A 115,343-nucleotide genomic window follows, 5' to 3' on the forward strand; every position below is an offset into this window, starting at 1 on the left:
GGAGCCGGGAGGGATGGCTGAAATGACCGCGGAGGCGGGCTCCGCGAGCGGGCCGGAGGTTTGGGTGTCGGAGGATGGACTTTCGGCGGAAATGACGAATGGGCTGTTGCGGTGGAAGGTGGAACCGGCGGCGCACGGCGCGCCTCGTTGGCAGTTGTGGCTGGGAGGCGCGGCTACACCATTGGAAGAGGAAATCGCTTTGCAGGCGATGCGTTACCGGGGGTTCGTCGATTCGGAACCGCGCGGCCGGTTGCGGCGCGGCGAGTATGTCGCGCTCGGCGCGGTCGATGTCGAGACGATGCCGATCGCCCGGCTGGAAGTCGAACGGACCGACGAGACCGCGACGGTCCGGGTCTTTCGCACGGCTCCCCCGGCGTTCCCCGGGCTCGATTTCATGGAGGAATACCAGTTGCGGACCGGGCTCCCTGTATTGAGTTACCGGATGCGCCCGGCGAACACCGGCGAGAATCCGGTCTATCTGGCCTATGTGTTCTGGGAAGGCGATCTGCATGGGCGATATGGTCCGGGGATGATCGGTAACAAGCTGTTGGCGGCTCCGTATCCGAGCGAACCGTATCGGTTGGTGACGCGCGGAAGCGCGACCGAGCAGACCTTGACCCGCTGGGGCCGTGGCTGGGGGGCGGAGCGGGCGTGGATCGGAATGCAAGTGCAGGAAACCACTGGACTCGGCCTGGGAGTGACCACGCCGAAACCGCTGACCGACCGCCACTATTACGGCGCCTCCATCTGGGTGACCAGCCCGTGGCAGGTTCATTTCGACCTGACCGAGACCGAGCGTGGATTTTACCCGGTGGAACTGGTTCAGGACGGAAGTCGAGCGGAGCTGGGCCTTGATTTGCTGGTGACGCAAGGCGGGGTCGATCCGGGTCCCCTGGCCCGTGACTGGTTGCACCAGGCCGGGAAACCGGATCGCAAGGAACGGCTTCTCACCCGGGGAGATGCCACGCTTCCCGTGGCGGCGATGACTGTGGACGGCGAGATGCTCCGTCCGGTTCCGGCGATGGCTGCCGTGAACCGATGGGCCGGGGCGCGGGCTTTGCGGGAACGGGACTCGGGCCTCGTTGCGAGCGTTTCGCCACTGAGCGCGCCGCGCCGGTTGCGGGCGGAGGTGGAGGCGCCGTCCGGGGGCGGAGCGCTTCAGTTCTTTGCGGTTTCCGGACAGGAGAGGGCGCTCATCGGAGAAGCCGATGCGGCCGGGGCTCACGAATGGGTGCTCGATCCGGAGGAACAGCTGATGTTTCGATCCGGTTGGGATTTATTGATCCAGGTTCAAGGGGAAGCTGGACCGGTCGCCGCTCACATTCGTGACCTGAGTCTCAGCGAACCCAGGCCGGACGCGCCGGCGTTGCAATCGCCGTTGCCGGACCAAAGCGTCACGGACATCGCGACCTTTTTCCGGTGGGAGAAAGTCGCGCGGGCGATCGCCTATGACCTGGAATACGGGATGAAGACCGATCCGGACCAGCGCCGGAGTGAACGGATCGAGTCGTTGGTGGATCTGCCTTTCTTCATGCCGAACGATCTTCCGGACCCTGGCTCTTACGAGTGGCGGGTCCGCGCATTGTTGACCGACGGCACGCCCGGACCCTGGTCGGAAACCCGGCGTTTCACGATCAACGACGATCACACCACCCGCGACGTGGTGCGCCCGATCGGACCGGAGAATCCGTTGTTCACCATGGAGGCTCACGGCGCCAGCAGTCTCGTTCCGTTCATGGAGGGGATTCCAGAGGATCTGAGACCTTATACAGCGGTTCTCAGCTGGCACACCCAGTATTTTCATCAGATCGGAAAAAGCCTTTACGATTTCTTCGGCGAACCGGCGAAACACGGTGAGCCGCTTTCCCTGATCGTGCGATTCGGACACTCGGCGATGTCGGATGTGTATGTTTCCCTGAGCGAATTGGAGGCGATCTTCCAGGAGTATCCATGGGTGATCGGAGTGATCGGGACCGAGAGTTTCCATGCGATCTACGGATCGAATCCGTATGTCCGGCGGCTGATTCAGCTCTGCGGAAAGTATGGACGGTGGTTCATCGAAGGAGACGGGAATTACCACAACAACAAATTGCATCGGCTCGCGTCGGATCCGGTGGCGTCGGAGTTGGTGCGGGAATATGGCCCGTATATCGTCCTCTCGCAGAAGAACAACATTCATTACCTGCAGCACCTGAACCAAAGCTCGTTGATGGGGATGAAGTTGAGCGGAATGATCGGTCAGCTCGGTTCGTGGGAGGACGGGGGCTGGTATTGGGAGCAGGCCGGCTTCCGCGGGTTGGGTGAACGCCGGGGAGTGCGGTCCGGGGATATCGTCCAAACGCCCGCGGTCTTTTGGGCGCTGACCTGGGTCCATGGCCTGGCGCAAGGGGCGACGGTCTTTCACATGGACGGTCAAGTGCCGACGATGAAGGCGGATGGGCATGTCAACCAGCAGGCGGCGGACTTTAACTTCGCCAACATGAAACATCAGGTCTGGACGACGGAGGGGCAGATGTTGGACGCCTACCATCGGGTGATCGCTCCAATCTTTCGGGCGATCGTGAACGAAGGACTCGTTCCCGGGCGCGACCAGATTCTCGACAGTCTGCGGGTGGTGGTGCGGGAAGACCGCCCTTGGGAGGAGGAAAGCTATGAGGGCGGCGCGTTTTACGCTCAATATACGCCGCTCTACCAGGAAACCTACGGCTTTTACGATGAACCCGGCTCGGAAACGTATGAGTATTTTCCGAATACGGGACGCTTCGGTTATATCCCGATTCTGCCGCTCGGATCGGCTCCGTTGGAACGGCCTGACGGGACGACCGTGACGGAGGCGCCGATGACGGACCTGGCAACCCGCGCCGCGGTGCGGGACGTGTTTCACCAAAAGTATCCGGAGAACGATTACGGAGATGCGTTGGTGATTCGTTATCCGGATCGTTTCTTCGTTCAAAACACCCATGAGAACCGGGATGTGGCGCAACAGGCCCGGATCCCGGTGGAGGCGGCGGGAGTCAAGCGGGTGGAGGCGACGATCGAACCGCACATGTATCTAATCGGGCGGTGGAACCGGCCGGAAGGGGGACTTTGGATGCAGACCAATTGCGAGTATCCCGAGCGTCCGTTGCGACTCGCGATCCATTGCGCCGTGGAACCCCAGGTCGAGATCACCCCGGCGTCGGCTTTGCGGGAAAAGGTGTGGCGGGACGGACGGCTCGAACTCGAGCTGACCAGCCGGGATGGGGCTATCGACATCCTCCTCTTTCTGAATCCATGAGACTTCTATCTCTTCTCTTTCTCGGGTTTGCCCTGCTGTCGTCCGGCCATTCGGCGGTCGAGGTGGAGGTGGCCAACCATTCCGGACAACCGGTTTATTCGTCGCTCCTGCAGCTCGACGCGGCAACGGTCTACGATCTTCTGAATGTCCCGCCGGGCAGTCCGCTGGCGGCGACGAAAGTGGCTAACGGTAGCCCGGTCCCGATCGAGGCGACGACGGTCAATAGTGTATCCAAAATTCGGTTATATATATCGCTGGCTCCCCGGGAACGGCAACGAATCTCGATTTCCCAAGCGGCCTCATGGACGCAGATCCATTCGGCTTCGTGGGACTCGGGCACTTCGACCGGGCAAATGACCAACGGTCTGGTTGCGGTGACGGTCGGTCCGAGCGGGATCCAGATTGCCCAGGCCGGATCAATCGGGACGGCGGACGACCGGGCCATTGCGCGCAACGTTCATTTCAAAGGCTGGCTCGACGAGGCGGACAACGGCGCCATCGTCGACCCGGTGGCCCTCGGCCTGAAGGAGGTGATCACCCGGCATTCCCCGTTGGCTTCGGGGCGGGCGATGTTGACCCGCGACGGGCCCGGCGTGATTCTCACCCGCGAATTCGACGGCATGGGGGCCGGGGTCGAATTGACCGAACGAATCGTGGCTCTCTATGGCGTGCCGGCGGTGCGCTATGCCCTGTATTTCACGAATCACGGTCAAACGGATCGATGGCTGGCCTGGGCGGACAACCACATCGCGGGCAACTTCGCCCGGGAACAGCGCTGGTTGAGGACCCCGTATTGGGGGACCAGTCTGTTCGACCTGTCTCAGGGGAGTTTCGCCGATCATGTGAAGTGGTGGTACAATCCCCCCTCATGGACCTATTGCGCGACCTGGAATGAGGAGGGACGCGGGGTGGGAATGGTGAGCCTCCAGCCGCTGACGGGGAATCATTATCACAACAAGACCTATTGGCGCGCGAGCCGGACCGGCTTTACCCTTGAGCAGGTGGAAACCGTGGCCGGTTATCCGCCAATCCGGATCGCCCCCGGTGAGACCATCGAAGTGGGCGCCCACCTGTTGGCCACGGATGCGGGAGTCAGCCCCTTCAGGCAGACCGGGTTGTTTTTCCAATCCCTCGGTGGTTCGGGAGTGACGCCGCGTTATGAGACCCCGTATGCCGCTCGGCTCAACGGGGAAGTGATCAAAGGGGCGAAGGCCGACAGTTTCCTGGAAACCTTCGAGGACGTCGACCGGTGGTTTGTGGAAGGAGCCTTGGCGGATCCGGGTGGGAGTGGGGTGGAGGTGACGTTGGATGGGTCGACGGCGACGTTGTCCTCTGCTTTGGAGACCGGTTTTTCCGAGGAACGGATGCTCGGAATCAACGTCGCGGAAGCTTCGTCGGGAATGACCTTCGAAGTCTCGCTGAGGCGTCTGGACACGAACGAAACAAACGTGTTGATCCATGTGACCGGAGCGGAAGCGGTTGGAGGGATCGAGGTGCCGGTTTCCCAACTGACCGGTTGGAGCGGATTCGTCGAATACGAGTTGCAGGTGAAGATCAACGGGCAATCCGGCCAAACCGCGACGATCGCGGAAGTCTGGGTCTTGCCGGTCGCGGCCCCCGCTCCGGAGCCGGTCAGTCCGCTTACCGGTTGGGACGTTACCGACATCGCGCTTTGCTTCAGTTGGAAGGGATTGCCGAACATCGAAGATTACCGGATTCAGGTGAGCGCGAACCCGGGATTCGACGATCCGGTGGAATTCGAGATCACCTCCGACAGTGAATTGTGCACCTATCATGTCGTCGAACCCTTGACGCCCGGGACCTGGTATTGGCGGGTGGCCGGGATCGATGGGGACCGGCTGGGCGGGTTCTCCCCGGCCATCGAGTTTACCATCAATAACGACCTGCCGAAGGCGGAACTGATCCGTCCGATCGACGTCGAGCGTCCGCTCTTCACACTGGAAGCGCAGCGGGTGCCGGATCTGGGTGATTTCGCGGAGGCGGTTCCGTCCGATATCCGGCCTTACACCGCGATTCTCTCCGGCAACCAATATTTCGTGCATCAGAACACCGACCTCGAGCACTTCTCGAAAGTCGCCGGTCAGGACAACCTCTTTTTGTTGCGCACCCATGGACCGGGCCGGATGGCCTGGACGGGAATGTCGCTGACCGACGTGGAGTGGCTTTTCCAGAATTATCCGAACATCATCGGGATCGGGACCGGGGAGAATTTCTGGAATTACTGGTTGTGGGAGACGGATGGGAGCAAGGAATACATCACCCGGCTGATTCAGCTTTGCGCCAAATACGGGCGGCTTTATCTTTGGGCGGATGGCAACGGCACCACCTTCAAGTGGCAGCAGTTCGCCTCGAACGATTACTGGATCGATGTGATGGAGGAGTATGGCGACTACCTGATCTTCAGTTTGAAGAACAACGTCAACCACACCATGCACACCAGCCAGGGGGCGTTGATGGGACTTTGGTTGAGCGGCAAGATGGCTCACCACGGATCGTGGAGCGAATTCTGGTATTGGAACGACGCCGGGTTCGCCGGGTTGAACGAATACCTCGGTCCCAAAATGGGGATACTCGATTACTTCCCCCGGAATTTTTACAACCTCTCCTTCATGCATGGGATCGCGCAAGGAGCGACCGTGTTCAGCGTCGACGGCCAGGGAACGACCGGCACTACCCAGGCGGCGATCTGGAACCGGGACGGCGTGACCACCGCCACCTTCCACGACTATGTCGTTCCGTTTATCCGCGGCGTCGTTTCCCGGGGGATGGTGCCGACGAAAGAAGAGGTGCTGGAGGAAGTCAAAGTCGCGATCCGGCAGCCGGACCGCTTCCAGAATGTGGCCCATCACGGCGACTACGGCATCTACCGTGTTCTCTACGAGGAGACTTACGGGTTCAGGGAGAACGGACGCTGGTATGAATATTTTCCGAACACCAGCCGGTACTATTATATCCCCCTCTTGCCTTATGGGGTCGATTCGCTGCCGAATTCGGCGCGGGTGGAGCCGCTGGCGGCGATGTCCGATCCGGCGTTCGTTCGCGCGGTCTTCGACGAGGCGTATCCGGGACCACATTACGGAGACGCGCTGCACAACCGGGTGGGGAATAGCTTGTTCATTCAAAACACCAACGAGAATGTCGACGACGACGAAACGTATGATTTCCGGTTTTCGGAAGGAAGCATTACTCGGCTTGCCGGCGACGTGGGTGTCCATCACTACATTCTCGGGAAACTGGAGCGGGACGGCGAGAGACTCTGGTTGCAAAGCAACGGCGAATACCGGGAGCGTGAATTTCAACTGACGCTGGAGGCCTCCCGGAGACCCGCGCTGCGGGTCGATCCCGAGGACGGAATCGTCTCGGCCGAATGGGATGAAACGACTTCGATCTACACGGTGGTGTGGAACCATCTCCACGGCGCGGTGGAGATCGAATTCGATACGGAAGACGATCGTTGGGAGTCGTGGGCCGATGAGGCCGGACTCGAAGGCGCGGATCGCTTGCCCGATGCCGATCCGGATGGTGACGGAATTTCTAATCTTTGGGAATTCGTCCTCGTGGGCGATCCCTTGCGGCCCGGGCGGGAGATTCTCCCGGTGTCGGAAGTCGTCCGCGATGCCGGGGGAGAAACTGAGGCGATACTCTTCCGGTTTTTCAAGCGGACGGATGCGGAGGAAACGGTCGAGCTGTGGTTCGAGTATTCGACGGACCTGGGTGATTGGACGCCGCTCCCGGTCGAAGCCGGCCTGGCCGGGGCGATCCGGATCGAGATCTCGCGAGAAGACGAAGACCGCGAACGGGTCGAAATCGAGATTCCGGCCACCGAGGCGGTCGACGGACGGATGTTTTACCGACTGCGGACAAACCTGAAATGACGGGAAATCTCAGCAGTGTGGCGCGAAATTGCAGTCTGATTTAATTATTCCGTATCGTATCTTTGGAATAAGAGTGGGAGTTTGCGGCAACCATCAACTAGACCCTGAAAAATGAACCTGAACAACAAGGATACCCGGGGACAAGAGGTCCCCCGTCGGCGTGGCTTTACCCTCATTGAACTTCTGACGGTGATTGCCATTATCGGCATCCTCGCCTCAATTCTGATACCGGTGGTTGGAAAAGTCCGTGACAGTGCCCGCCGGGCGGCATGTTCCTCCAACATCCGTCAACTCGGGATGGCGATAATCATGCTTTCCGAGGAAGACAACGGCGATAAAATTCCCCAAACGGCTCCCAGTGATGTTTGGCTATATCATTTGCGCAACGACATCGCGCTCCGCCTGGTGGAAGATTATGAGTTACCCCGCGATGTCTTTTATTGCCCGGGGAATCCGGATTGGAAGCAGGATGGATTCTGGTTTCCGGCGAGACCGCAGCCGGTTATCGGTTATGTGATTACAGCCGGGAACCCGCTTTTGTCTGATCCGGAGGATCCGAACCGTGATTATCCGATGACCTTGACCCATGAAGGAAGCCGGACGGAAATGATTGTGGACATGGTAATCAGTCACAATCGCGACTTTCCACCCCGGACTGGTCATGATGATGGCCGCAATCCGGTAGGCGGAAACGTGTTTCACGTGAACGGCTCGGTGGAATGGCGTCCTTTTTCGGAAATGACGATGAGACACGGACACGGAGGTTATCTGGTCCATTGGTAAACGAAGAGCCGGATTTCGGATTTTAGTCTCGGTGAAAATCTGGTGCATTTACGCCGAAATGCGTCTGGATGTTTTAATTGCCATGCACCCCGAAACCACACCCCCGAAATGTAAATCTGGAGTGCCGCGACATGTCGCAGCTTTGGATCGGGGCGACATGTCGCCGAAGGGAAAGCGCGGACATGTCCGCGCACTCCAAGGGCTCACAATGGGAGGCGGAGGTTGAAGGATTTTGAGTTGTCGCCGGCGTAGGCGGAGAGTTGGAGGGCGGCGGGAGCGCCCTCGGCGAAAAGGACGCGGGGCATCTCCAGCCTTTCATACGAACGTTCGATTCCGTCTTCCCAGCGAAGGCGGAAGGGAGTCACGATCGGATCAGACGTCACCTTCCAGTCGTGGCCGCAGGCCGATTCGAGCAACAGGAGCGCGGGAGTTTCGTCCGTCAGACCTTCACCATGGTCTTTGACGATCGCGTAGTAACTGCCGTTGTACCAGAATTGGCAATGGTCATCGAAAGGGAAGTTGGTCTTCATGCCCGGCATCAGGCAATCGGCGACTTTGCGAAAAGGTCCTTCTGGTGAGTCGGCCAAAAACGTGTGGTGCTCCACTCGGCCGCCGACCGGACGGGGTCCCTCGCGGACCGTTTTGACAACAAACTGAAGTTTGCCATCGGGACGGGCCATTACGAAGGGAGTGGCGGTGGTGATGTAACCCGCTTCCGGTTCGAACAACGGTTGCGGTCGCACCGTCCATTCGCCGAGCGGGTCGGTGGCGAAGGCGATCCAAACCCGTTGATTGTTGCGGTGTTCCCACCACTCGGGCCGAGTCATGTCGATCCCGGTCGGCGGAGGGCCGTCTTTTCTTGACCAGGGGCCGGAGTTTCCGGTGAACAAGAGGAGGTATTGGCCGTTCCAGCGAAGCAAGGCCGGGTTATGCTGGACGGGCGGGGCGTCTGAGCCATCTTCGAACGCCATTTTCAGGTGGCGATAAGGTCCGAGCTGCGAGTCGGAAACGGCGATGCCGATGCGGGAATGGGAGACCCACGCGTCGAATCCATAGGCGAACGGCCACCTGGAGTAGGCCATGAAGTAACCGCCGTCCGGCAAGGGTTCCACCGAGCCACACCAGATGTGTTGATCGGGCAGCGTGAAAACATGCGGGTTTGAAGCGACCGTAGGCCGCAGTTTGAGTGGAGAATCAATTTGTTTCATGCGTATTAGATTTGTGGTGAAAAATGAATGCGATCGCTTCGGTTAACGATCGGCGAGCTGAGCTTTGAATGCCTCCAGTTCGTTGGGCTTCAGAAACGATATCGCGTCGACTACGAGATAATCATAACCGCCCGGCGGCGGAGTTCCAAACCGGATCGCCACTCGGTTGTATCCCTGGTCGAGGCGAACGGGTCCGAAGTGATGCCAGGTGTTGCGAAACCTCCACCAGACATTTCGATGAGTGGTGAAAATCCACGGGGAGCCGAGGGTCGAAATCTCTTCCGGAACGCTGAACTTGCCCTCGTTAATCCGGAAGCTCAGCGGCGGGAGCCCTTCGCGTTCTTCCAATCCGACCAGGGGCGAGCTGGCGATTAGCAAATGGTAATCCCCCGATTGGTCAGCAAAAAATTCGTATTCGGCCACGAACTCCTCTTCTCCGGTGACGGGCCGTTGGGAACGGAAGCGGAGGTGGTCGCCTCCATGGGAACGAAACTGGTTCGGGAGCCAGGCGGGCGCCGGATCAAAGGTGATGCTCTTCGGTTCTTCGGCTTCAATCCAGATGCCGCTGGCCGGTTTCGGCAGGGGGCGGGTGTGGCGCAGTTGCTCCCGGCTTTGGGAACGAAAAGCCGTTCCGTTCGGCCCGCTCGCTTCGGCGGTGACGAATACGTAAGCGGTCAGGGAATCCGGATCGCCGTTCACCTGAAACGGCAGGGTGACCTGTACTGTCTGCCCGGCCGGGACCGTGCGGATCAAAGGGGATTCCGCCTGGAGGCTCAGCTCCGACGGCACGGCTAAGTCGAAACGGACCTCCAGGGGTTCGTTCCCAAGGTTGGTGAAACTGGCTTCCGCGGTGTATTCCCTTGGGTTGCCAGCGATGGATACGAGGCTGGTGGACAGGACATTGACGACTCTCGTTTCGCTAAAGCGAGTGTCACCAGATGTCAAATACGTGACGGCATCGCTAATTTGGATTGCCTGGGGTTTTTCAGAGCCGGTGTGGGTCGTGATCCGGTTTCCCATGATGTCGTGACTCTCAAACGACACGCCGGGTGGGACCCGCAAAAAAAGAGTGTCCCGGGGGCTGGTGGTCCAGGCGGCAACTACCTGGCTGGAATCGTTGCTGAACAGGTAGGCATATTGTCCGCCGGTTCCTTCTGACAAAGTCCGCGCGAAAGGGACGTCGCCAAGTTTCCGAGTCATCGCGGAATAGGCCGGAATGGTTTTCATGACGCTGTTGGGCGAGTCGGCTTCGAACATGTGGTAGGTGTAGCGCCAGGTGTCGTCGCCGCTGAAGTGAAACCAGTGCAGCACTTCGACCCCATGCGCGACGCTGATGATGTTGGAGCGGACCATGAATTTGGCCTGCTCGGTATCGGTGTTGTTTCTCTGGGGCGGCCGGGGAATGCGGGTCGGCAAATGCTCGAACCCCTGGGTGGTCCAGCCGATTTCGGTGATCCAAAGCGGGAGTTCGCGGTTCTGTTCGCGCATCCATTCTCGGGTGAGGGCGAGGAAATCGTGGAGCACCGGTTCCGGAGATTCCGGCCGCGGGTAGGGGTGTAGGGCCAGCACGTCGATGTGCTCCAGGGCGCCGAGGGCGATGATGTCCCGGAGGAAGTCGAGTTGCGGGCCGTGATATCCGGTCACTCCGACCAACGTGGCGGCGGGATTCCCTTGCCGGGCTTCGTCGCAGGTGGCTTGGAGGAGATCGAGGTATTCCGGGGCGGTCATGTATTGCCACGGTTCGTTGACGACGGAGAAGTTCTCGATCACGCCCTTGAACTCCGCGGCCAGGTCGCGGTAGAACCGCCCGGATCCGGCCAGGCGTTCCTCCTCGCTCCAGTCGGCGGTCCAGTTGGGGTAGCGTTGCTGGACATAGATCAACGGGTCGAGACCATATTCGCGGAAGATGCTGTAATCGTAGAGCTGCCAATGGTGGTTGCCGGGCTCCGGTTCGATCGCCTTCCAGTCGATGGTTTCGTGGACTCGGATATGTTCCACCCCGATTGCCTTGGCCCGTTCGAGCTGGGTTTCGAGATTGTTGGGGGAAATGCTGACGCCGAATGGAGATTGCCGGTTGAAGTCGCGGGAACGGTTGCGGTCGATCACCGCGAAGGCGAGGCGGGCGTGGTCGAGCTCCGATCCGTTGTCCGAGAGAAGCCGGGCGGAGACCTTGAAATAGCCTTTGTTTAAGCCATCCAGTGGCAGCGGTTGTTCGACTGCTTGATCGGGTCCGACCTCGATGGGGATGGAACCGGACCGGACCTCTTCGTCATGGAAACCGGTGACGTGATATTCAAGGTTGAAGGTGCGGAGGGCGGCATCGCGACTGTGAATCGTGCCGATGATTCGAGGATTCTGGTGGGCGTCGTAGAGCAAGTCCGGGACGGCGGATCTCAGACCGAAATTGATCGCGCTTCGGGGGTGGAACGGCGAAGGGCGGTTTCCCGTTTCCAGCATTGCGGCATCGACCAACAGTTCGCCCGGTTGATTCATTTCGATGCGGGCTTGGTATTTCCCGGCTCGCGCTTCCTCCAGGTTGGCGACCACGTGAAACCTTTGCCAGGATTCGCCGACTTCGACGGTTTGGCGGCTTTCGGTTTTCGTGTTCCATCGTCCTCCTGCCTCGGCCCACGACCATACGGAAATTGTGACCGGAAGGGTGTCTTCCCCGCTTCGCAGGTAAACGCTGAAGACGTAGTCCCGGCCGACCTCCAGCGGGTGCCATTCGCTGGCCAGGGTCGCGGTGTGGCAGTTGGGGCCCATCACCACGCGCCCGGCCATTCGGCCCTGCACCGTGTCCGGCAGCTCCACAGTATCAAATCGGGCGTCGAACGGACGTGCGTTGAACAGCCATCCGTATTCCCCGGCGTCGAAGGCGGCATTCCTCAGGAAATTGGGCGAATCGGTTCCCGTGGTTTTCGCCAGGGCGACGGCAGGGGCCAAAGCGGTCGCCAATCCGAGAAGAATACGAGGCAAGAGCTTGAGTCGGGACGTTTGTCGGGAATGGAACTGGCGAGAATGGATCATGTCATTGGAAGATTCTGCCCTTGTCGGGCGACTAGGTGTTTTTCTACATTGAGCAGGGGGTAGGTATCCGCTGTAATCTTACGACATTCCATTAAGGAATTCCGCCATACCTGAGGAGAGGCCGGAGAAATGGGGGCGGGACCAGACCTGTTTGACGTGTCGGGATTTCTTAATGGAATGTCGTAAGATTACAGGCCGGTGAAGGAGGGGCATCGGGCATACTGGCACTTCTAACGCTCCAATATCAACCCATTCTATCTCCTTTATCATGAAAACTATCCTCCGATCTGCTGTTTCGGTTTTCGCCGCCTTGGCGATGACAAACGTATTCAACCCGACCCCCGCAACGGCCGGATTCGACGAATTGGTCGATCTCATCGGCTCGCCCACCGATGGTGGTACCGGCCCTCGTCTATGGTATCAGACCGCTCGCGAGCCGAACCAGGGCTCCGGAGCCACCCATCGGACCCTGACCGCCGGAAACAACGCTATGACGGTCCAGCGTCCCGATTTCTTCGGCAATCCTAACGGAGCTTTTGCTTTAGCGGGAACCAATGGGGGGGCTGCGGTCAGCGACGGAACGGCGTCGCCTTATTTGACCGGAAGTCAAGGGACCTTTGTGATGACGTTTCAGACCCCGCCCGCCATCACGGCGAATTCCTCTATCTTCAACCGTGGGGATGGCAGCACGGGTGTGGGTAATCCGAAGTTTGAGATTTATCTTTTGGCAAACGGTACTTTGCGGGTTACCACGGGGGATACCCAGTTTGGGGTGATCACGGCGGTTGGAACCTTGGCGGCGGATACTTGGTATTATTTGGCGGTCTCCTGGGACTTGAATTTGCCGAGCAATCGGATCGCCTGGTATTGGGGAGAAATGGGGTCCGCCACTTTGAATAGTGGATTCGTCTCCGATTCAGTGGCCGTTATTGGAAATCCCGCGAGCCCTATCCGAGCCGGCGGTCGGTCGAGTTTCGACACGTTCACCGGATCCTTTCAAAACATTGCCATTTACAACCGGCACTTAACTGCGCAGGCGATCCAGGATCAATTCGCGGAGGCTGCGCTGCCTCAACCTCAGATCGGTGTTTACCAACCGGAGGAGCCGATCGAAGGGGTGTTTCAAAATTTTACTTTTGGCTCAGTGTTTTTGGCTGACGGACAAAACGACAGCGAGCCGCGGACGGTTCGATTTGTCAACATCACCGAGACCGATGTTGTCGTTGAGGATCTTTATCTTGGCAATGACGGGGATGGAGCCTTTTTCATAACCGGTGCCCCCGCTACTCCGTTTACGATTGAACCGGATGAAACCTTTGATGTTGAAGTTTCCGTCGGCGGAGCGATCACCGGTGGAACCCTGGTGACCGGCACCTTGGAAATCGTATCGAATTTTGCTTCGGAAGCGGGAGGGCTTACTCCCCGCATTCTCGAACAGGACCTGTCGGCGGTCGTTTACACGACTGGAGATTCGTATTTGTTGAATTCCAATCCGACCTTGGATGAGAATCTATCCGGTTGGGTCGGAGGAGGCACGCTGGTGTCGCCCGGATTCGACGGATCGGCCCGAAAAGTGCGGGTCAAGGGCAGGAACGACGGGGATCCGGACAGCTTCGGCCAGGTGTTAAGCACGAACGCGGCCAGCGATTTTGAGCTGCGTTTTCTGATGGCCATTCCGAACTATCAGACCGCCGTCGGTTCTTCCCCTGATGGCAATTACGGCGACCGGTCGTTTCAATTGATCGTGCAATCGGCTGCGGGCATTCCCGGCTCCGGAGGATCCTGGACCAATTCGCATGCGGCATCGGCAATGATCAATCTCGCTTATCTGCCGGCCGGCAATGGCTCGACCGGCGAGGGATTCTACCTGTTTAACGGCAGTTCCTGGCAATTGGTTTCTGAACTGGGAACTCTTCAGAAATCGATCGATGCCGATACAAACGGAGCATTGAACCCCGGAGCGGGGGATACAGCCTATGTGTATCAAGTCACCATCGCCGGAAGCGGTTTCGGTAGCAACGGGGCGAGCTACGACATTTCGGTTTCCGAACCTAACTCCACCGATGTGGCCGCGACGGCGACTGGGTTGACGACCTATCATTCGTCGCCGATCGACGAAAACCGCCCGGCCGCCTTCACCTTTACCACCGGAGACCGTTCGGATTCATCCGGAAATGGCACGCTCGATCCGATCTGGTCTTCCTCTTTCTGGCTCGACGAGATCTTCTTTAGCCTCGGAGAGACCCTGCCTTTCCCGATTTCCACGGTCGCCTCGTCGAACGTGGTGGTTCGGGCCTGGCCGGACGAGATCGGTGCGACGGTCTTCGCGATGCGCAATGACGGTTTGGGAAGCGATTTGAACGTGCTCGCTTTCGATTCCGGCGACACTCGTTTTGGAACGGTTGCGCCTGCGTTGCCATCGACCGTCGCTCCAGGGGAAACGGAACTCTTCACCGTCGGATACGATACCGCCGGGTTGACCGGGGAGGGACTTTATTTCACCGACTTCTCCGTCACCACCGACAGTGTGCTGACAACGGTTCATCAAGTCCCGGTGGAGGTTTTAGTCTTTGCCCCAGGGAACTACATCTTTGGATCCTTCGAGGTTCCGGGAACGGATACCGAGAACAACACCGACACCTTCGCGGGCTGGCAGGAGACGGGCGCTTCGCACCTGGTGACGGCGGTGCCCGGCCTGGTGGCCGGATCGAACACGGCGGCCTATGTCCATGGATCCGAAACCAGTTTCTCGGCGGATAATAACGGAACCCTTCTGACCAAAACGCTGGCGCCGCTGGTTGAATTCGATTTGGAATTCTATTTCGCGATCAAGCAAGCGGGCGCCCCCGGTCGCCGGACCTTCTCGATCGAGCTGGAAGGCCCGGAAAGCGAGTCCCGGGTCAACATCCGCTACGAGGACGGCGTCTGGTCGGCGTTCGACGGTGCCTGGAATCCGTTCCTGGAAATGGCGCTGACTCCCTCGGTCGACGCCAACGGCAATGGCAGCCTGGACGATCCGGGCGATACCAAGGTGGTTTACCGGCTGCATATCGCCGGGCGGAACTGGGACAATGCCGACCAGGATTACGACGTGGCTGTCTACGATGCGGAAGGGAATCTGATTGATTCCGCCGAAAATCTCCAATACTTCCGGGTCGGGACCAATAATGAAGGACTCTACTTCCCGCTCGGGGAAGTGCAAATGTCGGCGACCTGGGGAGCCAATCCCGGATTCTGGGTCGACGAAATGATGTTGACCGGCGTTCCGGCGGTGGAGCCGCCGTCCGGAGACATTCGGATTACCTCCTTCGCCTACGATCCCCAAGCGACGGAAAACGTCACTCTTCGTTGGACGGACGTTGGCTCCGCGTATGAGATTGAGGCAGCGAGCACTCTGCCATTCGGAGGAGCGGGCGATCTGTTGATTCCGGTCGATTCCTCGAATGGAACTTTGGATACGGAATCCCATCCGGGCGAAATTGAATTCTCATTTGAGGATCCTGATGCCGCGCAAGCGGACCGGCGCTTCTGGAGAGTACGTATCGTTCAGCCGTAAAGGCAGTCAATGCGAGCTTTGCGTTGGCTCCTACTGCCATAGCAAAAGAACCGGTCCGGCAGATGTCGCCGGACCGGTTCCATTTTCGAATACTTGAAACATTCCGGAGGCTCTGTTCCGATGACGGTTTCCGGCCGAAAACCATGACCATTCAACGAAAAATTCTTCTTCCAATCCTTGGAGTTACCGTTCTCGCGGCTTCTGTCTTGAGTGCCATCGAGTTGGTGCTCAACCCCTACGAGTCGGTGGAGTGGGACCGCGTGAACCATCATAAAGCAAATTTTCATTGCCACACCACGGTGAGCGATGGACGGGCCGCGCCCCATGAAATGGTCGATGAGTATCTAGAAAATGGTTACACGATTCTGGCGCTGACCGACCACCATAGGGTCACCTATCCATGGACGGCATTTGACTCTTTTCGGACAAGCCGATTGGCGGAACGCCGCGCGGCTGACGGACGGATTCCTCCGCTGAATGCTTTCCAGAATCGGAATCCCGAGGAGCTTGGAATGGTGGCGGTCGCCGGGGGGGAGTTGGCCGCGAATCACGACTACCTGAGTCTGTTCACCGATTATACCAGTCAGGCGGATGACCTCGACACCGATATGACCGAGATGGCCCGGTATTCTGAGGACGCATTGGCCGTCCTGGCTCATCCCGCGCTGCATTGGCCGCGCGATTTCGGTCCGAAGCCGGGACTTCGAGTGCCGTTTACACCGGCGTTGCGTCAACTGACCCAAGGGGATTTTACCGTGGAAGCCTGGTTTCGAGTTGTCGACAGCAGCCGGAGCGTCCTGATGGGGAACGGCGCTCCGGGGCGTGACGGTGTATTGAACCTTAAAATACAGTCTTGGATTAACGAGGTTCGCCTAACTCTTCGTCCGGGGGAAGGTGGGCGAACGATGGATTTGTTTCTCCCGGCTCATGAAATCGGACTCGCGGTGAACGACCGAAAATGGCATCATCTCGCCGCCGTGCGCCGCGACGGGATGATCCTGGTCTATCTCGACGGGGAGGAATTGGGACGGGAGACGGACGTCGCCAGTGGGTTCGACCTGGAGGGAGAGGAGTTTTTCATCGGTCGCGACATGCGGGCCGGGGTGACGAAGTTCAATGGCGACATCGACGACGTCCGTCTGTGGCGGCGGGGGCTGACCCACGACGAGATCCGCATGCTCGCCCTGGCGGGCAATGATTCGTTTCCGGACCGGACCGGGTTGTTGGCCGAGTACCGGTTTGAAATTTCCGGAGGTCAACCGGCGGGCGCGGAATCAGGCTCCCTGGTCGACGATACCGCTGGTCACGAAGACGGTCCCTTTCACGCGGAGACCATCGACGGCGGTTTCTATATCGGCGAAGTCGCCGAGCCGATGGCCGCGTCCGGCCGCTCTTCGCGGGCGATGAGTTTCGACTTCCCCTTTCCGGAGAGTGTATATCCCGCCGCGTTCGAATTCTACCGGAATCTCATCGTGAAACACGACCACCTGATCGGAACGGAAGTGGTAAACGGCAGTCGGGCGGACCAGCATTTTCCCTTGGACCGCGAACTCTGGGACCGTCTCTTGACGGAGCTGATGCCGGACCGGCCGGTGTGGGGGTTTGCGACGGATGACGCGCATACCTTGGAGGCAGTCGGACGGGATTGGGTCGTTTTTCCGTTGGAGAAGCTTTCGCGGGATTCGGTGAGGAAAGCCATGATCGACGGAGCCTTTTATTTTTCCACCATTCGGTTTGGTCATGACGACCGCTCCGCCGAGCGGACTCCGGTCATCGAATCCATCGTCCATGACGAGGAGGCGGGAGTCCTCGTGATTCGGGCGACGGAGGGTGGTGAAGTTCTACCGGAGGAATCTTACCGGTGGGTTTCAAGAGGGGAGTGGATACATACTGGCTCGCGTCTGGCGTATCGTGAGGTGGGTGGAGTCGGGAATTACGTGCGGGTGGAAGTGACCGGCAGCGGGGGAAGTACCTATTCGAATCCATTTGGGTTTGCGCCGTCGAAATAACAGGGAGGAGGCTTTATGAGAATCAGCAGTTCGAAAGTCCTTTTGGGGGCGGTGGGAATGATGATCCCCGCGGTTTCCTTGTTGATGGGAGAATCGGGTGAAGATCGAAGCCATGCGACGTTATTTGAAGGTCCGTTGCAAGGCGGGGTGAACGTCCGGGTCCAACTCGATCTCCAACGATACCCGTTGCTAAGGGGAAAAGATCCGGCTTTCGAATTGATTGTCAATCCGCCCGTGACCACCCGGAAGATCCGGTTTGTGTCCAGGGATGGAACGGCCCACGTGACGGAAATCCGTTTGTTCGAAGCGGGGATGCCGGAATACCCTCCGGTCATGGGGGGAGGGGAAGGAGGACTCGACTTGCCGAATTTGGCGCGCGGAGCGCAGGTCACCGCCAGTTCCCGTTGGGCGGCGGAAAGGCATGAGCGCCAAGTTGTCGACGATGACCTCGGATTTGATTCACGGTGGGTCAGCCGGGGAGGTCCCCCTCATTCGCTCGTCCTTGAACTGACTGGAACGCATAGCATCGGATGTATTCAAATGGTTAGTGGTTATCCCGTGGGCAACGAATGGACGGCGGCGGGCGAAGATTTTTTCTTTGAATACGAGCGCAACGGAGAGTGGCATTCGGTGCCCGGCTCTGGAGGGGATTTGGCAACGGAGCCATCGAGGCTGGCGTTGGTGTTGGGCGATGGACGTCGCACCTATCGATTCATTCATCGGCAGGAATCCGTCAATTGGGTGGTGGAGAGGACGGGCGAAGGGGAGGAGGGGGAGCGATTGGCTGCATTCTCTCTGGGGCAGGAGAACCTTCGCGAAGGGGAGCGTTACGCGATCGGCCTGATGGTTACCCCGAAAGCCGCGACTTTGATTTTGGATGGAAAAGCCTTGTTTCAAATTGACCATTCCCTCGGAAAGGAGATACGGATCGGTTTGGAAGGACTCTCGTCGGCGGTCCGGTTTGTCGCCGATTCGGGAGTGGAGGCGCAAGACCCTCCGCGGGCGAGTGCGACGCCCGGCAAGGTGGGTTTGACGGACTCAAGCGGACGGACTCTTGATTTTGTATTCAATCCGTTGGAGAAAAGGCAGACCTTCTTTCTGCCTGGTCGGCTTTCCCAAGTGCGGGTTATGGCCGAACCATCGATTGAGGGGCAGGGTATTACGATCGACGATTTGCGGGGCAATTCACGGGAGATCGAGCTCGGCGCGGGCAAGGACCGGCCGGTCCGCCTGAAGGTTGAATCGGCGGACGGATCGAAGGAAGAGATTTATGAAATTGTCTTGGCTTCGGTGCCACCCTCGGACCGATTCGAATTGGCATTTTCCGACGAATTTACCGGTGAACAACTGGATCGATCGAAATGGCATTATCGATTGGGAAGTCGCTGGAACAGTCATCAGCGTCCGGAAAACGCCGTGGTCCGGGATGGACGGTTTGTCAGTGTATTGGAGATTGACGAACGCGGCCGTCAGTTCACCGGCGGAATTATTACGAATGAGGCATTTGGATACGGATATTATGAAACGAGCGCGCGGCTTTGGAAGCACCGCGGATGGCATTCGGCGTTTTGGCAGATGCAGGCCTCCGGGGTTCGGGTGAACGAGATCGACGGTTTCGAGTCGGTTTCGCCCAATTCCTTTAGCACCAATCTGCAGCACTATCGCCCGCGCAACATCCTTGGAGCGAAAGAGCATCGGTTCGACGTGGCGGGCGGCTTCAATACCTTCGCCTGGGAATGGTTGCCCGACCGGGTGCGGTTCTTCTTTAATGGTGAATTGATCCGCGATGATCCGTATCCGGGCCCTCATTTGCCCCAGCACGTTTGGCTTGGGTCGGTGGCGCGGCAGGACGCCTCGACCGAGGGACTTCCGGGAGCGGTCGAGTTCGAATATTTCCGATATTATCGTTTGGTCGACGAGGTGCAACCTACGGAGGATGCGATTATCGTCGATATTCGCTCGTCAGGATATCTTGAGTCCGGCGATTGGGAAGAAGCCGAATACGCGGTGTCCCATCGGCATGATTTCAAGACCCGGGTCAGTCGGACTCCCGGATCCGAGGCGAAATGGGAAACGGAACTTCCGGCGCCCGGATCTTATGAAGTGTTCGTTTGGAACCCCTACATTTTCCCTGATGGGAACCATTCCCTAATGCGTTTTTTTATCGCCCACTCCGGCACAAAACGGGAGGCGACGATCAACCCGATGCGAGCGGGGCAACGATGGGTTTCTCTCGGAGTGTATTCGTTTTATGATGACACTTCGGTTAAAGTTGGAACGGTGGTGGCTGGTAATCGCGACCACCGGGTTGATGCGGTGATGTTTGTTCCGATTGACCGACCGTGAAAGTGGCGTAGGCGTCTCGCCTCCGCGCCGGTGTTCAGAACCAAGCGGAACAACCGTCCGGAGCCGAGACGGGCCCCCCACATTAAACTTCGACCAGGCCCCGGCTGTGGTTGCGGAAGGCGACGGGGGTCATGTTGTGGACTTTGCGGAAAACGTAGATGAAGTACTCCGCGGATGAAAATCCGCAACGAGGGGCGATGTCGGCGACCGGGAGGTCGGTGGTATTGAGCATGAAGCGGGCTTTTTCGAGACGGACTGACTGAAGTTCTTCGGCGACGGTTCGTCCGAAGAACTTCCGGAATCGCCGTTCGAGGGTGCGGCGGGAGAGGCCTGCCAGTTCGGCGATTTCGTCCACCGAGCAAGGGCGATGGGAGTGGTTGCGGATAAAGTGAAGTGCGGTGCGGATTTCGCTATCGTCGATGGCCAGGGCGTTGGTCGATTGGCGTTCGATGATGTCGCGCGGTTTGGGAATATGGCGTTCCTCCGGGAGCGGCTTCCCATCCATGAGTAAATGAAGGAGGCGTCCCGCTTCGTAGCCGATTTGCTCCGCCGGAACTTGGATGGCCGAGAGGGGTGGGGAACAAAGGCGGTTAAGGATATCGTCTTCGTCCTGGGCCAGGATCGGGTACTCTTCCGGGATCCTTAGGTTGAGGGCATGAAACGCGGCCAGCAATTGAAAGACCGTTCGGGGCCAGGCGAAGATGGCGGTTGGCGCCGGAAGTGCCTTGAGTTGCGCATGGAAATTCCGGGCGTTGATGTTGACTACGGAACAAGTGAATCCGGCGCTTTGAACCCGATGTTGAAATCGTTCGCCATAGGTGCGAACGAAAGGGAGGCGGGTGGGACCGCAATAGGCGTAACTTCGATACCCTCGCTTTCGGAAAAAATCGAAGGCGAGATTGATCGGCGTTTCCTGATCGGGAGGGATGTTCGGAATTCCGTAAGGCTCCGAATCGAACACCGAGGCATTGATTACTGGGATCTTGTATCGGGCCATGCTGTGGGCTTGGCGCTCGTTTCCGATGTAGGCGATGGCTCCGTCGAAGCGCATCCCTTGGGGGAGGTGTTGGGATTCCGAGAAGCTCTTGGGACAAGTCCAGACGTCCCAGTTGGGTTGTTGGCTTTTGTATTTGAAAACTCCCATCAAAAGGCGGCGTCCCCACCCGGTGGAAGTATCGACTTGGATTGCGATCATCTTACGGTCGCCATTCGGAGGAACCGGAGTCGGCTGCATTTCGGGCATGTCGCAAACTCTCAATTGAGTGTCACTATTTCGCAATCAAAAAAGTGAGCCGTTTGCCGTAGGTTGGAGATGTGCAAAATACCGCTTCAACTATCTTGGAGAGGGGGCTTGATTTTTCCAAACTGTTGCGCCCCATTCCCCGAACCGCTCGTTTTTCGGATCCTGACTATTGCATATGGTGCGGGACGATGATTCGCGACGAGGATGGAATCTGTCATCTTTATTATTCGCGTTGGCCTCGGCATCTGGGTCACTTTGCGTGGGTGACGCATTCGGAAGTGGCCCATGCCGTCGCCGATGATCCTTTGGGGCCTTACCGGCATGTCGGCGTGGTGTTGCCGCCCAGAGGATTGGAGTATTGGGATGGAGTGGGGACCCACAACCCGACGGTCCATTTTTTCGAAGGCCGGTATCATCTTTATTATACCGGGATAAGCGCCTTCGCCGAATTTCGAGGGGAGATTTCGATGGATGATCCGGCGTGGTGGGTCTACCGGAATCGGCAGCGAATCGGTGTCGCGGTTTCCGGCTCTCCGTACGGGCCATGGGAGCGACTCGATCATCCGATCATTGATGTGACGCCCGACGATGACGCGGCGGATGCGCTATTGGTTTCCAACCCGTCGATCACCCGGCGAGGAAATGGGGATTATCTCTTTGTCTATAAAGCCGTGGCGAAAAAAAGACCGTCTCCGTTTTGCGGTCCGGTGGTTCACCTGGTCGCGACCGGGGAGTCGCCGGTCGGACCATTCCGCAAGCATCCGGAGCCGGTTTTTATCAATCACGGAAGCGATTTTCCGGCTGAGGATCCCTATGTTTGGTTCCAGGATTCAGATAATCTCTTTTACGCGATCGTCAAAGACATGGAAGGGGGCTTCACCGGATGCGGGCGTTCACTGGCGTTGTTTCAGTCGAATGACGGAGTCGCATGGCTTCCTTCGTCAAAGGTGCTTGTATCCGATCTTAAGATACGATGGGAGGATGGTCGGGAGGAAACGCTCGCGAATCTCGAACGTCCGCAATTGTGGCACGAAGGAGGCCAGCCGCGGGTTTTATTTCTGGCGGCGGCGAATGACCCGAATCATTCCTTCAATTTGCATGTTCCTCTGCATTCAGAAGAAAGGACGGTTTCATGACGCTCAATTGCCAGTCCGAAGGCCGGAAAGCCCTGGCGGTGGCGTTTGCTTTGACCGCCGGAACGGTTTCGGCCGAAACATCGAAGGCGATCCCAACCGTGACGGTTGATCCGGATTTCACCGTTGCCCGGGTAATTCAAAGCGGGCCATTCAGTCTTGGGGAGTTGGAGCGGAACGTATACTTTCGTTCGTATCATCCTCCGGGAAAGTTCAGCGAGGAGCGGAATCGTGAACTCCTTGAGATTGGAGCAATGCCCGCCCGCGGCTCGTATGTGATCGGTCTCCCGGAACCCGTCGAAGAAAAGGAGGCAATCGCGGACGCGATGGGGAAAGGAAAGATTCACAATTCGCATTTTCCGGACGAAACGTATACCGAAATTTACGGACGGATGTGCGAGGAAACCGCGCAAGCACCTCACGCGTTGGCCCACGGCGGATTTCCATCCTGGATGCGGGAAGAGTTTGACCGGCGGCTTTTGGAAGGCCCCCGGGAGGATTGGGAGCAAATTTCCTTCGGGAACGTTCCCCGCAAGGAGTATTACGACGTTTTGGCCGAAGGGGTGGTGCGGCTGTTTCAGCACTGGAAGGAGGCCGGTGTTGCGTATCCAAAGTATTATACAGTCCAGAATGAGCCGATCTGGAGATGGGAAACCGGGGATCTGGCTGAGTTTCACAATTTGGTGAGCGAACGGATGCGGGAGGAGCATCCGGATGTCCTGGTGGGAGGGCCGTGTTACGCGTGGCCGTATCCCGGGGGGAATTGGAGCGGATGGGAGCAGCCCCGGCAATTCATCGAGTTGTCCGGCGGAAAGCTGGGATTTTACGACATGCACTTTTATAGTAAGGGAGACTGGTCGCTCCCGCCCGAACCCGAATGGCAACGCCGCCGGGTCGAGCATCCTAGTCTGTATCGAAGTCAGCGCCTCGGAGTGGGAACTGTGTGGGATTTCGGGCGCCTGGAAGGTTATCTCGACCTTTGGAACGCCTTTCATCTGACGACTTGGGATGGAGAGTGGAAGCCGATGGTCGTCTCCGAATTCGGTCGCCAGGGGATTCATCCGCAATTCGGTCCTTGGACGAATGATTTCAAACCGTTTCTCTATATGAATACGGTGATCCGGATGTGGATGACTTTCATGGAACGGCCCGATATCAAATTGACGGTCCCTTTTATTCTCGGCGAATCAGATCTTCCTTATGTGCCTCGCCGGGGAATGGCGATTTACACCCGGCCGCGGGCGGCTCATTCCTCCGAATTTCTCGAGCTGGCCCGGCGACGGGGGCAGGGGGTGATCGAAGTAGATCCGAATGAGGACGATCCTACCCTGGAACGGACGCGGTTTCATGATTTCTATCGATTTTTCTCGGACATCGAGGGGAAAAGGGTGCCGGTGGTCGCGGAGAGTGAGGATGTGCCTACGGTGGAACGGATGTTCTTCCGGGCATTCCGCAATGGAAATGTCGGTTACGTTTGGATACACAATGGAGGCGCCTATCTCCGGGATCCGGTTCGAATTGATCTCGGGGCGATATCGGCTCGTTTCGGGGAGGCGCTGGACAGCATTGGGGTAAAACGAATGTATTTCGAAGGACCCATTCCGGATCCGGCTTACACCGGTGAAATCGAGGGAACCTTGCGGATCGATGGCCCGGATGAATATCGAGCGATCGAAGGGGGGTATTTCGATATGGCCGGGGAAGAGACCGCCGTGATACGAGTTACTTTCCGGGAAATACCGGAAGTCCGGGGCATCCACCGGGAAATCAACCTGTTTGCCAAGGAGACGGCGCAGCCGTTGTCGAATGGGGATCCGGTGAGGTTGACTTTTCAAGTCGATGAAGAAATTGCGACATTGGCCGAAACCGTGGTTCTCGGGATCGGTTTTGCCCGTGATGATGGGTTCGAAGGGACCGCTGAAATTCGGATCAATGGCGGAAGAGCCGGAGAAGTGGACCTGAGTGGATCGGCGGGGATTCGAAACTATCATCGGGTGCATTCGGTCCCGGTTCCGGCGGCGCTTGTGCGGGCAGGAGAGAATCGGGTTGATATCTTGGTGGACGGCCAACGGTCGGGTGGCGATCCTCGATTGGTCAGCGGACGGATGACTCTTCATACGTTCGGGCCGACGCAATGAAGGCCGCATGTTATCGCGTTGCCAGCGCTGATCATGGGACGGCCGAACCTGATTCTGATTGTCGCCGACGATCATCGAGCAACCGCCTTGGGACGGACGGGATCGGAGCCGGTGCAAACGCCCCATTTGGACCAGTTGGCCGAGGAGGGGTGCAATTTCTCGCAGTTGCGCATCGAAGGAGGCGACTGTGCTGCGGTTTGCATTCCGACCCGGGCGAGTTTGATGACCGGCAGTCCGGTGAACCGGGTCGCAATTGATCGTGAGGGACGAACCTTGCGTCCCGGTGTCCCCTTTTTGCCAGAGATTCTCCGGCGACACGGGTATCATTGTCATCACATTGGAAAGTGGCATCAGGATATTGCGTCATTGCGGCGTGGATTTCACGGAGGGAGCTCGGTTTTCACCGGGGGATACGGTGACCCGCGGGAATTGAAGGTTCATGATTGGGGGATGCTCGAACAGGATCCGCTGCCTGAACCTCGTTCCTTGAATGGGTATGCCAGCGAAGTCTTTGCGCGGGAGGCAGTCGAATTCCTCGAAAATCGGCCCGATTCCCCCTTTTTTCTTCAAGTCGCTTTGACGCTGCCGCACGACCCATTTCATCCGCCTCCTGACTGGAATGAACCGACCGAGCTGCCACCGCTACCCGATTCATTTTTGCCGAACCATCCGTTTGAAATTGGAGATCCCGCCGTTCGGGACGAGAAACTCTTGCCAAAACCCCTGGAGCCGATTTCGGTGAGGCGCATGACTGCCTCTTATTACGGTCTGATCGCAGCGATCGATGCGTTGTTGGGGCAGGTCATGGATGGGCTGCGCCGCCTCCGGCTCGAATCAGACACCTTTGTCATTTACACCAGCGACCATGGTTTATCCGGGGGACGGCACGGACTGCTCGGCAAGCAGAACTTATACGAATCGACGGTTCGGATTCCGGGAATTCTTCGAGGACCGGGAATTCCGGCCGGGCGGCAAATCAACGACCTCGCCTCCCAAATCGATCTGGCACCCACCTTACTCGACTTGTTGAATATTCAGCCCAGGCAAACAGGAATGGAAGGGGTTTCCCTCAAAAGTATGATTTTGGAGGGAAGGCCTCGGCGGGTGTTGCGACGTTATCAGTTCGCCCGATTCCGCTCTTTCTTGCGTATGATCACCGATGGAGATTGGAAGCTGATTGTGACCCGTGTGGGCGCCGAGCCGGTTGTTCAACTTTTCCGGATTTCACAAGATCCGGAAGAGCGTCGCAATCTTGTGGATGATCCGGAGTCGCAACCCGTGTTTTTTAGGTTATTGGATCGCTTAAATCACTGGCTTCTAGAGTGTAATGACGAGTATTTTTCTCTGGTCGATCCTGGCGGAATTCCTAAGGGGGCTGTCGGAACATCGCATGCTCCTTTTTCGGCCAACGGTGACAAAGTAGAGGAAGATTCCAACGATTGATGCCCCGTCGTGCATCGTGAGAAAATTTCAAATGAAGGCATGCTATGAAACACACCCGTAAACATAAACTCCGTAATCTCCGTCCAGCGCGAGGTTTCACCCTGATCGAACTTCTCACCGTCATAGCCATTATCGGAATTCTGGCGGCGATTCTAATACCGGTCGTGGGGAAAGTCAGGGAAAGCGCCCGCCGCGCTTCCTGTTCGGTCAACGTCCGGCAACTGGGAATGGGGATCGTTCTTTTGGTGCAGGAGGAATACAATGATCGGATTCCGATGTTGGTTAATCACCAGTGGTTGTATGGCATGGATCGCACTATCAAAGAGCGGCTGACCGAGAATTACGAACTTCCCCGCGACGTGTTTTATTGCCCGGGGAATCCGAGTTGGAACCGCGATTCGTTTTGGTATGGGGATGCTCGCACGATTGGCTACGTTTTAATCGCCGGCGAAAACGATCTCGTGTCGAACCCGGATGACCCGGAGCGGGATTATCCACGGTCGTTGAACCGGGAAAGCCATCGTAAGGAAATGGTGGCGGATATGACGGTACGCTATGCCCGGGATTTCGGCGCGCGAAGCGGTCACACCGATAACGGTACGCCGGTGGGGGGAAATGTTTTCAGCATCGACGGGTCGGTCGAGTGGCGACCATTCGCGGAGATGTCGTTGCAGCACGCGGCCGGGGAGTTTCACATGTTCTGGTAGTCGGAGGTGGTTGAATGGATACGCGTGATATTTTTGTTGTCTGCTTGTTTCAAACCGCTGCTACCTGCGCCATATTTTCAAGTGGTTTTGCCCAGGGACAAACCAGGGAGGGAGCCCCCCCGAACCTGATCATGATATACGTCGACGATGTCGGATATGGCGATTTGAGTTCCTACGGGGGTGATATGATCGAGACCCCCGGCATCGATCGCTTGGCCGAGGAAGGGGTGCGCGCCACCCAGGGTTATGTGACTTCGCCGACCTGCGGGCCGAGCCGTTACGGATTGATGACCGGGGCGTATCAACAACGGTTCGGAGTGGTCACCAATCGGGATGCATTCGCGAATCAGCCGGGCGACCGGGTTCCCCGGCCCCATCTCCTATTGCCGGATACCTTGCGGCGCGCGGGTTATACGACCGGGGTGGTTGGCATTTGGAATTTGAAAAGCGACGCCCGGATCTGGTTTGACGAGGTTTACTCGCGGATTGATTGGGGTGCGGACTATTTTCCGGATGAGAATGGGGTTTATGCGGGGGTGTGGCAAAGATGGCCTTACGATAAGCCGAGTCGCGACTATGGATGGGGCCCGGTGCGGGAAGGAGACGAATACCTGACCGATCGGCTTGGTCGGGAGGCGGTGGAGTTTATCGAGAAGAATGCCGACCGGCCGTTCTTTTTGTATTTCGCTCCCAACGCGGCCCATTCTCCGATGCAGGCCAAGAAGGAGCACCAACCACAGGTCGCGCACGTGGAGCCGGAAGCACTGCAAATTTATGCCGCGATGCTGTTGTCTCTCGATGAAAATGTCGGGAAAATTTTGGATACATTGGACCGTTTGGGACTGGCGGAAAACACCCTGGTGGTCTTTGCCAGTGACAACGGTCCTTCCAGTGCCTATCGTGTCGGTTGGCCGGAACATTGGGACCGGATCATGCTCGGCTCGACCGGAGGATTGAGCGGACGAAAGGGGAACTTTGGCGAAGGCGGCATTCGCGTTCCGTTTCTGATCCGCTGGCCCGGGAAGCTACCGGCCGGAGAAGTTTACGATTACCCGATCAGCGCCCTCGATGTGTATCCAACTTTTGCCGCCGCTGCCCGAGCGAAAATCGAAGTTGGGACAAATCTCGACGGAGTCAATTTGCTCCCCTTCCTGCGAGGGGAACGGGAGGGAGCCCCCCATGGACGATTGTTTTGGTTTCAAGGAGGGCGCGGAGCTATTCGGGAAGGGGATTGGAAGCTGCACTTCAGCGAATTGGAACGGCCGGGCGCACTGCACAATCTGAGCGAAGATCCGGGCGAACGATTGGATCGGTCGGAGAACCACCCCGAGTTGGTCTCCCGCCTTCATAGCGAATGGAAGGCATTCGGCGACCAAATGCCCCCTGGTTGGGCGGAACAGTATGAAGCCGCGGGCAGGGCTTTTCGGGAAGAACAGGAGAATCCGAATCCGCGGGCGCTTCATAAAATGGGCGAGGACGGATCGGTTACCCAAAAGGCCGGGCGATGAGTTCGAAGACGGTTACGATGGCATGGGGAAGTACCTTACTTCTCATGGGAATATTGGCGGGCGGTTTGTTGCATGGCGCGGCGGAACGTCCCCCGAACCTGATTCTGATCTTCGTCGATGATCTCGGATACGGAGATCCGTCCTCTTATGGAGGCGATCTCGTGCCGACTCCCGGTATCGACCGTCTGGCGACGGAAGGGGTGCGGGCGACCGCGGGATATGTGACCTCTCCGGTGTGCGGACCGAGCCGTTACGGATTGATCTCCGGGGCTTATCAACAGCGCTTCGGAGTCTTCACCAACCAGGACGCATTTTCGAACCAACCGGGAGACCGGGTGCCCCGGACTCATCTCCTCCTTCCGGAAACCTTGCGGCGGGCGGGTTATGTAACCGGCCTGGTGGGCAAGTGGAATTTGAAAAGTGACGCCCGAATCTGGTTTGACGAGGTTTACTCGCTGATGGACTGGGGGGCGGATTACTTCCCGGATGAGGACGGAGTTTATTCGGGGGTTTGGCAGCGGTGGCCTTACGATAAACCCAGTCATGATTACGGATGGGGACCGGCGCGCGAGGGGGATGAATATTTAACCGATCGCCTGGGGCGGGAGTCGATGGAGTTTATTGAGCAGAACGCGGACAAACCGTTTTTTCTCTACCTCGCTCCCAATGCGCCCCATTCTCCGATGCAGGCAAAGGAGACGCACCGGCCGAAGGTGGCGCATCTGGATTCGGAGCCGTTGCAGCTGTATGCGGCGATGGTTTTGTCGATCGATGAAAACGTGTCGCGGATTTTGGATACATTGGATCGCCTGGAATTGGCTGACAACACCCTCGTGGTCTTCTCCAGCGACAATGGTCCCTCCTATGCCTACAACGTCGGCTGGCCGGAACATTGGGAGCGAGGGCTACTCGGTTCCACCGGAGGATTGAGCGGACGAAAGGGAAACTTCGGCGAAGGAGGGATCCGCGTGCCGTTTCTGCTGCGCTGGCCCGTCGGTCTGCCCGCCGGTGACGTTTACGACCATCCGATCAGTATGCTCGACGTCTATCCAACTTTCTCCGCCGCGGCGGGTGCGGACATTCACGACGGGACTGTTCTCGATGGAGTGAACCTGCTACCCTACCTTCGGGGCGAGCGCGACGGTGCCCCTCATGAAAGGCTCTTCTGGCTCCAGAGCGGGCGGGGAGCCATTCGGGAAGGGGAGTGGAAACTCCATTTCCGGGGGCCGGGTCAACCTGGAGCTCTTTTCAACCTGAACCAGGATCCGGGGGAACGACTCGATTTGGCGGAGAGCCATCCCAAGTTGGTCGCTCGCCTTCATGCCGAATGGAGAGCTTTTGCCGATGAGATGCCTGCCAGTTGGGCGGAACGGTATGAGGCGGCGGGCCGTGAATTCCGCGAGCAGCGGGACCTTCCTCCCCGGGCGATCCATGAGACGGCGATCGACGCGATTTCCCGCTGACGAAGCCAAGATTGATTATGAAGACGATGATTATGAAGATGATTGAGAGACACGGTGTGGCCTGGTGCACAGCGGCGGTATTTGCCTGCGTGACTGCCGGGGGCTGGCTTCAGGCCCAACCGGAGCGGCCGCCAAACCTGATTATGATCTTCGTCGATGACATGGGTTACGGGGACGCGGGCGCCTACGGAGGCGAACTCGGGATTTCGACTCCCGGAATCGACCGTCTGGCTCATGAAGGGGTCCGGGCAACGGATGGGTATGTGACGTCTCCGATTTGTGGTCCGAGCCGTTACGGGCTTATAACCGGTGCCTATCAGCAACGCTTCGGCCAGCATACCGGGCGCGATGCCTTTTCCAATCAACCGGGCGACCGTGTCCCTCGTTCCCATCTTCTCCTTCCTGAAATACTGCGCCGGGCGGGATACCGCACGGGCATGGTCGGCAAATGGAACCTGAAAAGCGATGCCCGCATCTGGTTTGATGAAGTTTATTCCCTGATGGACTGGGGCGCGGATTACTTTCCCAACGAGAACGGCGTTTATGACGGCGTCTGGCAAAGGTGGCCCTACGACAAGGCAAGCAAGGATTACGGATGGGGCCCGATTCGTGAGGGGGATGAATACCTGACTGATCGGCTGGGCCGGGAGTCGGTCGAGTTCATTGAGAGCAACGCGGACAAGCCATTCTTTCTTTACCTGGCCCCGAACGCTCCCCACAGCCCCTTGCAGGCAAAGAGAGAACACCAGGACCAGGTGGCTCACATCGAATCGGAACCCCTCCAACTCTACGCGGCCATGGTTCTTTCGATCGACGAAAATGTTCAGAGGGTTTTGGAGACATTGGACCGCCTGGAGTTGACCGATAACACGTTTGTCATTTTCTCCAGCGACCACGGGCCTTCAAATGCCTTCAATGTCGGTTGGCCGGATTACTGGGAACGGGTGTTGCTCGGATCAACCGGGGAGTTTCGCGGACACAAGGCGCAGTTCCTGGAAGGAGGGATTCGTGTCCCCTATATTTTGCGTTGGCCGGCGGGGTTACCGGCAGGAAAGGTTTATGAAGAACCGATCAGCACGCTGGATGTGTATCCAACTTTCTGTGCGGCTGCCGGTGTTGAGATTCCCGAAGGCACGAATCTGGACGGGGTAAATCTTCTGCCGTATTTGAGGGATGATAAGGAAGGATCGCCCCACGAAAAATTGTACTGGTTTCAGAGCGACCGCGGCGCGATTCGGTATGGAGACTGGAAGTTGCTCATCAATAGCAGGAATCATCCGCCGAGCCTTTACCACCTGAGGAAGGATCCGGGGGAGTCTACGGACCTCAGTGGGGAGAATCCCGAACTGTTTGAGCGCCTCTATGCCGAATGGCTGGAATTCGGCGCCCGGATGCCTCCGAATTGGGCCAGTCAATATGAAGCGGCGGGCGAAGAATTTCGCCAACAACAGCGGAACCCGAATCCCCGCGCGATCCATGAAATGAGGGAAGAGCAATGAGACCAATTGGATCTAGCATTGTATTCGCGTTCCTGATTCTGACGCATGGAGCCGCCCCGGCATCGGGCGGGTCTGTAGTGGATTTGTGGGTGCAGCTCGATACCGCCCGGGTGGTAGAGGACGGACCGTTTCAGATCGGGGCATTCGAACGGGACCGGTATTTTCGTTCCTACGGTTCGCTCGGCCAATTCAGCGAAGAGCGGCATGCCGAACTTGATTCGATCGGAGCGGTTCCGGGCCGCGGCACCTTCCGGTTTTATTTGGAGCCGGATCCGGATGCTGAGCGGGTATTCACAGAAGAGTCGGTTCGGCAGACGGTCGAACATCGAAACGAGGTTTACCGCCGAGCGGGGCAACGGGCATCTCACATGATTCATGCCCTGGCCCATGGCGGTTACCAACCGTGGATGCGGCGCGGACATGGGCCGCCTCCGGAAGGAGTCGCGTTGGAAGACTGGGAGCGGCAATCCCATGGAAACATCCTGCGCTCCGAATTCTTCGGGCCGGTAGCCGATGTGATTGTGCAGATGTATGGGGAATGGAAGGCGAACAGTCTTCATTATCCCATTTATTACACCGTGCAGAATGAACCGGTGGTCTCCTGGGATGTGGAAGAGTTTTCCGAGTATACACGGACTGTCGCGGAACGCCTCGGTGAGGCCCATCCGGATATCCAAGTAGCCGGGCCATGCCTGGCTTGGCCGTATCCGGGAGGCGACTGGCGAGGGTGGCGAGGATGGCAAAGCCGGTTTATCGATCTGGCGGGCGATGTGGTCGACAGTTACGATCTGCACTTTTACAGCAAGGGTCATTGGTCGTTGCCCCGTGACGAAGTCTGGCAGGCGCGCCGGGTCGATTCACCATTCCTCCTGGAAAACCGGCGTCAGGGGAATGATACGGTTTGGGATTTCGGCCGGTTGGAGGCTTATTTTGATCTCTGGAACGCCCATCACCTCGAACGGTGGGGCGGGGAAACCAAGCCGATGATTGTATCCGAATTTGGAAGACAAACGATCTATCCCCAGTTCGGTCCGTGGGTGAACGACTTTTGGCCGTTCCTGTATATGACGACGGTGACGCGGATGTGGATGGTGTTCATGGACCGGCCTGAGATCCAATTGACCATACCGTTCATCCTTCCGGAGTCGCAGACCGCTTACGCCCCCCGTCGCGGCCAGGCGATCTACACTCGCCTGGAAGCTCCGGAATCGCGGGATCTGACGGTGACCCGATTCCGGGAGTTTTACGCATTCTTTCGCGATCTCGAAGGCATCCGCATCCCGCATCGGATTATGTCGGGAAATCCAGAGACGCATGAGCGACTTTTCGTCCTTGCCTTGCGCGAGGGAGATCGAACCTATCTGCTCCTGCAAAACGGCGGCCGATCGCTCAATGATGAGACGACGATTCGCCTTCATTCGGTGGCCGGGGGCGAGCGGAAGTCGCCGGATCGGATCGAAGTGAAGCGGCTTTTCTACGAAGGAGAAATCCCGGCGCCGGAGGATAACGAACTTCCCGCTCCAGGCAGGCTCTTTATTGCCGATCCGGATGGGTACGAAAGGCTCAACGGGACCGAGTTACGGTTGCGGGGTGAAGAGATTGCCATTGTCCGTCTCGATTACTACGGGGATCTTCCCGGGGTCACCCACACCCGGAAGGAGCGCCGCCATTACGGACGGGAAACCTTGCTGGGATTCGAAACCGACGGTAAGGTGGATACCGAAATCCATTTGACGGATACCTTGCCCGATCACCTAATCGGCGGTGTGTTGCACCTCGGGTTCGCTCGCGACGGCGGATATGAGGAGAACCCTGTGGTCACTTTCAATGGAGTGGAACTAGGGGAGGCCATGCTCGCTCACACCGACGGAATCACCACCTACCATGCTCCTTCGATGATCGACGTTCCGCCGGGGCTTCTGCGCGGAGGGGCAAATGAGGTGCGGGTGACCTTTGCGGACCGGATTCAGGGTGGCTCTCCGTATCTGGTGAGTTCGCGCCTGGATGTGATTACCCGGCGGCCGAATGAGAAAGCCACTTCTGATTGACGCGATTCTGACGTGAGGTGACGCAAGTTCACATCCCCTTTATCGCGACGATTTCATCATGATGGTTTCCGGCTAAGGCCGCTCTCCCAATAACAACAGATGCAAAACCCAATGAAAACCAAACTCAAATATATCCTGACGCTCGCCGCTGCTTCCATCGCCTCGCTTTTCTTCGGGGTCTCCTCCGCCTCCGCTGGCCTGGTTCCATTGATCGATGCGATCGGGAATCCCGCGGACAATGGTTCCGGCCCGGCCATTTGGTATCAGACTGGGCGCTCGCCGAATGAAGGTAGCGGTGCCTCCACTCTTACGCTCACTGCAGGCAATGGGGTGATGACGGATCAACGGCCGGATTTTTTCGGGAATCCTGAGGGCGCCTTCGCGCGCGAGTCGGGATCCGGCGGCGGCGCGGTCAATGGTGGGTCAGCCACCACTTATTTGACCGGGTCGAACGCGAGTGTTGTGATGACCTTTCAGACTCCATCCTCCGTATCAACCAATGCGTCACTCCTGTCACGGGGAGTCGGCAGCAGTGGCAGTGCGCCAAACCCGAAATTTGAGGTCTACATCCTGGGCAGTACTGGACAATTGCGTATCACGACGGGTAATACCGATTTTGGAAACTCGATCTTTCCGGCGACTCTGGCGGTAGATACTTGGTATTATCTTGCGGTTACCTGGGACCTTGGCCTTCCCTCGAATCAGTTATCGTGGTATCTCGGGGCAATGGGGTCTTCAGAGCTCGCCACCGGTCATGCCACCAATGTATCGGTGGTCGGCAATCCCAGTGCCGGCATTTTAGTAGGAGGACGTTCGAGTTTCGATCCTTTTAACGGCGCCTTTCAAAACGTCGCAATTTATGATCGGACATTGAGCGCAGAGGCGATTGAAGCCCAATTTGCGGCTATCCCGGAACCATCGACCTACGCCATTCTCGTCGGTATGCTGGTTCTCGCGGGAGCGCTCATTAAACGGCGGCGCGTTTTTTGAGGCCATTTCGCCTGGGCGGATTGCATTCGGGTTTTTGGTTGAACCCCGGGTCGAGAAATCGCCCGGGGTTCAGTGTTTCCTAGAGAACGCTTCCCGGGTCGTGGGGACCGGACTGGGTGTTTTCGATGATGCGGTGGAGCAGCTTTCTTTCCATCGAATGCAAGAGGTCATTCTGGTCCGGATCGAGGGCGAGATTTGATTCTTCCCGTGGATCGTTTTTGAGATCGAAAAGGGCGATTTGGTCGGGGGGAAGATTCACCGGTCGGCCAAAGGCCGGGCCGTTGTAGGGCGGGTCTCGGAAATGCTTGCGGCTGTCGCCGGCCAGTTCGCCGTAGATCAGTTTGTGGCGGCCGTCGAACAACATCTTGTCCGAACCCATTTCGGTGTAAACCGTGGAGCGGTGTTCGTGGCGTTCTCCGCGAAACAACGGCAGGAGGGATTTCCCCTGGTCCCAATGATGGGTTGGAGTCTGGAACGCGTCGCAAACGGTGGCGCCGATATCGATCAGTTCCGCCAGGGAGTCGTCGGTTCCTCCGGGCTGGATTCCCGGACCGGAGACGATGAACGGTACGTTCACCGATGGTTGATAGAGATGGATTTTCCCCCAAATGCCTCGTTCGCCCGCCATTTCTCCATGATCGGATGAATACACCACTAAGGTTTCCTCCCGGAGGCCGAGTTCATCCAGCGACTTGAGGACCCGGCCGATTTGGAAATCCACTTCCCGGATACAGGCGATATAGGCCTCCCACCAATCCGGATTCAGATCCGGATTGATTGGAGGTTCTTTGCGAAAACCGTGACGGTAAATTTCCGGGGCGTCGAACGGGGGATGCGGGCCGACGAATCCGAGATGCAGGTAAAAGGGTCGGGCGGTTGGTTGCCGCCGGAGAAAATAGAGAGCCTGGTCGGCGATATAGGCATCCTGGGTGGTGCCGGGATCCCAGGGCCATGGGGAAGCCATGATGGTTTTGATTTGGTCGTTCTCCCCCCATCTTCCGGTCCAGCGGCGGTAGTCGTCCAGGAGTCCAAGGGCCCGAAGGTTGGCGGTGAAGTGGCATTCGCAACCGATGCCCCCCGAACCCCGTTTCCCGGAAGTTTCGTGGGCGTAATCGAATCCGAGCCGGTGGATCGATTCTTCGTGTTTCAAAAAATCGGCGTCCCGGCTATGGACGTGATGATGGAGTTTGCCGATCATCGCGGTGTGGACTCCGGCTTGTTGTAGTTGCCGGATGAAAGTCGGTTCGTTGCTGTCGATCGCGGTCCGGTTGGTGATATAACCGGTGTTCATCGGGTAACGTCCGGTGGTCATCGAAATCCTGCTGGGCACGCAAACCGGCGCTTGGCAGTAGACGTTTTTCAAGAGCATCCCGCTGGCGGCAAGCGCATCGAGATTGGGGGTGTCGACCGGGCCACCGACGCAGCTCAGGAAGTCGGCCCGATGCTGGTCGGAAGTGATGAAGATGACATTGGTGATGTTAATGGCGTTCGGCGTGGGCATGATCAGCTCGGTTGATTTACTTCGAGGACGGGCCGGCTCGGGTCTTGTTGTTTTCGGCGGGGGAGTCGTCCGCGTTGACCACAAACGGCTTCGCCCGGCGGACCAGTGGAACGAATGCGAGGGTGAGAGCGATCAACAACGCGGTCGCGACGATTAGGGTCTGGCGTTGTTCGGTGCTGAGAATCGCAATCACCAGCATGATGGCGGAAAGGAAACCGAGACACCAAACCATCACGGTCGCCGGACCTTTGGAGTCGATGATGGATGTGGTCTCGTTCGCTTGATTGGCCGCTGCGGTCGCTGCAAGACGGCGCCATCCTTCGGCCTCCTCTTTTGCTTTCCATTCCATGATCAGGAGCACTGCGATCGGGGTGAGGATGCCGACCATCAGGTCGCTCACCCGCATGTTGATTTCGATCAGTCGAATCAACGGCTCAAAGACGGTGATGCCGCCGAACCAACCTTCGCTGCGTAGGCCGAATCTGACCAGAAGGCTGGCTAGCACGTTGGCAATCACACACCACCAGACCGCACTCTGGGTGATTTTGCGGGAGAAAAGTCCCCAGATAGTCGGCAGTAGCAATGCCGGGGCGATCAGACTTCCGAAGATGATGATCCAGTCCCGCATCGTCGTCAGGGCCGGAATAATTATCGCTCCCGCTACCATGTAAACCCCGATGAGAATCGTGATCACGCGGCCCGCCGTTACCGTTTCCCGCTCCGAGGCCTGCGGTCGGATGGTGCGCTTGTAAACGTCGTCGGTCAACACCGATGCGTAGACGTTGAGCACCGATGAGATCATGCTGGCGGTGGCGGAGAAAAGCGCGGCGATCATCATTCCAATCATTCCGGGAGGCAGCACTTCGCGGCACATGAGGATGAACGCTTCCTCGGGATCGGCGTCGCCCGTGATCGTCCGATAGAACATCGCTGGGGCCATGAAGAAAAAGGGGAAGACCAAATAAAGCACCCCGAAAAGATAGAGCGCCTTTTGCGCATCCCGCGGGCGGGAGACGCAGAAATATCGTTGAAGGAATTGCCATTCCGCTCCCAATTGGAATGCGTTCACCAACATCCATCCGAAGAGGAACATCAAGGTGAAATCTCCGGCGGTGATATGGAAAAAACCGTCCGGTGTCTGCGCAATGAAGCCGCTGAAGCCCCCGATGTGATTGAGGCCCAAAATGACTGCCACAATGACCGCAAGGGTCAGGACGAAAAACTGGAGGGTATCGGTCAGCAACACCGCCCACAGGCCACCGATCATGGTGTAGGCGACCACGATAAACCCGAGGATGAGGCAGGCCCAAACGACCGAAAGTTGTCCCACATCGGCTCCGGCGGCCACGGTGGCCGGATCGACGAGAAACCAATGGGCGGGCAGGATGATCAGCGGGCAGATCACCCGGGCCAATCCGTAGAGGGCGAGCCCCGCGGTGAAGCTGAAAAGGATTTTGAACCAGGTATAAAAGACGAATGGTTTGACGCCGAACCGCAGTTCGATGAATTCGGCGGCGGTGGAAATCCCGAGTTCCCGCCATCGCCCGGCCAAGAGGAAACCGACCAGAAAAGCGGAGACCGCGTAACCCATGCTGATGGTGATGGCGACGAATCCGAACTCGTAGGCGATCCCGCCCCAAACGACGAAGGTTCCGGCCGAAAACATCGTCATGTAGGCGGAAAGGCCGGAAATCCACCAGGGAGATTGACGCCCGGCGACGAACATCTGGGAGGCCGACTGGGTGGACTTCCGGGAGAAGGCGAAGCCGATGGCCAACAGACCAAGGCAATAAATGACGATGATGACGATATCGATCAGATTCATATTGGTCGCAAGTGAAAGCGCTGTCGGAACTTTTACAACGAGGCACTCATTTGAGACCATAGCAAAATTCTGTCATCCGACATCAGAATCGCGGCATCATCTATCCGAAATCCTCCGCGTGTTCATTTCTTGAAAGGCCGACCTGCAGGTTCGCCGGGGAATAGAGGCCGCTGTCGATTGACTCGAGGCTAAACGGCGAAGTCGATCTGGCCCAACTCGACGACAAGCAATCGAAGCCGTTGTGTCACCGAGTTGCAGATGATCTTCAAGGATCCGTAGGCGGCATCGTGGGCGAACCGTGGTCCGTTACCCGCACGCTTTCAGCGGAGGCCAACCCCAACGAAGCGGTTTCGGCTTTGGTTGTCTCGGTGCATGCCCAGATGATCAACCTGTTGTTGGAAGACCAGCAGAAGGAGTTCGGCCTTACCTGTATTTTCGTCGCCCACGATCTGAGCGTGATCCGTCACATCTGCGATCCGGTGGTGGTGATCTACGGCGGCAAGAGATCGTGGAGTTGCCGGAATCGGAAGAGTTGTTCGCCCCCCCCCGGCATTCGGATACGAGGGTGCTTTTGTTGGCGATTCCGTATCCGGATCCGGATACAAAACTGAAATTCGGGCATCGGAGGCGAAGCGGCCGATCCGGCCGACCTCCCGCGGGATGCAGTTTCCAACCCCGCTGCCCGCACGCCCTCTCGGGAACCTCGACGTCCGCGGCCAAATCCCGGCCCTACGCGAACTCGCGCCCGGCCACTGGGTCTCCTGCGTACGCGCCGAGGATTGGAAGACCAGGATTAACTTCATCTTTATTTACCGTATGACGAAACACGATTATCTGCGCTCCGGCGAGTTCACGCTTCCCGGGGAGGCCGGGTATGCGACCTGACTTTGCGGCAGGCCGAGAAGGGGGGGCGACACGATTCGCGACAGCGATGGCACCGAGATTTCACCCGAAGTCAGGCGAGAAGCGCCTGGAGCGGCGGTTTTATTGGGAAAATCCGGGGGTGGTTGAAGCGCGCACCGGGTGGGTGGCGAAAGGAGGAAGCTTGGTCGGGGTGGCGGATCCGTCGGCGACCCCGATGCATCCGGGCGGTTATTTCAAATGGCGGCGGTCCTCGGCGTCAGGCGTGAGCGGGGAGAACGAATCGCCAATGGGAAATACCAATATGCGGTCGAGCGGGGGCATTTCAACGCCGACCTGACGGAACTTCCTGACCTCGGTGAATTCCGCGACGGTATCCATCTCCTTGATGGTGAGACCCACGTGTTGGCGGAGCAACGGCCGGGGAGTCCGGCGGCCACCGTCCGGTCTTTTTGCAAGGGGCGTGAGCTTACCAACCACGGCATTTGGAAGTTTTCATCCATGGTGCGTGGGCGAACTTGCCAAGGAGGGTTGGGCGAATCCAGGATTGGCGTAATTGACTTCGAGTCTTTCCTCGACATCGAGGTAGTGCTCCCGTGCGGTACGAGGATCATTTCTTAGAAATTGAGCGGCCCGGTCGATACTGCCAGTCTGGCGGTAGACCCAACTGCCGGCTTCCTTCCTCAAGTCGTGCAGGGTTTTTCCGGTAAAGCCTTGTTTCCGAAGCCAGGCAGAGAGCGTGTTGTGGACCGTTTTCGCCCGATAGCGGGCTGTCCCTTCCCCCCCCGGAATAACGAATGAAGAACCGGTCTCGCTCTTTTCTTTCCAGTCGCTCAACTCCTTGACGATCGTTTCTCCCACCGCGATTGCATGTTCCCGGTTCCTTCGTTTTCGGGTATAAAATGGAGTCGTCTCGATATGGATCAACCTCTCCGCCAGGTCGATTTGGGTCCACAGGAGCTTGTCGATTTCGGATTTGGACAAACCTGCAAAGGCCGCGAGCAAGAAAGCAATGTAGGCGGCTGGTTGATCTTTTTTCAGCTCACGCTGAGCCGCGTCTACCACCGCTTCCATTTTTACTTTTGAGCGATAAGTATGACGCGGTTCCTCCTCCCGCTCAACTTCAAGGAAGGGGTTCGCGGGGATGGCCAAACCGTCGTAAAGCTTCAGGGCTCGAGCCGAAAAATATGCGCCGGCGTTCCGCAAATAGCTATTGCAGGTCGTTTGGGCTCTTCCACGGTCTTCTTGGTTGGTCGCCCTCTTGAGAAGGTGGATTTTGAAGGCTTCGAGTTTTGCGGATGTAATTTGTTCCAAAGGCAATCGATCAACCTTTTCCCGCCATTCCTTACGGTTTTTGCATGAACGCTCCTCTTTTTTCAGCGAGGCCATTCCCAGGATAAACGCCGCGATCCGGCGTAGCGATCTCGCGTATTCCCGCTTACTTGATGCGCGGGCATGAGGATATGCCTCCTCATAACGTGCGATCAGATCGCCCACTGTTGTCGTCGGGGTTGAGAGCGACCGCGCCTGTTTTAGCCGAGCAACCCTGCCAGGCCGGAACGTTTCCATTGCCATTTCGGGGGTATGGCCATCCACTTTCAGATACGCCGCGATTTGATCGGCCAGCTTTCCGGATTCCCGTTTGTCGGCAGTCAAGGAGAAGCTGTATTGACGGCCTCCCCATTTGATAAGAAACAGGTAATTTGACGACCATCCGACTACTTCTCCTCTCGACAATTTGGGCTGTTTAAAAACCCCGTCTTGTGCGAAATTCGTATTTTGCTCGAAGGCCCCCGGTGGTCTTATTTTTTAGCGGCCATAGTTACACCTTGGTTACACCCTTTTTGCGATGAGTCAAGTTGATTCAATTTTTGCCAAGATAGCTCAAGTGGTTTATATAGAGTGTATAATGAATAATGTTGAAACACGCTGAAACATGGACATCCCAGACTCAAAATCTGGTTCCTTCGGGAGTGCCGGTTCGACCCCGGCTCCGGGTACCACTCGCTGAGTATCAGCGAGTTTTTTGGTTTTATACCGTCTCGATCTCAAACAGGGGTTCCGAACCGGCGCGCGATTTGAGGGGTCCGATTATGAAAGCTGGACCTTTTCGGGTGTCTGACATGGCGGGCGAGATTTTTGTCTTTTTCCGATTGATACGTTGTGGCAGTTTACGGGAAACCGCGAAGTTCGCGGTGATCGGAAAACCCAAAAGAGAGCCGTTATGTTGTTAGTGCCGAAAACGTTGAGACAGTATCGGGAGGAAATGAAATCCGCCTTGGCGGAAAACCGGGTCGACGAAGCGGCGGCCATGGCCGTGAAACTGTCACCGGCCCGTGGAGCGAGGATTTTGGCAGAAGCGCCCCGGGAGGCAATCGTCCCTTGTTTAAGGGCTCTGCCACCGGCGAGGGCCGGCATTGTTGTGGGGTATCTTCCATCCCCATTGGCTGCCGAGGTTTTGATGGGGATGAAAGGCCGGGAGCGGGGGAAATTGATTCGGCACATTCCAGTCGACCGGGCGGCGGACATCGTTGGCCTTCTGCCCGCGGAGAGAGCGGAAAAGCTTTTGGAGCACGTTGAACCGGAGGCCAAGGGCGAGATTCTCCGACTGTCCGAGCACGCTCCGGGCACGGCCGGTGCCGCCATGACCATCCACTTTGTCGCCATCGATCAGGAGGCGACGATCGGCGAAACGTTGGAAGCGCTGGAGTCGGCGCCACCTGAGGTCGAGCATAAATCTTATGTCTACGTGGTGGATCAGGCGCAAAAGTTATTGGGGGTGCTGACCCTTCGGGAGATGCTGAACTATGGCGAAGAGACTCCGGTTACGAAGGCGATGACTTCCAATGTCCTGGCCGTGCGCACGGATGATTCCGCCTTGGATGCGGCGCAGACGATTCGCAATCGCCGTTTTCTCGCCCTGCCGGTGGTTGATCGAAGCGACGCTCTCGTGGGGATCGTGACCTTGGATGATGCGATGGGATTGCTGGCGCAAAACGTGGCCGACCAATTCACGAAGGTGGGAGCCGCCTCCGTCGAGGAGTCGTTTTTCACGCCTCCGATGGGATCCGTGAGAAGGCGCCTCCCCTGGATGGCGGCCAACGTATTCCTCAATCTGGGGGCGGTGGCGGTCATCGCCTCGTTTGAGGCCACTATCGAGGCGGTGGCCATCCTGGCGATTTTCCTGCCGATGATCACCGACATGGGAGGGAATGTCGGGATTCAGGCCCTTTCCGTGGCGATCCGCAGTATCGCGTTGGGGGAGGTGCGCCTGCAGGAGTTTTGGCGGGCGACCCGGAAAGAATTGCTGATTGGATTGGTGAATGGAGCGGCGCTTGGGACGCTGTTCGGGGTGATCGCCCTCTTCTGGGTGGGGAGTCCGGTGCTCGGCATCGTGGCGGGCACGGCCCTGGCGATCAACGTCCTCTTGGCTGGAGTCGTCGGCGGCACGCTCCCGTTTCTCATCAAGAGGATGGGCAAGGACCCGGCGATGATGACCGGACCCGTTCTTACCACCATCACCGATATCACCGGCGTCACAATTTATTTGGGCCTCTGCACCGTTTTCCTCGCCAGCATTCTCGGGGGATGAGAACCGTTCGGCCCTGAGGAGAAAAGGATTCGCCAACCGGCGCAGCGGGGCTTCACGAGGTCTGTTCCCGTCCCGGGGAGGGCGGGATCTTCGGTCGTTTCCGGCGCAATGTGCCGGTGAGGAGACGGCTGTTGGGCAGATCGACGGTGTGGTCGTCGCCGGTGCCGATGCGGGTGGTGACGAGACGGATCTCTTCGATCGTCCCGGCGATTCCGTCGAGTTCCACTTCGACTCCGGGCGCGAGTTCGCGGCGAAGGAACCGTCCGGCCAGCATCGAAGAGACGATCTCCCGCCCGCCGATCAACAACGTGAGGAAGGCGAGCACCGGAATCGCGACGAACAGGATCAGCAACACCTGGAAAACAATCGGTCCGGCCAGGTCGAGGTATTGGATGGCGTTCAGCACCGCGAGGCCGATGATCGCCCAACGGCCGAGCTGGCCGATCAGGCCGGAGAGCGGGACGTCCGCGAGTCGCAGCGTCGTTTCCACCGCCCGGCCGGCGTAGTTGCCGATCGCGACGCCGAGGGCGAGCAAAATCAGGGCGACGAGAATCCGCGGAATGTATTGGAGGACCGCGATCAGAAATTCGTGCGCCGTCTCGAGGCCGAGGGTCGCGAAGACCACCGTCAACACGCCGATCAGGAGTATCCAATAAACGGTGAGCCCGACCAGGTAGGAGGGCCGTGTCACCACGCCTCCCCGCGCGAGAAAGGCCACCGCTCCGAATTTTTCGCAGAGGAGGTTGAAGCCGAGACCGCGGAGGAGCTTGTGGATCGTCTGGCGCAGGATCACCGCGAGGATCCAGCCGAGGAGGAGGATCGCCACCGCGAGGACGATCCCGGGGCCGTGGTCGACCACGAACGCGTGAAAACGCTCCCAGATATTCGCCAGCAGTTCGACAAAGAGTTCGGTAATCGCGTTGGTCATGATTTGTTCCCGTTGTAGTTTCAATCTTTGTTGAGAAATCGCCGCAGCAAGGCACGAGTGCGCTTCGTTTGCCGTTCCAGGGCGGAAAGCAACCGGCCGGCCCGCTGTTCGGAGCGCTCGGCCATCTCCTCGGTCATCGTATCCACTTTTCGGATAATTCCGCCGGTGCGCTGGAACCCAAGCAACATGAAGTCCGCGCTCGCGCCGACGCCTTTTTGCGGGTCGAGGTCGTTTCGCAGTTCCATGATGACCGCGGCCTGCCCGGCCGCTCCTTCCTCATGGACGCGGAGAATCAGGAAAATCACCAGAATCTGCCCGACCGATGAAAGGAGGAATACCGCATGGAGGTTCGTCACCGTGAATGGGCCCAGATTGAACGAAACCGCCGCGAGCGCCTCGACGAGGAGACCACCGACCACCGGCGCGACCGCCCCGACGAGCCCGGTCACCGCGGCGAAAACCGCCAGAAAGATGGATCTTCCCTCCGAGGGCGCGAGTTTCAAAAGGATGTTGAATTGGGAGAGCGATGCTCCGGCGATGAAACCGCCGGTCAGCAAGTGGCTCAGCACCAGCGGAACGTGATAATTTCCGGGAACCGCTCCCAGCCAGAGAAACGGCACGGCGATCAGCACCCAACCCGATAGCAGGATCACCGGCTTGTTTCCCACCCGGTCCGAGATCGGACCCCAAACCTTCATCATCACCAGGGTGGCGACGGTCGCCAAGGTGATGTAAATGGTGATTTGGGAGAACTCGATCTCCAGGACGTCGATCATGTAAACCCCGTAAAACGGTCCGGCCAACTGGATCGCGAAGATCCATCCGGATACGAACACGATCAGGTTGCGGAAATTGGTGTTTCGGAACGGAGCCCCGAAGAGGTTCAGCGAAAGCCGTTCGCCGCCGCGCTTGAACGGCGGTTCCATGATTCGCGAGAGGAAGAACGATGAGACCAATCCGGCGCAAAGCCCGACCGAAAAAAGAATCATGAACCCGCGGGGATCCCCCTCGCCGAAACGCTCCTGCCAACCTGTCAGGAATCGTCCGGCCGCCAGGATCGCCACCGTCCCGCAGGCGAGGGCGATCATGTTGCGCTTTCCGAAGTAGGTGCCGCGGATTTTCTCCGGCACCACGTCGCTCATCCAAGCCAGCCACCCGACGCCAGCCAGGGAGTTGAGCAGGCTCGAAAGCAGGATCACCGCCACCAGCACCCAGACCCGGTGATCCGCCAGCGGATCGAACATCGCCAGGGGGAGGAGGATGACGAAGACCCAAAGCGCGCGGGCCGCGGTCGCGCAAATGAGGCAGAGTCTTTTGCGTCGTCCGGTCTTCTCGATCAGGTAGGAGCCGAGAAGCTGGAAGAGATTCGCGAAAGTCGGCAGCGCGGCCAAAATGCCGATCTGCCACGCGGCGGCGTCCAGCACTTGCAAGGCGAAACCGACCAGGAAGATTCCCCCAGCCAGCGTCGCTCCGATCGTGGCGAACGCCCCGTCGATGATCGAATTTTTAAGCGCCTTGTCGCGTTCGACTTCCTGCATCGCGCACTTTGTAAGGGACGAAAAAGATCGGTTACAAGCTTGGAGTTCGGTTTCTGTCCGGGCTATTTCATTTGGCCGATAATCCTTTCTCGGTGGGGTGTCTTCCTTGTTGGAGTCCCGGCTCTTGCCGGGAATCCGAGTCGAAAGGGACTGCTTAAATGCGGGACTTGTGCGTCACTTGAGTTTCCTCGGTAGTCAAAAAGGAATCACCGCTCCGAGGGTCGCCCGAAAGGATTCTACGTCGTTGCCCCAGTCATTATGGGCCAATGTCAGGCGCGCGCTCCATCGGTCGCGGAAGTCGTCATCCAGCACGAACATGTATTCGCCAAATGGAGTGAAGCTTATCGAACCATATAGCAGGTCGACGCCCACGCCGATGGGACCGTCAGCGATTTGATCGAAGCATCGGCCTGTGTTCATGCTTTATGGGAAATCTCCATGATCGAAGGTTGTGGTGGAATTATGATACGAGGCATCAGGTAGTTGATGAGCAAGGACAACGTCTTTCGAGGAACGGTCCGGATTTCGACTACAGATTTCAAGAACGTACGGCGAGGTTCAACTCCGGAAGTTTTCGGTTGAACGTAGCCGTTTGGCGGGTACCATCCGTCGCAAATGCTGAAAATCGGATTGATAGGATGCGGGATGATCGCCGAACGGGGTCATTTGCCGGCGGCGCAACAGGCCCCGGGGCTTCGGATCGAGGCGCTCTTCGACAACCATTTCGAGCGGGCCTTGGAGTTGCAGAGACGGTTTGGCGTTCCCCACGCATACCCGACGGAGGAGGACTTTTTCTCTTCCGACCTGGACGCCATCGTGGTCTGCACCCCGGCCCCGGTGCATCACCGGAACGTGCTCGACGCGGCCAAAGCGGGAAAACATGTCTTTTGCGAAAAGCCGCTCGCCATGACTGAAAAGGAAATGGTGGAAATGGAGAAGGCCATGCATGACGTCGGCCTGATGCTTTTTACCGGATTCAACTACCGTTTTTCCCAGAGCGCGCTGGACATCCGTCGGCTGCTTCGCGAAAAGGCGATCGGAGAGGTGCGCCTGCTGCGGCTCATTTACAACTGGCATCTTCATGGGAAGTGGCAGATCGGCGAGGATGGGCGGAAAGTCGAGACGCCGTTGCGTGTGGGGCGCATGCGCGAAGGCGGACCATTGGTCGATTGCGGGGTGCATCAGATCGACCTCGCCCGCTGGTGGCTCGGGTCGGAGGTCGAGTGGCAGCGTGGAACCGGGGTCTGGCTCGATGCCTACGAAGCGCCCGATCATGTCTTCCTTCACATGGGCCACGGCTGCGGCGCCCATACCATGGTGGAAGTCAGCTTCTCCTACAACGCGACCTCTGCGGAGCCGCGCACGCACTTCATCTACGAGTTGATCGGCACCGACGGAGTCATTCGGTATTGCCGCGAGGAGCACTCCTTTGAACTCCGGAACTCGCACGGAACTCAACACCTTCCCTGGCATCCGGAAAAAAGTTTCGTCGGCATTTACACCGAGTTCGCGAGGGCCATTGCAAGCGGGCGGCCGGGCGACATGCCGACCGCGCGCGACGGCATTTTGGCCAGCCGCATCGCCCGAACCGCCACCGAGGAAGCGGTCCGCCACCGCGATCGGCCGAGCCGAGAAAACCCCTCCACCCAAATGCCGGCCGCCGATGTCCACGCGGCGGCGGACGAGATTCCGATCGACTTCATGCACCTCCCGATGAAGCCGCGTCGGACGCGCGTGGCCGCCGCCGTTCCATCCGGCGGGAAACCGAAGAAGGGAACCGGCAAGCGGTGATGAAAACGGAGCCGGAGGCGCGTCCGCCCGAAGAGGTGGTGTTACAGCTGGCGGCGGAGTTGGAGGAACTCTCGCCGACGCAAAGGGAGTTCCGGCTGGCCGGTCCGCCCGTCGGAGTGGAGGAGCAGCCGTGGCGGAGTGTCTGGCGACCGCTGTTGGAGCATCTTTTCAAGGATGAAACCGAGGGGCGGGGGTCGTCGGTTCTCGAACTGCTGACGGTCGCCGAGGCGGGAGGTCTGCCACGGGAGCGGGCCAAGGAAGCGGTCGGGCGTTTGAGTTCGCTGCCCAGGTTGCAAACGGCCTGGGAGCCATGGATGGAGGTGCGCGACCGTGAGGAGTTGCGTCTGCGCCTCGAAGTGCTGCGGCACGCCAGGACGCTTTCGGAAGGGTTGGCTCCATTTGTGTTCTTCTTTTTCCGCGCTTCGGATCCACTGCTTTATCAGACCGCCGCCCTGACCCTCGGCGCCCATCTGTCCGATTGCGGGAACCTCCGCGAAGATTTTTGCCGTTACGCGGGCAAACGCCGGATCGATCTATCCGGACCGATCGTTCTGAACAACCAGCGGAGCCGGCGGCGGGCTCTTCTCGCGCTCACCGGATTGGCCGTGAAATGCGGACAGACCTCCGCCCCTCCGCCCGAAGGATTTTCGCTCGAGCCGTTTCTCTTCGACCGGTGGAAGGAGACCCTGGGCCGTCCGTCGGACTTGTCGGCGGCGATGCTTAGCGCCGAGATCCTCCTGAGTGGCGGTTGCGGCGGCGATGCGGTGCGGGAGTCCGCCGGGGAAATGCTTGCGGTATTCGCCGCCGCGAAGGAGACGTATTTCGACCGTTCCAGCGTGCAACGCTGGGGGCGGCTGATGCGGGCTCGGGCGTTGGCCGATCCGTCTCCCGGCGCCGACTGGTGCGTCGGCGTGTGGTGGAGACTGGTGGAGAATTTGGCCGCGGAATGTTGCCGCAACGGAGGCAACGGCTTCGCCCGGCGGGTGCGCAAACTCAACGCGCTCGACGAAGCGTTGCGCACGCCGGCCTTTGTGCCGTTGCTCGGACGGGAGGTCGGCGACGCGGAGCTTTCGTTCGGCGACGGTGACGGCGGTCTTGCCGCCTTTTGTCTTTTGCGGATGGCATTGTGGGCTCGCCGCGAGCACTCGGCGGCGGACTCGGAGTTGACCGCCCAGGCCGGCGCTATCGCCTGTCCCGAAGAACTTGCCTGGCTGAAGGGCGCGATGGGGGAGCCAGATTCTACCGCCGCCGGCGGCCTCTTCGGCGATCCCGCGGAGAACGAGGAGGCCGCGGCCGTGCGGCGGTTGCTCGTTCCTTTGCGTAACTATGCGGCGTGGCGATCGCTTTCGATCGCGGAGCGGGCTTTGGTCGCGTTCGGGTTGCTCGACCTTTCCCAGCACGGGAGACTCTCGGCGGACCGATGGGCGGGGCTGCTCGAGGAGACCGGGATTTCCAGCGGAGAAAGTCTTGTGGGCGGCTGCGGGCAGGAGGAGGTTCGCTGCGGGAAGGCCCGCGTATCCGATGCAACGGTACAAATTCTCTTGCGGCTTTTGAGTTGGGACGACGAAGGCGGGGAGACTTTTCTGGAATCGCGGATGCTGCACCAGATGGAGGATCCCCGATTGCTTCTCGCGCTGCTTCCCGAGGAACGCCGTAGCGACCTTCTTCCCATTCTGGCCGATGCCTTCGAGCACCGGATCCGGATGCAATTGGTGAACAAGGCCGGTTTCAGCGTGCCCCATTTTCTCTTCCGGACCCTGGTGCGCCACCCGCACGTTTCATTTTACCAACATCTCCGCCAGGTTTGTCTCGACCGGACGTATTCGCGGGCCGGGGGCGAAACGGTTCCGGTGCTGGAGATCCTCGATTGGCTGATTGGCGAGAAACGTTTCGCCGACGATGTCGGGGAAGGAGAATTTATTGCGGAGTATCCGGACTATGATGACACTTTTCTGAAAGGTCTGCGCAAGTTGAGGGAGCGTTTGAGCGTGCCGTCCATGGAGGAAGGACCGGGGCGGGCGGTGGCATGTCTGGCCGACTGGAGCGGGGCCGATCCGCTCGACAGTTTCAGCCAGGCTCCGACTCTCCTGGCGCTGCTCGGCACGCTGAACGAGGCCGATTCCCTGTGCCGGTCCGGTTATCCCGTCTTCGAAGTCCGGCCGGTGACGGATCTTTTCGACGAGCTACACGGACGGGCCAATCGATTGATCCAGACCGCCGCGCGGTTGGAGCCCGAGACCTTGGACGCGCTCGATGAATCGCGCGACGCGATCTTCCGCATTGAAGGTGAGTTGCGGGTGTTGGAGGCACGGCTTTCGCCGATGCTGCCGGAACCGGAAGAGAGATTTCTGGAGCGGCGTATCCGGGAGCTTTGCGGATTCCTGGATGAATGGTTTTCGGCGTTGGAGGGCCTGCACCGCGAGTGGACGGATTTGCCCCCCGACGGGGAGGAAGACCGTTTTCCCTGGTGGAGCGCTCTTCTCGACCGGGCGCGGGCGGCCGACGGCGAGGGGCACGACCGATTCACGGAACTCTTGTGGCGCACCTTGCGGACAGCCTGCCGGGAGGAGGAGGGAGGAGAACTGTCGTCATGGGAAAGCGAACTCCGCCTTTTGAGTTGGGGACTCGGGGCCTGGCCGGGCGGAGGAGCGGCGGATGAACACGGCGCGTCGATGCGGGAGCGCCTGTTCGAGCTCTGGTGCGAATTGGCGACGGAGGCGATGGATGCCGGCTACGAGAGCCGGGTGTCGGCGCTGTTGGAGGAGGCGGAACGCGGCGGCCTTTCTCCGAAAGGGGCCGGAGATGCCGAGTTCCTTCGCAACGTCAAAGGATGGCTGCTCACCCGTTACCGGGTGGGGGATACCGCGCGGGTTTTACGGTTGGCCCGCGGGGAGAAGGGAGTTTCGAGCGCCCGGGTGGCGGTGAATTTTTTCACCCATTTTTCGACGATGTGGGTGGCGTTGGTGATGGGGGCGTTTTTCATGCTCGATTTCGGCGACGCATGGGCCGCGATGGCCGATCCGGAAATCGCCGACGTGCGCGGCATCTCACTCTCCTTTATCTTCGCGATCGGCGCGGCCGGCCTTTACATCTATTTCAATCTGCGGCAATCGAGCCGTCCGAGCCCCGGCGAAAAGCCCAGGGCTTTGTGGCGGTCCCAATTGGTCCGGGCCGGCGGCTTCACCGCCGCCTGCGCGGTTTTTTCGCTCTGCATCGTCACGCTGCTCTGGTGGCTTTTGTCGCGGACGGACGAAGTCGTCCACGGTCCTTGGGCGATCGGCCATATCGTCGCCTGGTCCGCCTTCGCGATCTTCATCGGCGTCTTCCTCGGTTTGTTGGCCGGTCATGCGATGCGCGGAAAGACTTGAACCTGATTTTTCAGGGTGAAAGCCGTTGAAACTCCCGGCTCGCGACCCCAATATCGCGGAATGAAAATCGTGGCGTTGGATGGTTTTACCATGAATCCGGGAGACAACCCGTGGGACCCGGTCGAGGCGTTGGGGGAGTTGACCGTCTATCCTCGGACGTCGCCCGAAGAGGTCGTGGAGCGGGCGGGTGAGGCCGAGGTGATTATCACCAACAAAGTGGTCTTGGACCGGGAAACAATTGGGCGACTTCCCCGGTTGCGGCTGATCACGGTATCCGCGACCGGCTACAACATCATCGATGTCGAAGCGGCGCGGGAGCGTGGGATCGCCGTCTCGAATGTTCCCGGTTACAGTTCGCACGCCGTGGCCCAGCACACCTTCGCCCTGCTGCTCGAATTGACCAATGGAACGGGCGAACTCACCGACTCGGTTCAAGCGGGGGATTGGACCCGCTCGCCCGATTTCGCCTATTGGAAGAATCCGATCCCGGAACTCGCGGGAAAAACCTTCGGCATCGTCGGCCTGGGAGACATTGGCCGACGGGTCGCCCGCATCGCGCTCGCCTTCGACATGACGGTGCTGGCCCACACCCGCACCCGCAGCAATCCGATCGCGGACGAGCGCTTTGCCTGGGCGGAGCTGGATGAACTTGCGGCCAGGGCGGACGTGATCAGCCTGCATTGTCCGCAAACTCCGGATACCGCAGGAATGGTCGACGCCGCGTTTCTCCGGCGGATGAAAAGGACCGCCTATCTCATCAACACCGGACGGGGCGGCTTGGTCGATGAGGCCGCATTGGCCGAGGCGTTGCGGGAGAAACGGATTGCCGGGGCCGCCGTCGATGTCGTATCCAAAGAACCGATGGCGGCGGAAAACCCGTTGTTGGGCTCTCCCCGTTGCGTGATCACTCCCCATGTCGGTTGGGCGTCGTTCGAGGCGCGTCGACGGCTGATGGAGTTGACCGCGGAAAACATCGCCGCATTTAAGCAAGGTTCGCCGATCCATGTGGTGAATGGGTGAGAGCGGCCGCACCCCGTCTTCCGATTTGAAGGACGGACATCGCCAAGCGCCGGGCGCATTAGCCAATCGCTGATTTGCCATCTGCTATCATTGTCATCAAATTGGGATTCTAACGGAATCTCTCGCCCGACCCTCTCGCGAAGGAGCTTCGTTTCTCAGTTTTTTGTGCTCGCCCGAAGGAACGGTTTGCCCCTGAGGTCGAGCTCGATCGTTCCCGGAGCCGCCATTCGGAAGAAGGGAAGACCGGCTAAATGTCGATGACTTCCCGTCGGACCGCGGCGAGTGAACCCTCGGGATTGAAAACGCCAATCGAGGGATCACTCGACGGGCATGTCGGGCCCTTGGAGGGAGACGATCCGGAGGCGGCTGGCGAACGTTTGGTGAAGGTCGGGAAGGTCGAAATGGTGAAGGACTCCGTGGGGGACGTTGGCGACCGGCCAGGTGAAATGGTCGGATTCGGCCCATTCCTGGAAGGAACGGGGCGTTTGATGGAGTTCGGTTTCCCGCAGGGATTCGTCCAGAACGGTGGCGAACAGGGCGACCAGACTTCCTTGCCCTCGTCCGACTAGGCGAACCTCTTTTGCCCCTTCGCTTTTCAGGAGTTGGACGACCCGCAATAGATCGAAAACCCGTTGGCCTAAAAAGCTGCGGCCAAGCATCAGGCTTACGCCGTGGGAGAGGTAGTCCATGCCGTAGGGATGGAAAAAGGCGACCGCTTCGCTTGATTTGAATTTGTCGGACTCAGGTGGATACGGATGTGGTTTCCCTTCGGGGCGCGATTCGCCCATTCCGCGGACATCGACGGCATAAAGGGTGGTTTCATTTGGGAGTTTTTTCCGATACCGCCGCATCCATGGAAGAATTATTTCCGCTTCCACTGAAAAGTGGGGCACATACAGGCGCACCGTCGGTTCGACTTCCAGTGTCAACATAGGGAAGGGAGCGATCGCGGTTTTCCGGAGAATTGCTTCGATCCCCGGTTCGGTTTCGACGGCGTAGCGAGCCGTGGCAAATTCCTTTGGGGCTGGGAACTTCTGTGGTTTGAGCACCCGGAAATGCGCGGGTGCCATCCGCGGCAGTTTCACGCCGAGGATGCGCTCGACGCGTCGGCGGAGGTTGTCGGAGTTGAGTGGTTTGCGTTTGGCGGCGAATTGGGAGAGTTCGTCCGCCCGGACGCGACCGAGCGGTTTGAAGAGGGCGGCGGGCTTTTCTTCGGAAGGAACGGCCCGCAATTCCTCGGGAGATTGAAGATTGAGAGAAATAGTTCGCCGGAACCGTTTTCCGGCCCATCGGCAGACGAAACGGCGCATCGCGATCCGGGCGTCTTCATGATATCCATGGGTATGGGCGCCGACAAAGAACTCGAATTGGTCCTCCGCGCCGAGCAACCGATAGATCCGGGCTGTCTCTTCGGCTGCTTTGCGAGCCCCCCGGTGGTCGAAGAAGCAGTAGCGTTGGGCGAGGACAATGGCTGGATCCGGGGCGCGGGCGATCAGGAAGTCGGCCATATCGAGACCTTCGGCCAGCAGGCCGGGGGGGTATTGTTCGGCGTCCTGGGGCTCTTCGTTTTCAATGTTGGAGAGGAAACTGGTGACGAAGCAGGAGGGGGCGACCAGGCGGATCCGGCGGTCGAGGAGACCGGTCCAGGTCGTCATGGTGCCGCCGCCGGAGTTACCGGTCATCGCGAGACGCTCGGGATCGACCTCGGGCCGGGAGGCGAGGTAATCGAGGGCGCGGATGGCGTCCCACGCTCGCCACATGCCGAAGAAGTCGCCGGTCAACTCCAGTTGTTTCCCCATCATGTTATGCGGGTTGGTGCAGGAGCGGCGGAGGTGATGGTTTTCGGGAAGATGATTGAAAACGTCGCGTTCGCCTTGGCTGACCGGATCGAAAATCAAGGTGGTCAGGCCGGAGGAGGCGAGTTCCCGGGCGAACGATTGGTAAGGTTTGGCGGCCTTGCCGTCGGCGGCGTGTCCGCAACTTCCCAATACGGCCGGACCCGGTTCGCTGAGGTTGGCGGGAACGTAGAGGTTGGCGGTCACGGTCCAGCCCGGGCGGCTTTCGAAAAGAATTTTTTCGATCCGAAAGTTCTTTTGTTCGATCACCCCGGTGATCCGGGCTTGGAGGGGAGTTCGTTTGGGGAGGGGGCCGAAGCAGCGGCGCCCTTTGTCGGCAACCTCGTCGCGGTAGCGTTCGGCCTGGCGACGGGTCCGGATCGCGGCGATCCGTTTGTCGCGGTCCTGGAGAATTTCGCGGACCTGCCGTACCCAATAATTGGGCATCATGGCCGCGTAGCCGTTCATCAAATTCCGGGAGGGCGGATCGGTGCGCATGATCCAAAAGAAAACGGATCGTCCGGACAGGCAAGGAGGAAGTATTGAATACGGTTAGAAGTGGATGCAGACTTGCTGAAGCCGGGACTCCAACGAAGGGCGGATTTTGGTTTCGGTGACGTCGTGAAGTTGGAGTTCCGCCTTTAGGCGGTCCCCGGGGGCGGAGCATTTTTCTGAAAAGCTGGAATCAGTGGCCGAAGACGGGGGCGTGGCCGCCGTGTTGGCTTTGGTTTACGCCGAGGCTCAGGAAATAGTCGGCGTTGCGGGCGCTGACGTGGCCGTCGGCGAACAAGGCATTGGCTCGGCTATTGTGGCGGAGGTGGACCATGTAAGTGGTGAATTGGTTCGGGTTGACCGAACCGATCAAGTAGGTCTGGAATTCCCCGGTGCGGGTGCTGTCGGCGATCAGATAGAATTGACTTGGAGTATCGATATCGGAAAAGCGTTTGATTTGCTCCCAATCGCTGGCTCCGGGGCCGCTTCGCCAGGCTCGCATGCCGTAGACCAGATTCCAGGCCCCATTGATCTCGTCGTTTTCCACCCGGTTGCGGGGGGTGAGCGACGGGCAGTAGAAGATATCCGATTCGAGCCGCGGATCCCCGTGGTTGGCTTGTTCCACATAACCTTGCTCCACCAACTTCCAGGGCCAGTGGCGGAACTTGGACGGTTCGGTGTCGATTCGGTAGGGAAGAATTCGGCCATCGTTGTCTTCAATGAACAGGTGGACGGCAGTTCCGAGCTCGCGCAGGTTGGTGACGCACTTCGCCCCTTGGGCGGCCTCGCGGGCACGACCGACGACCGGGATCAGAATTGCCGCGAGAATTCCGATGATGGCGATGACGGTAAGCAGTTCGATGAGGGTGAATCCGGTCGAAGTCGCGCGTTTTGTTTTCATGTTCGTGGTGTGTGAAGGGGATGGATCGGGTTGCCGGGAGTCTATTCGGATTTCAGAACCCGGTAAAATTCTCGCTCGGATCCGCGAATGCTGACGTGAAAGGTTTGCTCCTGACCGTTGCCATAGAAGATTTCGCCGAGGTTTTGCCAGTCGACGAGGTCCGGGGAGGATTGGAGGCGGTAATAAAGCCCTTCTTCGGTTGGGACGACGAGCTCTACCGATTGAAAGATGCTCATCGACCCGGCGACGGTCGGTTCTTCGGGTGGAATGGCGTCGACCCGGAGGGTATCGAAGGTAAGGGAGCGGGGGTCGCGAGCGGTAAATCCTCCCCGGACGCCGGCGGTTCCCTGAGTGAAAGTCGAGTTGACCGCGAAGGCCGAGCCGAGTTCCTCACCGAGTGCGCCGTCGTTGTCCGCGTAAACGATCGCGGTGAGGTTCTCTCCGTCCACCGTGAAGCTGAGCCAGTACCAGGTGTCATTCAGAAGCGGTTCGGGGAGGGTGCCGGAGGTTCCAATGACCGTGCCCGCATTGTTCTGCAACCCGGTGTTCGACCGTATTTCGATAACGTTGCCGCCGATGTGGGCCGTATAACCGGAGCTGGTGCCGTCGGTCGTGAAGCGGGCTACGAGACCGTAGGTTGCACCGGTGACGCTGAGGTGGGAGCCCCGGAGCCGTGCGGTCACGGTGTAATTCGTCCAGTTCCAAGCGCTTCCTCCGTTGGCGTCGATTCCGGTGTAAACGGCCGATGCCCGCAAGGCGGCGGCACCCTCCGGGGTGTCCGGCCGGAGAATCCGAAAGGTGTTCTGTTGAATGGACATCCCGTCGTAGGGATTGGTGACGTAGGACCATCCGGAAGGTTGCCCGCCGTCGGAACCGAGGAAATCGGTGTGGTAAAGTTCAAGGGCGTTCGCCTGGCCGGGAAGGAGAATGGCGGCGAGGGCGAGGAGGGCGGAAGAAAAAAGATGTTTCATTGTTCGCTTTCAGGGTTCGGATGCCTGTTGCGGCACCACGGATGTGTAAGGAAAAGCATCTCCACCCTCCCCGCATTAGCAAACGGTATGTTGTTAGTATCGTTTAGTAAACGATACTAACAACTGAATCGGTTTTCCCTGGGTCTTTAGTTCATCTGCGGAGATCCGCGATGATGGCGGTTGAAATCCGCTACGGTTGGCAGCTGATAAGGGTCTTCATGCCGGCCGGATTGTCGTCGAGGGAGGCGAAGGCCTCGGGGAGGCGGTCGAGCGGCTCCACGGCGGTGATCATTTTCTCCAGCGGGAGTTCGCCGGAAGCCATCAGGTGGAGGGCTTGATCGTAATCCTCGGGTTCATACACCCGGGCGCCGGTCATGCTGAGTTCTTTCCAGAAGAATTGGAAAAGGTTGATCTCGATCGGTTGGGGGTAGATGGCGACGACCACGATCCGCCCGCGGATGGCGAGGAGGTCGGTCATGGCGAGGGCGGCGGCCTTGGCGCCGGAGACTTCGAAGACGATGTCGGCTCCGCTGCCGCCGGTCTTTTCGCGGCAAAGGGCGGGGAGATCGGTCTTGAGCGGGCTGACCGCTTCGAAGCCGAGTTCGCGGGCGAAGGCGAGACGGCTCTCGTTGACTTCGGAGAGAATGACGCGGGCGCCAGCCGCGCGGGCGACGAGGGCGACCAGCATTCCGATCGGTCCGCCTCCGATGACCACGGCGAGTTCCTCTTTGCGGACCTTCCCCATCCGGACATCGTGGCAGGCGACGGCGAGCGGTTCGGCGAGGGCGGCGGTTTTCAAGTCGACGTTATCCGGAGCCTTGTGGAGGGTGAACGCCGGGACGGTCCAGCTCTCCTGGAAGGCGCCGGGCGAGTCGATGCCGATGAATTTCAGGTCGCGGCAGATGTGGCTGAAGCCACGGTCGGCGGGAGTTTCGCCCCGGTTGTCGAGGGGGCGGACGACCACCTTGTCGCCCGGTTGGAAACCGGTGACCCCTTCGCCGATTTCGGCGACGGTGCCGGAGGCTTCGTGGCCGATGGTTTGGGGCATTTTCACCCGTTTGTCCATGGCGCCGTGGAAGATGTGGACATCGGTGCCGCAGATGCCGCAATAGGCGACGTTGAGGCGGACCTCGCCCGGGCCCGGGGGGACCGGTTTCGTGTCGGCGAGAGTGAAGGTGCGGTTGCCTTGGTAGAAGGATGCTTTCATAGGTGTGATGTGTTTGTGAGTGGAGAGGACTTTGTTCGTTAGTTGATTAGGATCTCGCAAGACGTGAAGGCGGCACTCCAACTTGAAAGTGAAATTTTAACAAACGTTACAGGAAGCGCCATTTGCCTTCGACGTTTCGGACTTTCCAGGAGCGGTCAGAGACCGATTCGCGGACGGTGATTTCGGTGAAGTCGACGGTCGGTTCGACGCTCCAGCGGACTTTCGCCCCCGGGCTTTCGAGGGTCGGCCGTCCGTCGATGGTTTTCAGATGCCAACCGGCGACCGGTCCATAGCCGTCGAGGGCGATCGCGTGGACCGTGGTTCGTTCCGCGACCGGTCTGCTTTCCTTCCAGGTCAGCAGAACGCCGCTGCCCGAACCGCCTTCGCCGAGCGCCGCCGGGGCGGGGGAATAGGCGTCGTGGACGTGGGCGTGGATCGGAGTTTGCAAAGATCCGTCGGCCAAATGAAAAAACTTCATGCCGGCCGCGCCGCGTCGGGCGACGAAGCGGTCGGGTTGGACCAGTTTTAAATCGAGTTCTCCATCGCGGTTGTTCAGGAGCCAGTGCCAGGCGGTTTGGACCGGACGGCTCGCGACGATCCGGTCGACGACGAACAAGGCGTGGCTTCCGCAAAGGATCCAGAAGCGGGAGAACTCCTTGATCGGTTTGCCGTAAAGGCGGGCGGCTTCGGAGCCGATTACGGTGACCTCCTCGCGGCGCTCGGCGAGGAGACGGCGGGCGCCGCGGTCGGCGGGGGGACCGGGTTCGCGGGTGGCCGGATCGAAGCGGGTCCGGGCGGTGCGGGATTGTTCGAGGAGGTGTTGGCCATGCTGGTCCTCCTGCAAGCCGAGGTCGTCGCTGGCCGGCGTCGGCAAAAAGGTGCAGGTGTTATGGGTTAAGCTCGAACCCTCGATCCCGTGGAGCAAATTGCGGTAGCAACTGTGGCCGGGATCGACCAGCAAACGCTCGCGGTTGTGGACGAGGATGAAGCTATTGAGGTCGCCATGCAGATGGCCGGGACCGTGGAGCGGCTCGCCGCCGCCGTGGACGGCGAGAATGGTCCGACCGTTCCAGGAATCGCGGGCGATGACGTCGCCGCAGCTGAAGGACTCGACCTCCGTCAGGCCGGCTTCCACCGGCGGAATCGCGGCGACGGCCTGCGGTAGCAACGGCACGGCGAGAAAGCCGAAGTCATTGACGAATCCGAAGGTGGCGCGGTCGTGCGGGCCTTGGGCAAGGTTCTCCGCGTAAAGCGTGTCGAACAACCAGCGGGCGAGTCCGGCTTGCTGCGGGCAGACTTCTCCTTCGCGGGCGGCGAGATGGAGCAGGAGATCGGCCGACGGACGGAAAAGCGCGGCGCTGTCGTTGAAGTTGGCCGATCGCGGGCGCGGGGAGGAACCCCAGCCGCTGAGCGGCTTCTGGTAAAAGAGGCTGGCGGCCTGCCAGCGGGGGAGGAGGTTCCATGGGCTCGCCGGGAGTTCGGCTCGCAGACTCGGATCGCGCCGAATAAGTGCCTCGCGGGCCAGCATCAAGGAGAAGGCGGCGTAGTTGGAATACTGGAGCGATTCGGCGTAGGATCCGTCGGGTTGGAATGCCTGGCGGTGAAGACGGTAGTCGGCGACGGCCCGGGCCATCTCTTCGCGATCGTCCAGCACGGCGGCGGCGACGGCGACCCCGGCGGCGAGGACGCAACGCCAGTTGGCCATGTGGTTGTGTGTATCCAACCAACGGCGACAAAGGGGGATGCCGCGGTCTCGGAGGACGGAGCGGATTTCGTCGGCTTCCTCGCGGGAGAAAACGTTTTCGGCCAAATCAAGGGCGACGGCGACGCTCCAGGTGAGATGGGCCGTTTCGAGGTGGCCCTCGGGCGGATCGATCCGATGGTTGCGGAACGCGGGTCCGATCCAGTCGGATTCCGGGCGACGAATCAAGGAAAGGGTGACGTCCCGGAGCCAGCGAGCGGTCTTGTCGTTTGGCTTAAGGGCGTGCGCCATCGCGGCGTCGGTGAGATATTCGCCGGCGATGAACCACCATTCCTCTTCGCTTCCGGGGCTGTGGAGGCCGGGGCTGGACGCCCGGGCGTCGACCCGGTTGAGGAGTGCCCAGAAAAGATCCTGGCCGGTCGGGTTTTCGGTGCGGTAGGCGGTGAAGTCGGCGAGTTCTTGCTCGGTGAGAAACAGGCTCATGGAAGTCGGGTGGATGTGTTTAAAGCATTCGCCGGGCTCGGCGACAAAGTTGGAAAGGGAAACCCCACGGGTCGCGGAGCATGTAGAGAAGGTCGCCGGCGCCGGTGGTGGTCGGACCGGAGGCGATGGTCGCTCCGGCTTCGACCAAGCGGGCGGCATCATTGTCAGGGTCGGTGGATACAAAGGCGAGATGGACCACCAGAGGATCTTGGTTTGGGTAATCGGGGATGGGGGCGTTCTCGTTGCGGTAGATCTCGATCAGAACCGCGCCGTCGGAGGCGGCGAGAAAATGGGTATGGGTCGGGGCTCCGGTGGAGCGGACCGTTTTCATGCCGAGGTGTTCACCATACCATGCGGCGAATGCGACCGGATCGGGAACCTGGAAGGCGAAGTGTTCAATTCTCATTGGGACGGGCGGTCGGCGATGAAGGAGGAAGCGAAAGACGCGGGGGTAGCTCCCCGCGCCTTTGAAGGTCGGTTTACTTCTTGAAGAACTCGAACGATTCGAAACTGACCTCGTGCATCACGATGTGCGGGGGCAAGGTGAGGACGAATTCGATTACCTTGGCGACATCGGAGGCCTGCATGAATTTTTCTCGCGGCACCGGGCGGTCGCCCCAGAAACCTTTGGTGTCGACCGGGCCTGGTTTGAAAGCGGTGACGCGGAGGTTCTGTTTCATTCCCTGAAGGGCGAGACCCTGTCCGAACATCGAGACGGCGGCCTTGGCGGCGCAATAGACGGGAGCGTTCGGGTTGGCCCGGGTGGCGGCCTGGGAGCTGATGAAGGCGAGGAGCGGATTGCGCTCGGGATCGATCAGCGGCAGGTAATGTTTGGCGGAAAGGAAGAGCCCCTTCAGGTTGACCTCGACGATCTTATCGTAATCGGCCGCGGCCATGTCGGCGACCGGCGAAGCGACGGAAAGTCCCGGGAGATAAAGGAGAACGTCGGCCTTGCCGAAGCGGGAACCGACGCTCTTGAAGAAGGCGGCGACGGAGTTCTCGTCGGTGACGTCGAGCGTTTCGGCGAGGACCTCGGCGGATCCACCCGCGCGGGCCTCCTCGGCGAGCTTTTCGATCGGATCGGCGTCGCGGTCGCCGAGGGCGAGTTTCGCGCCGTGGCTCTTGAGTTGGCCGACCAAGGCGTGGCCGAAGCCGCCGCCCGCGCCGATAATGACGATGGTTTGATCTTTCAGTGTATTCATATTTTTAATGGGGGCAGGATTTAGAAGTAGCCGCCGCGGTCGACGATCTCGGTGGCGGAGAGACCTTCTTCCACCCATTTCTTGAGTTCGCCCTCGGCTGCAGCGATCTCTTCGGCACGAAGGAGAACCTCGTAGGCGATGTCGCGCGGGACGACGATGGCGCCGTCGATGTCACCGAAGACGATGTCACCGGGAAAGATGTCGACCTCGCCGATCCGGATGGGGAGTTGCCAGCCGCTGATGCGGAATCGACCGAGCATGCCGTTGGAGCTGCGGAACTTTACGAAGACAGGAAAATTTTGCGGCAGGACGCGGTCGGTGTCGCGGACCCCGCCGTCGACGATGGCGCCGCGGCAACCCCGTTTCTTGGCGGCCATGGTCATGACTTCCCCCCATTGGGCGGACTCGTCGTCGTTGCTGGTGTCCCAGGCGACCACGGAGTGGGCCGGGATCGATTCGAGCATTTCGGCTCGTTCGCGCATTTCGTCCTTCACGAGCAGACTTTTGGAGCCCTTGATGGTGAAGGCCGGACCGGCGACTTTCATCGAATCACGCAACGGCATGATGTTGTTGGGGAGGGTTTGGTGGGTCAGGTTCCGTTCCCGGAGCACGTCGTTGACGGCGGCGGTGAAGAGGGCCTCGTAACGTTCGCACAGCTCGCGGTCGGAGATGGGGAAAGGTTTGAGTTCGCGTTCGCCGCGGGCGGCTTTCAACTGATCGAGTTTCATCATAGGTGGGAGGAGAATAGCTGAAAGGCGGGCGGCTGTCTTTAGCGTGGATTGATTCCGTTTTCACTATTTTGACTTGGCGCGGAGAGCGCCGTTGACCGCGCCGGAAATCGTCTATTGTCTATCGGTTATTGTCTATGCGCGCGCAGCGCGCTCCGAAGATGGGGTATTCGTCGCATTCAGTTGAGAATTTGGGGCCGCCGTTTTTGCTGGTGGATGAGATGGTGTTTGTCGTGCCGCAGGGGGGGATGGTCCGGTTGGCGCGGCATCATTTTAAACTCTTGTTCGTCTTGAATGGGGCGATCGAGCATGAGTTGGAGGGCTTGGAGGGGCGGCGGCCGCTGGCGGCCGGGGATATTTGCGCGGCCCCGGTTGTCGGGTATCATCGTTACTGCAATCCGTCGGAGAAGAAGGCTGCCCGTTTGCATGTGGTCCGGCTTTTTCTGGACGCCGAATACCTGGCGAAGCGAGCGCGGGCACGGATGCGTCATCCGGAGACTCAATTCTCTGATTTTATCCTGCATCATTTCCAGAAACCGCTCCAACTGTCGGGCGGGATCGATGCGGAAGTGACGGAGCTCCTGCGGGCATTGCGGAAAGAGACGGAGCAGCGGGGGGCGGGATTTCGCCATCGGGTGCGGGCGCTTTGCACGAGCTTGATCGTGGCGACGGCGCGCCGGGCGGCGAGTCGGGCGGCCCCGGTGGAGTTGCCGGTCGGGGAGGAGAGCACCCCTTGGGTGGCGGCGGCGAAAGAATACATTTTGAAAAATCTGGCGGGCGATCTCACCCTGGGTGGAATCGCCTGGCAGGTCGGAAAAGGGGAGGAACATCTGGCGCGGGTCTTCAAGCGGGAGACCGGCCAAAGTGTTTTCAGTTACATCCGGGAGATGAGGATTGACCGGGCGAAGACCTTGTTGCTCGATTCGTCGTTGAGTTTGACGGTGATTGCCGAGCGGTGCGGATTTCAGTCGCTCTCGTTTTTCAGTCGAACCTTTCGGGCGGTCGTCGGGCTGGCTCCATCGGTCTATCGTCAGCACACGGAAACAGTGGTGGTGCCGCAGGCGACGGGGAAGAACGATCCGGCGATTTCGGGCTGATCCATGAAATCGGCTGACTGGCTGATCATGCGGGCGTGGAGCGTCTTGCATCGATCCCCGGCGAGATGCCTGGGCGTTTTTTGTTGCCACAATTGAGGGAAACTTCACATTCCGGTCTTTTTATGGTGAACCACATTGAGCGATTCCCTGCTACCCTGGCCTTGTTGGTCATGGGGATTTTCTTTATTGCGCCCGGCTTGCATCCGTTGGTTGGCGCCGACGGGGACCGGGTCGAATTCGTGGCTCAAAATCTGCCGGCACCGGGGCAAACCGGAGTGGCCGCTGTCGCCGACCGTGCGGTGTTGCGCGCTTTCCAGAACCGTTTTCCGCAGTATCGGATCAAGCCGTTCACAATGCCTCAAATTGGCGTCGATGCTGCGATGGACAGTGGTCCGTTGATGGCGATTTCCGCCGGGATGGGGCCGAACGCCATCTATGTGAATTTTCGTCAGTCGGCCACTTACAATCAGCAAGGATTTCTGATGCCACTGGAACCGTTGCTCGCGCGGGTTTTGAGTGAGAATCCGGCGGTCCGGGAATTCGACGAACAAGGGAATTGGCTGGAGGATCCGACCGAGGAGGAGATCGAAGCGGCGGTGGCGAAAATGCGGGAGCGGGTGCCGGAACGGGTTTGGCCGGTGATTTACCGGGAAGACCTGACAGGGCGGTCGGACCGCGATCATGTTTGGACGATGCCGACGGCTAATCTGGTGCGGGCGTTGTTCTACCGGAAGGATCATTTTCAGGAGGCGGGATTGGATCCGGAGCGGGGACCGGATACGTGGGATGAGTTGATGGAATACGCCCGCATCCTGCATGACCCTGCGCGGCAGCGGCATGCGATGGTGTTTGCCCCTGGAACGAGCATCAGTTACATGGCGTATCCATTTATTGTCGCCTCGGGCGCCCGGGCGATGGAACGGGATGAGCAGGGGGAATGGCGGGCGGCTTTCCACACCCGGGGGGCAGCGGAGGGGTTGCTTTTCTTTTGGCGTCTGCTGCGGGAACCGTTCGAGAAAGAGGACGGCCGCCGTCTGGTCGGATCGGCTTCGATCCGGGGTGATGGACCGATCCTGTGGAACCGGGGGCAAGTCAGCATGCAGGGTGGTTATCTGGACGAGGCGATGCTGGCGACGGTATCGCCGAATCTGGTCGGCATCGCGCCGCTCCCGGCGGATCCGAACGGCAACCGGGGGAGCGAGTTGAATTCGCGGATGTTGGGGGTTTTCAGTCAGAGCTCCCCGGCCCAGCAATTGGCGGTGATGGAGTATATCTGGTTCATCACCGGCGACGATGCCCTGAGGATCCGTACCGAGACCTTCGTCAATCGCGGTTACGGACAGTTCGTGAATCCCGATCTGTTGCAGAGGTTTGGATACACCCGATTGCTGGACCGGGTGCCGGCCGGGTGGAAGGAAGCCTTTAACGAGGCCTTGGCCCATGGAGTGCCGGAGCCGTATGGGCGGGACACGCAGTTCGTTTATCGTTTGATGTCTTCGCCGATCAACCACGCGCTCGAACGGAATTATCTCAACATGCCGCGCGAGCAGGCGATCGATGATATTTTGGGGTTGTTAACGACCGCCGCCCACGAGATGGAGACTTCGGCTTTTGGGATCATTTCGGACGAGGAAATGCGAAAACGCCGGATCGTTGCTTCCGCGGTATTGTTGGTCTTGGTCGGTGCTTTCGCCGCAGGTATGACCAGTGTCTGGCGTTCCTTCAGTAAGGTCGGCCCGAAGGTGGAATGGTCGAAACACAAACGCAATCTTCTCTGGGGTTGGGCGTTGTTGATGCCGGGCCTCGGTTTGATCCTCTTCTGGCAGTACGTGCCGCTGGCGATCGGTGGATTCAGTATCACCTTTATGGATTACCGGGTGGTGTTGGACAGTACATGGGTCGGGGTCGACAACTTCGCGACGATTCTTTATGATCAGATGTTCTGGCAGGCTTTGTGGCGGGAGTTTTATTTCGTGGCGTTGATGATCGCGCTCGGATTCTGGCCGCCGATTTTGTTGGCGATTCTGTTGCAGGAAGTGCCGACCAACTTCCTGAAGTATTTTTTCCGGACCGTGTTTTATCTTCCATCGGTCTTGATCGGAATCGTGGTGATGTTTCTCTGGATGCAGCTCTTCGATCCATCGCCCGCCGGGACGTTGAATAAACTTCTGTTGAGTTTGAACATCCTCGGTCCGGTCCCGGCGACCCTGCTGAAGTGGGTTCTGCTCGGATTTTGGTTCTCGCTGATCGGGGTGCTGATCTGGTTGCCGGTGAAACTTGAGGAAATGCCGATGGGGTTGAAGCTTTGCCTCTGGGCGGTCGCCTTGGCCTTTGTTGGAGTCACTCTGACGCCTTTCGTTGGCGCGATCCGCGAAGGCGGTTTCGGGGAAGGGATGGCGTTGCTCGGCGGCGCCTTCGGCCGATTCGAACTGGAGCCGTTGCGATGGTTGCAAGACCCAGCGCTGGCGATGCTCTGTATCGTGATCCCTTCGATTTGGGCGGCCAGCGGCCCCGGCTGTATCATTTACCTGGCCGGATTGAAAAGCGTGCCGGACGAATTGTATGAGGCGGCGGCGATCGACGGCGCCGGTTTCTGGCACCGGGTCTTTTACATCGTCCTCCCGCGGTTGAAGTTCCTGATCGTCCTCAACCTGATCGCCGCGATGGTGGCGGCCTTCAAAGGAGGAGCCGACCAAATCCTGGTGATGACCGGCGGGGGACCGAACGAGGCGACGACGACGCTTTCGCTGGCGATTTTTTACCGCACCTTCATGGATCTTCAATACGGCGTCGGAACCGCGATGGCCTGGATCATGGGAGGCATCCTGATCGGATTCACCGCCTATCAAATGAAACTCCTCTCCCGCGCCGAGTTCAAGGCCGCCGGTTGATCCCGCGGCCGTCCGGTCTTTTATCTTCTTCCGAATCACCGATCTTCGAAACCATGCCCATCTTTCTCAAAGTCGAATCCTCGTCCGTCAAAGGCCGATTGTTTCACACCGCCACCATCGTGGCTCTCTCCATCGGCGGGTTCACCATGATTTACCCGTTCCTGCTGATGATTTCGGGGGCGTTCCGTAGCGAGCTCGATGAAAACGACCTCGATTTGGTACCCGCCTTTTTCGTCCGCGAAGAGGTCCTGTATCAGAAGTTTCTTGAGTTTAAATACCAGCAGGAAATCGGCGATTACAACCGGGCCCATATGCGGCGGGATTTCGCCTTTCGTTTTGTCGACGCCCCGACAGACGTCTCGTCGCGGGCGGTGGAGGATTTTCGGCGGTTTTTCGAGGAGGAGGCACTCCCCCGGCACTGGCAGGTCCTGGGCGGGGTGTTCGGCACGCGGACGGTCCCGGAGAATCTCCGGGAACTCCGGCGGCGACTGGCCGCCTCCTATGACGGGGACATCGAGCGTTTTTCGCGCGATGTCGGCACGTCCGTCGCCAGTTGGACCCAAGTGGTGTTCCCGCGAGTGGAATGGATGTCCTACCGTTTCGACCTCGAAGACAACATTCTCTCCCGGGAATATTACGGGCTCCTGGAGGAAGCTCCATTCGCGAAGAGGCAATTGGTTTCGTTGAGCGGGTTTTTCCTGGAGTTGGTGGTGTATCCGAATTACGGGAACGTTGAAACGGTCAACCGCGAGTTCGGGTTGGAGCTCGCATCGATGTCAGAATTCCGACTCCCCCAGACGGTTCCCGGCACCGGACGGCCGGGGACGGACCAGTTTCGCCAGGAATGGATCGATTTCATTCTCCAGGATTTGAACACCTCGTTCGTGGTGTTGGCCGAGGAGTACCGTGAGCCGTTTCAGCAATATCTCCGGGAACAATACGAAGACCAAATCGGCGATCTGAACGTGGTATGGGGGGAAGCGTTCGATGGATTTGAAGCGGTCGAATTGCCCCAGGGGCGGTATCTTTCCGGCGGCGCCCGCACCGACTACAACGAGTTCCTTGCCACCATCGATCCGGAGGCATGGAGTCTTGTGGGGCCTGAATACGCCTGGAGGGATTGGTTGATCCAGGAGTTCGAAGGCGACATCGCCGCCTTGAACGCGGCTTACGGGCGAAATTACGGGGGGTTCGACGAAATCTGGATGCCATTCGCCGAGTTGGAATTGACCTATGCCCGGGAAAACAGCGGGTCCCTGCGGCGGACCTTCGCGGCGCGCAATTTCATCAACGTTTTCGACGCGGTTTTTGTGGAAGGACGGATCTTCATCAACACCGTCATTTATTGTTCGCTGGCGGTCTTATTTGCCTTGTTGGTCAATCCGCTCGCCGCCTACGCGTTGTCCCGTTTCCAGATTCCCGGGACATATAAGATTCTTTTGTTGATGATGGCGGTGATGGCGTTTCCGCCGATGGTGACGACCATTCCGGTCTTTATCATGATGCAGAACTTCGGTTTGATGAATACCTTCGCGGGGCTTCTCCTGCCGACGATCGCTAACGGGTATTTGATCTACCTGCTTAAAGGCTTTTTCGATTCGTTGCCCCGGGAATTGTATGAGGCGGCGCAGATCGAAGGGGCGTCCGAATTTCGGATGTTCTTCTCGATCACCATGGCCCTGAGTAAACCGATTTTGGCGGTGGTCGGACTGACGGCGTTCAATGCGGCCTACACGGTGTTTCTCTTCGCCTTGATTATCGCGCCGGAGCAGGACATGTGGCTGTTGTCGGTTTGGCTTTACCAGTATCGGGCCACGGTATCGACCGGCGGTGTTTTCGCCTCGGTGCTGGTCGCTTCGATTCCGCCGATCCTGGTTTTCCTTTTCGCGCAAAACATCATCCTCCGAGGCATCGTGGTGCCGGTGGAGAAGTAGCTTTCGCAGGCTTTCGCCGGGAGGCGAAAGCATAGACGATAGCAAATAGACGATAGACGATCCGTGGAGGTCCTATCGTCTATTGTCTATTGTCTATCAGCTATCGTCTATGCGCGCGGAGCGCGCGCTCACCGCTCGCCGCGCGTCGTCCAGCCTTGGCGCCAAGTGCCGTCCTGGAGGACGATTTTGCGTTGTTTCGGAATGCCGCGTTCGTTTCGGTGGAGTTGCTCCACCACTAACTCGATGCCGAGTCCGCCCAACACTTCGGCCCCTTCGTCGACTCCGGAAAACGTGTCGTGCTCCGGGTGCTGCCCCATGGTGGCGAACCCGATATCGTCCGGAACCTTCAATTCGAGTTCGGTAAACGATTCGAGGATCGGGGGACCGTAGGAACTGATCACCGCATCGGGACGGTAGCGTTTCATCCAGGCGAAGAAAGTCTTCTCGAACGTCGGGGTTGCGAAAAGGCAGACTGGGACGTTCTCCCTGGCGGGACGTCCGAGGTGAGATTGGAGAAAGGCCGCAGCCCAGATCCGGCCGACCCGGGTGTTGAGTTCGTCGCTGATGCAGAATCCGATCCTCCGGTAACCTTGTCGTTTCAACTGGGCGAGCGCGGTGAGCATGTTGCCGAAATTGTGATGGGCGGCCATCGACAAGTAGTCGGCCACGGAGTAACCGAGCGCCGCGACCGCGAACGGGCTCCAATCGAGTTCGATCGGACCGAAACCCTTCGGCAGCGGCGCGATCAAGATCCCCTCGACGCCTCGGGTCTGGAGTATTTTGCTCAAACGTCCCATGGTCATGCCGGGTTCGCGCACGGAAACCGGTTCCACTTGAAAACCGAGGTGTTCACCTCGTTTCTTGGCCCCGGTGAAATATTTCTCGTGGAGAATTCGGCGCTGCCACGGTGCGTCGTCGGTGTTGGTGTTGAGAAAGGCGATCGAGCAGACCCGTTTGCGGGCCTTTCGACCGGTCGCCCGAAGGTTGGCCATGAGCGCGGAAACCATGGGATTCGGACGGTAACCGAGGGCTTCGGCGGCCCGGGTGACCTTTTCCCGGGTGGCGGGCGGAATCGAGCGGTCGCTTCGTAATGCCAACGAGACCGTGGCCGGGGAAACCCCCGCCGCCTTGGCGACATCGGCCATGGTGCATGATCGGGGTTTTGCCATGGAGGAGGATGATTGGGAGGAAAACGGCGAACGACAAGGACGAACCGGTCGATTACTGAACGGTATTAGTGATAAGTATTTTGCGGACGACCGTTGTTTGGGGAAGTCTTGTGGCATCGGAGAGCCAGAATTCTTCCGGCTCCTGTGCAACCCTACATTTCAAGCTCCTATGAAACAAAAACTTCTACGTTTTTCATTCGCCCTCAGCGCTTGCGTCTTCTTCTCCGGCATCGCTTCCGCCCAGCTACTGTACCACACCGATTTCACCGGAACCAACGGGACTCGACCGGCGGATTGGGAGTTTGTGACGGACCCGTATGAAAGCACGAATATTCAGAATGATGCTCTGAGGGTATTGCGGCCGGCCATGCCCTCCGGCGCGGGGCTTCGAACAACGGTTGTTTTCGACGGTATCGATCTAAATGATGGCAGCCCTTATGATTGGGCGAACTATACCGTGCTGACGCGTTTGCAGGGATCGAATTTCACCATCACCGCAAACAATCTTTTGCAGGGGGTCGTCGCTCGGTTCGTTGATGAGGAGAATCCGGGCTATACCGCCTCCATTCAAGCCGGAAGAATTGAGATTTTCCGCAATCCGACCAGCCTCCAGAACAACGCGGGAACGATTCTCCAATCGTCCGACCTCACCCAATCACTGGCAAACAATACTTGGTATTGGCTTCAGTTCACGGTTTCGGGCAACAATCTAAGTGCCTCGGTCTATCTGGATGATGGCGGGGAGGTCGGGAATTCGATTGGTTTTGTGTCGGTCGTGGACTCAAACTACTCGACAGGCACCGCCGGAATCCGGGTTGGCCTTACCGGAACCAACGATCGGTCCGTCACCTATGACAATTTCTCGGTGATCCCCGAACCGTCGACCTATGCCGCGATGGCGGGCGGAGTGGTTTTGTTGCTGGCGTTTGCCCGCCGGCGGCTGAAAGCTTCCGGCAATTAGTGCGGCGAAAATAAGGGGAGGCGACTCCGCGGACTTCTGGCGATGCCATTTATTGAAATACAGACTCATCAATCGGCATTCCGGGGAGACAATTCGGAGGCCGTTCCACCAGCCGGGCGCCGGGCCTTGGCGCTCCTGGTGGCGCTTCTCCTTTCGGTCGCTTATGGAGGCTGTTCCGAACCCGCCGGTGGTCATCCGAATCCGGACTCGATGAACGGCCCCTTCCTTTTCGCCGACGCGTCCGATTTCGCGGCGATGAACCGCCTCGCGGAGGAAAACGATGCGTTCGCCGAGGCCCGGACGGCGCTTTTGAATGACGCCAACCGGGTGCGCCGGGCGGTCGAAGGCCGGGATTTCGATGTGTTTTCGGCAAACGGGCCGTTTCCCATTCCCGGCTCTGGATATGCCAGTTTCGCGGGCGGCTTGCGCGATCTCGGGCTGGCGTATTCACTGACCGGTGACAAAGGATACGGTGCTCCCGCCGCCGCCGGACTCCTGGCTTACGCGCGAGGTTACCGGGAGCGGTGGACCTCGTCGCTCGGAGAGTCGGGTTGGCTGATTCAACTCGCCTGGGCTTACGATTTGGTGCGCGACCGGCTGAACGCCCGGGAAACCGCCGAAATTGAGGAGCTGTTTCGCAGGTCGGCAGCGAGCATGAGCGAGACCTCGCGCGGCGGGATGAACTGGCAGGCGCGGATCAACGCCGCGATCGGTCTCGCCGGATTGGCGATTCGCGACGAGGAGATGTTTCACCGCGCGGTCTACGGTGAGGAGCGAGCCCGGAAAGTCGCGGCAGACGGCCGGGAGCCGGATTTGATGAGTTACCTTGGGCATGGCTTCGTCGACCACATAGCGTATTCGATTATTGGTGACGGAATCTGGTTCGAGCAATCGATTTCGTATCATTACCTTTCGCTACAATATTTGGCCCTTTTGGCGGAGGCGGCGACGCGGCAGGGGATTGATTTGTTTGCCTTCGAGAAGGAAGGCCGGTCGCTCCGGCAGGCGGTGCTTGCCCCGATCTATCATGCCTACAGTTCCCGCCGTCAGCCGACGTGGGGGGATGCCGATCCGGAACAATTGATTTCAAATTGGGTCGCTTGGTATTATGGGTTGACCGCGGCGCGCTACGGGGATCCCCGGCTCTTATGGCTGTGGAATCAGGCGCCTCCGCGATTGAGTCGCGACCAGCGATATCCGCGTTTGCTCGTGTTATACGCGTTGCATCAGACGGAGATTCCAGAAGCTCCGTCCGCGCTCCAGATCGGCACCGGGCGTTTCGCTCCGGAAGGGTGGAACCTAAACGGAAACACTCTTCTCGCCGGGGTCGGAATGGGGGTTCTTCGCGGTGCCACGACCGATGATATGGACAACGGTTTGGAGGCAAGCTTCGTTTACAAACCCTACGGGGTGATCGCCAATCATCAGCAAGCGGACAATCTCGGTATCGAGATCGTCGAACGGGGGCATCGCTGGATTCCAAATATTGGAAAGACTGGAGGTTACGGTTCATCCCTGCATCAGGAATGGGCAGTCCATTCGATCTCGAGCAACACGGTGATCGTCGACGGTGCTTCCCAATTGCCCCAAGGCGGTGCTACGAACGTCCGGCATACCCGCGACCGGGGACGGCAGGTTTCATCCGGCCAGCTCCGGCAATTTGCGGCATCGCCCCGGTTTGCCGTCATGGCAGCCGAAACCGCCAATGTTTATCCCGGGACCGTGATGAACCGGATTCTCGTTCATGGAGGCGATTATCTGATCGACCTCTTTGAAGTCGCGTCGGACCAGGATCGCACCTTCGATTGGGTGTCGCGGGTCGATGGGAAACTCGAGTGGTCGTCGGCGGAAATTCGCGACGGGGCCGGTCCGCTCGGAGGCGCTTCCGGATACCAGCATCTCCGGCAGATCCGCCGGGTGGAGAACGGGACCGTTTGGGGATCAGTTTGGACTCATGAGGATCGCAGGCTGGCACTTCGCTTGGTTTCGCCGAATGACGATGCTGAGATTTTTCTGGCTGAATCGCCGTTCGACGACCAACGAGAGATTCCGGCGGTCCTGGTGCGGGCGAAGGGGAGGACCGCACGCTTCCTGGCGATTTACAATCAGGAGGAGGATTCTTACCGGTCGGAACCGCGTCTTCGTCTCCTCCAGGTGAACGATCTGGAGGACGGGGGTCGGTTCGTCGAGATCGGGTTCGGAGACGGGGTTGGCGGACAGCGAGACAGTATTCTGATTTCGGGTACGAACGGCCGGGCTGAAACGGATCGGTTTTCGATCGAAGGCGTGGCGGCAGCGGTTCGATTTGACGGAAAGGTACTGACGGACATGGTGTTGGCGGGTGGCTCCCGTTTCCAAAGCGAGTCCCTGGAGGTGAGGACCGAGGGGGATGGGATCGGATTCGGGTGGCATTGGATGAAGCCCGGGATGGCGGTGATCACCGCCGGGGTTTTGCCGTCGGTCCCGGACCAAACGATGACGGTTGAGTTGCGATTGCCCGCCGACTTCGACGAGGTTGTCCTTTATCAGTTGGATGAGGAAGGGCGTCGGCTCGATTCGCAGCCGATCGAGCGACGAGATGAAGCCGGGTTTCACCGGGCCGTGCTCGCGTCGGCCAGTCATTATTTAATCGTAAATGCCTCGCGGGAGGCTCCCGGTTTTGTTTCCGGCCTGGTCCGGGAGTTTTAATCGCGAACATAAACCTACATTCCGCAATTGAGATAGCCGCGAAAAAGCACAAGAGGCACAAAAAAAGGAAAGAGACAAGAGTAGGAGGGCGGGAACTTTTTCAATGAACTTCTTTGATTGAAAATTTTGCGCCTTTTCACGGCTATCAACTGATTTTTAAGGATAGATGAAAACCTGTTTAAGATGCGCCTGCGTTTTTTGGGTCACCTGGGTCCTGTCGTTAACGGTGCTGAACTCGGAGACTCTTCCCTGGGCCTGGCACGAGAATGAGTTCCGGGGAACCAACGGCACAATTCCGCCGGGGTGGACTCATCTCACGGATCCCTATGAATCACTTTCGTTGCACAATGATACCCTGCGTTTTTTTCGCCCGGGATTGGCCGTGTCGCGGGGGCTTCGGGCGACCTCGGTGGTCTCCGTGTCGGAAGGCGAAGGAAGCGATCCGGCGGACTGGTCTGACTATAAGGTCATCGCCCGTCTGCGCGGCACGGATTTCACCATCGCGGCGGAAGGGCTCCTGCAAGGAGTCGTCGCCCGTTATGCCGATGCGGATCATTCTGGGTACACCGCCTCCATTCGCGCCGGTCATATCGACATTTTTCTGAATCCCGGCGGCAACCTTGAAACCAGTCAAGGGACCCGAATCGCCAGTGCTCCGTTGAGCGCGACCTTGCAGAACGATACTTGGTATTGGCTCTTTTTCGAGGTTTCGGGCTCGACCTTGACCGCTCGTGTTTTCACCGACGTCCGCGGGAGCGCCGGATTGGAGCTGGGGAGGGTCAGTGTTAACGACGGGACCTATTCCGTGGGTAACGCGGGGGTGCGAATCGGATTGACCGGTACCGGAGATCGCTCCGTTTCGTATGATTTCTTCGCCGTGGTACCGCCGGCTCCCCATCATCCTTTTCTTTTTGCGGGAACGGACGAGTTCGCGGAGATGAATCTGCTGGCGACCCAGCGGTCGGACTTCGCCACGGCCCGGTCCCGTTTGTTGAACGATGCTGATCAATGTCTGGCCGCCATCCAGTCGGCCAGTTTCACCCTCTTCAGTTCGAGCGGGCCGTTTCCGGTGGATGGTTACAGTTATGCCTCGTTATCGGGGGGATTGCGCGACATCGGCCTCGCCTATGCCTTGACTGGTGATGCGGCTTATGCCGATGCCCTGCGGGATGCGATGTTGGCCTATGCCCGAGGGCACAACCCCGGGTGGGCCTCTTCATCGTTAATCGGCTCGGGCTGGCTTCATCCGCTGGCGTGGGCTTACGATCTTTCGTATTCAGAGTTTAATGCCGCAGAACGGCGGGAAATTGAAGGGATGCTGCGGACGGCGGTGCATGAACTTTGGAATAACGCCCGGGGCGGAATGAATTGGCAGGCGAGGATCAATGCGGCGGTCGGATTGACCGGCCTGGTGATCGGGGACGAAACCATTTACCGCAATGCGGTATTCGGCGAGCAATCCGCCCGCCAGGCGACCGCATCCGGTATCCCGCCGGTATTAATGGGCTTTGTTAATCACGGGTTCAGAGATCACATCGGGTATTCGTTGCATGGAGACGGCATGTGGTTCGAGCAATCGATCTCGTATCATTATCTTGCCATGCATTACTTGACGCTCCTGGCGGAAGCGGGGACGCGACGCGGGCAGGATTTGTATGCGATGGAATACCGGGGGCGAACGCTTCGGGATGCGCTGAATGCGATCCTCCATCACAGTTACAGCGGAGGGATCCAGCCGGTTTTTGCCGACGCCGATCCGGAAATTTTGATACCGAATCTGGCCTCCTGGTTTTTCGCGTTCGGAGCTCGGCGGTATGGGGATCCGGCTTTTGTTTGGATCTGGGAAGACACGCCTCCCCGGTTGAGCCGGGATCAGCGAATGCCCCGGTTGCTCGCCCTATTCGCGGCGCATGAGGCGCCGTCGTTGGAGCCCGGCTTTCGCTTCCGGACCGGGACGCAACGATTCGCCCCGGAAGGGTGGAATCTTTTCGGAAGCACCCTGTTCGGTGGGGTGGGGATGGGAGTTTTGCGAACTCCCGCTGCCGGGGAATGGAACGCCGAGACCGCGTTCATTTATAAGCCGCACGGAGTTCTGGGCAACCATCAGCAAGCCGATAACCTTGGCATTGAGATTTCCGATGGGGAACACCGGTGGGTTCCGAATACTGGAAAAATCGGCGGTTATGATTCGGTGCTTCATCAGCAGTTTGTGATTCATACTCTCTCCGCAAATACCATCGTGGTCGACGGGATCTCGCAAAATCCGCAGGGAACGATCGACAATTTGCGTCACACCCGGGACTCCGGTGGACAGGTTTCCCGTGGAGAGTTGGTTAGTTTCGCCGCTTCACGGGCGTTTTCGTTCATGCATGCCAAGACTTCGGCGGTCTATGACGGAGTCGATCTGCAACGCCGGATCCTGAGTGCCGGAGATTATGTGTTGGACGTGAGTCATGCCCGCTCGGATACGGAGAGAACCTATGATTGGGTGAGTCGGTTCGATGCTGAGTTGGAAGGCGGAAACGGGGGGTTGGAGAGCCGTTCGACTACCTTGGGGAACGTTTCCGGTTATCAGCATCTTTCGAACATCCAGGCGGTTTTTCCGGGGGCCAGGCAAGAGGATCCGGATGGGTGGTTGTATTTACAAAATCCATACGATGGGATTAGTCTCTATGGAAATACTCTTCGGGTCGAGCGACCGGCGGGCGGTGCCGGACTGCGTGCGTCGGCGGTTTACGTCGGGCAGGACCTCCAGGAGGGCGATCCGGCGACGTGGACGGATTACCGGGTGAAGACGCGTTTGCGGGGCAGCCATTTTACCATTGCCTCGACCGCCGTGTTGCAAGGAATCATTGCTCGCTACGCCGGAAGTGGAAGTCAGGGCTACACCGCATCGGTCCGGGCGGGTCAGGTGGAGATTTTCCGCAATCCCACGGGAAGTTTGCAGACCGGCCAAGGCTCCTGGCTGGGTGGTGCCCCGCTCAGCCAGGCCCTGGACAATAACACCTGGTATTGGTTGGAGTTTGAGGTCGTCGGTGAAACGCTGACGGCGGAAGTTTTCCTGGATGACGAAGGGGAGCGCGGCACGAGGATCGGAGCCGTTACCGTAACGGATGCGACCCATGCGTCCGGGACTGCCGGGGTGCGGGTGGGCTTGACTGGTTCGGACGCCCGTTCGGTGTCGTATGATTCGATCTCGGTCACTTCGGCCGATGGTGACTTGCTTTACGAAGAGCGGTTCGAAGGGGACCGTTGGATTGCCGAATGGGGGCATGGGGAGAGGCGAATGCGTTCGACTCTCCTTTATTCTGCGGGGACGGCGCTCTACTTGACCGAGGCTCCCTGGCGGAACGATCGACGGTTGCCGTCGCCGGTCGTGAGACGTCAAGGGAAGGAGGCCGAGTTTGTGATGTTGTATTCGTTTTTTGAATCAGAAAATCCCTCGGCCAGCCTCGAATCCGTTGTTGGGGAGACGGCCGGAGCGCCGGTGGAAGGGGGCGGTTTTCGGATTGAGCGATGGGATGGAGAGATCGCCGTGGCCGACACGGTGCTTTTCCAGGATGGCATCGACGAGAAGTGGGCGGAGGGAATTCACTACCGCGGAAACGCCGCCCTGGTTCGGGCGAGGGGAGGGGTGCGGACGGATTTCCTGTTGGTCGGTGGAGATCTTTTGGCAGCGGAGGAAGTCGCCTTGCGCTCCCTCGATGGGGAAATCGACATGGGGTGGAGTCGGTTGACGCCCGGATTGGCGGTTTTCAATCGGGGGTTGGCCGGGGATACCTTGGGTGACGTTACGGTTTCGGTGGATGGAGGCGCCGGGTTTGCAAATGGAACGGTCTACGAACTCGATGGGGAGGGACGGGTACTTGGCGAAGTCTCTGTGCAACATGCGGGGGATGATCTGGTCTTTGCGGCGCGGGTGGCGACCAATTACGCGATCCATGGGAGCGGGGCGGTTCCGGTTCATTTGCCGGGAATGGTGCGGGAGTTTAAGGCATCTGAACCGTTGGTTGAGATGTTGCCGGAGAGTTGGCAGCTTTACTTTTTCGGGGAGGGGGGAGTCGATCCTTATGAGGATGCGGATGGCGATGGCACCTCGAATTGGATGGAGTATCTCGCCGGCACGGATCCGACCGATTCGTCGTCGGTTTTCCGGGTGGAGATTCTCGGGAGTGGTGACGGGTTGATGCTGGAATTCGACACGGTCGCGGGGCGTTTGTATCGAATTTGGGGGAGCGCCGATTTGGCGACCTGGGAGGTGATAGACACGTTGTCCGGTGATGGAAGCCGACGACAATTCGAGGTTCCTGGCGTACTGGAAGTCGATTCATTTTTCCTCCGGGTGGAGATCGCGCTGGAGTGAAGAGGGGAAATAGGATGGGCAAAATCATGGGCTGGCAGAATCATTTTCCAGAGCCATAGATAGGTTCCGGTGGGGTACAAAAAAACACGGAGAACTTACGCTCTCCGTGTTTGGTTTTGATGGAGGAGGGAAAAGAGGATCAGGCGGCTGTGGCTTGAGTGCGGCGTCGGTAGGCGAAGGCCCCGAGGAGAGCCAGGCCACCGAAGATGGCGGCGTAGGTGGAGGGCTCGGGGATGACTTGGAGGTTGTTCACGTAAATGTCGTTTCCGCCGCCTCCTCCTGCGCCGGCGTGGAAAATGCGAAATGTTTCAAGGGTACCGGCGACTGAGCCGGAAACATTCGGGCTGCTGGCATGAATACCGCTAAAGGAAAAATCAACGTTTCCTCCATTCTGCGTGAAGGTGAGCGAAATGACTTCACCGTGTTCACGCTGCCCTGTCCATCCTGTTTGAGGCGCACTTCCGCCGTTCCATTCATAACCGGCACCATTGATGACAAGATAGAAAATCTCATTACCAAAGGCCCCCCCTAAGGTGATGCCGCGATTGCCTCCGTCGTAGCGAAACGAAAAATCAAAAGAGAGCTGCGATCCATCATGCCAGACGCCGGTGTCAAAACCACGGATCGCTTCCGCAGACCCACCATCGTTATTCCAAATGCCGAAAGCATAGCCTGCCGTATCGATGGTGGTTGTTCGCCAACCTCCTTGAGAGGAGGAACCGAGAAAAAATCCACTCGTGCTGTTCCCTTCTCCATCGACGCTAGTGTTGAGGACCCAAGGAGTGAACCCATACCCCCCGTTCGATCCGTTCGTCCAGTTCAGGTAATTACTGGCGTCGTCGCTGGCGAGGAATTGGGAATGCAGGAGCGGTTGGGTGGCGAGCAGGGCGCTGGTGGCGCAGAGCAGGAGGGTGTGTGTGGGTCTGCAGGTCAGGGTGAGGTTCATGGGAATATTAGATGATTGTTCGGTTGCCCTGGAACGGGTGCTCCAGAATTAAACAAATGGATATTACACGCAAGGCAGGGACGGCAATGCGATTCGGCGCGAAGACGGTTAACAGTTTAGCAGAATCGGCGGCGCGAGCCGGGCGTTGCGTTCAATCCGCCGTCCGGACGGAGGGACCGGTTTTCCAGGTGCTGTGGATGAACATGCATTTCTGGAAGGGGGGAGGAGAGTATTCGTTGCGATGGAGTTGGCCGATCAGCATGTCGATCGCCACCCAGCCGACCTGTTCGTTGTTTTGGTCGGCTCCGGCCCAACCGTCGAGGCAGGCGGACCAGTCGAGATGGGCGAGACCGATGTCGTCCGGGATTTTTCGTCCATCCGCTTCGAGCCACGCTTTGATTTCGTGATGGAGAGTGAGGATGGCGTCGGGGCGATGTTTTTCGATCCATTGGCGGAAGGCTTTTTCGGCGCCTGGACGGTAATCGAAGGGCGGGAGGCGGCGACGGGCGGGGAGTTTCTGTTGGGCGAGCAGGAAACCGCCGAGGAAACGGTTTTCAACCAATGCGTCGATCTCCGGATTGATGCAGAGGGCGGGGCGGCGGTAACCGAGACGGGTCAGTTCATCGACCGCGAGGACGGAGGTGGCGAATTGATTGTTCAACACGCAGGAAAGGGCCGGGTCGCCCGGGCGTTCGCCGAGTCGGACTACTGAAGAGCGTCGCCAGAGCGGATCGAATTCCGCCGGGATTTTACCATCCTTGAACGGACCGATCACCACCACTCCCTGGATCCGGCGGGCATCGAGGACTTTTGTCAGTCGATCGGGCGAGAATTTGGCGTCGGGCAAGCTGAAGATATCGAACCCGTAACCGAGTTCGGCCGCTCGGGCGCGGCAGGCGCTCAACCATTGGCGAAAGGTAAACACTTCGAGGCATTCCCGGAGTGGTTGGGTCAGCACGGCGCCGAGGGTGCTTTGGTAACTGGCGGTCTTGCTGGCCCGGACTTGGGCAATCAGCGTCGCTACCACTGGGTTAGGCCGGTAACCGCTTTCCGCCGCCAGCGCCTTGATCCGTTCCCGGACGGGCGGACTGATTCGCGGGTGATCCCGCAAGGCCAGGGAAACGGTCGCCGGAGAGACCCCCGCCATGCGGGCCAGTTCTCGCATCGTTAAGCCCATGACTCTTGACGGTGGTCGACCCGGGGTGAATGTCGAGGATTATCGGCATGGGCCCCGGCGACCGCTGGAGGCCGATAATCGGGGCTGAGTCACGGGGCGGAGAACCCGTGACGACGCCATTTGAGTTAACTGTCAACTGCCCGGACTCTCGCCGTCCCGTGTCGAATGGCATGGTATGGTTTCATCCTTTCTCTCATGTCGCCGGAACCGATTGCGGGGACGTGGGGTCATTTGACAACTGCTGGCACTCTCGTCGCCTGGTCGGTTCGGGTGCTTCGCCTCATATTCCCGCTGATAAAGATGAAACAGATGATAAGCTCCTCCCGAGTCAGACCCCATCCGGACCACGCGCAGGCATGGTCGGGTGTGTCCCCGTGGACGCCAACCGATTTCGCCTTCGCCAGGACGCTGCTTTTCTTGTCTTGCCTGGTCCTTTTGTTTCTCGCGGGGCCCGAAAGCCTGGCGCAATCGGTCCGGCCGGGCATGGGTTCGATCCCTTACGACGGAGGCGTCACTTTCCGCGTTTGGGCCCCCCATGCCACCAGCGTGTCGGTCCGCGGGCAGTTCAATCAATTCGGGGAGACGCCACTCGTCTCCGAAGGCAACGGCAATTGGTCGGTCGACGTGCCGAACGCCCGGGCGGGACAGCGTTATCAATATTATCTGAATGACGAGCTTTGGAAGCGCGATCCGCGCGCCCGCCGGGTGACGAGCTCCGTCGGCGACTCGGTGGTCTACAATGTGAATGCGTTCGACTGGCAGGGAGTCGAGACTCCCAAGCCATGGCGCAACGACATGGTGATGTACCAAATGCACGTGGGAACCTTTGCCGGGACACCCTTGGTCGGCAATTTCGACCGGGCCATCACGCGGCTGGACCATCTTCAGGATCTCGGGATCAATGTGATCAAGCTGATGCCGGTCAACGAGTTTGCCGGGGATTACAGTTGGGGCTACAATCCTTCCGATCTGTTCGCCATCGAAAGCGCATACGGAGGGCCGGACGCTTTCAAACGATTCGTCCGCGCCGCCCACGAGCGCGGCATCGCGATCTTCATGGACGTCGTTCACAATCACTACGGGCCGAGCGATCTCGACATGTGGCGGTTCGATGGCTGGCACCAAAACAATCTCGGCGGGATCTATTTCTACAACGATGCCCGAGCTCATACCCCGTGGGGGTCGACCCGTCCGGATTTTGGACGGCAGGAGGTCCGCGACTTTATCCGCGACCAGATTTTCATGTTCGTCGAGGAGTATCGGGTCGGCGGCTTCCGCTGGGACTCGGTCGTCAACATGATCAACGATGACACCGGGCAAAACGTCAGTGGCCGCAATCTCCTCATGGCCATCAACGACGAACTGGCTTACTTCCATCCCCATGTGGAACGGGGCGCCGAGGATCACGCGTTCGATTTTCCGATGAATTTTCAAAACGTCTGGGATGTCGGCTGGCGCTGGGGCTTGCACGGGCAGATCGTGGCGGCCGACGACGTCCACCGCAATATGAACACCGTCAGCCAGCTGATCAGCAACGGTGCGGGTCATCACCGGGTGATCTTTACGGAGGCCCATGATTATATCGCCAGGAACCATAACCGCAGCCGCATCCCGAGCGAAATCAATTCGACCGATCCGGAAAGTATATTCGCCCGGCGGCGCGCTCTGTTGGCGGCGGGAATCGTGATGACTACCCCCGGACTGCCGATGATTTTCCAAGGCCAGGAGATGCACGAGACGCAGGCCTTCCACGACGACACCGCGCTGCGTTGGGAGCGTGCCGAAACGCACGCCGGGATCGTCCAGGCCTACACCGACCTGATTCATTCGCGACGCAATCTGCGCGGCGGCATGCAGGGGTTGAAGGGAACCGGTGTCAACGTCCACCACGTCGACAACACCAACAAGGTCGTCGCTTTCACCCGCTGGGACGCCGGGGGCCAGACCGACGACGTCGTGGTGGTGGCGAATTTCTCCAACACCACCTGGGATAATGGCAGTTACATGATCCAGTTTCCTTCCGCCGGGACGTGGTACAGTCACTTCAACAGCGACTCCGAAACGTATCAAAGCGATTTCACCAATGTCGGTTCGGAGGAGTTGATTGCTTCGGGGGGGACGCCCACGGCGGGGGTGAACATGGGTCCCTACAGCCTCCAGATTTTCTCGAAACAACCGCCTGCCGCCCCATCCGCTCCCGTGGTCGCGTTCGATCCGGCCGAGCCGGTCGGTTGCGAACCCGTGACCATTACTTACAATGCCTCGGGACGCGTTTTGGATGGCGCGGCTCAGATATTTATCCATATCGGGCGCAACGGTTGGCAGGACGTGATCGAACCGAATCCGGAGATGATTCCGGTAGGGAACGGGGTTTGGGAATACACCTACCAGATGCCGGGCGAGACCACTGAGCTGAACCTGGTGTTCAATGACGGTTTGGGGACGTGGGATAACAACAGCGAACAGGATTGGACGCTGGCGATCGCGGATTGCGGTTGGGTGGAGCCGGGACCGCCGGCCAGGATCGTATTCTCGACCCCGACGCGGACGGTTACCGAAGGCTTCGTCTCCGACCTGATCACAGTGGAGTTGCAGGACGGTCTCAGGCAGGGGACGACGAGTGAGGGGACGACCCTCATTACCCTCGGCAGTGATCATCCGGGAACATTCCGGAATGCCGGAAACACCGCCGACATAACCAGTGTGACGATCGGTGACGGACAGTCCACCGCCAGTTTCCGCTACATTTCCGACACCGTGGGAACCCACCTGCTGACCGCTTCCCATGCGACTTTGACGGCAGCGACCCAAGCTCTGGCGGTTCGTTCGGCGACCCTTGGATCGCAGGTCTACCACGATCCGGTCGGCGACGTCTTTACGACGGCTGGCGAAGGCATCTTGGATATCACGAGCGTGGAAGTCAGTCACACGGCTACGGATCTCGTGTTCAAGATCACGGTGGCTGGGAATCCGACCGCGTCCGAGTGGGGCAAATACCTGATCGGCTTCGACACTGGTCCCGGCGGCGACACCGCCGGCAATGGATGGAGTCGGCCGATAGCGATGAGTTCCGGCATGAACTATTGGGTCGGCGCTTGGGTGAATGAAGGAAACGGTGGCCAACTCTGGAATTGGACAGGCGAAAACTGGAATCCCCAAGCGGACAGCGGTGGTGATGGCATCAGCGTCACCAAGGACGCCACGACGATCCAAATTCGCATCGCCATCGCGGAATTGGGGCTGAGTCTGGGCGACGGGTTCTCGTTCGATGTTTACACGACCACCGGCGACGCGGGAATTGGCGCCATCGACTCGCTGGCGAATCCGAATCAGACCATCGATGACTGGAGCGGGAGTTACGATTCCGGCAGCTTGGTCATCGAATACACCCTCGCCGAAGCGCCCGGAGATCCGTGGGAGACCGACAGCAACGGCGACGGAATTCCCGACGGCTGGTATCAGCAATACGGATTCGACCCGCACGGCCCGTCCATCGCCGATCTCGACAGCGACGGCGACGGATTCACCAACCGGCAGGAGTTTCTGCTCGGCACCGATCCGACCGATCCGAACTCGCGCTTCCGAATCGTGAGCTTCGACTTTGATGAAAATGGTCATCCCCGGCTGACCTGGACCTCCGTCGGCGGCCGGACGTATCGGGTGGAATACACCAACGATCTCTCCCAAGGCTTCGGCGAAGCGGCCGTGTTCGATGAAGATGCGGTGGACGAAGGGGTGGAGACCACCCGGACTTATGTCGACGATTATTCCACCAGCGGCGGACCGACGGACTCCGGTCGCCGGATCTATCGGATCCGGCTGGTGACGAATTAAACAATGACGGAAGGGGTCTGTGAGTCATGAGCGCCAGCCTATTTCGGACAAAGCCTCCAGGACATGCGGCGTCTTCCGCGATGCTAAACTGTTAACTGAATGGGTTCTCGCGAACGGAGGCGAAATAGAATGAGATATATGTATGGTGTAATCGCGACAGCTGCCAAAGAAACGATGAACCCCCCGTTAACCAGTCAGAATTGCTTTCCGGACGCGGCGCAAGAAGGCGCCGAGCGAACTTCCTTCGACCAATCATCAACCAAATCATCCATGACCTCCCTGAATTGCTCCCAAATGGTGAATCCAACCGGTTCCCCTCTTATCAAACTGCTGAAACTCCCATCTCTCCTCGGCCTTGCGTTGGGGCTGGCGGCGGTGTCCCATGCCGCACCGAGCGTCGAGTTCGACCCGCCCGCGCCGCAGGGATGCGAGCCGGTCACTATTGTCTATGATAGCACGGGTGGCCCGTTGGGAGGGGAGTGGGATGTCTACATTCATATCGGGCGCAACGGATGGCAGGATGTGATCTCCGTGCAGATGCGTTATATGGACGAAGTCGAGGGTGATGACCTTTGGGAATACATCTTCGACACTCCTCCCGATACCTATGAAATCAACTTTGTCTTCAGGGACGCTTGGGAAACCATCTGGGACAACAACAACGGAGAGGCGTGGCATCTCTCCTACACCGATTGCGGCATAGCTCCTCCGCCGGTGTTGACGTTCGATCCGGCCCAGCCGAACGGTTGCGTGCCGGTGACGATCACCTACGACGCGACCGGCCGGGTTTTGGAGAACGCTTCCCAGGTCTTCATCCACATCGGCCGGAATGGATGGGATGATGTCATTGTCCCCAATCCGGCGATGACCTCTCTCGGCGACAATCGTTGGGAGTATACTTACCTTATTCCGGGCGAGACCACTCAGCTCAACATGGTCTTCAACGACGGCGCCGGGGAGTGGGACAACAACAACAATATGGACTGGGCGCTGGCGGTGACGGAGTGCGACTGGATCGAGCCGGGACCGCCCGCTGATATCGTTTTTTCGAGTCCGGGCCGGACGGTTCGGGCGGACGTCACTTCCGAACTGATCACGGTGCGTTTGCGGGACGACCGCCGTCAATGGACGACCAGTGAAGGGATGACCGTAATCGACCTCGGCAGCAATGAGTCTGGAACTTTCCGGAACGCGGACGACACGACCGACATCACCAGCGTTTCGATCGCAAACGGCGAATCCCAAGTGAGCTTCCGTTACCGGTCGGGTGTCCCGGGTACGCACACGTTGATCGCTTCCCACGCTAGTCTGACGGATGCGACCCAGGCCCTGACGGTTCTCCCCCCGGGTCTGGGATCGGAAGAATTCGCCGACACGGTGGGCGACGTGTTTACCACGGACGGAGGTGGTATCCTCGATATCACGCACGTGGAAGTCAGCCACACCACCACCGATCTGATCTTCGCCATCACGTTGGCGGGAGATCCCGTGGCGGAGCCCTGGGGCACTTACTTAATCGGTTTTGATACGGGTCCTGGCGGTGACACCGCCGGCAATGGATGGGGCCGTCCGATCAGCATGAGCAGTGGCATGAATGCGTGGATTGGCACATGGGTGAATAGCGGAAACGGCGGCGAGGTTCACGTCTTTGACGGGGAGAATTGGCAGCGGCGGAGCGCGTCCTGGAGTGACAACAACCCGGATGACATCCGAGTCACCAAGGACACGACCACCGTCTATATTCGGTTTGAGTTTGCCGGTCTTGGCCTTAGCCTGGGCGACACCTTTTCGTTCGACGTCTACGCATCCACCGTTGATGGAGGCATCACCGCCATCGACTCGCTGGCGAATCCGGAACAGACAGTCAGTGACTGGGGGCAGCCTTACGTCGGCAGTCTGCTGGTGCAATACACCCTGGAGAATCCGGACGATCCATGGTTGCGGGACAGCAACGAAGACGGCATCCCCGATGGCTGGTATTTGCAATTTGGATTCGATCCTTACGGCCCCTCCATTGCCGGCATTGACAGTGATGGCGACGGCTTCACCAACTGGCAGGAGTTCCTGCTCGGGACCGATCCCACCGACTCGAGCTCCCGTTTTCACGTGATCGATATTGCCGTCAACCAAGCCGGTCATTCGTCGGTGACGTGGGCCTCGGTCGGCGGGCGCACCTACGGGGTCGATTACACCAACGATCTGAATCTTGGCTTTACCCAAGCGGCGGTGGTGACGGAGGAGGCGGTGGCCGACGGAGTGGAGACCACTCGGACCTTTGTGGACGATCACTCCTTGACTGGCGGCCCGACCGACACCGGTCGCCGATTCTACCGCATTCGACTCCTGACAGAGTAGGGTCGCGGAAATTCGAACGAAGTTAACCCATCCTTGTTATGAACTCTATCCATGATTCAGGGCCTGCCAGAGTGAAGGCGTTCACCTTGATTGAACTCCTCACGGTGATCGCGATCATTGGAATCTTGGCGGCAATCCTCATTCCTGTGGTGGGCAGGGTCCGGGAGAGTGCCCGCGCAGCCCAGTGTATGTCAAATATCCGTCAGGTCTCGTTGGCCATGTTGGCGTTTGCCGATGATAATAACGGCATTCTTCCAACATCCGGAGGCCTGGACGGAGGAGACGGGGAGAAAGAAGCAACGGACTGGATTCTCTGGCGCGGTTACCACCCGGTGACCAATACCACAAAGATACGGCAGTCGGCCATCGTGCCGTATCTCGGGGGGAACTTCTCACCCGACATCTATCGCTGCCCGTCCGACGACAATGCCGACAACCGGGCCTACAAGTTCAGCTTCACGCTGAATCGGGCCCTCGGGGAAAGAAACCCGACGTTCACCTTCGCGCAACTCGACGGACGCGTCCACAATGTGATCGATCCCTCGCTGATCATTTTGCTGGTGGAAGAGGCAAATCCGAATGACAGTTCGGCGGTCCTCCACGCCAACGATGACAGTTTGGCGGAACGTCATAGCGGACGCGGACATGTCTCGTTTGTGGATGGGCACGTGGGCCTGGTGCATCCCGAATTCGCCAGATTTCCCGGTCATTGGAATCCGTTTCACACCGGGGGGCGTCCCTACGACGGACCCCGCTGATTTACGGCGGAGGTTCGAGCGCCTCCAGTCTTCTCCTCCCGGTCCCGGAGGATTAAATGAGTTGACCTCCCATTTCCGGGGAGTCGCGCCTTCATGACTCGTGCGGGAAGGGACGATAGACACATTAGCGGCTTACGAATTCGTTGAGACAGACTTTATGCAAAGTGATGCACCACATCAGGTAGGCGATTCTGCCGTCCCTCATCCAACGTCGTCGGTTTGGGTCCGGCGGGGCGGGGGAAAATCGTGGTGGGTCGATACGGTGGTTTACCAAATTTATCCCCGTTCCTTTAAGGACTCCAATGGCGACGGGATCGGTGACCTGCCGGGGATCATCGACAAGCTCGATTATCTGAAAGCTCTGGGCGTCGGCACGCTCTGGCTTTCGCCGATCTTCGCGTCTCCCAACGACGACAATGGCTACGACATCTCCGACTACGATGCCATCCATCCCGAGTTTGGCACGCGGGAGGATTTCCAGCGACTGCTGGACGAGGCGCACGCCCGCGGGCTTCGCGTGATACTGGACCTGGTGGTCAACCACACCTCCGACGAGCACCCGTGGTTTCAGGAATCGCGGTCCTCCCGGGACAATCCGAAACGCGACTACTATTACTGGCACCCGGGCAACGACGGAGGCCCGCCGAACAATTGGGAATCCTATTTCAAGGGTTCCGCCTGGGAGAAAGACGAAGCGACCGGCGAGTATTACCTCCACCTTTTCTCCCGCAAACAACCGGATCTCAACTGGACCAATCCGGAGTTGCGCCGCGAGATCTACCAGATGATGCACCGTTGGCTGCGGATGGGGGTCGATGGTTTCCGCCTCGATGTGATCAATTTTCTGGCCAAACCGGCCGGCTGGCCGAACGCGCCGGGCGAGGCGGTTGCCGGACTTGTTTTCGGCGGCCCCCTTTACGCCAATCAGCCTGGCATCCACGGTTACCTGCAGGAGATGAACGCCCAAGTGCTTTGCCACTACGACATTCTGTCCGTGGGAGAATGCCACTTCATCAACCCCGAAATTGCCCTCGAATACGTGGCGGAAGAACGTCGCGAACTCGATCTGGTATTTCTCTTCGATGTCGCCTACGAGCCCGACCGCAAACGGCTTCTCGATCATGTCGACCGCTGGTATGAGGCGTTCAAAGGACGCGCCCCCACCACCATTACGCTGAACAATCACGACACTCCCCGCCTTGTATCCAAATTCGGCGATACCGGACGATACCGCGAGCGATCGGCCAAACTTTTCGGCACGTTCCTCCTCACCGCGCCGGGCGTTCCTTTCGTCTACCAGGGTGAGGAACTCGGCATGACCAACGTCCGCTTCGACTCGATTTCCGCCTACCGCGACATCGAAATGTTGAACCGCTACCGGGTTCTGCTCGCCGAAGGTCTCAGCGAAAAGGAGGCTTTGGGCCGGCTCACACCCGCCTGTCGGGACAACGCCCGGACTCCGATGCAATGGAGCGCCTCCCCCGAGGGCGGATTCACCCGCGGAACCCCCTGGATTGGAATCAATCCGAACCACGTCGAGATTAATGCCGAGGACCAGGAGAGCGATCCGGAGTCGGTGTTGAATTACTACCGCAAGCTCCTGGCCTTGAGGAGCAAGTATTCGGCGCTCCGCGACGGCGAATACACCCGGTTTGAAAGCGGGGTCGAATCGGTCTTCTTTTATGAGCGACGGAACGCCTCGGCTCGGTTCTGGATTCTATTGAATCTTTCCGGCGAAGACGTTTCGTTGGATCTATCGTCCCCGGACGCGGGTCTGATGAAATGTGTTCTCGGAAATATCGCAACCGGATCGACATTTTCGTCAACCATGAGACTCGCTGCCTGGGAAGCGCGGGTCTATCGTGAAATTTAAATTTCTCCTTCATCATTGATCTCACATGAATAGTAAGAAGCAGGTAACCATCGGTATCATCGGACTCGGTTGGCCCGGCCAACGGCATACGGAAGCGGTTTTGGCATCCTCCCACGCGAGACTCCATGCCGCCGCCGACACCAGTGCTGAACGCACGACCGCCTACGCCGAGAAACACCCGGGGGTGAAGGTTTTCAGCGATTACGAGGAGATGCTGGCCGACCCCGAGCTCGACGCGGTCGTCGTCTGCCTGCCGAACTTCCTTCATTTTCCCGCCACCATGGCCGCCCTGCGGCACGGGAAACATGTGTTATGCGAAAAGCCGCCGACCATGAACCGCGAGCAGATGCGGGAGATCCGGGCCGAGGCGGACAGGCGCCAACTGGTTTATGCGTTCGGCCGTCAGATGCGTTTCAATGGACGGATGAGCGTCGCCCGGGAAACCGTGGCGAACGGCAGACTCGGGCAGGTCTATTTCGCCCGGACCCACTGGCTGCGATCGCGCGGCATTCCGATCGGGATCGGCGGATGGTTTGTCGATCGCGCCAAGGCCGGCGGCGGCGCCGTGATCGACATCGGTATCCATGCTTTGGATTCGGCGTGGTATCTGATGGGATGTCCCCGTCCGAAAACCGTCTCGGCGCAAGTTTCCACCAATTTTCCGGGACTCGTGCCTCCCGATGTCCGCTTCGACGTCGACGACACCGGTTTCGCTTTCATCCGTTTTGCCAACGACGCGGTGATGCACCTGGAAGTCTGTTGGGCGGCGAACCTGCCGGACGACGTCCCGGAGAATTCCCCCAACCGACGGGAGTCGATGAAGACCGTTCTTTTCGGTCGGAAAGCGACCTTGCGAGTCGATCCGTTGACCCTCTTCGAAGACCGGGAGGGGACCTTGGTGGACATTCCGATGACGGCCAAAGAAGGGAACGGATTCGCCGAACAAATGGAGGATTTTGTGCAGGCCGTTCTGACCGGCGGCGAGCCGATCAACAGCGCCACCCAAGCCCTCTATCTGATGGAAATGCTCGATGCCATGTATGAATCGAGCGCGACCGGCCGCGAGGTGGTGATCCCGGATTTGACCGCCGAACCATCGCCGGCCCCAGTCGCACTCGAACCCGCCGAGGCCACGCCTTGAGGGGCCGGCCCGACTATCGACCGATGATTCGTCAATTCTCTCTCCATTCTCTCTTCCTCAGTCTCGGCCTCATCCTGGCAGGGTTGGGGGCACCGGTATCGGCCGCACCCGCCCCCGACCATTGGGCGGTGGACGCGGTCTGGTACCAGATCTTCCCGGAGCGTTTCCGCAACGGCGATCCCTCTAACGACCCGCCCCGCGAATCGCTGGAGAAACCGATCCTGCCGTCGGAAAATTGGCGAACCACCCCGTGGACGGGCGACTGGTATGCCCGGGATGCCTGGGAGAAAGAACTCGGACCGGACTTCTTTGATCACGGCGTCTTCCATCGGCGTTTCGGCGGGGATCTCCAAGGGGTGATCGACAAACTCGATTACCTGCAGGAATTGGGGATCACCGCGATTTACTTCAACCCCGTGTTCCATGCCCGCTCGTTGCACAAGTACGACGCGAGCAGTTTTCATCACATCGACCCGTATTTCGGTCCGGACCCGGAAGGGGATTTGGCAATGATGGAAGAGGAGACCGCCGATCCGGCCACCTGGCAGTGGACGTCCGCCGACCTCCTCTTCCTCGATCTGATCCAACAGGCCCGGGAACGGGGCATCCGGGTGATCATCGACGGAGTGTTCAACCACACCGGACGCGAGTTCTGGGCCTTCCGGGATTTGCGGAAGAACCAGGCCCGATCCCCCTACGCTGATTGGTACAAGGTGGTGCGCTTTGGCGACGATCCGGAGAATCCGGAAGAAGGTTTTGAATACAAAGGGTGGTGGGACTATCTGTCGCTGCCGGTCTTTGCCCGCTCTCCCGAAGGGGACAATCTGCACGCCGGCCCGAGGCAGCACGTCTTCGATATCACCCGCCGCTGGATGGCGCCGGATGGAGACGTGAGCCGCGGAGTCGACGGCTGGCGGTTGGACGTGGTCAAGGAGGTGCCGGTCGGATTCTGGCGCGAATGGAACGCCTTGGTGCGGGAGATCAATCCGGAGGCCTACACCGTCGCGGAAATCTGGTACGATGCCCGCGAGATCGTGGACGACGGGGGATTCTCCGCCGCCATGAACTTCCACGGCTTCGCCATCCCGGTTAAAGGCTATCTGATCGACAACACCATCACCCCAAGCGAGTTCGCCCGCTTGCTGGAGGAGCGCAGGGAACCGATGTCTGCGAAAATGGCTTTCACCAATCAGAATCTCATCGATTGCCATGACACCGACCGGGTGGCCTCGATGATCGTCAACCGCCGTCACCGGGGGTATCGGAATCCCGATTGGTTCGACTACGACGAAATGTCGTCGGTCAGTCCGCGGCGCTCCGACGACTACGATCTGCGCAAGCCGAACGAAGAGGAGCGGCGTATCCAAAAGCTGGTGGCGTTCTTCCAGATGACTTACCTCGGCGCCCCGATGGTCTATTATGGAACTGAAGCCGGCATGTGGGGGGCGGATGATCCCTGTGACCGCAAACCGATGGTTTGGCCGGACCTTGAGTTCGATCCCGAAATCCGCGATCCCCGCGGGTTCGAGCGACGGCCCGACACGGTCGAATTCGAACAGGGCCTTTTCGGTTTTTACCGGAGTGCGATCGCCTTGCGCAACGATCACGCGGTCTTGCGGCGGGGCGATTTCCGCCTGGTGGCCGCGCTTGACGAAGCGAATGTGCTCGCCTTCGCCCGCGTTCTCGGCGACGAGCGGATGATCGTCGTGCTGAATCGGAGTCGGGAGACTCAGCGTGTTCGTCTTCCGCTGGAGAACGAATTGAGAGGAGGGCGCCGCGCCGGGATCACACCCGTCTTTTCCACCGCGGGCGATGTCGAGGCGTTGGGTAGTCGCCTCCGGCGCGGTTCGCTGCAAGCCGACCTGCCCGCTCTGAGCGGTGCGGTTTTTCTGTTGGAGTAAGGCATGGCGATGATTGCTTTGACTGAGGACACACCCCACCGCTCTGGCGAGCGGTCCCCCCCTCTCAAGAGGGGAACGGTAATAAGATCCCCTCTAGAGAGGGGGGGACCATGCGCCAGCATGGTGGGGTGTGTTTCCGTCCTCCTCACCATCCTCTTCCTCCTCTCCGCCTCCCCCCTCCAGGCCTGGCGGAACGGCGAGTTGTTGGTCTGGATCAATAGCGACAAAGGATACAACGGCTTGCGCGAAGTGGCGGCGAGGTTCGAGGCGGACCTCGGCATCCGGGTGACGATCGAGACGCCGGAGGGTTTGACCGACAAATTCCAACAGGCCGCTCAAGCGGGGAAGGGCCCGGACATCGTGTTTTGGGCCCATGACCGTCTCGGGGAGTGGGCGGACGCCGGTTTGTTGCGTCCTCTCGAAATGCGGCCCGGTTACCGGGACCGTTTTTTCGAAAAAGGGTGGGAAGCGGTGGAGCATCAAGGACTCACCTGGGGTTACCCGGTCGCCTTCGAAGTGGTCGGGTTGATTTACAACCGGGCCTTGATTCAGAATCCGCCGAAGCAACTGAGCGACATACCGGTGGTCCATCGGGAGCTGCGCCGGGAGAACAACCGACGGCTGGCGATTCTGTGGGATTACAACAATCCTTATTTCACTTGGGGACTGCTCGCCAGCGGAGAGGCTTATATTTTCGGACGAACCGCGGGCGGAGGTTACGACGTCGACGATGTTGGGGTGGCGCATCCGGGGGCCATTTTGGCACTGGAAGAGATCGTCGGATTGATCGACGCCGGGGTGATGCCGCGGGGGGCCACCTATAGCGTGATGGAGCAACAGATGAACCGGGGGAATCTGGCGATGATGATCTCCGGTCCGTGGTCGTGGAGCAATCTTCGGCGGAGCGGGATCGATTTCGGAGTCGCTCCGGTGCCGGGAGTCGGAGGAAATCCTGGCCGACCATTCGTCGGCACCTTGGCCGCTTTCTTCAACCGGACCAGTCCCAACATGGACATCGCCCGGGAGTTTCTCGAACATTACGTTCTCACTCCGGAGGGCCTTCGTCAAATCGACCGCGACGTGCCGATCGGAGTGCCCGCTTACGTGCCGTTTTACGAGGAGTTGGCCGCGGTCAATCCGCTGGTGGCCGCGTCGATGGTGAACGTCGAGAACGGCCAACTCATGCCGAGCATCCCCCAGATGGGACGTTTCTGGAGCGCCACCCAATCCGCCCTGCAGATCGCCACCAACGGCCGGGCGCCTCCTGCCGTAGCGTTGGAAGAGGCCCGTCGGAATATGATGCCATGAATCCACGAATACACACGAATCCACACGAATGAAGAACTTATTGGAATCAGCTCTGGGTTTTATCATTCGTGTCCATTCGTGTTCATTCGTGGTTGAAAAACTTCGGTTCTTAAGATGAATTTGTTGAAAACCCAGCTCTCCGGCGACAGTCCGGAACTTCGCAGGCGGGGAACGCCGGGCTCCGGTGGCGGAGCGGGCGCGGCGGTGGCGATGGTATTGCGGGTGCTGGTTCCGGTGGTCACTTTGTTGCCCGCGCTTTACCTGAGTTTCCACCTCTATCAGGCCGGAAGGTCGTTGGTCGGATTTGGTCTGTTGGCGGTGGTTTGCCTCGGGCTTTACGTCTATTGCGCCGCGCGCAACTCCGCTTGGCGTTACCTTTTTCCGGGACTGCTCGGATTCGGGTTGTTCGTCATCTTCCCGCTGGTTTACACCGTGACGATTTCGTTCACCCGGTATGACTCGACCCACCTCCTCTCGTTCGAGCGGGTGCGGGCCGATTTGCAGGGGGAAACGTATCACACTTCTCCGGACGTTTATTCTTACCGCCTCTTCGAACAGGAGGATGGGCGGTTCCGGGCGAGGTTCGTCCACACCGGTCGGGAAGGAGAGCAATTCGTATCCGATTTCTTCGAACTGGAACCGGGATTTTTCCGAACGGCCGGACCGGTGATCGAGGTGGAACTGACCCCGCTCGATCCCGGCGACGCGGTGGAAGGCCGCCCGCTGGAGTTGGCCGAAGTTACCCGGGAAAGGCTTTTCCTGCCGTTGCGGACGGCTTCGTTTCTCCTTCCGGAAACCGGCGAACGGCTCGCGGTGATGGATCTCCGGCACTTTGCTCCGCAAGCGAGAATGTGGGAAGAGCGAACGGACGGCTCGATGGTGAGCCGCCTCGACGGCACGGTGATCCGGCCCGATTTCGAGCGGGGAATGTATGTCGACGCGGAAGGGGAGAAGGTCGGATTCGGTTTCCGCACGTGGACCGGGCTCGACAACTACAAGCGCATTTTCGGCGATCCCCGGGTGCGAGATCCGTTTATGCGAATCTTCGCCTGGACCGTGGCGTTCGCGGCGTTGTCGGTCGCCGGGACCTTTGCGATCGGGCTGCTGTTGGCGGTCTTGTTGCAATGGAAGGAACTCCGGGGACGCCACATCTACCGGACGTTGTTAATCCTGCCCTACGCGGTGCCGGCGGTACTCTCGATCCTGATCTTCCAAGGGCTCTTCAATCAGGAGTTCGGGGCGGTGAACGAATTCCTGCGCGGGATCTTCGGACTCGCTCCCGATTGGAACACCAATCCGACGATGGCCAAGGCGATGGTTTTGTTGGTCAACTTCTGGCTCGGGTATCCTTACATGATGCTGATCTGCACCGGCATGTTGCAATCGATCCCGTCGGACATCTACGAGGCGAGCGCGATCGACGGCAGCACCACCACCAAGGATCTGACCCTGATCACCCTGCCGATGATCCTCCCGCCGTTGCTGCCGTTGTTGATCGCCAGCTTCGCCTTCAACTTCAACAATTTCAATTTGATCTACCTCTTGACCGCCGGGGAACCGGCTATGATCGGCGGCGGCATCGCGGGTGAAACCGACATTCTGGTCACCTACACCTTCAATCTCGCCTTCCGCGATTCCGGGGCCAACTACGCCCTTGCCAGCGCCATCGCTTCAATCTTGTTCGTCATCGTCGGCACCCTTGCCTGGCTCAACTTGAAACTCTCCGCCAAACGGACCGCGGCCATCGCCCGTTGATCGTCATGAACGCCAAGACCTCACTCCAAGTCAAGAAGACCCTGGCCCACCTGTTTCTTCTTGGGTTCATCGCCATCGTTATCCTTCCGTTTTTGATGGTCGTCTCGGCGTCGCTCCGGCCGGGACATTTCGCGCCGAACCAACTGATCCCGGACCAGATCAGTCTGGAGCATTGGCGCTTCGTCCTCGGGCTCCCCTACGAGGAGATCGCGGATCCGGCGACGGGTGAAACCCGCGTGGTGCAGGCCGCCGTGCCACCCCTTCGCTGGCTGTGGAATTCGATCAAGGTTTCATTGATCGCCTCCTTCGGCATCCTGTTGCTCTCCGGGACCGCCGCCTATGCCTTCGCCCGAATGCGGTTCCGAGGAAAAGAGCCGATCTTGAAGGGATTGCTCATTCTGCAGATGTTTCCGTTGGTGTTGGCGCTGGTGGCGTTTTACGTGATCCTCGATTTCCTCGGCGACTGGGTGCCGGCGCTCGGGCTGAACACCCATCCCGGACTAATCCTGATTTATCTCGGTGGCATTTCGCTCTTCATCTGGATGATCAAAGGATATTTCGAAACCATCCCGGCCAGCATGGAGGAGTCGGCGAGCATCGACGGCGCTTCACCGTTCAAGACCTTTGTCCTGATTCTGCTCCCGATCAGCGCGCCGATCTTCGCGGTTGTATTCATTCTTTCATTCGTCGGCTACATGTCGGAATACCCGGTGGCCTCGGTGGTGTTGCAAACCAGCGAGCAATGGACCCTCGCGGTCGGGGCGCACAGTTTTCTTTACGAACAGGAAAAGCTCTGGGGCCGCTTCGCCGCTCTTGCCGTTTTGAGCGGCGTCCCGATCACCGCCCTCTTTCTCCTGAGCCAAAAGTTGATCGTCAGCGGGCTTTCCTCCGGAGGCGTGAAAGAATGAATACATCAAAAACTTTTATGATAACAGCCCTATTCACCTCCAAAGTCCTCATAGTCCTCACTTTCTTCGCGGTGGTCGCCCTGACCGCCTCGATCCTCCTCGCCAGTCCGGTCGTGGCGGGTCCGGCGGATGGGATGGCCCGTATCCATTACCAGAGGGCCGACCTGCAATACGACGGTTGGACGCTCCATGTCTGGGAAGACACGATTGAGGAAACCGTCTGGGACGCGGGTCTGCTTCCGGCGGGCAAGACCGCCTTCGGCGTTTACTGGGATGTCCGTCTCGCGGAGAAGGCCGAACGCCTCGGTTTCATCATCCACCGGGACGGATCCAAGGATCCCGGCCCCGATCTTTTCTTGCGCCTCGGCGAGGACGGACGCGAAGTTTGGATTCTATCCGGAAGCGCCGCGATCCACACCGTACAACCGGTCCGCGAAACGCGGCGGCCGACCGGCGACATCGACGTGGCGCGGGCGCATTGGGTCACCCGCGACCGGATCGTCTGGCCCGTTCGCCAAGTCCGGCCCGGCGCGGAGGTCCGGCTGCATTTCGACCGGGAAGGGAAGTTGCGCATCGTCTCGGATCGAGTCGAAGGAGGCGATTCGATTCTGTTGGAACATGACCGCGACGGCCTGCCCGCCGAAGTACTGCGGAAGTTTCCCCATCTCCGGGAATCGGCGGTTTTCCGGCTGAAACCGGAAGATCGCGACCGGGTAGGCGAGATCCTTAGTGCCCGGGTGGCGATCTCCCAACGGGCCGACGGCCGACTGGTCGACGCGACCGGTCTGCAGATTCCGGGGGTGCTCGACGATCTTTACTTTTATTCGGGCGAACTCGGACTGATTTGGGACGGGGAAGTGTCGACTCTGAAACTGTGGGCTCCCACCGCCCAGTCGGTTCGCTTGCATCGCTTTGAGGATTCCACCGGGGAAGCCGTCGAGGTTTTGGAGATGGAAGAACGGAACGGCGTATGGCAGATCCAAGGCCGACCGGAGTGGAAAAATGGATACTACCTCTATGAAGTAACGGTTTACGCGCCGTCGACCCAACGAGTCGAACGCAACCTGGTGACCGACCCGTATTCGATGAGCCTGGCGATGAATTCGACCCGTACCCAGATCGTCGATCTCAACGATCCCGAGCACAAACCGGACGGGTGGGACCGCTTCGAGAAACCGGACTTCGGACGTTTCTCCGATATCAGCGCCTACGAGATCCACATGCGCGACTTCAGTGTGCACGATGAGTCGGTCCGGCCAGAGTTTCGCGGAAAGTATCTTGCCTTCACCGAGATCGATACTCACGGGATCCGTCACCTGCGGGCCTTGGCAGAAGCGGGCCTGACCCATCTTCATTTGTTGCCGACCTTCGACATCGCCACCATCGAGGAAGACGAGTCGAAGCAGGAAAGCCCCTCTTTCGAGGAACTCGCCAAGTTTCCTCCGGATTCCGACGAGCAGCGCCGGATTCATTGGCGGTTGCGCGACCGCGACCCCTACAACTGGGGATACGATCCGTTTCATTTCAACGCCCCCGAAGGCTCGTATTCGACCGACCCCGACGGCGCGCTTCGAATCCGGGAATACCGGAAGATGGTGAAGGCGGTCAACGATCTCGGCCTCCGGTTCGTCAAAGACGTCGTTTACAACCATACCCACGCCGCGGGACAAAGCGATAAATCCGTCTTCGACCGAATCGTGCCCGGATATTATCACCGCTTGGACGAGCGGGGATTCGTCCACACCAGCACCTGTTGCCCCAACACCGCCACTGAGCACGCCATGATGGAAAAGTTCATGATCGATTCGCTGGTGTTCTGGGCGCGTGAATACAAAATCGATTCGTTCCGCTTCGACCTGATGGGTCACCACATGGTCGAAAACATGTTGAACGCCCGCGAAGCGCTCGACTCCTTGACGCTGGAGAACGACGGCATCGACGGCCGGAGCATCTATCTCTACGGGGAAGGGTGGAACTTCGGGGAAGTCGTCAACAACGAGCGCGGGAAGAACGCCTCCCAGTTCAACATGGCCGGAACCGCCATCGGCACCTTCAACGACCGGATGCGCGACGCGGTCCGGAGCAGCGGACCCTTCGACGAGCCCGCCGACATGATCCGCAATCAAGGCTTCATCAGCGGCCTCTATTTCGATCCCAATGAGAACAATCCCTTGAACGAGAACCCGCTCCGGGGTGAGGAAGCCCGCCAACGACTCCTCCACCTGACGGACCAGATCCGGGTCGGCCTGGCCGGAAATCTCCGCGATTTCCGTTTCGTCGACCGGACCGGCGCGACGGTTCGCGGCTATGATGTCGAATACGGCGGCGGCCCCGGCGGTTACGCGGTGACCCCGTTGGACACGATCAATTACGTGGAGAAACACGACAACCAGACGCTTTACGACATCCTGGTGCAAAAGATTCCGGTCGAGCGATCGATGGACGAGCGGGTCCGGGTGCAAAATCTCGGCACCAGTCTAGTCGCGCTCGCGCAAGGGATTCCGTTCTTCCATGCCGGCCAGGACATGCTTCGGTCGAAATCGATGGAACGCGATTCCTACAACTCCGGCGACTGGTTCAATCGGCTCGATTTTTCGTATCAACATAACAACTTCGGCGCCGGTCTGCCGCCCGATGTCCCGCCGGAGCAATTCCGCTATCTCCGTCCCTACCTGGCCAACCGGGACTTCGTTCCCGAGTCGAACCACATCCGTCGGGCGGCGGAGCATTTCCGGGAGATCTTGCAAGTCCGTTATTCGTCGTCTCTCTTCCGGCTGGAGACTACCGAGGAAATTCAAGAACGTCTCCGATTTCACAATACAGGCCCCGACCAAATCCCCGGCCTGATTGTGATGAGTCTGTCGGGCGGGGAAGGGGAGGAATCGATCCTGGTGTTGTTCAACGCCCTCCCCGAACCGGTTCGTTTCGAGGACCGTTCGTTCGCACGCAAAGGTTACCGACTTCATCCGGTCCTGGCCGAATCGACCGACCCGGTGGTTCGCACCTCCACCTTCGACTCCGGCGACGGCACGTTCACCGTTTCGCCTCGGACCACCGCGGTCTTCGTGGACCGCCGGTAACCGCATTGGCTCGCCTGTGGGGCGGATGGGAAGAACAGGCAGGAGTGCCTCGGAAACTGCGTCCGGCGAAAGCCGGATGCTACCCCGTAGCATCGAGTTTTCACTCGATGAAACAGAGCCCAAGCCGGAGCTTCGCGCTTCAGCCGAAGACCGTGTCGCTACTGACGGCGGCTGAAGCGCACCGCTCCTTTCATCCGGCGAAAGCCGGCATGCTACCCCGTAGCATCGAGTTTTCACTCGATGAAACAGAGCCCAAGCCGGAGCTTCGCGCTTCAGCCGAAGTCCGTGTCGCTACTGACGGCGGCTGAAGCGCGCCGCTCCTTTCATCCGGCGAAAGCCGGCATGCTACAAGAAAGGAGCCGTTCGCTTCACGACGTTCTGTCTGTGAAGTCCAGTGCGCTAAGAGTTTTCGTTTCTTCCGGTATTCTACCTCTTGGGGGCCTTGGATCGAGCTGCGGGAGGGTTGTCGTAAGTCAGGATTTCCAATCCAGGAATATCGCCGAAATCGATGCCGTTTCGAGTCAGCACGCGGGCTCCGTTGGCCCGGGCCGCGACCCACAGATCGTTATGCGAGCGTCCGCCCAAAGATTTTTTCCGACGAAGAAAGGACGTGATTCGGCCATAGTGTTCAGCCATATCCAGGGTGGCAGGTAGCACTCGACGCCCCCGCAATAATACCAGCGCTTCTTGGAACCGTTCCTCCGACACCATCGCGGCGCCGTCAAGAAATTCGCCGGCCACAACCACCGGGACGATCAGTGCCTCCCCGGCGTGGGCTAAAAGCACGCGATTTACGGCGGCCGCAGGGTCCCCGGCGGCCCGAAATTCATCAATCAGGACGGTGGTGTCGATGCAGATCACTCCGGAATCTCCACCGACCAATTGACTCGCTTCCTATTGGCCTTCACGACATTCTCCAGGATCTTCGCTTCGGCTTTGGATGGTTTATTCCCCCATATTTGGGCCGCCTGTTTCACCGCGTCGACGCAAGTCCCGTTGCCACTCCCGGATTCGATGAGACGATCAATTGCCTTCGTGAACGACTCCCTTTTCCGTTTCTGTCCCGCCAGCTTCCGGTAGACCCGGCTTTCCACCGCGATTGTCTTTGTGCTCATACATGTAGTGCCACATGCAACTTAATTTCAGTCAAGCTGTATGAAGTCAGTTTGTCCCGCGATGGAAAGCCCTGGGCGATCAGGCTCTCGCCATTCTGGCGATCGCCGAGGCGGAGATTCTTTATGGTCTGGAACGGAAGCAGTCGCCGCGTATATGGCAGGAATACCGCGAATATCTGGAGAACCGGTTGGTGATCCTGCCGACCGCGATCGCGCACGGATTGATTCTCGCGACTCTGCAATACCACTTCAACGCCCTTTCCGGGTTGCACGTCGAGGACTGGTCGTAGGGGGATGGATAACGTGACACAGACATTTCTGTCTGTGGGCCGGATCGGAAGAAGAGGCAGGAATGCCTGTCTCACGCCCCTGTGAACGGACATTGCTTAGCCATGTTCGCTTCGCTACGTCCTGTCTGTGAAGTCCAGCGAGCCCTTAAGGTTCTTCCTGCCGCTTCCGACCACAGGAAGGGGAATGTCGCTCGTTGATGGGGGGGCGGACAAGTTAGTTTCCTGGGCCGTCCAAACACATTGGCAGGCAATTCGCGTGGCCCTACGTCACGGAGCCTCGCGTCTGAACCAGATGAGACGTTCCAGGGGGGCGTTGATCGTTGCGACCTGAGGGCCGGCATATTCCACGTTTTGGTCGTCCCGCCATTGGCCGGGTGGAATCAGGACGGGTCGTTCGGTTTGTCCTTTGTTCAGGACTGGGGCAACGAGGATGGAGTCGCCCAAGAGGAACTGGTCGGTTACCGTCGCGTAGCCAAGGTTGGGGAACTGGTATTCAAGGGAGCGCATGATCGGTTCGCCGGTGGTGGCAGAGTCTTTTGCCAATTCGAGGATTTCTTCTCCAAGGCGCGCGTGAAGAGTCGCGGCCTCGCGGCAGAGCCTAGCATGCTTTTTGTCTAGAATGCGCCACGGTGCGACCGAGAATTGCATCATTGGGCAAAGAGCGGCGGCTTGGGCGTAGCGAATAACGAGTTCGGGATCCACGGAAAAGCCGTCGCCCAGAAAGGATTCGTATTGGCCGCCGCCGATCATGTCGGGGCAGACAAAGGAGTAGCCGAGCAACCCCTGGACGATCAGGTTCGGGAGAACGGAAGCGAGTCCGTCGCCGCCCCATTCGTGGTTGCGATCCGCTAAACGTTGAGCGAGCGGCAAATCCGCGCATTTCCAGGCGGCGCGAAATTCGTTGAGCGGGAACTTAACTCCGACTTGGTTGAAAGCGGCGCAATGTTGGTGGGCGTCGCGGGGGTAATAGGAATAGTCGCCTGCATCGAATTTGAATCCGTCGACTCCGTAGCTTTCCTGCAAGAATTGCAATTGACTTTCAAACCACGTCCGCCCGCTCGAACGGGTCAGATCGAGCACCGCGCTGAAGCCATTCCACCAGTGGGCGAGGTGTGGTTTGTGTTCGTCGGTTTCGATGAAAGCGCGCGCTTTATGCAGTTGGCGGAAGGTGGCACAGTCCGGGGAAACAAAAGGACAGATCCACAACATGATTTGGAACCCCATCTCGTGCAGTTGCTGGATCATGCCCCGAGGATCGCGGAAACGGCCTCGGTGAAAGTCCCACACCCCATAGTCTTCCTGCCAATTGTCGTCGATCATGAGGACGCCGGGCGGATAACCTTCGTCGAGCAGGCGTTGAGCATAATTGAGAATGGCATGCTCTTCCTGCTCATACATTAGCTCGATCCATGTATTGTATTGCGGAGCTTGAAACAATAAGGGTGAGGGGATGGAACGAGGCGCATGAAAAAAGCTACTTCGGGCGGCTAAAAACGCGCCGCGGAGAGATTCGTATCCCTCCCGCAGTTCGATGGGGGCTTCGCCTTCGCATCGGACTTCTCCCCGGTCGGCGCTCAGGGTGAATGGTCCATTGCTCCAAAGAAAGCGGCCCTTGTTCGAGACATAAAAGGGAGTGGCTTGGTTGGCGCCGTTGTCGCGCAGATCGGCGCGGAACGTGGACGTCGCGTCAAACGGCAATTGCAAACCGTCGCAAACGCGACCGCCCCACCAGGACTCATCGGCGGACAAACTAAAATAAAACGAGCTCATGAAATGGAATCGACGTTGAAGTAGACGGGACGAGTTCCAGCAACAGTTGGCCAAAGCCATCCGGCGCTTTGGATATGACGGAGCACTGTCGGCGAGCGGGTCTCCGGATCTGGGAGATCCAGGAGGCAATTGACAGAATTATTGACCGGCAAAATCATTGCTGTTCGCGGGGTGGCGATTGAGTCGGATCAGAATAAGACGGCGGTTTTGATCGTTCTTTTCTCGCGGATGGTTTGCCAGGCCGCGGTGGCCTCCTTCGGAGCAAAGGTGTGGGTGATCCAATGGCCGACTTTGCAGGAGCCGTCCGCGATCAAGTCACAAATCTCTTCGTGGGCCGTGTGTTCCGCGGGATCGATGCGTCGATAGGTGATGCTCGAATCAGTCTCACCGGGATAAATCGCGTAACTGAAAATTCCCCCGTCGGGTTGGAGGAAGCGACGGGAGGTCTCTTTGAGGACATCGGGACTTCCGGTGGTCTCGACGATTGCGTCGAACGTTTCGTCCCGGTCGTCGGAGAAGAGCAGAGCGCCGTCGGCGGGAGTTTCGGCGAGGGCGAAATCGAGGGCCTCTTGGCGCCTGGCTGCGATGGTGATCTTCCCGGCGCCATGAAGCTTCAGAAAACGGGCGAACAAAAGGCCGGCGATTCCCGCGCCGGTGATGAGAAACGATTTGTCGCGAATGTCGGGAATCTTGCGGGTCGCGGAGTAGATTTCCCGCAGGCAAGTGATCAGCCGCACCTCTTCGATCGGCAGATTCGCCGGAACTTTTTGCATGTAAAGGAAGAAGCCAGGCACTTGGTCGCGAGCGAGGAGGCCGTCGGCCACCATCGCGGCATGGTCGCGGATCTTGCCGTATTCGGCGAAGCCGCCCCAGCCGGAGCCGTAGTCGCCGAGGGTTTCGTCCGGATACAACGCATAAGGCCGGGTGACGAGATCACCCGGGGAAAAGTTCCGGACGGAAGAGCCGCATTCGACTACCCGGCCGATCGATTCATGGCCGAGGATCGTCGGGTAGGGGATGCCGAAGTTGAAGTTGTTATGGATAATGTGGGCGTCCGTGCTGTTGCAAAACAAGCAGGAGTCGATCCGCACCAGGCAATCGTAGGGACCGATCTTCGGTTCCGGGAGATCGGCCAGTTTGATGTCGCCGTTTCCATGAGTGATGATTCCTTTCATCGGTAAAATCAGTTAATAGCCACGAAGAAGCACAAGATTCGCAAAAGAAGATTCAGACGTGAACCTCAGCTGGATGCGCATTCGATTTTAATTCTCTTTTGTTTAGAGATTTGTGTCTTTTATGCTTCTTTGTGGCTATTCCTCCTTTCATCGTCCGGCGGTCCAGTCGATGACCATGCCCCCGATCGTGCGGTCTCCTTCGCAGATGCGGCGGAATGCTTCCGGAGCCTCGGTCCAAGGGACGCAGTCGGTGAGGTTCTCTCCGAGTTGGATGGTTCCGCGGGCGAACCCATCCAGAACGGCCCGGCCGGTTTCCGCGTCGCCCGCGCCGGAGGGGAAGAGGGCGGTCGCTTCCCAGTTATGAAGGTGGGCGAAATCGACGGTGATTTGACTCGGATACCACGAAAGGAAAACCAGGCGGCTGTGCATTCGCCGGATCAAAGAAGTGGTTTGGGAAATCAATTTGGGATTGGCCGTCGCCTCGACCAGGACCGTCGGCCACTGGCCATCGGTCAGGCGTTCCACTTCTTCCGCGAGATCGCACGAGAGCGGGTTGAGCACCGGGGCTTCGACATATTTGGCGGCGAGCCGGGCGCGCAGGGGATCGGGTTCGATAAGGATCAACCGGGCGCCGCGAGCGGCCGCCCATTGTCCGAAAAACTGACCGATCAATCCCTGGCCGGATATCAAGACCATGTCCTGCTCGGTGATCTCCGCCATCCGGACGGCGTTGAGGCCGACCCGAGGAAGAATCCACATCGCGGCTGAGCGGAGATCGCATCCGTCGGGAATCTTTTGCAAGCTCGCGGCTTCGCAGACGTGCCAGGCGGAGTGGGCACCCCAAACCGGCGTAACATCTCCTTGGATACGCGTGCCCCAGCTGGTGACTCGGTCGCCCGGTTGGAGATCGGTCACCCCGGAGCCGATCTTCGAGATGATTCCGGAGGACATGTAGCCGCTGACCAGTGGGAAGGTGCCGTTGTGGGTGCGGGTGCCGCTGATGACCGATGTTTCGGTTCCGACACTCACCCCCGAGCAGTGGATCTCCACCAAGGCGTCCAAGGGACCGGGAGCCGGAAGCTCGATTGATTCGAGGGTCGGGCGGTTGGCCGCCCGGAAGATCAGAGAGTCGCTCTGTAGTGAGGTTTTACTGACAAGTGTGTCCAGTTTCATGTTTAAAGATCTTTTCCGTGTACGATCATTCGATTATCCGGCATGGCCAGGTCCAGAACCGGTGGTTTTGGTGGTAGCTGTAAATGAAGCCTTCGTTGTCAAGGACGCCGGGAAGACGAGTAAAATCGATCAGGGAAAAGCGATGACTGGAAACCTCGTCGCCCAAACCAACAACCTGGCTGTAGTTGTGAACGGTTTCCGCCTGAGTGTTCGTCCAATACCAATGGGCTTCGATGTTCTCGAAGAATTTCGTCTCGGTATACATCGGGTGGAGTTGTTCGAGGGAGGGGAGTGCCCAGTCGGAGTAGCCGGCGTAGTCCAGATCGGCGCAGGCGGCTTGGGCATCCTTCCAGTTTGCCCGGCCGATGGGACCGAGGTCGTGGATCCACATCAATCCTGCTTTCCGGTCGGTCATGGTCACCGAGCCATCCTCGTAATAGTTGCGCACCCAGCGATCATTGATCACCAGCCACTCGGCGGCGTTGGAGTCGCCTCCTGGGGGAAGCTCGCTGGTCCGGGTTTCCTCGGTGTCAACTTGAGGCTCCCCGGCAGCTTCCGCGGGACGGCGAACGTCGGCTTCGGACCGGACGATATCGACGCCGTTGAAGGCGATGGAGTCGTTGTGACTATTCCAAGCGGAGGCGGCGTCCGCGACCGGCTCTTCGGCGAAAACGACGATGGGGCGGGGGCCAAACCCCTCTTGGATGAAGCTGATCCGCTTGCGATCCGGTAAGCCCTCCGGCGGAATTGTGGAAACCGAGCCGTCTTTCAGGACAATCGTCCAATCGATGATATCCGACATTTCGATACGTTCGAGGGCCGTCGTCAGATTGACATAGGAGGCGCGGTCGGCGATCCGGCGGTTGTCGATGGCGGGATCGCCATCTTCCGCTACCCGGATTCGGCCTTGGCGCTGGTTGGCGTAACGGACCGCTAGCGGGTGATAGGCCCAGCCTTGGCGGTCGGGGTCGGCGACGTTCACCGTGATTTGGTTGGAGGTCGCCACAAAGGTGCCGTCAGAGCGTCGGATTACTTCGAAATCGCCAAGGGGAATTTCGGCGTTGTCGCTGATGTTTCCTTCCCATATCCCATAGGAAATCGATAGAGCGGGACTCTCGGTAATGGTTACTTTGGCGCTGCTTCCCGCCCGCAGAAAGTGGCGAAGCCGGGGATTATGGTTGTAGGGGGCGGTCAGCGCGAGCCGACCGGCAACTAAGGCGTAGGGAATTTCATGAATAGCCTCGAGCCAGCTTCCGGTGTCGGAGATGCTGCTGAGGATGTGGAAACGGGCGATATCCCAATGTTCGGTGATCACGTTGTTCATCGTGATGTTCATCCCGTATTGAGTCAGTATGCCGACCCTCATCCTTGCGTATTCATCCGGCATGTTGCCCCCGCGTCCCCGGATGAAAGATTCTCCGGGAGCCTCGGTGGTGGAATCGATCTTGCGATCGGTTCGTCTGGCGTTGAAGTAACAGTTATCCAAATACATTCCATTTACTTCGTAGAGCCCCAGAAGTCCGTAGAAGTAGGTGTTCGAGACGCAGTCGCGCATCGAGACTCCCCAGGAGGCGTTGATCAGATAAGCGGCGTCGACTCCATTGACCGCGACTCCGCGTAGCATTGCCCCGGGGCTGGCCTGGATTCGAATCCCGCCGTAGGGAGGGCGACCCTGTTCGTTAATCTCTCCGAGGAGGAGCATGTCGCGAATTTGCACAGCGTCGGCGCGGGAGAATTCGCCCCGGTCGTAACCGCCGCCGCTGACCACCATCCTGTGGGGGAGTTGTTCTTCGTCGTAATCGCCGCCCCGTCCCCAGACCCGTGTCGAAATCATCCATTTGTCGGGATCTGGAAAGTCGCCGATGATCACGGTTCCATGGTCTTCGGGGGCGAGGGAACGCCTCAGGAACCCAGCGCCGCTGCCGACGCCGGTGAGAGTGGTCTGAGCGCCGATCCAAAGGGTGTCGGTGATCCGGTAGTGTCCCTTGGGGAAATGGATGGTTCCTCCCAGCTTCCGTCGTTCGCCAAACGGAATGCCGGGCGCTTCCGTGAGGGAGACGCTGTCGATGGCGGCCTGGATTGCCCGGGTGTCATCGGCGACCCCATCGCCGACGGCGCCGAAATAGGTGACCTTAATGTCGTCGGCGACCCGGATCCATCGGCCTTCTTCGGTCTCGGAAACGGCGATCACGGTTCCGCCGTTGTGGGGAGCGGTGGAGTCCGCCTCCCAGACGAAGAATCCGCCCCCGGTGTCGCCGCTCCGGTGATATCCGAGAAGGTGAATCACCTGCCCGCTTTCGCCCGCGCGGGAAGTGAGGTCGCGCATGGTTTCCACGGAAGCGGGGGGCGAGGTGTTCATGTGCGTGTCATTGGCTTGTTCTCCGGACAATGGCAAGTGACTCAAGATAATGAATACAAAGGCCAAAGTGGCGGTTCTGACGGAAGGGAGCGGAAGTGTGGACATGGATTGATGGGACCGGCGCAGATGGGTCGCCGGAGCGTTTTCGGATTCCTAGGTTTGATATCCGTGCAATATTGAACCGACGGTGGCCGTCGTCAATATGACCTCTGTGTCACGAGTTGCAGAAAAGTGATCAAAAGGGGGACTGCGGAGAAATTGGGGTAACCACTAATGGACACGAATGAACACGAATCCAGAGGATGAGGAAGGGGACCACGGAAGACACGGAATACACAGAAGTCGGAGGGGATTGCTCGGATTTAGGCAGGAGCCTAAACCCGGGCGAAGAAGTTAAAATGAATCTGGCGTGCCACTGGGAGGGATGGCATCCTGCCGTCCGCCGTCAGCGTCGGTCTCAGAAGAAGGTCACCTGGAAGCCACCCCTCCGATTTTGCACTGCAACCGGCAGTGAAGTTTCATCGGAGAGATTCTCTTTTCCGTGTCTTCCGTGTTTTCCGTGGTTAAAAATGCTTTTTCTTTCAGCGGTATCGCGTCCGGTAGGCGCGGGGGCTTTCTTTGGATTCGCGGGCGAAGATGCGGGTGAAGTAGGCGGGGCTTTCGTAACCGGCGCGGTAGGCAACCTCCTGGACGGGAAGGTCGGTGTCACGGAGGAGGGTTTTGGCCCGTTCGATCCGGACGTTTTGCATGTAGGCGAGGGGAGTTGTGCCGTATTTCCGTTTGAACAGGCGGCAGATGTGTTCGTAGGAGAAGCCGAATTCGGGGAGGTTTTGCCGGAGGAGGGGACATTTCCCCATCGGCAGATAAGCGAGTTTGCGCAGGTGCTCGCGGATGTTGTTGGCGAGCTGATCCTCGGCGATTCGCTCGCCGCCGTCATCGTCGGACTCATCGAGGAGTTCGAGAAAAAGTTCGAGTAAGAGCGGACGGCAAAGCAAGCGGTTGTGGTCGCCTCCTTTTTCCCAGCGCATTTCGAGGCGTTCGTGGAGATCAAACACCCGATTTTTCCTGCCGATTTTCCCGTGTCGCACCTCCTGGCTGATCCAACCGGGAGGGAGATGGCAACGGGCGTATTGTTCGGGGGTGAGGTCCTGGGTCATGATTGGCAAGGATTCCGTGGAATTTTGCTCGATCCAGTCGAAGTGGATCCAATGCCGGTAACCGCCCCGTGGGGAGGTCATGTTGGACGAATGTGGCGTGGCCGGCGGAATGATGATGTAGGAATCCGGGGGGCAGGCGAATACCTTATCGCCAATCTCCAGTTCGCCGCTCCCTTCGCGGAAAAGGACCAACTGGTGATCGTAAATGCTTCGCCATGGTTCGAGCCAATCGCCCGGACAATAGGAGCTGCCGACGATGCGGGGTTGGGGGTTGATCCGTCGGAGCCACCAGGAGGCATCGCTGGCGGATGGCGGTATCGGATCAATGGTCATAGCATTTTTGTGTGTCTTAGAAACGATTGTTTGCGATCCCGATCGTGAAACTTGATGTTGTTTTGCACAAGAAGTCAAGTTTGGGGTTCCGGCCCTTTGTGATCCGCCTGGATCGGCAGCAGGATGCGGTGGTTGAAGCAAAATTTTTCCGTGCGAAACTACCGGGACCTCATTGGCGAAGCATTATCCTCCAATTCTTGTCACAAAGCTCCCATTGACGGGGAGCAGAGTTTCCGGATTCCATGTGGCGCTTTATTTTACGAAAAATCCCACATACGTATTTATGCAGACCAAGAAACGAATCGCAATCATTGGGGCGGGCAACCGCGGGCAACGTTTTGCCAACATTATCAAAAACAGCAGCTTAGGCGAAGTGGTGGCGGTCGCGGAACCGCGCGAGGACCGTCGCGGAGCGTTCTGCGATGAGTTCAACATTGCGCCGGACCAGGCGTTCGACGATTGGCGATCGTTTGTCGAGGGAGAACGTCGATGCGATGCGGTGGTAATTTCGACCATGGATCAGGAGCATGTTGGGCCTGCCATCGCCTGCCTGGAGCAGGGTTACGATATTTTGTTGGAAAAGCCGATGGCCGTCACCCTGGATGATTGTCGGGCCATCGAGGCGGCGCAACGCCGGTCGGGGGCAATCGTTCAGGTCTGTCATTCGTTGCGTTACCACCGGGCCTTTCGGAAGGTGAAGGAACTGATCGACGGCGGTGCGATCGGACGGTTGATCTCGCTCGACCTATTGGAGCAGGTGAAGCCCTGGCACCATGCCCACAGTTATGTCCGGGGAAATTGGGGAAATACCGGGCGTTCCTCCTTCATGTTGTTGGCCAAGAGCTGTCACGACATCGATTACCTGGCTTATCTGACCGGAAAGTCGTGTCTGCATGTCTCCTCGTTCGGTTCGTTGACCTGGTTTCGTTCGGAAAATGCCCCCGCCGGAGCGCCCAAGCGGTGCACCGACGGTTGTCCCGTGGAGTTCGAATGTCCATATTCGGCGTTCAAGGCTTACCCGGGCGATGACACGCTCGACACCAGTCCGCTCGGTCGTTGTGTGTATCATTGTGACAATGACGCGGTTGATCACCAAGTGGTTTGCATGGAGTTTGAGGATGCCATAACCGCGACTTTTACCATGACCGCTTTTGGACGAAGCGGAGGCCGCCGCCTGCGCGCCCATGGAACGTTGGGCGATCTTTCTTTGCACGGAAACCAGGACAAGATCCAAATCCGGATGTTTCCTGACCGGGCGAACAAGGCCGAACAGGAGAACGGCGATGTGATCAACATTGACCTGGCGAAGGAAAGCGGGGGCCACGGCGGAGGGGATGCGCGGGTGACTCTCGCCTGGTTGCGTTCTCTTCATACCCGGGATGAGTCGGGCATTGTCGCCAATGCCCAGGAATCGCTTCGCTCGCACGCGATTGTGTTCGCGGCGGAGAAGGCCCGATTGGAGAAACGGGTGGTGGCGGTTTCCGAGGTCGAAGCCGAAGAGATGGCCGCTTTCGCCGAAACCCATTGAGAACAGCGGACGGGACTGTTTCGGCCATCGAAGCACGAAACGTAAACCGTCGGCAACGTTCCACGGAATGAGTGCGCTGGGACAAACGATTAGCGAATCGTCCGCCCGCCCGATCGAGAGGGTTTCAGTCACTTTTCTCTAATAGTTGGCACAAAGGTCCCATTGACCGGAGAGGCGGATTTCCGGTTTATTTGGCACCAGAAGAGCGAGTCTTAGTCTGAAAAGAACGACGAACTCAGTTTCTCCAACCCAAAAACAGAAAACCTATGAAAATAAGCACACTCTCCAATTTCAGGCCTGCCATCCTGGCTGGTCTTGGCTGTTTCGCCCTATTTGGTGCCGCTTCCGCAAATGTCGACTTTGGTCCACGAACACAAATTGTCCACGATACGACATCGGGCATTCAAAGTGCTTCCATGGCGGTCAGTCCAACCGGCGCTGTCGGGTTCGCCTTCGGAACGCAGTTCCGGGCAAGGTTTCGGGAATTGAATGACGGCGTTCTCGGCGCCACGACGACCATTGGCACTTCGGAAAGTTACGCACCGGCTTTGGTCTATGATGCGGGCGGCCAAGCGCACATGGTGTATCGCGGTGCGACGACCGGAAGCAGCTACAACTCTACGCCAGTGAACAATATGGGGTATCGTTACCAGCTGGATGGGGTATGGCAGGCGGAACAACAGATTGGATCGTTTTCGGTTAGTCGGACTCCAGATCTCCAGTTCGATTCCAGTGGGAATCTTCATGTCGCCTGGAGTTCCCATTCCACCAATGGCGGTTTTCGCTACAACATGAGGAATACCGCGGGAGTCTGGGGTACCGCCATGGATGTCAGCACGGATGGCGGTCGCACCCGGGGTGGCCCGAGGTTGCATGCCACAAGCGCATCCGACGTACGGATCTTCTCCCAGTCGAGCCACACCTCGGCGGTTTCGGCAGGTTTCACCGGTTTGAATTCTCGAATCCGTACTCCCGAAGGATGGGCTTCAGACCACCTCCCGGACAGCTCCTATTCCGGGAATGGGTCGAATAACTCTTTCTTTTCAAACGTAACCTCCGTGGGCGAGCGAAATGGACTCGTTGACGTTGTGGCTATTCAACAGTTCAACGTCGATTCGGTGTTGGGCAGGGTCGTTCTTCGCTCCGACATTCTGAACGCCGACCCCCGTATGCCGACCGTGCTTTATGGCAACAACGACGCCGCTGAGGTTAGCATGTCGATTGACAGTTTCGGGATGCGGTATGTCTTCTTCACCGCGCCATCCGAAGCAAATCCATCCAACAACGCGGTTTGGTTGCAGCGGGTGGATACCCATGGAGCGTTGGTGGGTGGAAATACCGCGCTCACCGATGGAACGGAGTTCATCTCGAGAATCGGTAGCGCTTACGACCCGAATTCGAACAGCCTCCATCTTATGTATGTCGCCAATGGCAACACCCTCTATCACACGACGACGGTGATTCCGGAGGCCTCGACGTTGGCTTACTTGACCGTATTCGGGATTTCGGGGCTTCTCCTCCATCGGAGAATGCGTCAGAAGAAAAAATGATGTTTGCGCGCGAGTCGTCCGGCGAGGGCCGGTTCGCGCCTGCGTTGGTCAATAAAGTGGGAAGTAAAGGATCGAATGAAAGCACAAAAAAAATCAAAAAGTCGCGGATTCACACTGATCGAACTGCTGGCGGTCATTGCCATCATCGGCATCCTGTCGGCAATCTTGATTCCAGTCGTGAAATCGGTTCGAGCCAAAGCGCACAAAACGACAGCCGCTTCGAATATCCGGCAGCAGCTGACCATCTGGTCGCTTTACAGCGCCGAGAATGACGACAAATTGATGCCCGGGGTGAACAGGGGCCCGGACACTTACCTGGAATGGTGGTGGGTGGCCATCATGCAACGCTACGATGACTCCATCAATCAGGGACAAAGGCGTTACGGGGTGTTAGTCTCACCCGTTCGGGGACCTTTGGATGGAAACCATAGCTGGCTTGGAATTAACCAGCGAATTTGTTCGACGCCGACGCGGACTTATCGGTTCTCTGAAATTCAGAATCCTGCAAGGACCGTGGTTTTCGCGGATTCGATTGTCGATATTTACCATGACAATTGGTCCGGAGCGAATTACACGACCTACCGATACGACGACAATACCACGTCCCTTTTCGGTTTCGCCGATGGGCATGTGGAGTCGGCCGTCACCCGCCATCTGAGCATGCCGGAAGGCATGTTTGGCAGCGCGTTCAGGCCGACTCAATTTAGTTATACTGTGAGCGGTGAATAGCCGGTGAGATTCATGAGGCCTCTCGTACGATCTGCACTGGGATTTCTGCTCCTGCTGGCATTTGTTATTCCCGTTTTCGGCGAATCAAGCTCATTGGTTTTGGCCAACGACGGAAAAAGCGAATATGTCATTTTATTGGGTGAAGATGCGACGGTGGCTGAGAGAAATGCCGCCAGTGAGTTAAGGAAATACCTGGCGATGGCGACGGGGGTGGAGTTGCCGATTCAGACGCTGAGAGAGGAAACGGATTCAGGAAATCGGGTCTACGTCGGAGCCTCGGCGGCGAGGACCCGGATCGAAGGCTTCGATGCGTTGGATCTCGAACCGGACGAGATTTTTATTCGAATCACGGGAGGGAATCTCATTCTCGCTGGAGGAGAACCCCGGGGAACATTGTATGCGGTTTATACTTTTCTGGGGGAAGTTGTCGGGTGCCGCTGGTATGCCAACGACGCTGAAGCGGTGGTTCCGTTGACTCCTACGTTGGCGATTGGAAATCTGGACATCCGGTATGCGCCGCCGTTCGCCATGCGTCATATCTACACGAACGTGTTGGATCCGCGGAGCGCTGAAAAAAGTTTCTTGGTGAAGATGCGGCAGACTCATCCGAACCTGTCGGTCGAATGGGGCGGTGGTTTCGGGATGGGAGGGAGCCACACGTTGATGAGTTGGATTCTGCCCCCCGACGAGTTTTTTGAAACAAATCCGGAATGGTATTCGTTTGATGGTGACAAACGGGTGGCCCGAAATCTTTGCATGACGAATGAAGAGGCCTGGGAGGTTGCGGCGGAGCGCGTCCTGGAGCGGGTTGGTAAGCAATATGAGAGTTGGACGCGGCCCGAGGATAAAGTGGTGAGCGTCAGTAACCCTGATACCGGGGCGTTTTGCCGCTGCGATGTCTGCGCGGCCTCTCGGGAACGGGAAGGGTCGGATTCGGGCGCATTGATCGAGATGGTCAATCACATCGCGGCGAAGGTGGCTGAAGAATATCCCGACGTCCGGATCTCGACTTTGGCTTACTGGAATACCGCCCAACCTCCGGCCCATGCCCGTCCGCGGGAGAACGTTTTGGTGATCTTTGGCATCGTCAACGAGAATAACCATCCGGCCCATTTGCGGAACCGCGTGGTCGCGCGGAATTTCCGGGTTCCGTTTCAGCAAAACCGGGTCTTCCGGGAGTATCTCGAAAAGTGGGTGGCGATCTCGCCGGAGGTCTATGTCTGGGACTACACAACGAACTTCAGCAACATGATCCAGCCGCACCCGACCTACTTCGCCCATCCCGAAAGCCTGCGATTTTACCGGGACATCGGAGTAGGGGGCGTTTTTACCCAGGCGGGTTGGAGCAACGCGGGAGACTTTACCCGGCTGCAGGCCTGGGTGAATTCCCGAACCCTGTGGAATCCGGACCTGGATACCCGGGAACTGATGACGGAGTTTCTGGAAGCTTATTATGGTGCGGCGGCGCCGTATTTGATGGAGTATTTGGAATTGATGGCCGGGGTGGACCGTAGGTTGCGCTCGTATGAAGCCCACACCAAGGTTTGGTTGACGCTCGAGATTTTGAATACTGCCACCGAACTCTTTGGGAAGGCCTTGGCTGCGGTCCGGGGAAACGAAGAGCTCGAGTTCCGGGTGCGGCGGGAGCGCTTGAGTCTGGATATCGTTTGGGTGCAGCAATACGAAGATCTGAAAAATGAGGCGAGGGAGAAGAATCTTCCCTTTCGGGGGCCTGCCGACCGACGCAAGGCATTTGAATGGTTGGCCCGCGATGAATTCAAGGCCGGAATCTACCGGGAGTGGGGCGTTTTTTCCGAATATCTAAACGAACTGAACAAGCAGCTGGAACGAGAATCAGAAGGAAGTGGTCCCTGAAGCCGCTCCGCCGAATTTTCCATAAACCAAACAGGCGAATTGCCGACTGTTTTTTCTTAACCCATACAAATGACAATTCCTATGAAATGTAATAAACGATTCTTGTTGAGGACCTCTCTCATCGGGGGCATGGCTTGGCTGGGCGCGCTGGGTAGCACTGTTTATGCTGATGTCGAATTCACGCCCCGCACCGCTATTGTCACCCACCCCTCGAACATTCAAAGCGCGACCATGGCGGTCAAGCCTGATGGTTCAGCGGGTTTTGTGTATGGAACAGATTGGCGGGCTCGTTTTCGGGAGTTGGCTGACGGGGTTGTTGGTAGCGCGGTAACGATTGGGACTTCGGAGAGTTATGTCCCAGCGTTGGCTTATGACGCGGACGGCCAGGCGCATGTGGTGTATCGCGGCGCGACGACCGGGAGCAGCTACAACTCGACGCCCGTAAACAACATGGGTTATCGTTTTCAGATCGACGGGGAGTGGCAACCGGAGGAACAAATCGGATCCTTTTCGGTAAGTCGAACGCCGGATCTTCAATTCGATGCCCTGGGTAATCTACATGTCGCGTGGAGTGCTCATAGTACCAATGGTGGTTTTCGTTATAATATGCGGGACCCATCCGGGACATGGGAGGCTGGCTCGGTTGTCAGCACGGATACTGGCCGAACTCGCGGCGGTCCTCGCTTGTATGCGATTAGTGCCTCGGAGGTCCGTATTTTCTCTCAGTCTAGTCATTCGACAGCACACGAATCGGGCTTCTCCGGGTTGAATATTCGCGTTCGCGACGCCGAAGCTACCGGAGGATGGATTTCAGATCATTTATGGGATGATCCATGGTCGGGATACGGTTCGAACAACTCGTTCTTCTCCAATGTGACGTCGGTGGCGGCTCGCGGTTCCGCGGTGGATGTGGCCGCGATCCAGCAGTTCAACGTCGATTCTGTCGAGGGATATGTCGTCCTGCGGTCAGATGTGCTGGGCAACGCTGAGGCACCCTTGCTGCTCTACAATCAGCCTGACGCCCGCGAGGTGAGCATGGTCGTCAATGACGATGGGACGCGGTTCGTCTTTTTTACCGCCCCTTCTCTGGACAACCCGTCGAATTACGCGGTTTGGTTGCAGCGGGTAAAGGCTAATGGCGATCTGGATGGTGGAAACGTTCAGGTCACCGAAAGTGACGAGAACATCACCCGACTCACCGCCGGAATCGACGGCGGGGGTGAGCTGCATTTGGCCTATGTCGTAAACAACACAATTCTCTATCATCAAACAACCCGGGTGCCGGAGCCGTTTTTTAAGTCGAAAAGGCTTATCGTAAGCGAGCCCAACAACCCGGGAGTTCAGAGCGCCTACATGGCTCTGAAGCCGGATGGAACGATTGGTTTCACCTACGGGACCGAGTGGAGAGCGCGATATCTGGAGTTGGACGGACGCGCGATTCAGGGGGGAGTGACATTGCTGGAAGGCGAGAGTTACGTTCCGGTTTTGATCTATGATGCGGCTGGAGACGCTCATGTTGTTTTCCGCGGTGCGTTGGAAGGGAGCGATTATCATTCAGCCGCGGTGAATAATCTCAGCTATCGTCGGCAAATAGACGGAGTGTGGCAGGATCCGGAAACGGTTGGAGCAATCTCCGTCAGTCGGCAGCCAGACCTTGCCTATGACAGCAGCGGAAACCTCCACCTCGCCTGGAGCCGGCACACGGATGGAGGGGTGCGGTACAACATGAAATCCCCCGCGGGCGTCTGGGGGATCGGGGGCGACGCCACCACTGACACGTCACGGACGCGGGGCGGTCCACGCCTCGTGCCAACCAGCGCCGCGTTCGTCCGGGTTATTACCCAGTCAAACAGTGTCGCTGCGATGAATGATGGGATGAGCGGCCTTCAGTCGTATATCCGAACTTCGGAGGGCGGTTCATGGACGAGGCAGGCACTTCCGGACTCGACGATTACAAACTACGTATCCAACAACTCCTTTCAAAAGAATGTGACTTCGCTGGGATACCGAGGAAGCGCGCTTGACGTGGCCGCCGTGCAGCAGTTTGGAGTCGCTTCCGTCGAGGGTCGCGTCGTGCTTCGATTGAACGTTCTTGCCGTACAACGACCGAGCCCGATTGTTTTGTATGGCGAACCCGACGCTCGAGAAGTCAGCATGGCAATCGGCAGTGATGGCATGCATTACGTCTTTTTCACCGCGCCATCGGTGGAAAATCCGGAGAACTATGCCTTGTGGTTGCAGATGGCGGATGCGGTGGGTGGCTTGATCGGCGTAAACGTCCAACTTACCGATGGATCGGAGCATGTCTCAAATCTGACCGCGCGGGTTGATTCCTCGGATGAGTTACATGTCGCCTACATTTCGGGTGGGTCGAAACTCTATTATGAAACCACCCGGTTCCTTCCTCCGGGTGGTTTCGAGGCATGGCGAGAGACCAATTTTCCAGATCATCTGAACGACCCGGAAGTCAGCGGTCCTTATGCCTCGCCCGCGGGCGACGGAGTCGAGAATCTGATCAAATACGCATTCGATCTCCCTGTGTGGGAAGCGATCTCTTCCGCCAATCTTCCGATGGCGCTGGCGCTGGATGAGGACACCTTGTCCCTGGTGTATCCGGAAAGACGAGACATCGATGACGTAGCGTATATTCCCGAAGTTTCGGTTGATCTGATCGAATGGTTCCGCGGGGAACCGTATGTGACGACGACGGCGTCGGGGATTTTCGAAGGAAATGTCGAAATCATGGAAGCCCAGGCCGTTCTCCCCGAGGAGGCTTCCCGTGGTTTCATTCGATTGAGGCTTGAGCTTTTGGAATAATTATGGCGCGCCACCGACTCGTGGGTTTCAAAAGAAAAATCTCGAAGGACAATGTTTCTAAACGATCTTGAACGTTCCGTGGCCCATTTGGGGGGTAGAACCATGGTTTGTGCGGCTATTGCTTGGTTTCTCGCCTGCGGGAGCCTGGTCGCTGGAGCGGGGTTTGAGCCGCGAACTCTGATTGTGAGCGATAGCAGTGCCCAAGGTATCCAAAGCTCGGATATGGCGGTCCGGTCGCCCGGGTCCGTTGGATTCGTTTATGGGACCGGCTGGAGGATCAGGTATCGGGAATTGCAAGGAAACGTCGTCGGCTTGCCGACGACGCTCAGCAGCACGGAGACGTATGTGCCCGCACTTGCTTATGATGCCAGCGGCGAGGCGCATATCGTCTATCGGGGTGCGCCTTCAGGCAGCAGTTATAATGCAACGCCGGTCAACAATCTCAGTTATCGCTATCAATCCGGAGGAGAGTGGCAGCAAGCCGAGGTGGTGGGAGCGATTGTTGTGAGCCGGACGCCCGTCCTGCAGTTCGACGACAGCGGGAACCTCCATGTTGCGTGGAGTCGGGCCACGACCGGAGGTTTCAGTTATAATATGAGGGCAGCCTCGGGCGAATGGGGACTTGCCCATGCTGTCAGCGAGGACACTGGACGAACCCGCGGCGGTCCGCGCCTGGATGCTCGTGGATCCATGGATGTCCGCGTCTTCTCGCAATCCAGTCATTCCACTGCCCACGCCAATGGTTTTTCGGGGTTGAACTCCAGGATCCGGACTCCGACCGGATGGACCTCCGACCATTTACCGGATCAACCGTGGTCAGGCTACGGCTCGAACAATTCATTCATGTCGAATGTCACGTCGGTGGCAGTCCGGGAGAATCAGGTTGATGTCGCCGCCATCCAGCAGTTTAACGTTGATTCGGTCGAGGGGTATGTGGTTTTGCGGCGAGACGTCTTGGGGGGAGGCGCACAGCAGCCGATCCTATTATATGACAAACCAGATGCGCGAGAAGTATGTTTGGCGATCGACAATCATGGAATGAGGTATGTTCTGTATACGGCTCCCGCAAATTCAGGTTCGTCGCCCCATCGCCTATGGTTACAATTGATTGACG

72 protein-coding genes and 1 pseudogene (2 of these 73 cut by a window edge) are annotated in these 115,343 nt (G+C 58.7%); 46 read left to right on the top strand and 27 right to left on the bottom strand.

Annotation, left to right across the window (positions count from 1 at the left end; translation table 11 throughout):
• The 3 genes from ACWUI2_RS07960 to ACWUI2_RS07970 form a co-directional block, all read left to right on the top strand.
• Positions 1 to 3,277: the 3' portion of a glycoside hydrolase family 98 domain-containing protein gene (locus ACWUI2_RS07960; RefSeq protein WP_486982323.1), read on the top strand. 269 nt of this gene lie to the left of the window's left edge; only the last 3,277 of its 3,546 coding nucleotides appear in the window; its start codon lies beyond the left edge, outside the window; its stop codon occupies positions 3,275 to 3,277.
• Positions 3,274 to 7,173, top strand: a complete 3,900-nt coding sequence (locus ACWUI2_RS07965) for a glycoside hydrolase family 98 domain-containing protein (RefSeq protein WP_486982324.1) — start codon at positions 3,274 to 3,276, stop codon at positions 7,171 to 7,173. The genes ACWUI2_RS07960 and ACWUI2_RS07965 overlap by 4 nt, the downstream gene beginning before the upstream one ends.
• 111 nt (positions 7,174 to 7,284) lie before the next feature.
• Complete coding sequence (locus tag ACWUI2_RS07970) at positions 7,285 to 7,956, top strand: type II secretion system protein (protein WP_486982325.1); 672 nt, start codon at positions 7,285 to 7,287, stop codon at positions 7,954 to 7,956.
• Between the two features lie 203 nt (positions 7,957 to 8,159).
• On the opposite strand, the gene ACWUI2_RS07975 is transcribed toward ACWUI2_RS07970, so the two are convergent.
• Entirely contained in the window at positions 8,160 to 9,164 is a 1,005-nt protein-coding gene (locus ACWUI2_RS07975; protein WP_486982326.1) for a glycoside hydrolase family protein, read from the bottom strand.
• A 42-nt stretch (positions 9,165 to 9,206) separates the two neighbouring features.
• Positions 9,207 to 12,140 carry a COG1470 family protein gene (locus ACWUI2_RS07980; RefSeq protein WP_486982327.1) on the bottom strand — a complete coding sequence of 978 codons (2,934 nt, stop codon included), beginning with the start codon at positions 12,138 to 12,140 and terminating at the stop codon, positions 9,207 to 9,209.
• Positions 12,141 to 12,459: 319 nt separating this feature from the next.
• On the opposite strand from ACWUI2_RS07980, the gene ACWUI2_RS07985 reads away from it, so the two are divergent.
• The 3 genes from ACWUI2_RS07985 to ACWUI2_RS07995 all read left to right on the top strand — a co-directional run bounded on the left by ACWUI2_RS07985 (position 12,460) and on the right by ACWUI2_RS07995 (position 20,102).
• The gene (locus ACWUI2_RS07985) at positions 12,460 to 15,747 is read left to right on the top strand and encodes a LamG-like jellyroll fold domain-containing protein (RefSeq protein ID WP_486982328.1); all 3,288 of its coding nucleotides are present in this window, start codon (positions 12,460 to 12,462) and stop codon (positions 15,745 to 15,747) included.
• Positions 15,748 to 15,890: 143 nt separating this feature from the next.
• Positions 15,891 to 17,756, top strand: a complete 1,866-nt coding sequence (locus ACWUI2_RS07990) for a LamG-like jellyroll fold domain-containing protein (protein ID WP_486982329.1) — start codon at positions 15,891 to 15,893, stop codon at positions 17,754 to 17,756.
• A gap of 15 nt (positions 17,757 to 17,771) precedes the next feature.
• Positions 17,772 to 20,102: a golvesin C-terminal-like domain-containing protein gene (locus ACWUI2_RS07995; protein ID WP_486982330.1), complete on the top strand. Its 2,331-nt coding sequence runs from the start codon at positions 17,772 to 17,774 to the stop codon at positions 20,100 to 20,102.
• Positions 20,103 to 20,184: 82 nt separating this feature from the next.
• On the opposite strand, the gene ACWUI2_RS08000 is transcribed toward ACWUI2_RS07995, so the two are convergent.
• A complete protein-coding gene (locus ACWUI2_RS08000) occupies positions 20,185 to 21,345 on the bottom strand; it encodes a substrate-binding domain-containing protein (RefSeq protein WP_486982331.1) in 1,161 nt (386 codons plus the stop codon).
• Between the two features lie 188 nt (positions 21,346 to 21,533).
• Between ACWUI2_RS08000 and ACWUI2_RS08005 the strand changes: the two genes are divergently transcribed.
• From ACWUI2_RS08005 to ACWUI2_RS08045, 9 genes are all read left to right on the top strand, one after another.
• The gene (locus tag ACWUI2_RS08005; RefSeq protein WP_486982332.1) at positions 21,534 to 22,481 is read left to right on the top strand and encodes a glycoside hydrolase family protein; all 948 of its coding nucleotides are present in this window, start codon (positions 21,534 to 21,536) and stop codon (positions 22,479 to 22,481) included.
• Positions 22,478 to 24,616 (top strand): hypothetical protein, encoded by a 2,139-nt coding sequence (locus ACWUI2_RS08010; protein ID WP_486982333.1) that lies wholly within the window; start codon positions 22,478 to 22,480, stop codon positions 24,614 to 24,616. Before ACWUI2_RS08005 ends, ACWUI2_RS08010 begins: the two co-directional genes overlap by 4 nt.
• A 33-nt stretch (positions 24,617 to 24,649) precedes the next feature.
• Positions 24,650 to 26,059: a sulfatase-like hydrolase/transferase gene (locus tag ACWUI2_RS08015; protein ID WP_486982334.1), complete on the top strand. Its 1,410-nt coding sequence runs from the start codon at positions 24,650 to 24,652 to the stop codon at positions 26,057 to 26,059.
• Between the two features lie 44 nt (positions 26,060 to 26,103).
• Complete coding sequence (locus ACWUI2_RS08020) at positions 26,104 to 26,766, top strand: type II secretion system protein (protein WP_486982335.1); 663 nt, start codon at positions 26,104 to 26,106, stop codon at positions 26,764 to 26,766.
• A 131-nt stretch (positions 26,767 to 26,897) separates the two neighbouring features.
• The gene (locus tag ACWUI2_RS08025) at positions 26,898 to 28,274 is read left to right on the top strand and encodes a sulfatase family protein (RefSeq protein ID WP_486982336.1); all 1,377 of its coding nucleotides are present in this window, start codon (positions 26,898 to 26,900) and stop codon (positions 28,272 to 28,274) included.
• A 44-nt stretch (positions 28,275 to 28,318) separates the two neighbouring features.
• Positions 28,319 to 29,737: a sulfatase family protein gene (locus ACWUI2_RS08030; protein ID WP_486982337.1), complete on the top strand. Its 1,419-nt coding sequence runs from the start codon at positions 28,319 to 28,321 to the stop codon at positions 29,735 to 29,737.
• A 38-nt stretch (positions 29,738 to 29,775) separates the two neighbouring features.
• On the top strand, positions 29,776 to 31,236 hold the full coding sequence (locus ACWUI2_RS08035; protein ID WP_486982338.1) for a sulfatase family protein: 1,461 nt from the start codon (positions 29,776 to 29,778) through the stop codon (positions 31,234 to 31,236).
• Positions 31,233 to 33,284 (top strand): hypothetical protein, encoded by a 2,052-nt coding sequence (locus tag ACWUI2_RS08040; protein ID WP_486982339.1) that lies wholly within the window; start codon positions 31,233 to 31,235, stop codon positions 33,282 to 33,284. Before ACWUI2_RS08035 ends, ACWUI2_RS08040 begins: the two co-directional genes overlap by 4 nt.
• Positions 33,285 to 33,395: 111 nt before the next feature.
• A complete protein-coding gene (locus ACWUI2_RS08045) occupies positions 33,396 to 34,274 on the top strand; it encodes a LamG-like jellyroll fold domain-containing protein (RefSeq protein WP_486982340.1) in 879 nt (292 codons plus the stop codon).
• 79 nt (positions 34,275 to 34,353) lie between these two features.
• Here ACWUI2_RS08045 and ACWUI2_RS08050 read toward each other — a convergent pair whose 3' ends face one another.
• Both ACWUI2_RS08050 and ACWUI2_RS08055 read right to left on the bottom strand, forming a co-directional pair.
• Positions 34,354 to 35,775, bottom strand: coding sequence for a sulfatase family protein (locus ACWUI2_RS08050; protein ID WP_486982341.1), 1,422 nt, complete (start codon positions 35,773 to 35,775; stop codon positions 34,354 to 34,356).
• 16 nt (positions 35,776 to 35,791) lie between these two features.
• Positions 35,792 to 37,600 carry a sodium:solute symporter family protein gene (locus ACWUI2_RS08055; protein ID WP_486982342.1) on the bottom strand — a complete coding sequence of 603 codons (1,809 nt, stop codon included), beginning with the start codon at positions 37,598 to 37,600 and terminating at the stop codon, positions 35,792 to 35,794.
• A gap of 287 nt (positions 37,601 to 37,887) precedes the next feature.
• On the opposite strand from ACWUI2_RS08055, the gene ACWUI2_RS08060 reads away from it, so the two are divergent.
• The 4 genes from ACWUI2_RS08060 (at position 37,888) to ACWUI2_RS08075 (ending at position 39,082) form a co-directional block, all read left to right on the top strand.
• Complete coding sequence (locus ACWUI2_RS08060) at positions 37,888 to 38,211, top strand: hypothetical protein (protein WP_486985092.1); 324 nt, start codon at positions 37,888 to 37,890, stop codon at positions 38,209 to 38,211.
• On the top strand, positions 38,166 to 38,420 hold the full coding sequence (locus ACWUI2_RS08065) for a hypothetical protein (protein ID WP_486985054.1): 255 nt from the start codon (positions 38,166 to 38,168) through the stop codon (positions 38,418 to 38,420). Before ACWUI2_RS08060 ends, ACWUI2_RS08065 begins: the two co-directional genes overlap by 46 nt.
• Before the next feature lie 111 nt (positions 38,421 to 38,531).
• Positions 38,532 to 38,801: a lacto-N-biose phosphorylase central domain-containing protein gene (locus tag ACWUI2_RS08070; protein WP_486982343.1), complete on the top strand. Its 270-nt coding sequence runs from the start codon at positions 38,532 to 38,534 to the stop codon at positions 38,799 to 38,801.
• Complete coding sequence (locus ACWUI2_RS08075; RefSeq protein WP_486982344.1) at positions 38,702 to 39,082, top strand: lacto-N-biose phosphorylase central domain-containing protein; 381 nt, start codon at positions 38,702 to 38,704, stop codon at positions 39,080 to 39,082. The genes ACWUI2_RS08070 and ACWUI2_RS08075 overlap by 100 nt, the downstream gene beginning before the upstream one ends.
• A 9-nt stretch (positions 39,083 to 39,091) precedes the next feature.
• Here ACWUI2_RS08075 and ACWUI2_RS08080 read toward each other — a convergent pair.
• Positions 39,092 to 40,036: pseudogene (locus tag ACWUI2_RS08080) on the bottom strand (tyrosine-type recombinase/integrase); the annotation flags it as partial.
• A gap of 649 nt (positions 40,037 to 40,685) precedes the next feature.
• Here ACWUI2_RS08080 and mgtE point away from each other — a divergent pair.
• Positions 40,686 to 42,053 carry a magnesium transporter gene (gene mgtE / locus ACWUI2_RS08085; RefSeq protein ID WP_486982345.1) on the top strand — a complete coding sequence of 456 codons (1,368 nt, stop codon included), beginning with the start codon at positions 40,686 to 40,688 and terminating at the stop codon, positions 42,051 to 42,053.
• A 52-nt stretch (positions 42,054 to 42,105) separates the two neighbouring features.
• On the opposite strand, the gene ACWUI2_RS08090 is transcribed toward mgtE, so the two are convergent.
• The 3 genes from ACWUI2_RS08090 to ACWUI2_RS08100 all read right to left on the bottom strand — a co-directional run bounded on the left by ACWUI2_RS08090 (position 42,106) and on the right by ACWUI2_RS08100 (position 44,939).
• Entirely contained in the window at positions 42,106 to 42,981 is an 876-nt protein-coding gene (locus ACWUI2_RS08090) for a mechanosensitive ion channel family protein (protein WP_486982346.1), read from the bottom strand.
• Between the two features lie 20 nt (positions 42,982 to 43,001).
• Positions 43,002 to 44,519: an MFS transporter gene (locus ACWUI2_RS08095; protein WP_486982347.1), complete on the bottom strand. Its 1,518-nt coding sequence runs from the start codon at positions 44,517 to 44,519 to the stop codon at positions 43,002 to 43,004.
• Between the two features lie 195 nt (positions 44,520 to 44,714).
• The gene (locus tag ACWUI2_RS08100; RefSeq protein ID WP_486982348.1) at positions 44,715 to 44,939 is read right to left on the bottom strand and encodes a hypothetical protein; all 225 of its coding nucleotides are present in this window, start codon (positions 44,937 to 44,939) and stop codon (positions 44,715 to 44,717) included.
• Positions 44,940 to 45,134: 195 nt separating this feature from the next.
• Here ACWUI2_RS08100 and ACWUI2_RS08105 point away from each other — a divergent pair, with 195 nt between their 5' ends.
• The 3 genes from ACWUI2_RS08105 to ACWUI2_RS08115 are packed head-to-tail and all read left to right on the top strand — an operon-like array spanning position 45,135 to position 50,698.
• A complete protein-coding gene (locus tag ACWUI2_RS08105; protein ID WP_486982349.1) occupies positions 45,135 to 46,310 on the top strand; it encodes a Gfo/Idh/MocA family protein in 1,176 nt (391 codons plus the stop codon).
• Positions 46,310 to 49,678, top strand: a complete 3,369-nt coding sequence (locus ACWUI2_RS08110) for a hypothetical protein (RefSeq protein ID WP_486982350.1) — start codon at positions 46,310 to 46,312, stop codon at positions 49,676 to 49,678. The genes ACWUI2_RS08105 and ACWUI2_RS08110 overlap by 1 nt, the downstream gene beginning before the upstream one ends.
• Before the next feature lie 60 nt (positions 49,679 to 49,738).
• Complete coding sequence (locus ACWUI2_RS08115; RefSeq protein ID WP_486982351.1) at positions 49,739 to 50,698, top strand: D-2-hydroxyacid dehydrogenase; 960 nt, start codon at positions 49,739 to 49,741, stop codon at positions 50,696 to 50,698.
• A gap of 317 nt (positions 50,699 to 51,015) precedes the next feature.
• Here the strand turns inward: ACWUI2_RS08115 and ACWUI2_RS08120 are convergent, their stop codons facing one another.
• The 8 genes from ACWUI2_RS08120 to ACWUI2_RS08155 form a co-directional block, all read right to left on the bottom strand.
• Positions 51,016 to 53,031 carry an acetylxylan esterase gene (locus tag ACWUI2_RS08120; protein ID WP_486982352.1) on the bottom strand — a complete coding sequence of 672 codons (2,016 nt, stop codon included), beginning with the start codon at positions 53,029 to 53,031 and terminating at the stop codon, positions 51,016 to 51,018.
• A 187-nt stretch (positions 53,032 to 53,218) separates the two neighbouring features.
• The gene (locus ACWUI2_RS08125) at positions 53,219 to 53,926 is read right to left on the bottom strand and encodes a prepilin-type N-terminal cleavage/methylation domain-containing protein (RefSeq protein WP_486982353.1); all 708 of its coding nucleotides are present in this window, start codon (positions 53,924 to 53,926) and stop codon (positions 53,219 to 53,221) included.
• A 41-nt stretch (positions 53,927 to 53,967) separates the two neighbouring features.
• Complete coding sequence (locus ACWUI2_RS08130; protein ID WP_486982354.1) at positions 53,968 to 54,897, bottom strand: hypothetical protein; 930 nt, start codon at positions 54,895 to 54,897, stop codon at positions 53,968 to 53,970.
• A 190-nt stretch (positions 54,898 to 55,087) separates the two neighbouring features.
• On the bottom strand, positions 55,088 to 56,104 hold the full coding sequence (locus ACWUI2_RS08135) for a zinc-dependent alcohol dehydrogenase (protein WP_486982355.1): 1,017 nt from the start codon (positions 56,102 to 56,104) through the stop codon (positions 55,088 to 55,090).
• Positions 56,105 to 56,210: 106 nt separating this feature from the next.
• Entirely contained in the window at positions 56,211 to 58,289 is a 2,079-nt protein-coding gene (locus tag ACWUI2_RS08140; protein WP_486982356.1) for a heparinase II/III domain-containing protein, read from the bottom strand.
• A 19-nt stretch (positions 58,290 to 58,308) separates the two neighbouring features.
• Positions 58,309 to 58,695 (bottom strand): VOC family protein, encoded by a 387-nt coding sequence (locus ACWUI2_RS08145; protein ID WP_486982357.1) that lies wholly within the window; start codon positions 58,693 to 58,695, stop codon positions 58,309 to 58,311.
• Between the two features lie 73 nt (positions 58,696 to 58,768).
• Positions 58,769 to 59,491: an SDR family oxidoreductase gene (locus tag ACWUI2_RS08150; RefSeq protein ID WP_486982358.1), complete on the bottom strand. Its 723-nt coding sequence runs from the start codon at positions 59,489 to 59,491 to the stop codon at positions 58,769 to 58,771.
• Positions 59,492 to 59,511: 20 nt separating this feature from the next.
• Positions 59,512 to 60,222, bottom strand: coding sequence for an RraA family protein (locus ACWUI2_RS08155; protein WP_486982359.1), 711 nt, complete (start codon positions 60,220 to 60,222; stop codon positions 59,512 to 59,514).
• Positions 60,223 to 60,356: 134 nt separating this feature from the next.
• On the opposite strand from ACWUI2_RS08155, the gene ACWUI2_RS08160 reads away from it, so the two are divergent.
• The 3 genes from ACWUI2_RS08160 (at position 60,357) to ACWUI2_RS08170 (ending at position 66,141) form a co-directional block, all read left to right on the top strand.
• Positions 60,357 to 61,316, top strand: a complete 960-nt coding sequence (locus ACWUI2_RS08160; protein WP_486982360.1) for a helix-turn-helix transcriptional regulator — start codon at positions 60,357 to 60,359, stop codon at positions 61,314 to 61,316.
• Positions 61,317 to 61,438: 122 nt separating this feature from the next.
• Positions 61,439 to 64,207: an extracellular solute-binding protein gene (locus ACWUI2_RS08165; RefSeq protein ID WP_486982361.1), complete on the top strand. Its 2,769-nt coding sequence runs from the start codon at positions 61,439 to 61,441 to the stop codon at positions 64,205 to 64,207.
• Between the two features lie 53 nt (positions 64,208 to 64,260).
• The gene (locus ACWUI2_RS08170; RefSeq protein WP_486982362.1) at positions 64,261 to 66,141 is read left to right on the top strand and encodes a carbohydrate ABC transporter permease; all 1,881 of its coding nucleotides are present in this window, start codon (positions 64,261 to 64,263) and stop codon (positions 66,139 to 66,141) included.
• Between the two features lie 128 nt (positions 66,142 to 66,269).
• On the opposite strand, the gene ACWUI2_RS08175 is transcribed toward ACWUI2_RS08170, so the two are convergent.
• Positions 66,270 to 67,310 (bottom strand): LacI family DNA-binding transcriptional regulator, encoded by a 1,041-nt coding sequence (locus ACWUI2_RS08175; protein WP_486982363.1) that lies wholly within the window; start codon positions 67,308 to 67,310, stop codon positions 66,270 to 66,272.
• Between the two features lie 169 nt (positions 67,311 to 67,479).
• On the opposite strand from ACWUI2_RS08175, the gene ACWUI2_RS08180 reads away from it, so the two are divergent.
• The 3 genes from ACWUI2_RS08180 to ACWUI2_RS08190 all read left to right on the top strand — a co-directional run bounded on the left by ACWUI2_RS08180 (position 67,480) and on the right by ACWUI2_RS08190 (position 75,322).
• Positions 67,480 to 68,271: a PEP-CTERM sorting domain-containing protein gene (locus ACWUI2_RS08180; protein ID WP_486982364.1), complete on the top strand. Its 792-nt coding sequence runs from the start codon at positions 67,480 to 67,482 to the stop codon at positions 68,269 to 68,271.
• A 42-nt stretch (positions 68,272 to 68,313) separates the two neighbouring features.
• On the top strand, positions 68,314 to 70,959 hold the full coding sequence (locus ACWUI2_RS08185) for an alginate lyase family protein (protein WP_486982365.1): 2,646 nt from the start codon (positions 68,314 to 68,316) through the stop codon (positions 70,957 to 70,959).
• A 166-nt stretch (positions 70,960 to 71,125) separates the two neighbouring features.
• Complete coding sequence (locus ACWUI2_RS08190; protein WP_486982366.1) at positions 71,126 to 75,322, top strand: alginate lyase family protein; 4,197 nt, start codon at positions 71,126 to 71,128, stop codon at positions 75,320 to 75,322.
• Between the two features lie 139 nt (positions 75,323 to 75,461).
• On the opposite strand, the gene ACWUI2_RS08195 is transcribed toward ACWUI2_RS08190, so the two are convergent.
• Together ACWUI2_RS08195 and ACWUI2_RS08200 are read right to left on the bottom strand one after the other, a co-directional pair.
• Positions 75,462 to 76,268: a PEP-CTERM sorting domain-containing protein gene (locus ACWUI2_RS08195; protein ID WP_486982367.1), complete on the bottom strand. Its 807-nt coding sequence runs from the start codon at positions 76,266 to 76,268 to the stop codon at positions 75,462 to 75,464.
• Positions 76,269 to 76,419: 151 nt separating this feature from the next.
• Entirely contained in the window at positions 76,420 to 77,433 is a 1,014-nt protein-coding gene (locus ACWUI2_RS08200; protein ID WP_486982368.1) for a LacI family DNA-binding transcriptional regulator, read from the bottom strand.
• A gap of 312 nt (positions 77,434 to 77,745) precedes the next feature.
• Between ACWUI2_RS08200 and ACWUI2_RS08205 the strand changes: the two genes are divergently transcribed.
• From ACWUI2_RS08205 to ACWUI2_RS08255, 11 genes are all read left to right on the top strand, one after another.
• Positions 77,746 to 81,279 carry an alpha-amylase family glycosyl hydrolase gene (locus tag ACWUI2_RS08205; protein WP_486982369.1) on the top strand — a complete coding sequence of 1,178 codons (3,534 nt, stop codon included), beginning with the start codon at positions 77,746 to 77,748 and terminating at the stop codon, positions 81,277 to 81,279.
• Positions 81,280 to 81,549: 270 nt separating this feature from the next.
• Positions 81,550 to 83,634: a carbohydrate-binding protein gene (locus ACWUI2_RS08210; RefSeq protein ID WP_486982370.1), complete on the top strand. Its 2,085-nt coding sequence runs from the start codon at positions 81,550 to 81,552 to the stop codon at positions 83,632 to 83,634.
• Positions 83,635 to 83,672: 38 nt separating this feature from the next.
• Positions 83,673 to 84,392, top strand: coding sequence for a type II secretion system protein (locus ACWUI2_RS08215; RefSeq protein WP_486982371.1), 720 nt, complete (start codon positions 83,673 to 83,675; stop codon positions 84,390 to 84,392).
• Between the two features lie 262 nt (positions 84,393 to 84,654).
• Positions 84,655 to 86,265 carry an alpha-glucosidase gene (locus ACWUI2_RS08220; protein ID WP_486982372.1) on the top strand — a complete coding sequence of 537 codons (1,611 nt, stop codon included), beginning with the start codon at positions 84,655 to 84,657 and terminating at the stop codon, positions 86,263 to 86,265.
• Positions 86,266 to 86,290: 25 nt separating this feature from the next.
• Positions 86,291 to 87,406, top strand: a complete 1,116-nt coding sequence (locus tag ACWUI2_RS08225) for a Gfo/Idh/MocA family protein (RefSeq protein WP_486982373.1) — start codon at positions 86,291 to 86,293, stop codon at positions 87,404 to 87,406.
• Between the two features lie 23 nt (positions 87,407 to 87,429).
• Positions 87,430 to 89,307 (top strand): glycoside hydrolase family 13 protein, encoded by a 1,878-nt coding sequence (locus ACWUI2_RS08230; RefSeq protein ID WP_486982374.1) that lies wholly within the window; start codon positions 87,430 to 87,432, stop codon positions 89,305 to 89,307.
• A 120-nt stretch (positions 89,308 to 89,427) separates the two neighbouring features.
• Entirely contained in the window at positions 89,428 to 90,615 is a 1,188-nt protein-coding gene (gene malE, locus ACWUI2_RS08235; RefSeq protein ID WP_486982375.1) for a maltose/maltodextrin ABC transporter substrate-binding protein MalE, read from the top strand.
• Positions 90,616 to 90,729: 114 nt separating this feature from the next.
• Positions 90,730 to 92,370 carry a maltose ABC transporter permease MalF gene (gene malF, locus ACWUI2_RS08240; RefSeq protein ID WP_486982376.1) on the top strand — a complete coding sequence of 547 codons (1,641 nt, stop codon included), beginning with the start codon at positions 90,730 to 90,732 and terminating at the stop codon, positions 92,368 to 92,370.
• Positions 92,371 to 92,375: 5 nt separating this feature from the next.
• Positions 92,376 to 93,278, top strand: a complete 903-nt coding sequence (malG, locus tag ACWUI2_RS08245; RefSeq protein WP_486982377.1) for a maltose ABC transporter permease MalG — start codon at positions 92,376 to 92,378, stop codon at positions 93,276 to 93,278.
• A 17-nt stretch (positions 93,279 to 93,295) separates the two neighbouring features.
• On the top strand, positions 93,296 to 96,358 hold the full coding sequence (gene pulA / locus ACWUI2_RS08250; RefSeq protein WP_486982378.1) for a pullulanase-type alpha-1,6-glucosidase: 3,063 nt from the start codon (positions 93,296 to 93,298) through the stop codon (positions 96,356 to 96,358).
• A 107-nt stretch (positions 96,359 to 96,465) separates the two neighbouring features.
• On the top strand, positions 96,466 to 96,666 hold the full coding sequence (locus tag ACWUI2_RS08255) for a hypothetical protein (protein WP_486982379.1): 201 nt from the start codon (positions 96,466 to 96,468) through the stop codon (positions 96,664 to 96,666).
• Positions 96,667 to 96,784: 118 nt separating this feature from the next.
• Here the strand turns inward: ACWUI2_RS08255 and ACWUI2_RS08260 are convergent, their stop codons facing one another.
• The 7 genes from ACWUI2_RS08260 to ACWUI2_RS08290 form a co-directional block, all read right to left on the bottom strand.
• A complete protein-coding gene (locus tag ACWUI2_RS08260) occupies positions 96,785 to 97,219 on the bottom strand; it encodes a type II toxin-antitoxin system VapC family toxin (protein WP_486982380.1) in 435 nt (144 codons plus the stop codon).
• Positions 97,216 to 97,473, bottom strand: a complete 258-nt coding sequence (locus ACWUI2_RS08265) for an antitoxin VapB family protein (RefSeq protein ID WP_486982381.1) — start codon at positions 97,471 to 97,473, stop codon at positions 97,216 to 97,218. Before ACWUI2_RS08265 ends, ACWUI2_RS08260 begins: the two co-directional genes overlap by 4 nt.
• A gap of 557 nt (positions 97,474 to 98,030) precedes the next feature.
• Positions 98,031 to 99,533, bottom strand: coding sequence for a glycoside hydrolase family 31 protein (locus tag ACWUI2_RS08270; RefSeq protein WP_486982382.1), 1,503 nt, complete (start codon positions 99,531 to 99,533; stop codon positions 98,031 to 98,033).
• Between the two features lie 188 nt (positions 99,534 to 99,721).
• Positions 99,722 to 100,708 (bottom strand): alcohol dehydrogenase catalytic domain-containing protein, encoded by a 987-nt coding sequence (locus tag ACWUI2_RS08275; RefSeq protein ID WP_486982383.1) that lies wholly within the window; start codon positions 100,706 to 100,708, stop codon positions 99,722 to 99,724.
• A gap of 147 nt (positions 100,709 to 100,855) precedes the next feature.
• Complete coding sequence (locus tag ACWUI2_RS08280) at positions 100,856 to 101,881, bottom strand: zinc-dependent alcohol dehydrogenase (RefSeq protein ID WP_486982384.1); 1,026 nt, start codon at positions 101,879 to 101,881, stop codon at positions 100,856 to 100,858.
• Between the two features lie 25 nt (positions 101,882 to 101,906).
• The gene (locus ACWUI2_RS08285; protein ID WP_486982385.1) at positions 101,907 to 104,240 is read right to left on the bottom strand and encodes an Lcl C-terminal domain-containing protein; all 2,334 of its coding nucleotides are present in this window, start codon (positions 104,238 to 104,240) and stop codon (positions 101,907 to 101,909) included.
• Positions 104,241 to 104,821: 581 nt separating this feature from the next.
• Positions 104,822 to 105,730, bottom strand: a complete 909-nt coding sequence (locus ACWUI2_RS08290; protein ID WP_486982386.1) for a helix-turn-helix domain-containing protein — start codon at positions 105,728 to 105,730, stop codon at positions 104,822 to 104,824.
• Between the two features lie 283 nt (positions 105,731 to 106,013).
• On the opposite strand from ACWUI2_RS08290, the gene ACWUI2_RS08295 reads away from it, so the two are divergent.
• From ACWUI2_RS08295 to ACWUI2_RS08320, 6 genes are all read left to right on the top strand, one after another.
• A complete protein-coding gene (locus ACWUI2_RS08295) occupies positions 106,014 to 107,258 on the top strand; it encodes a Gfo/Idh/MocA family protein (protein WP_486982387.1) in 1,245 nt (414 codons plus the stop codon).
• A gap of 416 nt (positions 107,259 to 107,674) precedes the next feature.
• On the top strand, positions 107,675 to 108,808 hold the full coding sequence (locus ACWUI2_RS08300) for a hypothetical protein (RefSeq protein WP_486982388.1): 1,134 nt from the start codon (positions 107,675 to 107,677) through the stop codon (positions 108,806 to 108,808).
• A 75-nt stretch (positions 108,809 to 108,883) separates the two neighbouring features.
• The gene (locus ACWUI2_RS08305; RefSeq protein ID WP_486982389.1) at positions 108,884 to 109,537 is read left to right on the top strand and encodes a type II secretion system protein; all 654 of its coding nucleotides are present in this window, start codon (positions 108,884 to 108,886) and stop codon (positions 109,535 to 109,537) included.
• Positions 109,538 to 109,549: 12 nt separating this feature from the next.
• Positions 109,550 to 111,412 carry a DUF4838 domain-containing protein gene (locus ACWUI2_RS08310; protein ID WP_486982390.1) on the top strand — a complete coding sequence of 621 codons (1,863 nt, stop codon included), beginning with the start codon at positions 109,550 to 109,552 and terminating at the stop codon, positions 111,410 to 111,412.
• An 81-nt stretch (positions 111,413 to 111,493) separates the two neighbouring features.
• Complete coding sequence (locus ACWUI2_RS08315; protein WP_486982391.1) at positions 111,494 to 114,229, top strand: hypothetical protein; 2,736 nt, start codon at positions 111,494 to 111,496, stop codon at positions 114,227 to 114,229.
• 183 nt (positions 114,230 to 114,412) lie between these two features.
• A protein-coding gene (locus tag ACWUI2_RS08320; protein WP_486982392.1) for a DUF4838 domain-containing protein crosses the window boundary here: on the top strand, positions 114,413 to 115,343 show its 5' portion. Its footprint extends 2,261 nt past the window's final position; only the first 931 of its 3,192 coding nucleotides appear in the window; its start codon is at positions 114,413 to 114,415; the stop codon falls past the right edge of the window.

The sequence above is a fragment of the Verruconatronum alginivorum genome, from assembly GCF_056590205.1.

Coding starts and splice junctions, on each gene's coding strand:
- ACWUI2_RS07965 (WP_486982324.1), top strand. CDS start 3,274: ATGAGACTTCTATCTCTTCTCTTTCTCGGGTTTGCCCTGCTGTCGTCC.
- ACWUI2_RS07970 (WP_486982325.1), top strand. CDS start 7,285: ATGAACCTGAACAACAAGGATACCCGGGGACAAGAGGTCCCCCGTCGG.
- ACWUI2_RS07975 (WP_486982326.1), bottom strand. CDS start 9,164: ATGAAACAAATTGATTCTCCACTCAAACTGCGGCCTACGGTCGCTTCA.
- ACWUI2_RS07985 (WP_486982328.1), top strand. CDS start 12,460: ATGAAAACTATCCTCCGATCTGCTGTTTCGGTTTTCGCCGCCTTGGCG.
- ACWUI2_RS07990 (WP_486982329.1), top strand. CDS start 15,891: ATGACCATTCAACGAAAAATTCTTCTTCCAATCCTTGGAGTTACCGTT.
- ACWUI2_RS07995 (WP_486982330.1), top strand. CDS start 17,772: ATGAGAATCAGCAGTTCGAAAGTCCTTTTGGGGGCGGTGGGAATGATG.
- ACWUI2_RS08000 (WP_486982331.1), bottom strand. CDS start 21,345: ATGCCCGAAATGCAGCCGACTCCGGTTCCTCCGAATGGCGACCGTAAG.
- ACWUI2_RS08005 (WP_486982332.1), top strand. CDS start 21,534: ATGATTCGCGACGAGGATGGAATCTGTCATCTTTATTATTCGCGTTGG.
- ACWUI2_RS08010 (WP_486982333.1), top strand. CDS start 22,478: ATGACGCTCAATTGCCAGTCCGAAGGCCGGAAAGCCCTGGCGGTGGCG.
- ACWUI2_RS08015 (WP_486982334.1), top strand. CDS start 24,650: ATGGGACGGCCGAACCTGATTCTGATTGTCGCCGACGATCATCGAGCA.
- ACWUI2_RS08020 (WP_486982335.1), top strand. CDS start 26,104: ATGAAACACACCCGTAAACATAAACTCCGTAATCTCCGTCCAGCGCGA.
- ACWUI2_RS08025 (WP_486982336.1), top strand. CDS start 26,898: ATGATATACGTCGACGATGTCGGATATGGCGATTTGAGTTCCTACGGG.
- ACWUI2_RS08030 (WP_486982337.1), top strand. CDS start 28,319: ATGGGAATATTGGCGGGCGGTTTGTTGCATGGCGCGGCGGAACGTCCC.
- ACWUI2_RS08035 (WP_486982338.1), top strand. CDS start 29,776: ATGATTGAGAGACACGGTGTGGCCTGGTGCACAGCGGCGGTATTTGCC.
- ACWUI2_RS08040 (WP_486982339.1), top strand. CDS start 31,233: ATGAGACCAATTGGATCTAGCATTGTATTCGCGTTCCTGATTCTGACG.
- ACWUI2_RS08045 (WP_486982340.1), top strand. CDS start 33,396: ATGAAAACCAAACTCAAATATATCCTGACGCTCGCCGCTGCTTCCATC.
- ACWUI2_RS08050 (WP_486982341.1), bottom strand. CDS start 35,775: ATGCCCACGCCGAACGCCATTAACATCACCAATGTCATCTTCATCACT.
- ACWUI2_RS08055 (WP_486982342.1), bottom strand. CDS start 37,600: ATGAATCTGATCGATATCGTCATCATCGTCATTTATTGCCTTGGTCTG.
- ACWUI2_RS08070 (WP_486982343.1), top strand. CDS start 38,532: ATGGCACCGAGATTTCACCCGAAGTCAGGCGAGAAGCGCCTGGAGCGG.
- ACWUI2_RS08075 (WP_486982344.1), top strand. CDS start 38,702: ATGGCGGCGGTCCTCGGCGTCAGGCGTGAGCGGGGAGAACGAATCGCC.
- mgtE (WP_486982345.1), top strand. CDS start 40,686: ATGTTGTTAGTGCCGAAAACGTTGAGACAGTATCGGGAGGAAATGAAA.
- ACWUI2_RS08090 (WP_486982346.1), bottom strand. CDS start 42,981: ATGACCAACGCGATTACCGAACTCTTTGTCGAACTGCTGGCGAATATC.
- ACWUI2_RS08095 (WP_486982347.1), bottom strand. CDS start 44,519: ATGCAGGAAGTCGAACGCGACAAGGCGCTTAAAAATTCGATCATCGAC.
- ACWUI2_RS08100 (WP_486982348.1), bottom strand. CDS start 44,939: ATGAACACAGGCCGATGCTTCGATCAAATCGCTGACGGTCCCATCGGC.
- ACWUI2_RS08105 (WP_486982349.1), top strand. CDS start 45,135: ATGCTGAAAATCGGATTGATAGGATGCGGGATGATCGCCGAACGGGGT.
- ACWUI2_RS08110 (WP_486982350.1), top strand. CDS start 46,310: ATGAAAACGGAGCCGGAGGCGCGTCCGCCCGAAGAGGTGGTGTTACAG.
- ACWUI2_RS08115 (WP_486982351.1), top strand. CDS start 49,739: ATGAAAATCGTGGCGTTGGATGGTTTTACCATGAATCCGGGAGACAAC.
- ACWUI2_RS08120 (WP_486982352.1), bottom strand. CDS start 53,031: ATGCGCACCGATCCGCCCTCCCGGAATTTGATGAACGGCTACGCGGCC.
- ACWUI2_RS08125 (WP_486982353.1), bottom strand. CDS start 53,926: ATGAAAACAAAACGCGCGACTTCGACCGGATTCACCCTCATCGAACTG.
- ACWUI2_RS08130 (WP_486982354.1), bottom strand. CDS start 54,897: ATGAAACATCTTTTTTCTTCCGCCCTCCTCGCCCTCGCCGCCATTCTC.
- ACWUI2_RS08135 (WP_486982355.1), bottom strand. CDS start 56,104: ATGAAAGCATCCTTCTACCAAGGCAACCGCACCTTCACTCTCGCCGAC.
- ACWUI2_RS08140 (WP_486982356.1), bottom strand. CDS start 58,289: ATGAGCCTGTTTCTCACCGAGCAAGAACTCGCCGACTTCACCGCCTAC.
- ACWUI2_RS08145 (WP_486982357.1), bottom strand. CDS start 58,695: ATGAGAATTGAACACTTCGCCTTCCAGGTTCCCGATCCGGTCGCATTC.
- ACWUI2_RS08150 (WP_486982358.1), bottom strand. CDS start 59,491: ATGAATACACTGAAAGATCAAACCATCGTCATTATCGGCGCGGGCGGC.
- ACWUI2_RS08155 (WP_486982359.1), bottom strand. CDS start 60,222: ATGATGAAACTCGATCAGTTGAAAGCCGCCCGCGGCGAACGCGAACTC.
- ACWUI2_RS08160 (WP_486982360.1), top strand. CDS start 60,357: ATGCGCGCGCAGCGCGCTCCGAAGATGGGGTATTCGTCGCATTCAGTT.
- ACWUI2_RS08165 (WP_486982361.1), top strand. CDS start 61,439: ATGGTGAACCACATTGAGCGATTCCCTGCTACCCTGGCCTTGTTGGTC.
- ACWUI2_RS08170 (WP_486982362.1), top strand. CDS start 64,261: ATGCCCATCTTTCTCAAAGTCGAATCCTCGTCCGTCAAAGGCCGATTG.
- ACWUI2_RS08175 (WP_486982363.1), bottom strand. CDS start 67,310: ATGGCAAAACCCCGATCATGCACCATGGCCGATGTCGCCAAGGCGGCG.
- ACWUI2_RS08180 (WP_486982364.1), top strand. CDS start 67,480: ATGAAACAAAAACTTCTACGTTTTTCATTCGCCCTCAGCGCTTGCGTC.
- ACWUI2_RS08185 (WP_486982365.1), top strand. CDS start 68,314: ATGCCATTTATTGAAATACAGACTCATCAATCGGCATTCCGGGGAGAC.
- ACWUI2_RS08190 (WP_486982366.1), top strand. CDS start 71,126: ATGAAAACCTGTTTAAGATGCGCCTGCGTTTTTTGGGTCACCTGGGTC.
- ACWUI2_RS08195 (WP_486982367.1), bottom strand. CDS start 76,268: ATGAACCTCACCCTGACCTGCAGACCCACACACACCCTCCTGCTCTGC.
- ACWUI2_RS08200 (WP_486982368.1), bottom strand. CDS start 77,433: ATGCGAGAACTGGCCCGCATGGCGGGGGTCTCTCCGGCGACCGTTTCC.
- ACWUI2_RS08205 (WP_486982369.1), top strand. CDS start 77,746: ATGAAACAGATGATAAGCTCCTCCCGAGTCAGACCCCATCCGGACCAC.
- ACWUI2_RS08210 (WP_486982370.1), top strand. CDS start 81,550: ATGACCTCCCTGAATTGCTCCCAAATGGTGAATCCAACCGGTTCCCCT.
- ACWUI2_RS08215 (WP_486982371.1), top strand. CDS start 83,673: ATGAACTCTATCCATGATTCAGGGCCTGCCAGAGTGAAGGCGTTCACC.
- ACWUI2_RS08225 (WP_486982373.1), top strand. CDS start 86,291: ATGAATAGTAAGAAGCAGGTAACCATCGGTATCATCGGACTCGGTTGG.
- ACWUI2_RS08230 (WP_486982374.1), top strand. CDS start 87,430: ATGATTCGTCAATTCTCTCTCCATTCTCTCTTCCTCAGTCTCGGCCTC.
- malE (WP_486982375.1), top strand. CDS start 89,428: ATGGTGGGGTGTGTTTCCGTCCTCCTCACCATCCTCTTCCTCCTCTCC.
- malF (WP_486982376.1), top strand. CDS start 90,730: ATGAATTTGTTGAAAACCCAGCTCTCCGGCGACAGTCCGGAACTTCGC.
- malG (WP_486982377.1), top strand. CDS start 92,376: ATGAACGCCAAGACCTCACTCCAAGTCAAGAAGACCCTGGCCCACCTG.
- pulA (WP_486982378.1), top strand. CDS start 93,296: ATGATAACAGCCCTATTCACCTCCAAAGTCCTCATAGTCCTCACTTTC.
- ACWUI2_RS08255 (WP_486982379.1), top strand. CDS start 96,466: ATGAAACAGAGCCCAAGCCGGAGCTTCGCGCTTCAGCCGAAGACCGTG.
- ACWUI2_RS08265 (WP_486982381.1), bottom strand. CDS start 97,473: ATGAGCACAAAGACAATCGCGGTGGAAAGCCGGGTCTACCGGAAGCTG.
- ACWUI2_RS08270 (WP_486982382.1), bottom strand. CDS start 99,533: ATGAGCTCGTTTTATTTTAGTTTGTCCGCCGATGAGTCCTGGTGGGGC.
- ACWUI2_RS08275 (WP_486982383.1), bottom strand. CDS start 100,708: ATGAAAGGAATCATCACTCATGGAAACGGCGACATCAAACTGGCCGAT.
- ACWUI2_RS08280 (WP_486982384.1), bottom strand. CDS start 101,881: ATGAAACTGGACACACTTGTCAGTAAAACCTCACTACAGAGCGACTCT.
- ACWUI2_RS08285 (WP_486982385.1), bottom strand. CDS start 104,240: ATGAACACCTCGCCCCCCGCTTCCGTGGAAACCATGCGCGACCTCACT.
- ACWUI2_RS08290 (WP_486982386.1), bottom strand. CDS start 105,730: ATGACCATTGATCCGATACCGCCATCCGCCAGCGATGCCTCCTGGTGG.
- ACWUI2_RS08295 (WP_486982387.1), top strand. CDS start 106,014: ATGCAGACCAAGAAACGAATCGCAATCATTGGGGCGGGCAACCGCGGG.
- ACWUI2_RS08300 (WP_486982388.1), top strand. CDS start 107,675: ATGGCGGTCAGTCCAACCGGCGCTGTCGGGTTCGCCTTCGGAACGCAG.
- ACWUI2_RS08305 (WP_486982389.1), top strand. CDS start 108,884: ATGAAAGCACAAAAAAAATCAAAAAGTCGCGGATTCACACTGATCGAA.
- ACWUI2_RS08310 (WP_486982390.1), top strand. CDS start 109,550: ATGAGGCCTCTCGTACGATCTGCACTGGGATTTCTGCTCCTGCTGGCA.
- ACWUI2_RS08315 (WP_486982391.1), top strand. CDS start 111,494: ATGAAATGTAATAAACGATTCTTGTTGAGGACCTCTCTCATCGGGGGC.